We start from the raw sequence: 112,870 nt of genomic DNA, 5'->3' as shown, positions 1-112,870 counted from the left end.
GAACTCGCGTGTGGTCGAACCATCCACCTGCCGAAACTCCTCGAACACCAACCGGTGCGCGTCCTCGGGGATACCGATTCCCGTATCCTCGATCACGTACGCGACCCGATCGCCGTCGACGTGCAGCGACGCGTGAACGCTCCCTTCACGCGTGAACTTGACCGCGTTGTCGAGCAGCGCGCGCAACGTTCGCGTCACGAGCCGCGCATCAGTACGCATCATCGGCACGTCGCTCGGCTCGCGCACGTCGAGCGTCACGCCGTCGCGCGGCGTGGTCGCGGCCACCGCATCGCGCAGCGGCTGCCGCGGATCGACGTCCGAGAAGGCCGCCTCGACGTCGCCGCGCTTGAGCGCCGTGAGCTGGAGCAGATCGCCGATCAGCGAGAGCAGCTGCTCGCTCGACCCCTTGACCTGATCGAGCGTGTTCTGCTGCTCGTCGGTCATGGGACCGGCAAGCCCTTCCTGCATGAGCGAAATGTAGCCGATCACGGCCGTGAGCGGCGTGCGCAGCTCGTGTGAGATGTTCGAGAGGAATTCATCCTTGACGCGCCGCGCTTCGAGGAGATCGGCGTATTGCCGCTCGAGCTCCGCGTTGCTCGTGCTGAGCGCCGCGTTCGCTTGTTCCAGATTCTGGATCAAGCGCGCCTTCTCGGCCGATGCCGCCATCTGATCGGCGACGATCCGCATCAAATGCCGTGAGTCGGGTCCGATCGCGCGCGGCGAAGCGAAGTAAAACGTCAGGGCGCCGAGCACCGTGTCGCCGGCTTGCAGCGGCAGCGCGACGATCGACCGGAATCCGAGCTCCATCGCGACTTCCTGCCAATCGCCCGCGCCGGCGTCCGCGAACACGTCCGGTACTTCGATCAACTTGCGTTCGCTCGCCGCTTGTCCGCTGGGGCCCGCGCCCAGCCGCACGCGCATCTGCCGAAGAAACTTGGCGTAGCGCTGCGGCCAGTTGTGCACCGCGGCCAGGTGCATGTTGTCCTCGCCCTCGCCGACCGCGAAGACACACGCGAACGTGGCGCCGATCAGCGGGCTCACCCGGTCGAGCGCGATCTGGAACACCTCTTCCGGCCGCTTGGCGGTGTGGAAGGCGTGCGCCACCTCCCGGACCGCCATCAACTCGCGGAGTCCGACATCCGCCGGCTCTTCCGGCGTGCGAATGCGTTCGGAGTTCGAGCTCGTCGACATGTGTGTTGCTGGATGGTGCGTCGATTACCGCTCGGAAACTACCGAATTCAGTTCTTCTTGGGTACGGTGAGCGTGCGGACTTCCACGCGGTGGATCAGCACGTCGGGCGGCGTGTCGATGACCTTCGCGACGGCGTCGGCGACGTCCTCGGGCTTGAGCTTCAAGCTCTGATCGCCGAAGCCGCCGCTGCCGAAGTCGGACGCGACGCCGCCCGGATTCACCACCGACACCTTGATGCCATGCTCGCGAAGCTCGAGCATGAGACATTCGGTGAACGACTGTACGGCCGCCTTGGTGCCGGTGTAGCAGGTGCCGCCCACGAAGGCGCTCCGTCCCGCGATCGAACCGATGACGACGACGTGTCCCCCGGGTCCGAGCCGCAGCATGCCCGGCAGCACGGTGCGTGTGACGTCGAAGAGTGCGTTGACGTTGACGTCGACCATCCGCCGCCATTCGTCGCGGCTCATCTCCATCAGCGGCTTGATGACCCCGACGCCGGCGTTGTTGACGAGGACTTTCGCTTCGATGTCGCCAAGGGCGGCGCGAACCGCTTCGGGATCGGTGATGTCGACCGTGCGCGGCCGGCACGCACCGCCTAAGTTCTCGATGTCCTGCGCCAGCGACTCCAGCTCGTCGTCCGATCGCGCAACCGCGACGATCTCGTACTGGGAGCACAAGCGCAGCGCGATAGCCCGGCCAATGCCGCGCGATGCACCGGTGACGACGGCCAGAGGTAGGGGCATGTAAGGAATGTACTCGGGTCCAACCTTTTTCCGGTTTTCCTTGTCGGTGAATGCATGGACACGCTTCTCCAGGACCTCCGCTTCGCCGCGCGTTCGCTCCGCAAGCAGCGCGGCACCACCGCCATCGCGATCCTCTGCCTGGCCCTCGGCATCGGCGCCAACACCGCGATCTTCACCGTCGTTCGGGCCGTCCTGCTGGAGTCGCTGCCGTATCGCGATCCATCGCATCTCGCCAAGCTGTACGAAGCCGGGATCTACAACGGCAAGCGCGGCCTCGGGTCGGTGTCGGTGCCCAATTACCTCGACATCAAGGCACGGAACACGGCGTTCGTATCGATGGCCGCGTACAATGGCGGCGGCGCCGACCTCGGCGGCACTGGCCAGCCCGAACGTGTGAAACAGGTCCGCGCGACCGCCGAGTTCTTCGATGTGCTCGGATCGCGGCCGTTGATCGGCCGCACCTTCGCGCCTGGCGAAGATCAGGCCGGACACGACGTCGCCATTCTGAGCGAAGGCTTCTGGCGCCGACGCTACGCGGGCGATCCACACCTCATCGGCCAAACGATCTCACTCGACAATCGGGCGTTCACCGTGATCGGCGTCATGCCGTCGACGTTCGATTTCCCGATCTCCGCCTCGCACAACGACGTGTGGGTGCCGCTCGTGTTCACGCCCGATAATCTCAAGCAGCGCGGCAGTCATTGGCTGCAGGTCGTCGGGCGGCTCAGGCCGGGCATCGACTCGGTCGCCGCGAACGCGCGGCTCGATCCACTCGCCAAACAGCTCGCGCGCGATTTTCCCGATCAGCAGAAGGATCGCCTGCTGCAGATGGTGCCGCTCAACACCATTGTTGTCGGCCGCGTTCGCCCGACGCTCATGCTGCTGCTCGGCGCGGTGGGCATGGTGCTGCTCATCGCATGCGCGAACGTCGCGAATCTGTTGCTCGCGCGTGCCGCCGGTCGCACGCGTGAGGTGGCAATTCGCACCGCGCTCGGCGCCGAGCGCGCACGGCTCGTTCGACAGCTGTTGACGGAAAGCATCCTGCTCGCCGTGAGCGGCGGGTTGCTCGGCTTACTCGTGGCCTACTGGGGACTGCACGCAATTCTCACCTATGCCGCGGCCGCGCTCCCGCGGGCGGAGACGGTCCATCTCAATGCCAGCGTCTTGTTGTTCGCGTTCGGCGTTTCGTGCGTCACGGGAATCGTGTTCGGCATCGTGCCGGCGCTGCGCTCGAGCGACGTCGATCTCCGGCAGGATCTCACCGAGACCGCGGGCCGCGGCGGCACGAGCCGGCGGCAGCATCGCACGCTCAACACGTTCATCGCCACGGAGATCGCGCTCTCGGTGGTCCTGCTGATTGGTGCGGGACTCGTGGTTCGCGCGTTCGTCGCCGTCGTGAATACCGATCCGGGTTTCAAGACCGATCGCCTGCTGACGTTCAAGGTGTCGGCGCCCACGGGACAGTTCGGTGACAGCGCGCGCTACACTGGATTCTTCGGCCCGGTGACGGATCGTCTGCGCGCGATTCCAGGCGTGCGCAGCGTGTCGATGATCTCGCTTCTGCCGGCGCAAAGCTGGGGGACGAACGGCAGCTTCGAAATCGTGGGAAGGCCGACGGAGACGGATCCGACGCGGCAGCCGTTCGGCGAGTTCCGTGTGGTCGGCTCCGACTTTTTCCGGACGTTCGGCATCACGATCAAGTCGGGCCGCGGTATCACCGACGCCGACGTCCTTGGGCAGCAACCGGTGGTGGTGATCAACGAAACGTTCGCGAAGAAGTATTTCACCGACAATCCGATTGGCCACCAGTTGATGCCGTGGACCGACAAGCCGGCGACGATCGTCGGCGTCGCGGCCGACATTCGCGAAGCGGGGCTCGAGGGCACGCCGTCCCCGGGCATTTACGTTCCGGCCGCGCAGCAGCCGTGGCAGCTGGGCAACATGACGATGCTCGTCGCGACGCAGGGCGATCCCGAGGCCCTGGTGCCCTCAGTGCGCCAGGTCATTCACGACATCGCGCCGAATCAACCGATCGCGCAGCTGGAATCGATGGAGCAGGTGATGTCCGAATCGCTCCAGGCACGCAAGCTCACGCTGTCGCTCCTCGCCGTGTTCGCGATTCTCGCGACGCTGCTCTCGTCGGCCGGTGTGTACGGCGTGATGTCGTACGGCGTCGCGCAGCGAACGCGCGAGCTCGGTATTCGCATGGCGTTGGGCGCGAAGGGCGGCGACGTCACGCGCATGGTGTTGTGGGACGCCGCGAAGCTCGCGGCGACGGGCGTGGCAGTCGGCCTCGTCGCGGCGTCGCTGCTCACGCGATTCGTGGCAGGCATGCTGTACGGCATCGGCGTGCACGATCCGGCGACATGGATTGGCGTCACGACGCTGATCGTGCTCGCGGCGTTGACGGCGAGCTTGGTACCGGCGGTGCGAGCGTCGCGGGTCGATCCGCTGACGGCGATGCGGTTGGAGTAGGTGCACCCGCAATTGTAGGTGCAGCTCGTTTGTCATCGTGAACGAGCATCATTTTCCTGTGTCGTCCTGAGCGGAGCGCAACGAAGGACCCCTGGCTCAGCGGAGCGCTCCGTACGGCTTCTCCGTCGGGACGGGGGTCCCTCGACTCCGGCGCTACGCGCCTCCGCTCGGGATGACAAAAGGCGGAGCGCCACGCGCCTCCGCGCGGGGTGACTGCGCTGCCCTACCCCAGCATCCGCTCCACCGCCCGCACCAGCGGCGCAAACGACAACGGCTTCCCCGCCACGCGCTGCGCCTGCTCGTGCGCCAACTCGCGCTGCCCTTCACCAAACAACGCCGAACAGATCCACGGCCCCGCGCGCGGATTGCGCCACCAATCCATATCGTAGCGTTCGACGAGCGTTTCGTTGATCAGCGCCTGCAACTGCCACGCGCGGAGATAGCGCGCCGCATAGAACCGCGCATCGACGTCGACGAAGGCGTCCGCGCGGTCGTAGCGAAACGTCGTCGCCGACGTCAGCACGTCGACGTAGAGATCGGGCACCGTGTTCCAGTCGTCCGTCGCGTACATTTGAACTTCATAAATCAACTTTGCGCAATACCGGCGCAGGAAATGCAGCTCCTCGAATCCCGACGCACGCACGAACGGCTGTAGGTTCGTCGCCCCGAGCTCCGTGTACCGTTTGAGCCACCCCGCGTCCTCCATGCGGTGGTCGAACAGCATCGCATAGCCTTCCGTGATCGAGCTGTCGCCCAGGCAGCGATACTCGAACGCCAGGTCGGGACGCATGTACGCGAAGTGGAGCGCGTGTCCCAGCTCGTGCAGAAACGTGGTCCAGTCCGACTGGCCGCCGTGCGGCCGCAAGACCAGATACACCTCGTCCGGAATGCGCACCGGCGAGCAGAACGCGCGGCCGCGCTTCCCTTCGCGCTCGCTGGTGTCGAGAATCACGCGCCCCGACGCGAGCGGATCGACGCCCATCTCGCGCACCTGCCGCGCGATCGATTCCTCCATCCGCGCCGGCGGGAAGTACGCGTCGAACTCGCGCGCCCGGAACAGGGCCAGTGCATCGGCGCGCGTCAACTCGGCCGGCGTCATGCCGAGCACGCGCTTGGCGAACTCCGGCAATACCTCGTTCCACAACGCATCCGTATCGCGCAGGAACTGCTCGCACTCGGCTCGGAGTCCGTCGAGCGAGATGCCGCTCAGCAGCTCCCACGTCTGGTTGTACCCCGCTGCGAGGCCCAGCTGCTCGGTGATGTCGCGCTCGCGCTGCGTGCGTTCGCGGCGGATTGGCGCCAACCCGGACTGGACGAGCTTCGCGCGCGCCGCCTCGATCGCGTGCCGGTCACGTCGGTCCGCGGCATTCGCCATCTCGATCGAGACCGCCTCGTACTGAATGCGCCGGCCCTGATCGACGTCGACGACCGCGCTTCCCTCCCACGCGATCTCACGCTCGTCGAGCGACACCAGCTGGCGCGAGCTCTGTGACTCGGCCGTCCAGTCGAGCAGCAGCCGCGCCGAGCGATGCTCCTCGCTGCCCTCGGTCGAGCCGCGAAACATGTCGAGCGTGAACGCCAGCGCGTCGGGGCCGAGAATGTCGGCGTACTTCACGTAGATCGGCTGAAGATCCGCGGTCGCCTTGAGCCCCGCGTGGGCGAGATAATATTCGCGCGAGATTTCGGTGAAGAATGCCTCACCCTCGCCCCGCAAACGCTCGAGCGTCAACGCGCCGGCAGCCACCGGGCTCACGTCGCGATACGAGCGCGGATGATCTCGGCAACGCGGCCAGCGGCGACCCGTTCCTGTTTGAGCGTATCGCGATCGCGCAGCGTCACGGTTTGATCCTGCGTCGTCTGCCCGTCGACCGTGATGCAGTACGGCGTTCCAACTTCGTCCTGGCGGCGATAGCGGCGGCCAATCGCGCCCGACTCGTCGTAGAACACCGGAAAGTGTGCACGCAGCTCGTTGGTCAGCTTCTCCGCGAACTCCGGCATGCCGTCTTTCTTGACGAGCGGAAACACGCCGGCCTTGATCGGCGCGAGCGAGGGATGCAGCCCGAGCACCGTGCGCCCTTCGTCTTCCCCTTCGACTTTCTCTTCGCGATACCCGTTCACGAGCACCGCGAGCGTGGTGCGATCGGCACCCACCGACGTTTCGACGACGAATGGCACGTAGCGCCGATTGTTCGGCTGATCGAAGTATTCGAGCTTCTTGCCCGAGTACTCCTGGTGCCGCGTCAGGTCGAAGTCGCCGCGATTGTGCACGCCCTCGATTTCCTGGAAATCGAGCGTGCCGCCAAAATCGAACTGGATGTCGAACGCGGCGCGGGCGTAGTGCGCCAGCTCGTCCGGGGTGTGTTGATGGAACAGCAGCCGTGCCGGATCGATCCCGAGCGACTTGTGCCAGTTCATGCGCTGCTCTTTCCAGTACTCGAACCAGTGCATGTCGGTGCCGGGCTCGACGAAGAACTGCATCTCCATCTGCTCGAACTCGCGCGTGCGGAAAATGAAATTCCCCGGCGTGATCTCGTTGCGAAACGCCTTGCCGATCTGCGCGATGCCGAACGGCACCTTCTGCCGCGTCGACTGCTGGACGTTTAGAAAATTCACATAAATGCCCTGGGCCGTCTCCGGGCGCAGGTACGCGACGGACGCCGAGTCTTCGACGGGGCCGATGAACGTCTTGAACTTCAGGTTGAACATGCGCGGCTCGGACAGCGTGCCCTTCATGCCGCACGCGGGGCACTGCGCGTCCGGGGTCCCCGGCGTTCCCTTGATCTTCGGATCGTCGGCGCGGAAGCGCTTTTTACAGTTCTTGCAGTCGATGAGGGGGTCGCTGAAGCCGGCAACGTGACCGCTGGCCTCCCACACGCGCGGATGCATGAGGATGGCCGCGTCCAGGCCCGCGATGTCGTCGCGGGCGCGGACCATGGCATTCCACCACTTGTCCTTCAGGTTCTTCTTGAGCTCGACGCCGAGCGGCCCGTAGTCCCACACCGATCCCGCGCCGCCATAGATCTCGGACGACTGGAAGATGAATCCGCGGCGCTTGCACAGGGACACGAGTTTTTCGAGGACGTCGGGTTGGTTGGGCATCCTCGAAAACTAAGCCAGCCGGGCGGGCAAGCGATTGATACCGATTGCTCCGGGACGATGGCGTGTTGGAGGCGCGCGGAACCGATCATGCCTGCGCGCGGGGCGATGTTCGTCTTGACCCCGGGAACGAACACATGTATGATGTACATGTACACTTGAGGAGTACGTTATGTCAGCTACGCCGAAGCGCGTCCGCGAACAGGCGGTCGTCTATCTCGGTGACCGGGACCGCGCGTTGCTCGACGATCTCGCTCACGAGACCGGCCTGTCGCGCACGGAACTGTTCCGTCGCGGACTGTGGGCGTTGGCGGAGCAGCTTCGCGCGCCGAACCGTGTATCCGGTATGGAACTACTCATCACGATGTCCAAGGATGTCGACGGGCCGCCGGATCTCTCCGAACGCGCCGACGACTACCTGTACGGCGGCGGATACGACGCCTACGAGCGCAGCGTCACCGCGGTGGCCGAGTCGCCGAGCGAATTGGTGCCGTCAGCGCAATCGGGCGAGCCGAAGGAGTTGAGAGAAGCGAAACGGCCGCGCAAGCGCGGCCCCGGGCGCGGTGCGCGTTCTCGTTGACACGAGCGCGCTCCTCGCGCTCGCCAACCCACGCGACCAATGGCATTCCCGCGCCATTCGCACCCAGCGCGCCAACGCCCGGAGCGGCGTACGCTACGCCGGCACCATGCTGGTGCTCGCCGAACTGCACGCGCACCTGCTGTATCTTCGCGGCGGTGACGATGCTCGTCGCGCCGTCACCGCCCTGCTCGACGATCCAGTGTACGAATGGCTTCCCGTCGACTCGGCGCTCGTCGGTGAAGCCATCGGCCGCTGGCTGCGTCGCTTTGTCGACCAGCGATTTTCGCTTACGGACGCTGTGAGCTTCGAGCTCATGCGCCGCGAACGGATCAAGCAGGCGTTCGCGTTCGATCGTCACTTCGAAACGGCGGGGTTCACCCTGCTCGACTAATCGCGATCGCGCGGAACGTTGTAGCGGTAGGTGGTCGGCCGGAGGTTCGCGAGCGCGTCCTGCTGTTGCGCGGTCAGCGTGTTCTTCACGCGAATCATCAAGCTGAGCTGCGCGCGCTTGATGTCGCGCTCCAGGGCGAGCACGCGATCGACCTGATCGAGCACGCGCGCCTCGTCGACCGTCGTCGGCTGCATCATCGACTGCAGCTTCTCGACTTCGCCCGCGGTCTTCATCTGCGCGGTGGCGAGCGCGACTTGCGCATAAACCACCGCGTCCTTGATCGTCTTTTGTTGAGCCTCCGACAAGTTGATCGCCTGTTGATGACTCATCACGAAGTCCGGCGCGAAGAGAAACTTGCCGAACGGATCGTCGGCCGCCGGGAAATTCGAGCACGGCTGGATATACAGGTTCGCGTCGCCCGCGGGCCGAATGACGATCACTCCATTCGCCGGATCGACACCATACTGCTCGGCGACCGGCGGCCCTTTGGTGATCTGCACGCCGGCTTCCATGTTGGGATTGATGCACCGGGGTCCGCGCGGCGGACCGCCAAGCTCAACCTGTCGGCTTCCGCGTCCCTGCGCGCCGGCCGCCGCCGTCGCCGACAGCGACACGCACCACACGACTACGAGATGTCGTTTCATTATACTTTCCTCATTTTGAAGAAGCGCCGCGCCCAGAGATGATGGCCGCGTCGTCGAGCGCCGATTCCAGAATCGTTGGCGTCGCCGGGATGTTCGACCGCGCCATCTGTAGAAACACGTCCGTCGGCGCCTGCCAGTTCAGCACCTCGGGCTTGATCTCGAACTCCGCCGTGCGCGCGCGACGAACGTGGACGATCGCGAGCGCTGACGCGGCGATACCGACACCCGCCGCCAGCGCGATCCATCGTGCGCGCCGGGTTCGATGCGTTCGCTGCGCTCGCTGCATTCGTTGCGTGCGCTGCGCGCGATCCTCTGCTTCACGCCACATGTCCGCGAAGTCCGGCGCTCGCTCGCCGTCGGCGCGCCGCGTCGCCTGGAAATGCGCAAGCAAATCGTCGTCGTACTGGTCGTGATGATTCATCGCAAATCTCCCTGCAGGCTCGCCACCGCCGCCGCGAGTGACTTCTTGCCGCGCTCATAGTGCGTCCGCGCCGAGCCGAGCGATACGCGCATCACCACGGCCGCCTCTTCGATCGTCATGCCGTGATAGAACACGAGCTGTAACACCTCTCGCTGGCGCGGCGACAACGTCGACAGTCCTGCCCGCAGCGCCGCCGATCGCTCGGCATGTTCCGCCGATGTGTCCGGCCGCGGCGCGGGATCGACGGCATCGATCGTCGCCTCAGGATCTCGCCGCTCGTCGGCGACGCGCTCGCGCCGCAGTTCTTCCATCACCGTCAAACGAATTACTCCGAACAACCACGTGCGAAGGCTCGATCCGCCAGAAGGCCGCGCGGCGCCCGAGAGCACGCGAACGTACGCCGTCTGAAGCGCGTCCTCGGCGACGTCACGACGCCGCCCCGCGCACGCGAGCGCCCAACCCCAGCTCTCCGCGTGCAACCGCTCCAGCTCGCGCTCGAGCTCCTGGCGTTCCATCGCGACGTGGACCTCGAACGAGCGTGGCATCTATTGAGTGGCCTCGGCGTCGGATCCATATGACAGCACGCTCGAAGGGAATTCGAGCCAGCCAAGTCCGGCGCGCTGTTCGCCGTACATCTCGGTGATGAGCCGCCTATGCGCGATCGCCATGCCGGGTGCAGCTGCGTCGTGAGCGGACAGACCACGACCGTTTGCAACCGCTCGTTGAGGACGTCGAGGCTGATGATGACGACCGGCCGGGTCTTGGCCATGTCGGCGCCGGTCGTTGGGTCGAGCGACGTCCAACGCACTTCGTAGCGCCTCATGTGCGCTTCTTTTTGCGCGGCCTCCGGCCGGCGACCGGCGCGTGGTGCTCCGCGGAATCCTCCGCAACGCGCTTCGTGCCACGTGCGTCCCATGGGAGGTCATCGAGGCCATCCGACGCGACCGCGTCCCACGCGCTCCAATCCTCGGCATTCGCCGCCATGTCGCGAGCCGTATCCGCCCACGACAACTTCGCATCGACGTGGCCGCGCGGGCGAAGGAGGATGCCTTCGACACGCTCCTCCATCTTCCATTCGACAAACGTCAGGTATCCAGCTCCGCGCTCAACCTGGGCTCGGGCGGCGCATGCTTGCCGAGCAGCCGCGCCACGATCTTGTCGCCGTGATAGCGCCCGTTCTCGATGAACACCTTGTTCGCGTCGAAGCCCGCCACGACGACGCCGGCGATGAACAGGTTCGGCACGCTCGTCTCGAGCGTCTCGGAATCGTGCTGGGGAATTCCCGTCACCGCGTCGATCGGCACACCCGCCGCACGCAGCAGCTGCGTATTCGGCGCGAAGCCGGTCATCACATAGACGAAGCCGGCCTTTAGAGTTTCCTCACCGCGGGGCGACATGATCCGCACCGCGCCGCGCTCGATCGACGTGACGCGCGACGCCCATCGCGCCGTGATGCTCCCTTCCTTCTCGCGATTCAGAAAATCGGGCAGCACCCACGGCTTGATCTTCTTGTCGAATGTTTCGAGAAAGTGCACCAGCGTCACCCGCGCGCCCGAGCGCCACAAATCCAACGCCGCCTCGGCCGCCGAGTTGCCGCCGCCGACCACGACGACGTCCTGGTCGAAGGCTTCGTGTCCCTCGCGGTACACGTGCGACACGTGCGGCAAATCTTCGCCCGGCACGCGCAAATAATTCGGCGAGCCAAAGTATCCCGTCGCGACGACGACGGCGCGCGCCTCGGTGCGGCGTACGCCCTCGGCGCGCGAATCGGAGTGCACCACAAAGCCGTCGCCGCTGCGCTCGATCGCCGTCACACGCTCGTACTGGCGCACGGTGACGTCGAAGTGCGTCACGACGGCGCGGTAGTACGCGAGCGCGTCGCGACGGCTCGGCTTCTCGGTCGCGATGACGAACGGCAAACCGCCGAGCGACAGCTTCTCGGCGGTGGAGAAGAAGCGGACGTAGTAGGGGTACTGCGTGATCGTGCTGACGACGGAATGCGCGTCGATCACGACGGCGGAGAGGCCGGCGCGCTGGGCGGAGATCGCGGCCGCGAGGCCGCACGGGCCGGCGCCGATGATGAGGAGGTCGACGGGACTCGTTGTCATCCTCGCAAGCCGCAGCGAAGCGAAGGCGCGTCGAGGATCTGTTTGTGGTGGCGAGCGTTCATAAGAGCAGATCCTCGTCTCGCTGCGCTCGCGAGGATGACAACCCTCGCTGCGCTCGCGAGGATGACGTCACAACCCAATAATCTGATCACGCCTCGTCCCGACGCTCACGTAGGTCACCCGCGATTCGATCAGCTCCTGCATGCGATCGACATATGCTCGCGCCTTCGGCGGGAGATCATCCAGCTTGCGCGCGCCCGCGGTCGACTGCTGCCACCCCTCCATCCACTCGTAGCGCGGCGCCACCTGCTCCAGCATCGTCACGTCACCCGGGAATTCCGTGTGCACTTCGCCGTCGCACTCGTAGCCGGTGCAGATCGCGATGCGCTCGAGCGTGTCGAGCACGTCGAGCTTCGTCACCGCGAGATCGGTGAGACCGTTGATGCGCGTGGCGTACCGTACCACGACGGCGTCGAACCAGCCGCAGCGGCGTGCGCGGCCGGTCGTCGCGCCGAATTCGTTGCCGAGCTTGCGCACGCGTCCGCCCATGGCCTCGTCCATTTCCGTGGGCAGCGGGCCCGTACCGACACGCGTGGTGTACGCTTTCACGACGCCGAGCACCGCGTCGATCGACGTTGGCGCGATGCCGACGCCGGTCGACGCGCCGCCTGCCGTCGTGCTGCTCGACGTCACGAACGGATACGTGCCGTGATCGACGTCGAGCAACGACCCTTGTGCGCCCTCGAGCAGCACGGCGGCGCCGCTCTTCTGCGCGCGATGCACCTTCAAGCCAACGTCTTCGGCCAGAGGGAGCAGTCGCTCCGCCAAGCGTCCGAGAAGCTCGACCGTTTGGTCCGTGTCGGCGCGCGTCTTCGAGCCGAAGCCCGCGAGCTGTGCGTTCGCGCGTTCGACGCCGCGTGACACGAGCTCGCGCAGCCGCTCGCGATTGCGCAGGTCGAGGACGCGCACGCCGCGCCGCGCGATCTTGTCTTCGTACGCGGGCCCGATGCCGCGCCCCGTGGTGCCCAGTGACTGCGAGTGCGAGCTCTCGGCGTCGATGACCTTGTGGTACGGCAGCACGAGATGCGCGCGATCGCTGACGTACAGGCGGCCCTCGACGTCGATGCCATCGCGCACCAGCTCGTCGATTTCCGTAAAGAGCGTGTCCGGGTCGAGCACGACGCCGTTGCCGATCGCGCAGCGGACTCCTTCGTGGAGGATGCCGCTCGGGATCTGATGCAGCACGAACGAATGGTCACCGAGGTCGACCGTGTGCCCGGCGTTCGCGCCGCCCTGATACCGCACGACCCAATCGGCACGCTCGGCGAGCACGTCGACGAGCTTGCCCTTTCCTTCGTCGCCCCACTGAGCGCCGACGACGACTACGGTGCGGTTCGATTGGGTGAACATGGCGATGGGCGGTGGGCGATGGGCGCTGGGCAACGACAAAAAACGACGGGCAAAAAAATACGCCCCGCGGCGTTGCCCGGGGCGTTGATTGAATCTACGCGCTACGTCTGAATTGGGAATGGGGGACGCCCGCGAGGACTCCTGCGAGGACGCCGGCGAGCCATCAGGTCGGCCACCGGTTCCTCTTGCGTTTTTCACGCCTGCGCGCGATAGTAAACCATATGGTTTACCATCACCAACACGCCCTGGACGCCACGTTCGGTGCACTGTCCGATCCCACGCGGCGCGAAATCCTGTCCCGGCTCGCGCTGGGCGAGCGCACGATCAAGGAGCTCGCCGCCCGCTTCGACATGACGCTCCCTGCCGTCTCGAAGCACGTGCACGTGTTGCGGAGTGCCGGGCTCGCCGACGTGCAGCGCGACGGACGCGTCCGCCGCGTTCGCCTCACACCCGCACCCATGCGCACCGCGCTCGAGTGGATCGAGCACTATCGCGCGTTCTGGGAATCCGAGCTCGCGTTGCTCGCGGCATATCTCGAAGACGTCGCCGACGACATCTCCTCACCCTCACCGGAGTCTCCATGGCCACCTCGACCCCACTCGGCGAAAAAAACAGCGCGGCGCCGTCCCTCGAAGTCCGGCGCACCATCCGCGCGCCGCGGCAGCGCGTCTTCGACGCGTGGACGAAAGCGGAAGAGCTGAAGCGCTGGCATGCGCCGGGTCCGCTGACGGTTTCGTTCGCCGAAATCGACTTGCGCGTCGGGGGCGGGTATCGCATTCACATGCGCGAACCCAACGGCACCGAGCACAAGGTGTCGGGCGTGTACCGCGAGGTGGATCCGCCCAAGCGCGTCGTCTATACCTGGAGCTGGGACGATCAGAGCGACGTGCAGAACAGCGTCGTCACGCTCGAGTTCCACGAGCGTGGCGCCAGCACCGAAGTCGTGTTGCGCCACGAAGGCTTCGCCACCGACAAGCAGCGGGACAGCCACAACGGAGGCTGGACGAGCATCATGGAGAAATTCGCCGCCGACATCGAAGGAGGCGCGGCATGAATCGCCTCGAGCAATTCACCGACGTGTGGACGCGCGAGAATGCGACGACGCGACGTGTGCTGCACGCCCTGCCCGCCGATCAGGCGGAGTTCCGTCCGTCGCCGAACACGAAGACGGCGCGCGAAGTCGCGTACATTTTTTCGCTCGGGCAGGGAGGGATCGCCGCGGCGCTCACCAACCAGTGGCAGTGGCCGCCGCCGCAGCCTCGGACGGCGCCCGCAACGCTCGACGAGGTGCGCGCCGCGTTCGACACGTCGACTGCCGCCGTTCGCGACGCGCTCGCCAAGGCGAGTGAATCGCAGTTCGATGAAACGGTCACGTTCTTCACGGCGCCGAAGCAGCTGGGCCCGGTGAAGATCGCGGATCTCGTGTGGTTCATGCTGCTGGACAGCGTGCATCACCGCGGGCAGCTGTCGATCTACCTGCGCGGAATGCAGGCGAAGGTGCCGTCGATTTACGGACCGACGGCGGACGAGCCGTGGATGTAGCCCAACAGTCGAAGCGTTAGAACATGGCCGCCGCGATCATCCACACCGCCATGACGAATCCGACGGCGACCTTGAGCGCGGCGGCGGCGGCGCGTCCGATCAGCGCGCCCCACGCCACGCGCGCGGCGGTGGTGTGTTTCCCTTCGCGACTCCACTCGAATACGAACGCGCCGACGAAGGCGCCGGCAAACGCGCCGATGATCGAACCGACAACCGGCACCGGTACGCCGAGAAATGCCCCGATCATGCCGCCGATGATGGCACCCCATCCCGCGCGGCGAGAGCCGCCGTACTTCTTCGTGAAGCGCGCGGTCAACACCCAGTCCATTCCTTCGGCGCCCGCCATCAACACGCCGAGGCCGATGAGCGAGATCAGGCTGATGCTGCCAGGCACGAGCAGGTAGTAGCCAAGCGCGCCGCAGAACATCACGAGCGTGCCCGGCAGCCCGAACGGGATCATCACGAGACCGAGCAGCGCGATGGCGGCGAGAAGGATCACTTGCATTGCGAGAGCTCCGTTGCGGCGCGAGCGAGGACCTGCGCGGCGCCGGCGATGCCGCGTCCACTCATGTGGGCGAGCGTGTCGCGCGACGTGTGAATTCTCTGTAGCGTACGAATCGTGCCCCGGCTGAGTGTCACGGTGCGCCAGCCGGCGTGCGCGAGCGGGACGTGGTCCGTCAGAATGCCCGGGATGAGGCGCATGATTCGCATCGGTTCGTCGTGCGCCGTAGCGGCCTGCTCGAGCCGCGAGATGATCTCGCGCGGGGACCGGCCGGAGTACATCACGACCAGTGGCCCGTCATCGTCGACGCTGTCGCAATTGAGAGCGATGCCGGGCTTTGCATCGCGCGTCCACGCCGTTGCGCCGGCGAGCGCGAGCTCCTCGGCATCCGTGATCGCGATGCCAATGGCACACGTCGGCGGGATGAGCGCGGCCGCCTCGAGCACGGCCGCGACACCGCTCGCGTTGTCGAGCGTTCCGTGGTTGCGCGCGCCGACGACGGACAGCATGAGAGGCAAGGCACCGATCCAGGCGACGATGAGCGCGGGCCCGCCGAACGATCCACCAATCGTGGACGAGACGATCACCGCGATGATGCCGACGACCAGGAGCAGCACACCGGCGACGCGAACGAGCATCGAGACCGGCTGCCACTTGGAGTCGATGTGCGCCACGAGCCATACGCGCGGCTCGCCACGCGTGGCGAAAAGATTGGTGCCGGTCGCGCGAAGGATGCGTCCGCGCAGAACGCCGCGTAACGGCATGGCCCAAGTCGCCATCGCGAGCGCGACTGCGATCCCCAAGGCTTGACTCGCGCTGATCGAGCCGGCGGCGTACCAGAGCGTCGCCGCCATTCCCGCGACGAGCCCAATGGCCGGCGCGGCCCACCGGCCGATGAATTGAGAATACTCAAATGAGTGTTCTTGAATGACGAACCCGAGCGGGGCGAGGACGTCACCGCAGTACCGGCGCGCATCGGCGCAGGCCGCGCTCCCCGTCGGGCGACTGAGGCCGCCCAGACGGGCGAGATGCGCGGCGCCGTCGCTCACGGACTCAGGCGCCGACGAGCTCCGACTTGAGCAGTCCTTCCACGATCTCGCCCTGCTCGGCGTCGAGCGACACGAGCGGCGAGCGCACCGGCCCGCCCGACAATCCCACGCGGTCCATGGCCGCCTTCACGCCCGCCACACCCAACTCGCCAACGATCTTGGCGCCGAGCGGCGTGAGACGCGACTGGGCCGCGGTGGCGGCAGCGGCGTCGCCGCGCTTCACCGCTTCGTAGATCTCAACGCAGAGCGCGGGCGCGAAGAGCGCCGCCGCGAGAATGCCGCCGCGCGCGCCGGATTCCATCGCATGCTGGAAGAGCTGCGCGTTGCCGTCGAGCACGGCGAACTTCGCGGACTGGATGTTCATGTACGACGAAAACAGCTCGCGGTTGCCCGAGCTGTCCTTGATGCCGATCACGTTCGGGTGCGCCGCAAGCTCGCTGACGAGGTTCGGCGCGAGCGCGAAGTGCATGTACTTCGGAATGTTGTAGAGGATGACGGGGACTGAGCTCTCTTCCGCGACCCGCCAGTAGTGCTGCATGAGCGCGGGGCCGGTCATCGCCGACGCATAGTAGTGCGGCGCAACGACGAGCACCGCATCCGCGCCGCGCTCGGCCGCATCGCGCGTCTGCTTTACGCACGTCCGCGTCGACTCGGCGCCGGTGCCGACGATGAGCCACTTCTCACGCGGCACCATTTCGCGCGCGACGTCGACGAGCGAGGCACGCTCATCGAAGTCGAGCAATGCGGCTTCACCCGTTGAGCCGGTGACGACGATCCCGTTCATTCCGGCGGCGAGGTGCGCGCGAGCGTTCGCGGCGAAGGCGGCGCAATCGAGCTCGCCTGATTCCTTGTAGAACGTGCTGACGACCGGGGCGAGAACCCCTTCGAGCGATTTGTTTGTCATTGTGGCCTTGTCATTCCAAGCGAAGCGCTGTCATTCCGAGCGAAGCGCTGTCATTCCGAGCGGAGCGAGGAATCTACTGTCCCGGTAGAGGGGCAAGTCACTCTACCAGGATGAAAGATCCCTCGCTGCGCTCGGGATGACAAGCACGCTCGGGATGACAAGCACCCTCCCGATGACATGAATCACTGATTCAGAAAATCCAGCCCACCCGTCTGAATGCCTTCCAGCGCCGGCTCGTCGGTCTGGATCGGCTCCAGGACAGACGGCTCGTCCGGCGGAATGTCCTCCATCTTCACGGTCTGCGACAGGCGCGAGAACATTTTGAGCTTGAGCTCGAAGTCCGACGGGTTGCTCGCCGCCGACTTGGCCGTCTCGAACGTCACGACACCGCTCGTGACGAGATCGGTCAGACACTGGTCGAACGTCTGCATGCCGTACTGCTCGCGTCCCTCGGCGATGAAATCCTTGATCTCGCCGAGTCGCGTGCCGTCGAGAATGAGATCTTTGATCGACGGCGTGTTGACCATGATCTCGGCCGCGACCGCGCGGCCTTTGCCGTTCTTCGTCGGCAGCAAGCGCTGCGAGATCACCGCCGTCAGCGACTCGGCGAGTCGCACGCGTACGACTTCCTGCTCTTCGGGCGGGAACATGGCCATCATGCGCATGATGGTGCTCGTCGCATCCGGCGTGTGCAGGGTGGACATGAGCAGGTGTCCGGTCTCGGCCGCCTTGAGCGCGGTGTCGATCGTCTCGGCATCGCGCAGCTCGCCGATCATGATCACGTCGGGGTCCTGACGCAGCGCGGCGCGCAGGCCCATCTTGAAATCGGTCGTGTCGCTGCCGATCTCGCGCTGGGTCACCGAGCAGTTCTTGTCCTTGTGCAGGAACTCGATCGGATTCTCGAGCGTGAGAATGTGGCCGTTCACCGAGCGGTTGATCCAATCGATCATCGCTGCCATGGTGCTCGACTTGCCCGACCCGGTGACGCCGGTGACGAGGATCATGCCGCGCTCGGCTTCCGAGATCTTCGCGAGCGATTGCGGCAGACCAAGCTTCTCGAACGACGGAATCTCCCACGGAATGACGCGCATGATGATCGAAAACGATCCGCGCTGCTTCATCATGTTCACGCGGAAGCGTCCGATGCCGGCGGCGGCCCACGAGCAATCGTAGTCGAGCAGTTTGTCGATGCGCGCCTTGTCGTCCTCGTTGGACATGAGGTGCAGCGCGATCGCGCGCGTCTGTTCCGGCGTGAGCGTCTGCTTGGTGAGCGGCACGAGATCGCCGTGAATGCGCGCGCGAAAGACGTCGCCGGCCTTGATGTGCAGGTCCGATGCGCCGCGGTCCACCGCTGCCTTGATGATTTTTTCCATGCTCAATACCCCGCGCGCTTATCGACGAGATTTTCCAAGCGTTCACCACGTAAGTATCGGCGCCAGTTACCGATAAATAGATCGAGCTGGCGTGGCCAGAAGCGGCCCGGCGATACGGGCGACACGTGCGGGGTGAGAAGAACCTGTCGAAGGTGCCAAAATGGGCTCGTCGCCGCCAGTGGTTCCTCGCGAAAGACGTCCAGCACCGCTCCGCGGATTCGGCCCGCCTCGAGGAGCTCGGCGAGAGCGTCCTCATCGATCATCGCGCCGCGGGCGACGTTGACGACGATCGTGTCGGGGGACAGGAGCTGCAATCGTTCGCGCGTCAACAAACCCTTCGTCGCCTCGGTGAGCGGCGCGGCGAGAACGACGACGTTGTGCTTCGGCAGCTCGGCCTCGAATTCGTCGAGCGAGATGACGCGCTCGAAGCCTGGCGGCGGTCCCAACTCCACGCGGCGGCGCACTCCCGTGCAATGTGCGCCGAGTGCGGCGAGGCGTTCGCCGGTCGCACCGCCGAGCCCGCCGACGCCGACGATGAGGGCGCGAACGGTATCGACTTCGCGCAACACGGAATCGAGCGCGACGAACGGAGCCTTGTTCCATTCCGATCGCCGCTGTTGATCGAGCGCGAAATCCAGCCCGCGCAGGAAGTGCAGCACGCCTGCCACGCAGTACTCGGCGATCGGCACGGCGTGAATGCCGGCGGAGTTGGTGAAGAGAACGTCGCTGCTCACCATCTCGTCGTAGAGCGCGCTGCCGACGCCGGCCGCCGCGGAATGGACCCAGCGCAGCTTTTTCGCCTCGAGAAACAGCAGCCGCGGAATGCCGAAGCCGAAGTAGATCTCGGCGTCGCTGACGGCGGCCATCACCTCGTCATTGGGCCGCGGCGGTCCGTCGCCGTCGGAGCTCGTGGGCGCCTGCACGATGTTGACCCGCCAGCCCGGTGGCGTGGCCTCGCGAATGCGCCGCTCACCTTCCGGCGTGAGTGCCCAATTCTTCGACTTCGCGGCCAGGTCGACGACGAGAATGCGTTCCGCCACTCCGGTCATTCCGTCGTGACGCTGACGACGCTCTTGTTCGCGCGTAGAACGTCCGCCAGCACGTCGAACTGCTTGGTCGCGCCGATCAGGTCCATCTCGAACGTTCGGTCGCTGTCGTGCTCGAAGGTGCGGCGCGAATAGACGTGCACGCCGGCTTCCTGAATCATTCGCTCGAAGGGTGCGAAGTCGCATCCGGGTTTGACGCGCAGCGTCACGTGCAGTCGGCGGCGTTTCGCGAGCAGGCGTGACTCGACCGGCCTCAAACCGATGAGCACGACCATGATGAGGGCCGTGGACCCGAGCGCGTCGACGTAGTGACCGCCGCCCACGGCCATGCCGATCGCGGCGACGACCCAGATCGTCGCGGCTGTGGTGAGTCCGACGACGGCGCCTTCGCCGTGGAGAATCGCGCCCGCGCCGAGGAATCCGATGCCGGAGACGATCTGCGCGGCGATGCGGGTGTTGTCGCCGAAGGGATGTTGGTCGGGAGAGAATCCGCTCGTCGCGATGTCCATCGACATCTGGGTGAACAGCGCGGCGCCGACGCAGATGAGAATATTGGTACGAAGGCCGGCGGCCTTCCCTGCGATCTCGCGCTCCAGGCCGATGGCGCCGCCGAGGAGCGTGGCGAGGAGCAGCTTCGCGAGCACGCTCAAGCTCAAGGCCTCGGCGACCGCGCTCATCGATTGTTGAAATCCCTGCGCGGCGCCGGCGTCAGCAAAGGCGATCGTGATGGCGTCCTCCCGCCTGAGAACGACGTGACCGTCTTCGCGGCGCCGCGCCGCGAGCGAGAGCGACGCTAGCGAGCGTCCAGGTCGCGCAGGTCTCCCGGACCGGTATCCGGCGAGGAGTCACCGTAGGCGATACTGCGTGCTTGCTCGTCGAGGGCCGCGATCGACGCGTCATCAGGCTCGGTCGGGGTGGCAAAGTTGCGGAACACCGTGCCGCCGCATTTGTCGCACTTCACGGCGTTCGGCACTTCCTGATCGTAGAACTTCTCGTTTCCACAGGTCAAACACACCAGCGTCACGAGACCACTGGGGCCTTTGTCGTTCGCCATAGTCCGCTCGGGGTTGAGTCCGACAGCAGCCGTTGCAAGAGCTGTGCGGCGTTGGCGACCTGAGCAATCTATCGGTCTCGAACAATTTGTCATCCTGAGCGCCGACGGAGCGAAGGCCCCCTTTCGCCGCGGTGCGCTCTCCTCGGCGTCGAGGGGTCCTTCCCCTTCGCTACGCTCAGGGTCAGGATGACAAGGGAGTGGACGTTCAGGGTCAGGATGACAAGCGAGTGGACGTTCAGGGTCAGGATGACAAGCGAGTGGACGCTCAGGGTCAGGATGGCAGACTACCGAAAACTCGGATCCGAAATCGCGCCGAACGCCAGCTGCATTCCGATCAAGCCGAATGGAATCAGCCACGCAATCGCGCGCGGGCGCGCTTCAATGGGCAGCGAGCGGCGATAGTAGAGCCAGCACAGCACGATCAAGACGGACTCGACTACGACGTCGCCCATCGGGTGATCGTACAGCATGAGGCCGACCATCGGACCGCCCGGCCACGTCGGCTTGATGCCCGTGATGAAATCCGCCGGCCAATGCGACGCATAGGTGAGCCACACGCCGAACGCGTCCGCGGCGCTGTGTGTAAAGATCCAGTACAGCACTCCCACTGTCGTCGCGCCGATCGCCACCGAGACGAGCGAGTGCGAGATCATACGGTTGTGATGACCCAACGCATCGGCGATCCACTCTATCCAATCCGGAGCGAACGCGATCGGAACGAGGAGCGCGATGGGAATTCGTGGGCGGCGTCCCTTGGCGAGGGTCGCCAGTGCGGCGTGGCCGGCGTACATTCAGCGGGCCTGGGTGGAGTTCGAGCGAAGCCTCCGGCGCAACAACCGGTCGAGCACGATCAACCAGATCCACGGAAGGACGAGCGCGACACCAACCGCGAGCCAACCGATGGTGAGGTGCGCGAATCGCGGTGGCGGCGTCGCGATCACGCCACGCCCGCCACGTCAGCGAAGCTCAATAGGGCCGAGCGGGCCGGCTGCGCTTCTGCGCGCAGTCCTCGCACAGCGTCGCGCTCGCGCTGAGCCGTGAGCCGCATTCCCCGCAGAGACAGTACACACGTACGCCGTTGGGCGTAACGTCGCGATGAATCGACGCGGTGTACGGCAACGGAAAGTGTAAATACGACGGCGCGGTGAACGGCTGGATGGCTTTCCGCCGCGCGCTCCACGCGCGCACGCGCTCGCCGATCCGCTGGAACGGATGAAAGAGCTGAATGCGCTGCACGCGCTGAAACAGCTGGCGGAACTTCAGGCCGGAGACGATCGAAAACTTCATAGCACGCTTGGTGAGTCCGAGGGCGTAAAATGCACGGCTCATGCCGCGTGCGAATCGTGCGAAAGATCACGGCGAAACGCCGTCGAACCCCATGCGGTCGCGGACCACGCCGATCGTTTCGCGCGCCAGACGTCGGCAGCGTTCGCCGCCGGCAGCGAGGGCGTCGTCGATGAGCCTGGGGCGAGCCGCCAATTCGGCGGCCCGGCCGCGAATCGGCACGAGCTCCTGTTCGATCGACTCGGCCAACACTTTCTTGCAGTCGATACAGCCCCACCCGGCCGTGCTGCATTGAACCGCGACATGCTCGACCGTAGCGATCGGGCTGAACGCCTTGTGCAAGTGATAGATGTTGCACACCTCCGGCGTTCCGGGATCGGTTTTCTTGATGCGCTTGGGATCGGTCACCGCCGGCCGCAGCTTGGCCCAGATCGATTCCGAAGTCTCGAGCATGCCGATCGTGTTGCCCTTGGACTTGGACATCTTCGACTGGCCGTCGAGCCCCATGATGCGGCGCGTCGGCGTGAGCAGCGCCTTGGGTTCAGGAAAGAATTCTTCACGCTCATCGGCGCCGTCTTCCGTCTTCCGTCCGGTGAGCCGGCCGAACGCCGCGTTCCACCGTCGCGCGACCACGCGCGAGAGCTCGAGATGCTGGACCTGGTCTTCACCGACGGGGACGGTGTCGGCGCGATACAACAGAATGTCCGCGGCCTGAAGCACGGGATAATTCAAAATGCCGGCGAGCACGCTTTCCTGCGACGCGGACTTTTCCTTGAACTGCGTCTGACGCTCGAGCTCACCGAGCGGCGTGATGGTGTTGAAGAACCACGCGAGCTCGGTATGTTCCGGAACCTGCGATTGCGCGAACAGCGCGCATACGTTCGGATCGATTCCGGCAGCCAGCAAGCTGACAGCCATGTCGTGGCGGCGCCGGCGCAGCAGCTCGGGGTCGTAGGCGATCGTAATCGCGTGATAGTCGACGATGCAGATGATCGTATCGTACTCGTGCTGCAGCGCGACCCAATTCTTGACGGCCCCCAGATAGTTGCCGATGTGCAGCTCGCCGGTGGGCTGAATTCCACTGAATATCCGTGACATCCGCGCAAACTAATACGAATCGAGCAGAGGCGCGTCAGCTGCTGGCGACGTGTGTCGCGGCCGCGGCGCGGGCGGCGGAAATCATTCGCGCCAAGGCGGACGAGCGCGCAACACTCACGTGGGAAACGAAGTCGCCGGGCGATTTCGTGAGCGACGTCGATCGCGCGGCTGAGCAGGCGATCGGCAACATGGTGCGCGATCGGCATGCGGACGCGAAGCTGCTCGCCGAAGAGATGTCGTCGTCGGTGGCGGATCGTGGCGGGCTGTTGTTCGTCGCGGATCCGCTCGACGGCACGACGAACTTTCTGCACGGCTTTCCGTGGTACGCCGTGTCGGTCGCGGCGCTGATCGACGGCGAGCTCGCGGCCGCGGCCGTGCTCAACGCGGCGAACGGCGAGTTGTTCACGGCGACGACCGGCGGCGGCGCGCGGCGCAACGGCCAGCCGATCGCGGTGTCGACGATCGACGAGCCGATTCGTTCGCTCATCGCGACGGGCTTTCCGTTCAAGCACGGCGCGCCATTCGATGAGTATTTGCGAACGTTGCCGAGGATCATGCGTGAGACGTCGGGCATCCGTCGTCCGGGCGCCGCGTCACTCGACCTCACCGACGTGGCGTGCGGGCGATTCGAAGGCTTCTGGGAAATGAAGCTCGCGCCGTGGGACATTGCCGCCGGCGTGCTGATCGTGCGCGAGGCGGGCGGTGTCGTGACGACGATGACGGGCGAGCCGATCCCGATCGATCACACGTCGCTCGTCGCCGGGAATCCGGCGATGCACAAGTGGTTGTTGGAGGCGGTGCGGTAGCGGCAGCATCGCGAAAGAGCCGCGTCATCCTGAGCGGAGGCGCGCAGCGCCGCCCCTCCGCGTCATCCTGAGCGGAGGCGCGCAGCGCCGGAGTCGAAGGACCCCCGTCCCGACGGTGGAGCTGTACGCAGCGCTCCGCTGAGCAAGGGGTCCTTCGTCACTGCGTTCCTCAGGATGACACGAGGTTTCGCTAAGTTTCTGATTCCCCGATCCCCCGAGAACAATGAAGCTCGTCGAGTGCGTCCCGAATTTTTCCGAAGGCCGTCGCCCTGAGATCGTCGCCCAAATCCGCGACGCTATCGCCGCCGTCGACGGCGTGGCGGTGCTCGACGTGTCGTCGGACCAATCGCACAATCGCACCGTCATCACGTTCGTCGTACCGGTCGAGCGCGCGGTGGACGCGGCGTTCGCGGGTATCGCGAAGGCGCGCGACGTCATCGATCTGACGCATCACACGGGCGAACATCCGCGCATGGGCGCCACCGACGTCGTGCCGTTCATTCCGCTCGAAGGCTCGACGATGGAAGACTGTATCGTGCTCGCTCGCACGCTGGGTGAGCGCGTTGGCCGCGATCTGGAGATTCCCGTCTTCCTCTACGAGCGCGCGGCGTCGAGCCCAGCGCGCGAAAATCTCGCCGACGTACGCCGCGGCGAGTTCGAAGGCATTCGCGATGAGATGAACGCCGGCGCCGCATCGCGGAAGCCGGACTTTGGCCCGGGCAGGATTCACGCAACGGCCGGTGCCGTCGCGATCGGCGCGCGCCCATTCCTCGTTGCGTACAACGTGTACCTGGGACCAGCGTCGAACTTGGGCGTCGCGAAGAATGTCGCGAAGGCCGTGCGCGGGTCGTCGGGCGGACTGCGCTACGTGAAAGGCCTCGGTCTCGAGGTCGACGGGCAGGCGCAGGTGTCGATGAACCTCGTCGACACCGAGAAGACACCGCTGTACCGCGCGTACGACATGGTGAAGATGGAGGCCGAGGCGCAGGGCGTGTCGCCGACGTGGAGTGAGATCGTCGGACTCGTGCCCGAACGTGCGCTGTTCGAAACGGCGGCGCGACACATTCAACTGCGCGACTTCAAGCCGGAGATGGTGCTCGAGCACAAGGTGCGCTCGGCTGTTCAAGGTGGCGAGTCGCTCACGGGATTCGTCGCCGCGGTCGCGTCGCCCGTGCCGGCGCCAGGCGGCGGAAGCGTTGCGGCGCACGCCGGCGCGCTCGGCGCCGCGCTGGCGCAGATGGTCGCGGGCCTCACGATGGGCCGAAAGAAATACGCGGCCGTCGACGCCGAGATGCGCGAGATCGGGCTCGAGGCGGCGCGACTCGTCAACACATTGTCCGCGCTCGTCGCCAAGGATGCCGAGGCGTATGGCATGGTGACGGCGGCGTACAAGCTGCCGTCGGAGCCGGAAGACGCCGCGCACAAGCGACAGGCCGCGATCACCGACGCGCTCCTCGGCGCCGCGGAAGTGCCGCTCGAGACGGCGCGTGCGTGCGCGGCGGTCGCGGAGCTGGCGGCGACGTGCGCGACCAAAGGCAACACGAATGCCGTCTCGGACGCCGGCGTCGCGGCCCTGCTCGCCGATGCGGCATGCCGGGGCGCTGTTTATAATATTAGAATTAACGTTCACTCATTAGACGACAAGTCGCGCGGCGCGGGGCTGGTGCAGGAAGCGAATCAGCTGCTGGCGCAGACGAAGCGGTTCGTCGAGCAGGCCACGGGAGCGGTCGAGGCGCAGCTGTCATCCTGAGCGAAGCGAAGGACCCCTTGCTGAGCGGAGCGCTGCATCCGGCTCCTCCGTCGGGACGAGAGTCCCTCGACTGCGGCGCTGCGCGCCTCCGCTCGGGATGACATGAGCTCACGCCTCACGGCGCCCCCCGCCGAAGCAGCGGCAGCACGCTCGAATAGTCGTCCGTCCAGACACGAAGCCGGCCGCCGGACACCAATGGCTGCCACCCGAGCGCGGCGAGCGGCGCGAGCTGCGAAGGATCGCGCGCGAGTACCGCCCAGCGCGAGCCGAAGACTCCCGTGTCCTCGAGATCGTCCGGTAATCCATCCACGCGAATGGCGCCGGCCAGCCTCGCGTCGCTCGCCAATCGCGCCACCACCGGGCTCAGATCGAAGAATCGATTCGAGATGTGCATCACGAGCAGGCCGCCGGGCGCGAGACGCGACAGATACAATCGCAGCGCTTCACGCGTGAGGAGATGCGTCGGAATGGCGTCGGATGAAAATGCGTCGAGCACGAGCATGTCGTACGGCGCACCGGTTTCCGTCTGCATCGAGAGCCGTGCATCGCCGGCCACGACACGATACTTCGAGCGCGATCGAGCAAGAAATCCGAAATACCGCGGATTCTCGGCAATCTCGGTGACGCCTGGATCGATCTCGTAGAACGTCCAGTCCTGATCGCGGCGCCCATAGAAAAGCATCGCACCCGCGCCGAGCCCGATGACGCCGATGCGCATGTTCGGACGGCTCATGCCGTACGCGCGGAAGATGTCGCCCACGGGGCCGACGGGCGTGTAATAGGTCAACGGCTTGGGCGACAACGAATCGCGCAGCCGCTCGCCGCCGTGAATGGTGACGCCATGCGTCAACCAGCGAAATCCGTGGCGCTCGTCGAGCAATACACGGTGCACGCCGAAGAAATTTCGGCTCGCGTACTGCACATTGCCGATCTCCGAAGGAAACGCCGCGCTCGCGAGCACGACCGCGACGAGTCCCCCGCCGAAGCGCAGCGGTCGCCCCGAGAATCCAAGGCATGCGAGCGCCGGCACGCCAAGCAGCAGGCGCGGCGAGAATGGAAGCTCGGCGTGCGACCAGCGAAGCACGAGGGCGATCGCGGTCGTTGCAACGCCGATGACGACCGCCCATGCCACATCCGACCACGCCGCACTCGGCCGCTTGCTTCCGCGCGCGGGCAACACGGTGAGTACCGCGGTGAGCGCGATCGGGTATTCGAGAACGCTCGTGAACAGCGCCGGACCAATCAGCGTGTTGAATGCGCCGCCAAGCGCGCCGCCGGCCGCCGACCAGAGATAGTAGTTCGTGAGATGCGCCGCGGACGGGCGATCGGCCGCGAGCTGCACGTGGCAGATGAGCGCCGCGATCGTGAACAGCATGAGATGCGCGACGACCACCGCGCCGCGCGCCCCCCACTCGACATAGACGATCGCGCATGGAACGGCGAAGAGAGCGAGTGTGCCGATCGTCGCGATGGCGGCGCGCGCCGACAGCTCGCGCGCGAACACGCCGTCGAGCGCGCGCCGGAGCTTGTCGGTCGCTCCGTACGCGGCGACGAGCGTCGCGAGATACAGCGCGAGCGGAACGATCCACACGAGCGGAATGGACGCCACTTCCGCCGCGATGTACGTCGTCACGCCGAGCATGAGACTCGACGGAATGGCCGAGAGCGAGACCCAGTAGAGCTTTCGTCTGATCGGAATGATATCGTTCGCGGCGGGCGTCGGATCAGGCGCGAGGCGCGCCGGCATGCGACGAAGCACCAGCGCGGCCGCACCCGCGAATAGCAACGTGATGACGTAGACGACGCGCCACCCGCGCCCCTGCTGCGAGAGCGTGAGATTCGGCTCGAGCACGACCGGAAAGAGCAGCAGTGACGCAAAGCTGCCGAGATTGCTCGCCGCGTAGAGGAAGTAGGGATCGCGCGCGCCTTTCGCCCCGCTGCGGCTATACCAGCGTTGCAATAGCGGCCCATTCGCCGCGACGACGACGAACGGCAGCCCGACCGACGACACCAACACCATCAACAGCCAACCCAGCGGACGATCGCTCGGCGGCGGCAAGAGCGAGCGCGCGACCGCGAACGGCATGAACGCAAGCGCGGCGAGAGCCAACGCGAGATGCATCAACGCGTGCCGGCGAATGCCGATCTTGTCGGCCGCGTGGGCCCACGCGTATCCCGCGAGCAGCGCGGTTTGATAAAAGAGAATGCACGCGTTCCACACGGCGGGTGTGCCGCCGAGCAGCGGCAGCACCGTCTTGCCGAAGAGCGGCTCGAGCCAAAAGAGCAGCGCGGAGTTGAGAAAAATCGCGGCGATGAAGAGGACGGTCATCCTCGAAAGGACGACTTACGCGCGGCCATGTCATTCCGAGTGCGCGGCCCGGGCCCCGCAGCGACTCGCGGCCCACTTGCAGGCGTCGCCCCCCAGCGGACATACTCCCACCTCAAACTCCCCTCGAGGCTGGCCGATGGCTCCCTTCACGAAGACTGACTCGATCTGGATGAACGGCGAGCTGCTGCCATGGGCCGAAGCGAACGTGCATGTGAGCGCGCACGCGCTGCAATACGGAACCGGCGTCTTCGAAGGCATGCGATCGTACGACACGCCGGACGGTCCGGCGATCTTCCGCCTCGAGGCGCACATGAAGCGCTTGATCGCGTCGGCGAGCTTCTACGAATTGAAAATTCCGTATTCGGTCGAAGAACTGTGCGACGCGGCGCTCGACGTGCTGCGCGCGAACCGGCTCGAGAACGCGTACTTCCGTCCCCTCGCGTTCTTCGATTCGTACAGTTTCTCGGTGTGGCCCAAGGATTGTCCGGTGAGTGTGGCGATCATCGCGGTGCCGGGGCGGGCGTATCTGCAAGGCGGCCCGGAGCAAGGCGTCCGCGTTACCGTGTCCACGGTCAAGCGCATCGAATCGTCGACGCTGCCGCCGCACATCAAGGCAAGCGGCCACTACACGAATTCGGTGCTCGCGGTGCAGGAGGCCATTCGCCGCGGCTACGACGATGCACTGCTCTTCAACGCCAAGGGCGATATCTCGGAGGGCTCGGGCGCGAACCTGTTCATCGTGCGCGACGGCACGCTCATCACCAACGACATCGGGGAATCGATCCTGCCCGGCATCACGCGCGATACGGTGTTGCAGATCGCGCGCGATCTCAATCTGCCGATCGTGATCCGCCCGATGCCCCTCGCCGACGTCCAGACCGCCGACGAGGCATTCTTCTGCGGCACCGCGGTCGAGGTCACGCCCATTCGCGAGGTCGACGGCCGCGCGGTCGGCGACGGCCAGCCCGGTCCGATGACGCAGCGCATTCAGCGCGTCTTCTACGACGCGGTCCACGGACGGCTGCCGCAGTACCGCCGCTGGTTGAGCACCGCCGCCCCGGTGCTCGAGCTCACGAAATGAAACTTCCCGGCGCGGCCGTCGTTGTTGACTTGTCGCCCCGCCATCATCGCTCAATTATAGAATGATAATTAAAGAATCATGACAGTTCTCGAGCTGGTCCCCACCCCCGACCCGCGCACGCTCGACGACGTGTCGCGGCCGTTCGCCGAGGCGATCGCCTCGCACTATGCGGTCAAGAAACTGATCGGCCAGGGCGGCATGGGACTCGTCTACCTGGCGCGCGACAAGCGGCTCGATCGCCTCGTGGCGATCAAAACCTTGCTGCCGCAGCTCGCCGCCGACCCGGTGGTGCGCGAACGGTTTCTCCGCGAGACGCGCACGGCCGGCGCCATGGCGCATCCGAACATCGTGCCCATTCACGGCGCGGACGAAGTCGGCACCCATGTTTTCTTCGTCATGGGATATGTCGACGGCGAGTCACTCGCCGCGCACGTGCGCGCGCAGGGCCAGCTTCCGCCGCGCCTCGTGGCGACGTACCTGCACGACGTCGCGGCGGCGCTCTCGCATGCGCATGCGCGCGGCATCGTGCATCGCGACATCAAGGCCGAGAACATTCTCATCGATCGCGCGACGGGACGCGCGCTGGTCACCGACTTCGGCATCGCACGGCTGGCCGATGCGCAGCCGCTCACGGCGACGGGCCAACTGCTGGGCACCGTGTACTACGTCAGCCCGGAACAGGTCTCCGGCGAACCAATCGACGCGCGCAGCGACCTCTACTCCTTGGGCATCGTTGGATTCTTCGCGTTGACCGGCCGCTTTCCATTCGATTCCGACATCGCGTCGGCGGTGCTCGTGGCGCACGTCACGAAACCGGCGCCGCCGGTCGCGTCGATCAATCCCGCGGTGCCCGCCGCGCTGGCGGCCATCGTCGATCGTCTGCTGGCGAAAAAAGCCGCCGACCGGTTCGCGAGCGCCGAGGAGCTGCTGGCGGCGGTCGACAGCGCGATCGCACAATCGGATTCGTCGAACCTTCCATCACCGCGTCCGCGATTGATCTCGGACACCGAGGCGCACGCGGTATGGCAGCGTGCCGCGGAGCTCCAGGCACTCACCGGAATTCAACCGCGTCCCGACGCCATTCCACGAGCGCGCGACGCATCGAAGGATCGCGCGCGCACCTCCGGCTTTCGCATCGACGAGATTCGCGGCGCGGCGAACGTCGCCGGTATCGACACGCAGTATGTCGATCATGCGCTGGTGGAACATGGCTTGGCCGGTGTGCCCGCGATCGCCGCGCCCCGGCTGCCTCAGTCGTGGGCGACGGGGATTCCCGCGCGCATCGTTCGCGAAGGCGTCGTGCAAGGCGAGCTTGCCGCGCGCGACTTCGATCGCGTGCTCAACACGGTGCGGGAAGCAATCGGCGAGATGGGCTCGGCACCCGCGAAGACGCGCGAGATCTACTGGCGGTCGAAGAGCACGCAGGTTTCGATCATTCCGCTCGACGGCGTCTCCACCGTTCGTGTTACGCAGGGGACGCGCCGTCTGACGCGGCGAACGCTTGGCGTCACGGCGTTGCTCGGCGCGGTCGCGGGACCGGCCGTGGGCGCAGCGCTCGACGCGCTGATGTACCTGCCCGGCCCATCCTGGGCGGTGATCTCGCATCAAAACATCGACGCGATCTGCGCGTTCCTTGGGGTCGGCGTCACCCTCGGGGTGTGGGGATTCGGGCGCGTGCTGCTCAAGCGCTTCTACCGCGCGAGCGAACGCCAAGTGACCGAGCTGACCGAGACGATCGTCGCGAAAGTGCGCGGCAGCATCCGCGATCCGTAGGATGGCGACCGGAGCATCAGCGACCGGAGCATCGGCGACGGCCGACGTCGTGATCGTCGGCGGCGGCGTCATGGGCGCGAGCACGGCGTATCACCTCGCGAAGCGTGGATGCACGAACGTCGTCGTGCTCGAGTCGTCCGAGCTGTTCGGCATGGGCTCGACCGGGCTCAACGCCGGCGGCATTCGCTATCAGTTCGCGACGGCGGTGAACATCGAGCTGTCGAAGCTGAGCATCGCGATGATGGAGCGCTTCGCCGACGAGATGGACCAGCCGCTCGGTCTCAAGCGCTGCGGCTACCTGTTCCTGCTCGACGACGAGGGCGATCTCGCGCAATTCCGGCGAAACGTCGCGTTACAGAATGCTCATGACGTGCCAAGTTGCATCGTCGACGTCGGCGAGATCGCGCGGCTGGCGCCGGAGATCGAGCTGAGCGGCGTCATCGGCGGCTCGTGGTGTCCGCGCGACGGGTTGGTCGATCCGAACGGGCTCCTCCAGGGATTCGTATCGAACGCTCGCCGGCTCGGCGCCCTGTTGAAAACGGGCGCCGAGGTGATCGCGATTGACGATGTCGGCAACGACGTATGGTGTGTGAGCACGAGCGACGGCCGCAGGTACGAGGCGCCGACCGTCGTGATCGCGGCCGGTGCGTGGTCGGCCGCGATCGGCACGATGGTCGGCGTGCCGCTGCCCATTCAACCGATTCGCCGGCAGATCGCGGTGACGGCGCCGATCGCGAACCTGCGCGCGGACTTTCCGTTCATCATCGACTTTTCGCGCGCGCTGTATTTTCATCGCGAGGGCGCGGGCCTGCTCACCGGCATGTCGAACCGTGACGAGCTGCCCGGGTATGACACCCGGGTGGACGATGCGTGGCGGCTGGTGCATCTGGAAAACGCCATGGCGCGCATGCCGATGCTGGCCGACGCGGAGATCTCGGCGGAATGGGCGGGGTTGTACGAGGTGACGCCCGATGACCAGCCGATTCTGGGGCGGTTGTCCAATGGTCGTGGGCTGTACGTGTGCGCAGGTTTCAGCGGACACGGCCTGATGCATGGACCGGCGGCGGGATTGCTCATGGCCGAAGAGATTCTCGACGGTCGCGCGACGACGATCGACGTGGACCCGCTGCGGTACGGGCGATTCATCCGCGACGGCAACGGCGAGGTGACGGCAGATGCGAGCGCTGGGGAATACAACGTCGTTTAGCAAGCTCATACGGATGGCGGCGGCGCTCGCGCTGGCCGCGATCTACCCCGCGATCCTCCCCGCCATCCTCGGCGCACAGACGCCGGTGCAGATTCACGGCACCGTCCGGGATTCCGCCGGCCACGCCGTTTCGCGCGCGGAGGTGTCTGTCGCGGGCGATTCAACGGTCGTGACGACGAACGATGCGGGGGCGTTCGCGATCTCCACGTCCAGGCCGCGCGACGTCGTCGTTCACGTTCGCCGCCTGGGATACGAGCCCAAGGATAAGGAGGTCATGTTCCGCGACTCGGCGCACGTCGACGTGGTGATCGTGCTGACCCCGCTCGCGCAATCGATCGCGACGTTTCGCGTAGTCGCCAAGCGCACCGGCGTGTGGGGCACGGTGCGCACGCCGTGGGGCGTGCCGATTCCGGCAGCGCAGGTGCAGCTGCTTGGAACGAGCGCCAAACCCGTTGTCACGGATTCAGCGGGTGAGTTCACGCTGCCGACGCAGCACTCCGGGACGTTTCTCGTGATCGCGCGCAAGGAGGGTTATGCATTCGCGCAAACGAGCGTGGCTCTGGCGCCGGATGAAGGCGACGAAGCGGAGATCATTCTCACTCCGCTGAGCAAGGCGAACGAGACCGCGAGCGGGTTCGGGCGAATGCAGACGGCGTTCGCGCAGACGTCGACGCGGATTGCGTTCAAGACCGGGCGCGCATCGGTGGTCACGCACGATGAGTTGGAGAAGAATGGCAATCGTGTGCTCGCGTACGCGCTCTGCGGAACGAGCGCGGAGATGCGCTCGGGGAGTCGGTGTCCCGTGAGAGCGCAGTGTGTCGTCATCAACGGCGATCGGTCGACCGCGCTGCCGCTCGAGGCATTCGAGGTGGACGACGTGGAGTCAGTCGAGTTTTATCCGCCGGGTTCTGATTGGAGCGATACGCTGCGCGATCGCGGGTGTGCGAATTCGCGCCGCACGTCTACGGCCGTGGTATGGCTGCGGGACCACTAGCGCGACAGCGTGTCATCGCTCGGGATGACAACGTCTGGTTGCTCGAGACAGCGACGCCATGTGCGTTACGAGCCTCGCTACTTCCACACCCCCAGCAACCGCCGCACCGCAACGATCTGTCCCACATGATACGCCGCATGATCCACCGCGACGATGATCGTTCGTAGATAGGTCTGCCCGTTCCCATGCGGGATCTTCTGCGTCAGATCGTGCGACTCGTCCGTGGCGAACGCGGCGATCGCCTTCCGCTCGCGATGGATGTCGTCGATCGCCTTCTGCCACGCGGCGCCGTCCTCCGGCGCCGGTGACGAGGGCCAGTAGTCGTCCGGCCACTTTGGCTCCTCGTAATTCGCGTTCGTCATGAACTCGAGGAGATCGTGCTGCGTGCGGCGGATGTGATCGAGCAGCTCCCACGCCGAGTGCGGGAAGTGGTCCGGCCGCCGGCCGCGCAGCTCGGCCGGGAGACCCTCGATGGCGTGATCGAGGCTGGCGTGAGCCTGCTCCCAGTCGAGCGAGGACGCGACGATCTCACGCCAGGCCGTCATTATAGTTCTCAGATACCCAGATTCTTCTTCAAGAACTCTACCGTCCGCGGCCATGCATCCTTGATCGCGGCGAGGTCGGCGATCGGACCATTCTTCGCCGCGTCGATCTGCTGCTGTGTCGGGTTCGGCGGCAGGTTGCGCACGTCATTCTGCGAGCGCGCGAAGCCGTGTGACGCGCCCTCGTAGTTCTTGCCGAAATACCAATGGCCCTGCGCCTTCATGATCGAATCGATCGCCGGCATCGACGCCGTGATGCGCGAGTCGAGCGACCCCGAGAGCAGCATCACCGGCACCTTGATCTTCGCCATCGAATCCGCCGCGATCTGGCCGCCGTTCATGAACGGGAAGGCGCCGTAGTACGCGACGCCGCCCACGAACCCATTCGTGCCCCCCTGCACCGCGTGCCCCCACACGGTCTGTCCGCCCCAGCAGAAGCCGATCACCGCGTACTTCGGCGCCGCCGACGGCTGCATCATCGCATAGCGTGCCGAGGCGATGATGCCGCGGTTACGTTCCGCGATGTTCACACCCTGAATGAGCTTGGTCGCCGAGTCGCGCGGAAGCTCTTCGGTGCTCGGGCCGCCACGCACGCGCGACTCGAGATCCGGCGCGATCGCGATGAATCCTTCCGCCGCAACCTGATCGGCTACGCCGCGCACCCACGTCGATAACCCGAAAATCTCGTGCACGACCACCACAACGGGCGAATGCGCGCGGTTCGTCATCGGGTAGACGATCCACGCCATCAGCGAATCTTTGGAGCCTGGCTCCCACGCGATCTTCACCCACTCGCCATGTCGCGGTGAGTTCGCGAGCCGCGCGGGCGCGGAATTATTACTCGGCGGCAAGCCGGCGATGCCCTGCCCCGCGGTCGGCGTCGACGACATCGCCATGTCGCCCGCCGCGTGGGCACTGTGATCATCCGCTGAGTACGACGAGCGATGACACGCCGTGAGGGCGCAGGCGATCGCGCACGCACCGAGGAGAGAGCGAAAAACGGACATGAACGGAGCTCCGGGAGGTTCGAGAGGTCTGGCCGCTAGGGCTGGAGTATAGAACCTCCCGATAATCCGGGGGAGATGGTGTCCGGTTCCGTCAGGAAGCCACTCTACCAGGCGAGTCAAAAAAAAGAAGCTCACCACGGACAGACGGCGGACAAATGCGGAACGGCACGGAGAAGGCGGAAACGGCAGTCAACCGCCGTTACTCGTAACGCCTTCTCCGTGCCGTTCCGAATTCGTCCGCCGTCGTCCGTGGTAATCGACCTTTTTTGAAGATCTCTCGGCGAACGGTCCTGCTTACTCGCTACCCAGTCTCACCCGCTCGATCCGCTTGGTCTTCGCCGGCGCATTGTACACGCGCAGACTCACGATGTCTCCGGACTTCACCTTCGACAACGCCGCGCGAAGCTGCTCGGGCGTCGTCACCGGCGTGCCTTCCACCGACATGATGATGTCCGGGCCGCCTTCGTCCGGTCCCACGAGATGGCTCGCGGCCGGTGTGCCGTCATCGACGCCCGTCACCACGACACCCTTGATGTCAGACGGGAGCTTGAGCTGACGCTCCGTGTTCACGTCCAGCGCCATCACATGCGCGCCGAGCGAGCGCATCGCCAAACCCTTCGAGTCGTCGGGCTTCGACATGTCGTCGTTCGACGTCTTCACATCCGCGCCGCCGACACGCTGCAACGGAACGCGCACCGTCACGAGCTGTCCGCCCTTCCGCGCGACCTGCACCGAGACCACGTCGCCCGGCTTCCGGAACGCGATCGCTTCCTGAAGCTGCGCGACATAGTCGACGCGCTTGCCGTCGACACTCAGGATCACGTCACCAGCCTGGATGCCGGCCTTCGCCGCGGGCGACGTTGCATCGCCGAAATCCTCGACGAGCACGCCGCGCGTTTCCTTCAGTCCGGCATACGCCGCGTCGTCGACACTTGCGTCACGAACCTGGATGCCCAACGCCGCACGCTCGACGTGACCGGACTTGATGATCTGATTCATCACCGAGCGCGCGATGTTCATCGGCACGGCGAAACCATAGCCGGCGTTGTAGCCCGTGGGGCTCTCGATCGCGCTGTTGATGCCGATCACTTCGCCGCGCGTATTCACGAGCGGACCACCCGAGTTGCCCGGGTTGATGGCCGCATCGGTCTGAATGAAATCCTGAATGCTCTGCTGCGACTGGCCGGGCAGCTGAAGCGAACGGCCCTTCGCGCTGATGATCCCCTGCGTCACGGTGAACGTGAGGTTTTCGCCGAGCGGGTTGCCGACGGCAAGCACCCATTCGCCGACGCGCGAGGCATCGCTGTCACCCAGCGGCGCGGCGACAAGGTTGTTCGCGTCGATCTTGATCACGGCGACGTCGGTGTTCGGATCGCGGCCGACGACCTTCGCTTTGAACTCGCGGCGATCGAGAAGGCGCACGCGCACTTCGCTCGCGCCGTCGACGACGTGGTTGTTGGTGAGGATGTAGCCGTCGGTCGAGACGATGAAGCCCGAGCCCGACGCGATGCCGCCGCCACGCGGAGCCGGATCGTCACTCTGCGGACCACTGCCCATGCCGGGCATATCCTTGAAGAACTGGCGGAACTCGGGCGGAAGCTGATCGAGATTCGGCGCCTGCTGGCGTTGTCCGCGGCCACGCTGGCGATTTGCGACCGGCTCGGCGGCCTCACGCGCGGTGATATACACGACGCTCGGCTTGATGCGGGCGGCGATCGTGGCGAACGCGTCACTCAGCTCATCGAGCTTTGCAACGGACGAGTTCGGCGCGACGACGGGGCGCTTGGCGAGCGTACTGTCGATGCTGGTCGCTGCGGGAAAGGCGTGCAGTACGCCAGGTGCTTCGGCGGCCGCGACGGCGACAATGGCCGCGGCGGCGGTAACGGCAGCGGCGGAGCGTTTGCCCCACCGATGGCGCTTGATGGGATTCATGAGAGCTGCTCTCCTGCGATGTTCGCGATGTCTTGGAATGAGGGCCGGCGAGATGCTCCGCCGGCGAAGCCACGTTTGTGATACACGCGAGTGCCACGCGAGTGCCGCGCGCGTGCCATCACTTCCGTTCGTCACTCCGCGACCGCAGAAGGTTGCCGCTCGAGAAGCCGTCAGCTACGCGTCAGTACGCTTCAATTCACGAGCGGCTGGCCTCGGTCGAACGACGCTACGCGCCTTGCTTCGCCCAGGCCGCCTGGCCGGTGTGCACGTTCTCGCGCACCGTATTGATGTCGCGAATCGGCCGCACTTCCACCGTCCCGGTCTGCGCCCACGGAAAGTGCGACGCGATCTCGATCGCCTCCTCCATACTGTCGGCTTCGATGATGTTGAAGCCGCCGAGGACTTCCTTGGTCTCCGCGAACGGGCCGTCGAGCGCGGTGACCTTGCCGCCGCGCACGCGCACCGACTTGGCGGTGGACGCGAGGTCGAGCTGCTGCGCGTCGAGGAATTTGCCCTGGCGCGCGAGGACGTCGACATGATCGAAGCAGTCGCGCATGAGCGAGTCGAACTTGCCCTCGGCCTGCAGCGACCCGATGACTTTTTCGTCGTTGTAGATCAGGAGCATGTACTTCATGGAAGGGCTCCGGTGAGAGTCGGCGATCGGTGGAATATGAGGCCGGTGCGGGCGAGGCGCTAATGAGCCGCCGATTGCGGCCGGAGAGTGACACTTCCCCTCCGCGCTCTCCGTAGTGGCTCATCGGCGCCAAATCAGCGAGGACTCACCATGTGGGACAGTGTCGTCACCGTCGTTCGCGTCGCGATGTTTACCGTCGCGCACCTCTGCGGCGGCAGCCTGGGCGCCGGCATTCTGTTGGTCTCCGCGGCGGTTCGCGTCGCGCTGCTGCCGTTGACGCTGCGCCTGGCGCGTGAGGTGCGAGCGAAACAAATCAAGCTCGCCGCGCTCGAGCCCGAGCTTGCGGCGATTCGCAATCGCTACGAGAAGGACCCTGCGCGCATGATGGCCGAGACCAGCGCGTTGCATCGCGCACATGGCATTCAGCTCGTGACGCCTCGGAGTGCCCTCTCGCTGCTCGTGCAAGCGCCGCTGCTCGGCGCCATGTACACGGCGGTCCGACGCGGGCTTGGCGCGGGCGTGCGATTTTTCTGGATTGGCGATCTCGCGCGTCCCGATCTGCTGCTGACCGGGCTCGTGACGAGCCTCAGCATCGCGATCGTCGCCACCACGCCGGGTGTACCCGGACGCCCGACGCCGAGCGTGGTGTGGATTCTGTCGGGCGGGCTGACGTTGATGTTCCTGTGGTCCGCGTCGAGCGCGTTCGCGATATCGATGGGCGCGGGGTCGCTGGTGTCGCTCGTACAGAATTGGATCGTCTCGCGCGATCCGGTCAGCGGCCCCACGAAGGTCAACAGCGTGCCTGTCGCCACCACTCGGTGAGCAATCGCTGCAGCGTTTGCGGCGCGACCTGACCGTCGTAGACCGGGCCCACGTGCGGGACGCGCTTGGTGTCGATGAAGATCCAGCGCGCGCTGCGCCCGTCGTCGCCGTCACCGTGAGCATCACTCGTCTCGCCGCTCATCTCGTGCGGCTGACAGTGAAACATGGTGCCGTCGTCCGTCGTGACCACGTAGGGTGACGTGCCGGCAACTGGAAACAACGGTGACATGGAGCAACCCAGCGTGTCGAGGGAGCGTGCAAACTAAGTCGCTTGAATGATCGGTCAACGGGTAAATCGCACACCGTGACGCAACGCACTCGACGTCGCTGTTAGCTCGCCGGCGGAACCGGCGAACGGAGGCTACCCGGCGCCGGCGAGTTCGTGCCTCGCGGAGTTATCCGCGCGTCGCGCTCGGCGAGCAGTTTTGTGAGGAAGCGTTGGCCCTCGCCAATTCGCTCGACTTCCAGCGCGATGGCGTCCACGGCCTGCGCGAGATCCTGCGGCGCGGAGTTCGCCGTCGTGCGCACGTCGCGCACGGCATCGGACAAGCGCTTGGGCGCGTCGGGAAGCAAGCCGGTACGGTCGAGCAGCCGCTGCTGCCACGCGTTGCGCTCGTAGGCGCGGCCCATGATGGCGCCGAGGATCATGGCGACGACGGCGGTCCAAAGGACGGCGAAAATCATGACATCTCCGGCTGGGATCTACTGTCTACGGACGATTCAGCGTGGGGGTGTCAACAAGGATGGAGGAAACTCGCGCGTTCAGCTACCGTACTGAGAGCAGCCCCGCCTTCGCTCTCACCGACGCGAGCCCATGATCGAGCCAGAAATCATCATCGTGCCCATCGTCTTCCTGACCATCGGTGGGACGCTGTCGTTGATCTCCTATTTCCGGCACAAGGAGAAGATGACGACGCTCGGCAAGCCCGGAAGTCCCGAGCTGCGCGCGGTGGAGTCGCGCATGGAGCGGCTCGAGCAGGCGATCGACTCGATCGCGGTGGAGGTCGAGCGGATCAGCGAAGGTCAGCGGTTCGTGACGAAGGTCATGGCCGAGCGCGACGCGTCGCGCCCGCTGGCGCCGGGCGAGCCGCCGCGGATCGCGCCGGGCAGCGACATCAATCAATAAATGCTAATTATAGTACTATAATTATACTACGATTAACTCTCGAGCGGTGCGGCGGGAGCACGTTCGACCGCGCGTTCGATCCGCGAATCCGGCACGAGCCACATCAGCGCCACGGTGATGAACAGCCCCCAGGAAATCCAGGGGCGCACGAACGCCGCCGGAATCGCCAGGATGTAGAGAATTGGCGAGAGCTTGCCCTTCACGTCGGGGCCCAGCGCCTTCGCGAGCACCGAGTCCGGACCTTCGCGCCTGAGAATCGCGATCTGCAGGATGTAGTAGCCGATGCCGGCCATGAGCAGCACCACGCCATACGTCGCCGTCGGGACCGGCTTCGCGCCGTTCTCGCCCATCCAGCTCGTGACGAACGGCACGAGCGACAGCCAGAACAGCAGGTGGAGATTCGCCCACAGAATGCCGCCGTCGACCCGATGCGTGACGTGCAGCATGTGGTGGTGATTGCTCCAGTAAATCCCCAGATAAACGAAGCTGAGCACGTAGCTCAGGAAGATCGGAAGCAGCGGCGCGAGATCGGCGAACGAGGTGCCGTGCGGCGCGCGCAGCTCGAGCACCATGATCGTGATGATGATGGCGATGACGCCGTCGCTGAATGCTTCGAGGCGGGAGGGGCTCATGGTGTCCGGACCTTAGCGCCCAGCGGTCCCAACCGGAACATGTAATCCGCGTCACAATCAGGGAGCGGAACTTGCAGCCGGTTGGAGCATTCTCGACCAGAGCCCGATGCGCCTCTTCGACGACGAAACTGGAGCACAGTGGCAGGTCTACGAGGTGTCGCGCGATGCGCTCGCCCTCGGACGGCCCGACTTCCTGCCGGCGGAATTCCGGAACGGGTGGCTCGTGTTTGACGGCGGCGTGGAACGGCGACGGCTCGCGCCCTACCCGCCCGAATGGGTCGAGTTCTCGGTCGATGCGCTGCGCATGCTGCTCGCGGGCAGCGAGATCGTCGACCGTCGCCGCGGCCCGCGCATCCATCGCGACAATCCCGATACGGCGGGACTGGAGCTGACGTAGCGCCGCTCGTCATCCTGAGCGAAGCGAAAGGATGACCCAGGTTCAGGATTTCCCGCGCACCAGCCGAATTCCGAAAATGGGCGCGATGCGCGCACCGGGCGCGGCTTGCGCGGTGACCGTCACGCTCTTCTTTCCCGCCATGAGCGACGCCGGCACCGCGTACGACGCGCTCCAGAATCCGCCGGCCGAGTGATCGGGCATGTAGCGCCCAACCGTCGTCCCGTCGACAATGATATTAAAGTTTGCTAATACCGGCAAACCCAGGTCGTTGAAGTAGGTCAGGATGAGCGTCGCATCGCCGGCGGCGGCATCCGTCGGCAAATCGAACGAGAACCACCCGGTCCCGCCGCGCGACGTGTTACGGCCAATCCGCGCCGCCGGCCGCTCCGCCGGGTCGCTCCTGTAGTTGTACTTCGACTCCGCCGCCGTGTCGCCGGGCTGCACGTACGCGATCGTCGCCGCCTCGATCGCATGCTGCTGATCGGCTTCCGCGACATGTGACGCCACGCGTGCGTCGAACTGCGCCTGTGACAGCGTATCGAAGTACACGCTGTACGTGCGGCCGTGCGTGCGATAGAACGGCGTCAAGCTCACTTCGGTCGGAGCCGTGTTGGGCTGCGCGATGGTATGTCCGATGGCGGCGGTGTGGAAATCACCGGCGCGCGCGCCCGACGGCGACACCCACGCGGTCACCGGTTGATCGGCAACGAGCACCGGTGCGACGACGGCGTTCGTCCCGTTCGGCGCGCCGCGCCCGTCGCGACGCGGGCCAAGATCGGCCGCCAGCACCAGCGGGCCCCACATGATCGCGGAGATCGTGCGATCGTCCGGCGTTGGTTCGAGGCGCACCGTTTTCGGCAGCGCGATCTCGACGACGTCGCCCGTTTTCCACTCGCGACGCAGCTCGACGTACGAGCTCGGCGCGGGATCATCGAAGCCGAGATCGCGGCCGCCCGCGCCGCCGACACGCTCGCTCGCGAGCGTCGGCACCGTCACCGCCTGACCGTTCACCGAGATCGCGAATGCGTCGCCCGCCCAACCCGGACGCCGCACCATGAGCGCGAACGTGCGCGACGGCCGCGGCACGCTCATCGTGAGCTTGGCCTTGTCGCCGTCGGGAAACGTCGACTCCATCGCGAGGTGCACGCCCGAGCGCAACTCGGCGGTCGACGGCGCGAAGAGGTTCACCCACACGGTGCCGTCCGCGGGCGATTCGTAGTAGATGCCGTCGCCGTGCAGCGCGTGGTTCTCCATCCCCGTGCCCACGCAGCAGGTGAAATCCTTCTGCATGTCCTGGTACTCCTGCTGCACCGCGCGGCCCACGGGCACCATGTACGACATGCGCACGCCCGCCGGATCGAACGAGGCGAGCGCATGATTGAACAGCGCGCGCTCGTGGAAATCGGCGTAGAGCGGATCGGGCCGGAACGAGAAGAGGCGCCGGGTGAGCTTGAGCATATTGTAAACATTGCACGACTCGCAGGTACGCCCGTCCACGCGATGACTCAACTCATCGGGATAGCCGAAATACTCGGCGAGCCCGTGGCCGCCGGTCGCGTAGCTGTGATGCTGCGCCACGCGATCCCAGAAGAACGACGCCGCCACGAGATCGCTCCCGTCGCCCACGTATTCGTAGCGTGCGGCCGAGCCGATGAGCTTCGGGATCTGACAGTTGCCGTGCTTGCCCGGCAGGTTGTCCTGGTGGCGCTTGAGCGCGTCCGTGAATGCGTGATGCTCGAATTTGCGCGAGAGCGTCAGCCACCGCTGGTCGCGCGTGTCGACGTAGAGATCGGCCAACACTTCATTCATGCCGCCATGCTCGGTGTTGAGCATGCGCGCGAGCTGCGCCTGGTCGAGCGGTGCGAGCACGCGGTCGGCCCAGCCGGCGAATTTGGTCTCGACGCCCAGCGCGGTCTTGTTGCCGGTGTAGCGGTAGGCGTCGCGCAGGCCGGCGAACGTTTTGTGCAGCGTGTACCACGGCGACCAGAGTCCGTTCAAGTCGAACGCCGCCGACTTGATCTCGCCGCGCGAGAGTGCCGCAAACGCCTCGCGACCGCCTTCGAGCGCGCTCAAGTACCCGTCGCCATTCTTGCGCTGCACGGTGTCGAGCTCGCGCACGAGATAGTCGGCGCGCTGCCTGAAGCGCGCGTCGCCGGTGGCGACGTACATCAAGCTCACGGCGGAGAGATGATGCCCGGCGATGTGTCCGGTGAGATTGCGACCGGGTCCGTCCCAGCCGGCGTACGGCTGCGCTTTCGGCGTCAATCCCGCGCGCGTGCGGTAGAGGGCCATCATGCGGTCGGGATCGAGCGACAACAGATACGCGGCGGCGGAGTCCTGCGCTTGTTTGAGTGGACCGCCGGTGAGGCGGACTTTGTCGAGCGGGACGCGGTGGGCGCGGAGACGATCGGCGGTTGTCGGAGTCGCCGTCTCGGCGTTCGCGACTGGAAGACCGGATCCGCGTGATCCAACCATCGCGCCGGCGGCAGTCGCAGCGGACGCCTTCAAGAAGTCCCGTCTCTTCGTCATAGAAACTCCGATTTCCCGATCTGGTCAGATCTTGTCAGATCTGGTCGTTGTTACAAGAACCACGACAACATCAGACCAAGTCCGACCAGATCCGATCAGATTCCAGCTCTCGCCTTCGCGCGCGAAATAATCGCCGCCATCGTATCCCGATACTTCGTGAACGTGTCGTCCACCACCTGCAGCGTCGGGATCGCATTCGGCGAAAGACCCAACGTCTCGGTGTTGAACCGACCGAAGCCGGACTCGTGAACACCGCTCGACCCTCTTCCCGGCGCCGGCGCGCTCAAATGCGAGAAAAAGCGCGCGTACTTCTGCCAGCGTGCGCCGCCGCCGGCGTGGTACATCGGAATGAACTCGTACAACGCATCGTACGGCATTTCACCGACGCACGCCACCTTCGGATACTTCGCGCGCAGATCGGTGACCAGGCGCTTCGTGCCTTCGTGCATGTCGCCGGTCGTGCTGTTGACGTGACCGCCGACGATGTCGAGAAAGTACGCATCCACCCCGTACCGATCGATCACGTCGGAAATGCGTCCCTCGAGCCAGTTGCGCCACGCGTCGGCGCCGAGGTTCATGTAGGTGAGCCAGCCGTCCTGGTGGCGATCGTTGTTCCAGTCGACCCAATTCAGATTGTACAGGTCGCCGTCGATCTTGTACGTCGCGCCGGCTTCGATCTTCGGCCACACCGGCTGCTTTCGATTCGCCGCATTCGTGCCGAACATCGGCATCATTCTGAAGCCGAGCTTCCGCGCTTCGGAGATGAGCGTGTGAAAGCCGCGCTCGCCGCCCATGCGCGCGGGCACGGTGTAGTTCGGATAGTCCCAGTAGTAGCGCCCGTCCCACGACGACAGGAACACGAGCACGCGATTGGCGGGAATCTGCGTCGCCATCCAGCGCAGGATCTCGACCTGGTGGGCGTAGTCGTTGAAGATGAAGCCCGTGTAGTGCATGCCGTGGAGCGTCGTGACGAGCGCGAGGTTGCGCATCCAGTCCGGCACGTCCGGTCGCGTGTCCCACGACGGCAGCGCGAACGCCTGCTCGACATGCGTCATGTGCGGCTGCATCGCGCCCTCGAACGTCGTCGCGTGGCCAAGGCGCCATCCTGGCACGTCGACGCGGTGGTCGTTGCGCCATGCGTCGTGCTCGTAAATCGCCTCGACGCGGAACGCGTGCTCGCCCGCCTGAAAGTAGTAGCGCTTCGGGCGCATGCGGGTGTCGAGCGTCGTGAAGTACAGAAAATCACCATCATTTTTCTGTACGATCGCGATAGGCGTCGTCATGCTCGTGACGCCGAAGTTGTGCAGGTCACCCGCGCCGAACGTATAGCCGCCGAGGATGTCGCCGTCGCGCGTATCGGTGAGTTGGCCGCCGCCGAGCGAGACGAGGCCGCGCGGCACGTCGCGAATGACGGTGGTGACCGTCTTGATCGGGTGCTGCATCTCCGCGCTGACGTGCCACTCGATGGTGTCACCGGTCTTCGTGAACCTCGCGGTGAGCGTCCCCGATGCGTGCCCCTGGCCGCCGGCCCAGGTAAAGCCGTCGCAGGTCAGCTCGAGCGCGTTCGCGTCGCCGCGCGCCGTCATCCGCGTGCGGTCGAGCGCGTAGGTATTCTCATCCGTGAATACCAGAAAGCTAAAGCGATGATCTCCGAAGACGACCGCCGGCTCCGGAAAGTCGAAGCTGAATTTCATGAACGAGCGGCCGCGCGGCGGAATGAACACGTCGCTCGTCGAGTACAGCTCCACGATGTCGCCGGGGGCGTACTGCGTGATCGGCTGCCGTGCGGAGGGCAGCGGTGTCGACGCGACGGCATCGAGCGAGAGGGCCGGGATCATCGCGCCGCCGACACCGGCGGCGCCGAGGGTCTTGAGCCAATCGCGGCGGGAGAACGAGTCGGGCATGAGGTATTAGAACACGCGTGACGGGAGGTGGCTAGAGCGAATCATGACAATACGCGCGCCCCACTCCGCATCGCGCCATTCGACGCGCCACCAAGCACCATCGCCGCGCGCCCGGTCTCGGCAGCGTACTCATTCGCAATCCGCTCGATCGCCGCGCGCGACCCGGCACGCGCGAGCACCGCGACGGTGCCACCGCTACCCCCGCCGGTGATCTTGGCGCCATAGAGTCCGTCACCCACCGACGTGCGCACCATCTCCACCAACCGATCCGTTCCACTCGAGCCCAATCCGCACGCGCTGTAGCTCGCGTGCGAGGCATACATCAATTCGCCGAGCCGAGCTCGCTCGGCTTCCGACGCAGCGCCGGCATCGAGCGCGTAGCTGAACTCGCGCACGCGCTCGTGCTCGAGAATCGGATGCTCCGTCGCCTGGCGCACGGCGTATTCGCGATTGGGATCGACTCGTGTCACGCGATCCGAGATGCCCTGGAACATCTCCAGGAATTCGTCGCCGCGCATCTGCTCGGGAATCATCTTGTGCAGCGTGCGCCAATCCCCGGGCGAGATGTTCGCGAGGTAGCCATGCCAACGCGTGTCGTCGATATCGACGTGCCCGTCGCCGCGGTCGACAATGGGCATCTGGAACGCATGCGCGAGAATGCGATAGCCCATGAACGCCGCGACGCGCACGGCGCCGTAGTCGGCGCCGCCGATTTCATGACGAATGCCTGAGTCGATGCCCCATAACTCGAGGCCTGGCGGCAGCGAGGTGTGTCCGATCACGTCCGCGGGCTGGCACAAAAGCGCGAGCAGGCGATTTTCCTCGCCGCACGCCGCCGTCATCTGGTCCATCACACCGCATGGCGCGCCGACGACGAGGTTTTCAACTCTTTGACAGAGGATGCCGAGCGTTTGCCCGTCGATCTCGAGATCGTACGCGCCGGCCAGTGCGCGCATCGCCGCGACTTCGAGCGCGGCCGAGGAGGCGACACCCTTCCCCATCGGCAGCGTCGAGTCGACGAGCAGGCGCAGGCCGTCGCGAATCACGAGACCGCGTTCACGCGCGAGGACGAGCAGCGCGCCGGCGACGTACGCGGCCCAGTGTTGTCGAGGATTCGCGCGGAACAGCTCACGCGCGGCGTCGTAGTCGATCGGTTGGCCATTCGGCGCGATTGCCGACACGGCGATCGAAGCGGCAGCGTCGACATCGACACCGCGCGTCGTGAGGCTGCGTACCCAGATCTGCGCATCATTCGTGCGTTGCGCGGCCACATACGTTGCGTCGGCGAGCGGCAGCTCCAGAACGAGCGAGCCGGAATAGTCCGCGATCCCGCCCATCACATCCAGCCGCCCTGGGGCGCGCGCGATGACGATCGGTGCATCCTCGACGAAATCACTGGCGTGCGCTCGCACCGTCGCCGTAAAGCGCGCGATACCCGCGGCGTCCACGCTCGTGTGCAAGCCATGCTCGAGCAGTACGCCGGGCAACGCGGACCAGACTTGCTCGCGAATCGCGCCGTTGGCGAATCCGATCCACGCGACGTCGCTCGTGACGTCGAGCGGTGCGTTGAGCGGCGCGCCCTCGGCATCGGTCACGATCACGCCGCACGCACGCGCGATCGACTCGGTGCAGATGTCGTACGGATGACAGGTCAGTCCGAGCGCGCGGTCCTTGGCGCGCAGCCGCGTGTCGAGCAGCGGCCGCAAATCGGCGATCCACCGGTCGTGACCCATCATCAATTCGTAAAGCTGCCCGCCGGTCGAGATGTATTGATCCTCGAACGCCATCGCGCGCCCCGCCGGCGGGCGGCCGAGCACGCGTTCGACCACGGTGTCATCAACCGCGGCGAGAATGTCGCGGCCGCCGGGAAAGAAGCGCGCGAGTCCGCCGTACCCCTGCGCGATCGTCGTCGCGCGCGACGGGCGCGGATCGAGGCGTGACGTGTCGCCGGAGATTCGATTCAGTCGCTCGCCACCGGCTGCGCCGTTCACGACCCAGAGCGTATCGCACAGATGCTGTTTCACCAGGGGAATTTCGGTTTGCAGCGCCAGCCCGATGTCCGCGAGCGTCGTCTCTCCACCGCGATTCGGCGCGACACCGGTGAGAATCCACGCTGGGCGCTTCTGATACATCAGCCCGCGCGTCCCGTCGATTGGATCGACGATGACGCGAAGCTCCGCCTCGCGCGCCGGCGTGCCCTTCGGCAACACCATTCGTCCGTCCGCGCCAAGGCCTTCCGCGATCAGCACCAGCGGCCACTCCTTCGCCAGTGCACCGAAATGCTCGAGAAGCACATCCTCGGAGATTCGGTCGATGGCGAAGATCGTATCGCCACCTTCATCGGCAACGGCAGCGGCGAGCTGCTCCATGTTCTCCCGCTCGCACGCGGCGACGACGGCGTCGCGTATGGCAGCGTGAATGGCGCGAAGACGAGCGAGCAGCGCGTCGGGCTCGCGGATCACGCTGTCACCTCGCTGTAGTGCCTCGCGGGCTGCGATCGCAGCTCGGCCGCCTTCTCCTCGGGCGACGTGTCGCTCAGGAAATTGCCGCCACCGATCTCGGGCCCCGCGAGATACTTGAGCGTATTTGGGCGGCGCAGCGGCGGCAGGAATCCGACGAAGCAATGATAGTTCTCATAATTCCCGCCGTCGGTTGGCGCTTGATGTACCGGCATCACGTACGGAAATGCCTGCCGCCACAGATTGTCGTAGCGCACCGTCACATCCTTGAGCGCCCGCGCAAGCGACTCGGCTTCCGCATCAGACAGCGCCGAGACGTGCGGGACGGCGCGCTTCGGCGCGACGTAGACCTCGTACGCGTATCGGGCGAAGTACGGAACGAACGCGATCGCGTGCTCGTCCTCGAACAGCACGCGGCGACCGTCCTGCTGTTCGGCGGCAATGATGTCGGCGAACAGCGCGCGTCCGGTCTCGCGCGCGTAGCGATGTTGCGCCTCGAGCTCGGTGTCGAACGTCTTCCACGTGAAGTTGGTCGCGTAGATCTGCCCGTGGGGATGCGGATTCGACACGCCGACAACGTCGCCTTTGTTCTCGAAGATCAGCACCTGCCGCACTTCGGGCCGCGTGCCGAGATCGCGCGTCTCGCGACGCCAGGTATCGACGATGGCGGCGATCTCCGGCACCGGCATGCGCGCGAGCGTGAGATCGTGTCGCGGCGAATACGAGATCACGCGTGCTACTCCGTCGGCACGGCGCGCCACGTACGGCGCGGGGGGCGGCGCGAAATCGTCAGGCGCGGCGGGCCCGACGCACGGATGATCGTTGTCGAATACGAACACGCCGTCGTAGCGCGGATTCGTACGGCCGCTCACGCGCGCGTTGCCGGGACAGAGATAACACGTCGGATCGTACGCGGGCAGCGTTTGGTCCGACGTGGGAATCGTTTCGCCGAGCCACGGCCGCGACTGACGATGCGCGGCAACGATCACCCATTCCTCGCGCAATGGATGCCAGCGTTCTTCCCAGGCGGGCGATGACGTCATGGCGCGGGAATATGCGCGCTTCGCAGCCGTTCGACTATCGCATGGACGTGGAGCGCTGTCGTATCGAGCGCCGGAACACCGGCAATGCGCTCGGATCCCAGCAACAACGGCAGCTCCGTGCCGCCGAGGATGACGCCGTCGATCTGTTCGGCGTCGCGCAGCCGTTCGACGAGCGCCTCGAAGCCGCGGCGTGTCTCGTCGCGAAAGTCGCCGCGCAGGAGCTCGCCGACGTACCGCTCGTGCACCCACGCGCGCTCGACTTCATCCGGTATTACCACGGTAATACCGCGGTGTGAACACACCTTCGGGTAAAACGGGGCCTCCATCGTGAAGCGCGTGCCGAGCAGCGCAAGCCGCGTGAGACCGCGCTTGCGTGCTTCGTCGGCGCACGCCTCGACGATACTGAGCAGGGGCACCGGCGAGCGAGCCGCGAGCTCATCGAAGACGAGGTGCGGCGTGTTGGCGGTGAGGGCGGCGAAATCGACACCGGCGCCGCCCAGCCGGCGCAGCGACTCGAGGAGATACTCGATCAGCGCGGCACGATCGGTCTCGACGAGCCTCAGCGCAAGGCGCACGTCGAGGCTGTCGATCACGATCGACGGCGCGCTGTCGGGCGCCGTGCGCTGCCACGTCTCGAGAATGCGGCGATAATAGTCGATGGTGGACTCGGGACCGAGCCCACCAACCAGGCCGACGATGTGTGTCATGAGTTCGGGTGTGTTTCAAAACGCCCGTCATTCCGAGCCGAAGGCGAGCGGGTACCCGGTGGGCGTTTTCGTCCAGGAAGAGTGACGTCCCTCTACCAAGCTGGCTAGATCCCTCGCTTCACTCGGGATGACGACTGGTTTTGAAACTTTCCTTCACACGACCGAGGCGGCCGATCGCGTTCCGTGGCTCGCGATGACGCGCTGATACAGCGCAAGATACCTGGCCGCCGAACGCTCCCACCCGAAATCGCGGGACATCGCGGAGCGAATCATGTGCAGCCAGCCGTCGGGCTCCTCGAACTGTTCGACCGCGCGCATGACGGCGCGCATGAAATCCGACGAGGTGTATTCGTCGAACAGGAATCCGGTCTCGCCGTCCTCGATGGTGTCGGCGAGACCGCCGACCCGTCGCGCCACGGGAATGGTGCCGTAGCGCTGCGCGCGCATTTGCGTGAGGCCGCACGGCTCGTACTGCGAGGGCATGAGGCACACGTCGGCGCCGGCGAGCAGGCGATGCTCGAGCTCCTCGGAGAAGCGCGTCTCGACGACGATGCGGTTGGGCGCGCGGTCCGCGATCGCGTGCAGTGCGGCTTCATAGCGCGGCTCGCCGCTGCCGAGGAAAAGGAATTGGGCGTCGATGGCGAAGTAGGCCGGATCGCCGAGAATGAGATCCAGACCCTTCTGGGAGACCAGCCGGGCGCTCATGGCGACGATCGGCATCTCGTCCGTGGCGCGAAGGCCCGTCTCGAGCTGCAGCGCCTGGCGGCAGGCGTACTTGCCATTCAAATCCTCTAATGAGTAGTTGGATGGCAGGACTCGATCGGTGGCCGGGTCCCACGCCGCCTGGTCGATGCCGTTCAGGATGCCGCTGAATCGGTCGCGCAGCGCGACGAACACACCGTCCAGTCCGAAGCCGCCGGCGCCCGTGCGCAGCTCGTGCGCGTGCGTCGGGCTGACCGTCGTCACCGCGTCGGCGAAGACCAGCCCGCCCTTGAGCAGATTCACGATGCCGTACCACTCGAGCTGCCGCATGTTGAACAGCGACGCCGGCAAGCCAATGTCCGCCAGCGTGGCCGGCGGAAAGTGTCCCTGAAAGCCGGCGTTATGAACGGTGAACACGCACTTCACGGTGCCGACATTCAGGAGGGGCGGCATCAAGCGGAGATAGACGGGTGCCAACGCCGTGTGCCAATCGTGCGCGTGCAGCAACACCGGCGCGCCCGGCGCGATCAACGGCAGCGCACTCACGGCCGCCTTCGCGAAGCACGCGTAGCGCCGTGCATTGTCGGGGTAGTCGGAGCCCGGCGGTCCGTAGATGTACGGACGGGCGAAGTACTCGTCGGCCTCGAGGAAATAGACGTCGGTCGCCGCCAATGCCTCGTGCGCCTGCGGGCGATGCTTCCAGAGCCGAACGCGCTCGGCACGCGGACCAACCTGCACGTGAAATGTCGAGCCGACCGGCTCCATGTCGCTGACGACGTCGCGCACGCGATCGTACAGCGGCATCACGATCGCCGTCGAAACGCCGGACGCGGATTGGAATCGCGCCAGGCTCGCGATCGCCTCACCCAATCCACCGCTTCGCGCGAACGGAGCGAGCTCGGCGACGAGATGCACGACTCGCACGGCGCGCCCGTCGGGCGATACGAGAGGCGGCGGGGTCCGTTGCATACCTTCCCGGCGCAGTGGCAAGGACGATTCCAACAACATTATCGCTCCATGATCGGCAAGTATGCCCGCCACGGACCGATCGCGTCACGATACTGTTTCGCCATTACCCGGGCAATCTGCGCAATGTGGCCGAGGTCATGAGCAACCCATGTCGAGAAGAGTTGTCGCAGCGTCACGGCGCCGAACTCCGGATGCACGCCCTCCAACGCGAGCTGCGCGTCGGTGAGTCTCCAACCGGCAAGCTGCGTCAGATTTTCGGTACGCAAGCGCGCGAATTCGTCGAGCAGCTGTGGAAGCGACTTCCCTTCGCTCTCCCGAAATTGCGCGAAGCGGTCGTACGGCGTGAACCGCGTGTCGACGCCCTGCGCCAGGATGATCTTCGCGCGGGTAATCCAGTCAGTCCGCTCGCCGTGCACGAGGTGCCCGACGATGTCGTAGGCGCTCCACGTGTTCGGACCTTCGTTGGCTTCCGTCCATTCGCGGGGCAGCCCGAGGAGCATCGCGCGGAGCGTCGCGGATGTGCGCTCGAGAACGGCGATGCCCTGTTGGAGATTGAAATCCATGTTTGGCGAAGTGTGATCGAGCGTCCCAAGTTTCCGCCTACCGATGCAATCTGCCGACCTCCCGACCACCTCGTCCAGCACGCGCACCGCCGCCATGGCCGGCCGCTGGCGCGGGCTCGACGCGTTTCGAGGGCTCGCGGTCATCGGAATGCTCCTCGTAAACAATCCTGGAAATCACGACGCGGTCTACACGCAGCTCGAGCACTCCGCGTGGCATGGCTGCACCATCGCCGACCTCGTCTTTCCTTTCTTTCTGTTCGTCGTCGGTATCACGACCACCATCTCTCTCACCGCGATGGCGCGTCGCGGCGACGACGCGGCCGCGCGCGCGCGAATCTGGCGTCGTGCCACGATCATCGTCGGAATCGGTGTCGCGCTCAACTGGTTTCCCTTTTATCAATCGGGCGACATTCCGTGGACGACGCATCCGGGTTTGCCCGACCGAATGGCCGAGCGGTTGTTGTTGCTGCGCATTCCCGGCGTGATGCAGCGCATTGGCGTCGCGTATCTCGCGGCGGCGCTGATCGCCTGGCGCGCTTCGTCGCGGACGATCGCAATCGGTATACTGGCGCTGCTCATTGGCTATTGGCTGCTGCTCACCGTCGTTCCGGTTCCCAGCGAAGGTGTGATCGGTGCCGCGGTGCTCGATCACCCCGCGCGCACGATCGTCGCGCACACCGACCGCGCGCTCTTCGACTGGACGCGCTGGGGACTGGGGAATCATTTGTGGGACAGCGCCCTGACATGGGATCCGGAAGGGGCGCTCTCGACCGTGTCGTCGGTCGCGACGGTGCTGCTCGGCGTGGTGTGCGGCCGCTGGACGTTGTCGCGAACGCCTGAACAACGGCTACGCCCGCTGTTCGTGGTGGGCGCGGCGGCGATGGTCGTTGGCTGGTGCTGGAGTTTCGTGTACCCGCTGAACAAGCCGCTGTGGACGGGATCGTACGTCGTGTACACCGCTGGTGTTGGCGCGGTGCTGCTCGGGATCCTCGGCGCGCTGCTCGATGGCCGCGCGCGTGCACGTTGGTCACAGCCATTCATTGCGTTTGGCGCGAATCCGCTCATTGCGTACGCGGGATCGGAGCTGGCGCGAAGAATTCTTCATTCGTCGATCAAACTGCGCGCGACGGGTGGACGAATTGGGCTCGACGAATGGACGACGCGTCAAATCGAGAACGTCGGACTGGCACCCAAGGCCGCGTCGCTCGCGTGGGCGTTGCTGTTTCTTGCCGCGTGGTGGTTGGTGCTATCGCGACTCAGTCGGCGACGGCTTTTCGTGCGAGTGTGACGACCGGATCGAGCCGCTCGACGCGAGGCGACTCAACGACCGGGCGGCCATCGAACGACGCCAGCACGCGCGGGAACTTCTCAGCGATGCGACGGCTGTCGAACTGCAGCGCGAACCGTCGGCCACGTTCCGCGAAGCGATGGCGCCTCGCGTCGTTGCCGGCGAGCATCTCGATCGCGCGGTCCCATGCCGGGACGTCGCCCGGCGCGACGAGCCATCCTGTGCGATCCTCGAACAGCGCTTCAGGAATGCCGCCGTTGCGGGCGCCGAGCACGGGTACGCCGCAGGCCTGTGCTTCGACGAGGACGCGGCCGAAGGTTTCGCTGCCCTCTGAAGGCAGGGCGAGCATGTCCATGGCCGCGTACGCCGGAGACACGTCGTCGAGCCACGGCAACCAATGGTGCCGCGACTCGAAGCAAGTCGCTGAGGTCAGGCTTCGCAGCTCCGATTCGGATTTGCCGTGCCCCACCCACAACGCGTGCAAGCGCGGAATGCGCGCCATGGTCTGACCGAGCGCGCTCGCGAGCGTCATCACGCCTTTCGCCGGCTCGAAACGACCCACGTAACCGACGACGAGATCGTCGTCGCCGAGTCCGAGTGAATGGCGAGCGCGTGCGCGCAGGTCGGACGTGACGGTGAATCGATCGACGTCGATCGGATTCGGCAGAACCGCGACGAGGTCCCCGCGTACGCCGCGCTCGATGGTTCGTCGCCGCAAATATTCGGACGGCACGACGATGCCGCGCACCAGTCGCGCGAAGTCATGGACCATGGCGGGACGAATGCGCTGATCGAGATGCGAGAATAGGACGAGGCGCACGCCGGCCAGCTTTGCGGCGACGGCGAGTCCCCAGTATTCCGCCTTGAACGCACCAACGACCCAATCGGGCCGCAGGGATCGCATCAAGCATGACAGTTCGCGAATCGTGCGGAGATCGCGGCGGCTTCTGAACTCCGCGGGCACCAGGCGCACGCGAGGATGGTCGGCCAGGCCGCGGTGAATGAAGTCATCTGGACGAACCGCGGCGATGATTTCGTGTCCGGCATCGGCCAGTGAACGCGCGAGCGAGATGAAATGGCTCTCGGTACCGCCGCCGCCAGGGTTGGTGCCGACAAACAGCACACGCATTGTATTCCTACTGCGCAGGTCGCGTGCGCGTCGAGTGAGTTGGAGCGGTTACGGCAAATCGCCGGGCTGCAGTGCCGGCGCTGTGTACACGACACGCGAATTGGGAGAAACCTGCACGTTGCGCTCGAGCGCGGACAGCAGCGTGCTGAAGCGAGCACGAGCGTGGCCCATGCCCCACGTGCCGTCGGTGCCCCGTCCCGAAATCCACAGCTCCAGGACATCGTTCGCCGCGTCGTAGAGGAAGCTGCTGCGATAGACCGTCGCCGCGGTCCAGGCGCGATCCTGGTGGCGCAGGACGGGCTGCGCGTACGCCGTCCAGTGCTGGCCGTCGGTGCTGCGCGCGAAGAAGAGATCGTCGGTCTTGCATCCGTCTCCGTTCACCGGAAAGGCCGAGATGAGCATCCAGTATTCGGTCTTCTCGGGAATCCAGCGCGCCTTGATATGCCAGATATTATATCCAGGAATGCTCAAGTCCGTACGCGTCGCGCCAGCCCACTTCGTATCGACGACGCGGCCGGTGGTGTCGGTCGCCGTGCGCAGCATCACCGTCGTCGACCTGGCGTCGCAACCCGCCTTGCCGGCGCTGACGTACCACATGCGGGCCGGCGCGGCGGCGCGCGGCGCGACGGTCGGCGACACGAGGTTGTGCGCCCGCTCCCAAAACGGGGCCCGCAAGTGGGTCCACGTCACGCCGTCGTGCGACGTCGCCACGTGAATGGTGTTCGTCTTCGCCTCGACGAACCGGTGGAACAGCACGAGCTGGTCGCTCTGCGGCTCGTATACGAGCTCGGGATCGGAGTTGTAATCCTTGCGCTTGCCCGGCGCCTTGATGACAGGATTCGCGACCCCGCCCGGAACGCGCACCGACTCGCCGTCGTCGCTCGCGAGGATCGACGGATTCTCGAGATGCTGATCCGACTTCGGATACGGCGTCATCGTGAGCCAGTACCTCGCCCCGTGCCATGCCGATCCGAACGCCACGACGTCGGGATGCACACTCTGGCCCGAACCGTCGTATGTAGGAATACTCATCAGCACCGGCTCGCTCAGGAACACCGGACGCTCGGCGGCGACGGAGGCGCTGAAGGACGCCGCGTTCATCGCGGGCTCGGTTGCCGAGCGTTCACTGCACGACATCACCAGCGCGAGTGCGGAAGTCATCACGCACTTGACGCGCCGCGACCCAACGGCGGATCGGCTGTTCAACATGTTGGGCAAAACTGGGTGGGGGAGGGACGAACGATTGGAAGCTATCGCGCGTCACGCGCCAACTCAATCAAATTTTTCTACGAGTTGAATAGGCGCCCACTGTTGCACACATGGATGATTGGGCTCCTGTGTTCAGCCATCGCCATCGCCATCGTCCATCGCTCAACGCTCAAGGCTCAAGGCTCAACGCGCAACGCGCAACGTTCAACGTTCAACGTTCAACGTTCAAGGACGATACGCGATGCAGTCGATCTCGACGCGCAGCCCCTCGCCCGGCAACGCGGCTGCCTGAATCGTCGTGCGCGCGGGACGATGCTCGCCGAACACGCGTTCGTAGACGCGATTCATCTCCCCGAACTCCTTCATGTCGAGGAGAAACACGCCGCAGCGCAGCACGTGTTGCAGATCGGAACCGGCGGCCTGAAGAATCGTTCGCACGTTGTGCAGACATTGCTCCGTCTGCGTCGCGGCGTCCGCGCCGGCGAGCTTGCCGGTTTCGGGATCGGTCGCGCCCTGGCCCGACACGAAGATCAACCGATCGAACGCGATGCCCGGCGAATACGGACCAACGGGTTTGGGCAGACCCGCGCTGTGCACGTATTGATGCGTCATTTCGCGTTGCGCCGTCGAGTAGGTTGTCGCTTCGCCGCGCCGGCTTCCGCGAGTCGCCAGAACTGACGCTCGCCGATGACGCGCACCATGTGTCCGCGCGCGGCGAGTCGCCGCACATCCATCAGTTTCGTGCCGCCCGCCTTGCCGGCGATCTGCTGCGTGTTGGGCCGGCCGCGCACCAGAATGTCGGTCGATTGGCCGGGCTTCGACTGGACGATCGCCCCGGCTTTTTTCGCGGCGGCCATCGCTTCGCTGCGCGGGCGGCTGAGAAATCCGGTGAACGAGAGACGCATTGCCTTCAGGCTCTGCACGCGAGCGAGCCGAACTTCCTCGGGTCGTTGCCGAAGCGCGGCGATCAAATCACCGGCGGCTTCGTAACGCTTGCCGCGGACGCCGAGGCAGCGGTGAATGACTTCCTTGAGATGATCGCTGCACGGCAACGTGCGGACATCCTTGCTGCGCATTGGGCTCGTGATGTCGCCGTGCAACAGCAACGCGGCGATGAGCCCGACCTGATAGATGTCGTCGCGCTGCTGCCAACGGCGCACCCGTCCCCACGCGATCTCGGTCGGCGCGTTGAACGGATTGAATGCCTCCGCCGTCACACCGCGGCGACTCCGCTGATGCGTCGCAATGCCGAAGTCGCCGAGCTTGAGTTGCTCGCCCTCGCACACGAACACGTTGAACGGCGTGAGATCGCGATGCAGCGCCTGACCGCGATGCAACCCATCGAGCGCGCCGAGTATCGCGGCGATCTCCCGGCGCACGAACCGCTCGGACTGTGCGCCCGTTCGCGCCAACCACGCACCCAGGTCGCCGTGCTCCGCGTATTCCATGGCCAGGCAATAACGCATCTGCGTGCCTTGCACGTCGGCGAAGCGATCGAACACGCGCAATGCGCGCGGCTCGCGCGCGAGCAGCTCGGCGAAGTAGGCTTCGCGCAGCCACGCGGACAAGCGGTCGCTGATCTTCACGCACACTTGTCGCGGCAGATCATCGTGCGGCGTCGGCGTCGCGAGAAAGACTTCGCCGAAGCCGCCCTTGCCGATCAACCGGTCGAGCCGATACGTGCGGCCCGACTCGGAGCTGTACACGCGCTGCGCGTCCGACGGCCGATAGTCCGAATGCAGGCTGTGCGCAGCGCGCCGCGGCGAGGGAGACTGAGTCGGCATGCCTCGCAGTATGCGTGCGTTCGACGCTGTCCGGCAAGGAGCGATGCGCGGCTCAGCGAACGAGCGGGAGCGTCCAGACCTGAAGGCGGCCCTCGCCTTCCTCGTCGTTCGGCAGCGCGAAGCCCAGGCGGCGCGGAATCGCCGCGCTGGGCGCATTCCGCGCGTCGCAGCGAATCTCGGCGTGGGTGAATCGCGGGATGCTCGACGCCACACGCAGCAGCGCCTCGACCGCCTCCGTGACGAAACCGTTACCCGTGACGTCCTGGCGCAACCAGTAGCCAAGCTCGACGCGATCGGATTCATCGAATGACGCGCGCGATGTTTCCGAGCGTGGAAACAGCGCGGCTTCGCCGAGGACTTTTGCTTCGTTCGGCGTGAAGAGCGCGTACCGCCATTCGCGATCCTCCGCGAAGTCGGCGGCGAACCCGCTGAGCCGCTCGGCGAGCAGCGCAACGGTAGCGGGGTCGGAGACGCGGCGTGGAATCCACGGCGCGATGTGCGCCTGATTGGCGACGAGCACCGGATGAAGCAGAGCCGCGTCGTCGGCGCGCCATGGTCGCATATACAGGCGCGCCGTGCGCAGCTCGCCGGGGACGCTCATGGCGTGAGGTCACATCGCGCGCGGAACCATCCGATCACGATGTGGGTCCCACCACGGTGACGGTGTCGAGGCCAATGTGGTTTCCGACGATCGCCGTAATGATCGCCGTGCCGGCGGCGCGCCCCTGTACGAGTCCGCCGTCGGTCACGAACGCGACCGACACGTTGGTCGAGCTCCACCGGACGTCCTGGTTCGACAGAATGGTGCCTCGATCGTCGGTCACGATCGCGATCGCCTGACTGTCGGCCCCCACGGCGATGCGCAAGGGCGACGGCGCAATGCGTACCGCCGAAGCCGAAGGGGCTACGGCGGAGGGCGGAGTGGCCGGCGTGTCGCCGCAGGCGCCGAGTCCAATCGACACGAGTGCATATCCGAGGAAGCGGTGGAGCGCCGGGTGCATCATCATGCTCGACTCCTGGAGTCAGGTTTCGACGTAGTACAAGCCTCGCGCCCGGAAGTTTCACGCGGATGCGCGCCGCTGTCGCAACACTTCGTACAGCGCCACCGCCACGCTCGTCGACAGGTTGAGTGAGCGGACGCGGGGCGAGAGAATGGGCATCGTTACAAAACGCTCATGATAGCGTTCGTGAAGGTCGGCCGGCAAGCCGCCGGTTTCGCGTCCGAAGACCAACACGACGTCGGCGGCGCCGCCGAGCGGAGCGTCCCAGTACACCCGTTTGGCTTTGGTCGAGAAGAAAAATGGCTCGCCGAGCGCCGGCAGCTCGCGCTCGAATGCCTCCCAGCTCGGCCACACGCGCAGGTCGACGTGCTCCCAATAATCCAGGCCCGCGCGCTTCACCTCGCGTTCGTCGAGGGAAAAGCCGAGCGGTTCGATGAGGTGCAACGTGGCCCCGGCGGCGAGACAGCTGCGGCCGGCGTTACCGGTGTTCCAGTGGATCTCGGGATGAACGAGAACGACGTGAAGGCCCACGCGTTGTGTGGTATGCGCGTGGTCAGGTCGCCGGACCGCCGGCGAGTCGCTTCACGAGATCGTACAGGAACGTCTGCCCCTCATAGAAGGACTTCACCTTGAGGCGTTCGTCGCGGCCGTGAAAGCGGATGTCGTCGCGGTCGTAGAAGAATCCTTGAATACCATAAGTGGGAATTCCGGCGGCGCGCAGGTAGAGCCCGTCGGTCGCGCCCATGACCATCATGGGAACCGTCGCGACCCCGGGCCACATCGCGCTCGTCACGGTGCTCACGGCCGACATGAGATCGTTGCGCATGGGCGACGCCGGTCCGCGCTGCGGCGTGCCGTCGACGATGAGCTTGACCGCGGTGTCGGCGATGACGCGATCGAGCGTCTGTGTGACGTAGGCAACGCCGTCTTCGGGCAGCACACGGCAATTCACGTTGGCCGCCGCGAGCTGCGGCAATGCGTTCTTCGCGTGGCCGCCCTCGAGCTGCGTGGCGACGCACGTCGTGCGCAGCGTGGCATTCCACGCCGTTGTCGAGCTCGCGACGCGCGCCATCGCCGCGGCATCGCCATCCGCGACCTTGCCGAGATCGGCGGCGATCGGTCCCGTCTCGATCTTCGACATCTCGCGGAAGTAGGCGCGCGTGACGTCGTTGGTCTTGAGCGGGAATCCAAATTTCGAGATCCGGTCGAGCGCACCGGCGAGATGATAGATGGCGTTGTCCGCCACGGGCAGCGAGCTGTGACCGCCCTTGTTGCGCACCTCGAGCCGGTAGTTGATGACGTACTTCTCGCTCACCTGGAGATCGTTCGACAGTGGCTTCCCCGCCACCGACTCGCCCCATCCGCCTTCGTTCAGCGCGAGCTCGGCGTCGATCAGCGAGCGTTTGTTCTTGAGCAGCCACGCGACGCCATTGTACGACCCGCCGCCTTCTTCGTCGGCGGTGAGGGCGACGATGATGTCGCGGTCGGGCTTGAATCCTTCGCGCTTGTAGCGGATGAGATTGGCGATCCATACCGCGGCTTGCGCCTTGTCGTCGCCGGTGCCGCGCCCGTAGAAGTAGCCGTCCTTCTCGGTGAGCGTGAACGGATCCATGCTCCAATCCTCGCGGTTCGCCTCGACGACATCGGTGTGGGCGAGCAGCAGGATCGGACGCGCGTGACCGGTGCCGTGATATCGCACGACGAGATTGGCTTTGGCCGGACTCGCGCCGCCGATGAAGATGTCCGACGCGGGAAATCCGGCGGCCTTGAGGCGGCGTGCCGCCGCTTCGGCGACCGGCGTCGTGGCGCCCGTCGTGTATCCGGATTTGATCTCGACCATTTCCTTGTAGATGGAGCGGGCGAGGTCGCGGTCGGCTTGCCGCGGCATGGTCTGGCTCTGCGCGCCGGCCGACGCGGCGATGACGGTAGCGGTGGCGCTCAGGGCAAAACAGACCCTCCAATGGCGAGCCATCATACTATCCTCAATGAAATGACGGCGCGGAATGTCGCGCGGGGTGCTCCCGCATCATGACGCCGTTCGATTATTATATCAACCACATGAGCGCCGATCGTCGAACACCGCTGCCGTCCTTGCCGTCGTTGCCGTCGTTGCCGTGCTATCCATGTCCGCACAACGCGTCGTGCTGTGCCTATGGGACAACGGTGTCGGATGAAGAGGCCGCCGCGATTGAAGCGGATCACGGACCGGGCCTCGTGTACCGGACGAGATGGGGCGAGTGGCGCACGCGCGTTCGCAACAAGCGGTGCGTCATGCTGCGCGACGGTGCCTGCTCCATTCATGACAAGTCGTACTATCCAGTGGTCTGTCGCGGTTTTCCGTGGACGGACGCCGAAGGCAGCCGCTATCTGTTCGACGTCACGATCTGTGGTGAATTCGGCGGCCAGCCCGAGCTCGTCGAGATCCAGCGCGCGCTGCCGAGTCTTTCGGTCGAGGCGTAGCGGCGCGACTCGATTTATGGGGCGCCGTCGCGTGACATTCTCTCGACGGCGCGTCGACTTTGGACCTCGAATCCGCAGAACGGACAGTGGTACATCGGCAGTGTCGCGCGGCTGTCGACACCGACAATCACATGCACGATGCCTCGCGCATCGAGACGGACGACGCCGTCTCGTCGCGTGACCGTCTCGTGGAGTTCCGGGCAGCATGCGCCGAGGTCACCGGGGCGGCTGCCGGGTGCGGCGTACCGAAACCAGCTCATCGAAATACCGCGGTCACGCGAAGCGCTTGCGGGCGCGTTCCTGCGCCTTTTGCCGCTCGACCTCGCGATCGCGCGGCGGCGCATGAATCTCGAGCGACGTCAGTAGCCGGTGCGCCGCGGCGGCCACTTCCTCGACCGCCTGGTTGAACACGGCCTCGTTAGCGCGCGACGGATGATGCGTCCCGCTCAACTTGCGCACGAACTGCAAGGCCGATGCGCGGACTTCATCATCGGTCGCCGGCGGTTCGAAGTTGGCGAGTGTTCGAATGTTGCGGCACATGGTCGCGCGGCCCTCGGGGAAAGTCAGTTGAGAGGATGCGAGTCAACGATGCGTCCGCTCGAGCCATGCCACGTCCGCATCGGCGCCCGCGGCCGTCAATACAGAAAGATAAGCGTCACCACGAAGCACGCGCCGACGACGAGCGGCCAGTACACGAGCTTCGGGGCGACACACCCTCCTCGACGCGGCGAAACACGCTCGAGAGCCGGTGGGGATCGCGATCGATGGTCGTCACGGCGGGAGACAGTACGACGGAGGACGCGTCCGTGCAGGCAATGCAATCCGGCCGGATTGCAAAGATTCGTCTTTTCCGGCGCGGTGGTGGTTCCGCAACCGCGTGTCTTTTGCTAATGTCGTCGGCGAAGACTCCGCCGGGGAACGCGATGGACACGATGTCGAAGCGACTCGTAATCGTTCTCGTGACGCTCGCTGTCACGATGCTTGCCGTGAACATCGTGCGCCGCCATGCGCCGCACGCGAAAATGAAGGACAACCACGAGTTCGGCGGATTGATGTACCAGGTCCTCGGCCTCATTTACGGCGTGTACCTGGCGTTCACGATCATCGCGGTGTGGGAGCAGTTCGGCGACGCCGACAAAACCGCGACGAACGAAGCCACGCACCTGAGCGAGTTGTGGCGCGATGCCCAGGTGTTTCCGGCATCGTCACGGACACTGGTGCAGGACAAGCTCTACACGTACACGAAGAACGTCGTCGACAAGGAATGGCCGAACATGGCCGTGGGCAAAGGCGCGGAGGCCACGACGGCGAACTCTTATGAGGATCTTTGGAACGCGTATTACGCGGTTCCGACTGCGACGAACGACCCGAAGCAAGCGGCATTCTACGAGCAATCCATTCATGAGCTCAATGAGCTCGGAATGCTGAGACGGCTTCGCATGCTCGAAGCGACGGCGGCGCTGCCGTCGCTCATGTGGGGCCTGCTGCTCGGCGGCGGGGCAGTGACGATTGCCTTCATGTTCGTGTTCGGAACGCGCGTCGCGGCGACGCAGTACGCCGTCACCGGGGTCGTGTCGACGATGCTCGTTTTCAGTATTCTCATGGTCGGCGCGCTCGAGCATCCGTTTCAAGGCGACGTGAGCATCAAACCGGATGCGTTCAGCAGCGTGCTTCAGTCGATGGATCAGCGGCTGGCGCGACAACGGACGGACTCCACCCTCTCGGCCCCCACCGTCGGCCAGGCTGGAACGGCCGGAAAGGCCTCCGCCAAGAAATTGCGCTGAAATTCACAGTTCCAACACACTTTTCCGGGCGATTTTCCGGCGCCGCCTGGTACATTAGTGTCCGCATGAGCCCCACCCGCCGCGCATGACGCGGTTGCGTCTCCCGCATCTTCGTTGGCCGTTCGTCGTGCTGCTGGCCAGCATTGCCCTGACCGCGATCGCGGCGGTCGAGGCACAGCGAACGGTGCGTTCGCAGCAGCGCCTCGCCGAACGGACGCTTCACGACTACGCCAGTTTCGCCGCGTGGAGCTTCGCGCAGCGGCTGTCCGACACGCTCATGCAGATCGAACGCGAAGTCGTCGGCGCGGTCAATCATGGCGACGAATTACACATGAATCGGCGCGTGCCCACGGCGCAGGAGCTCGCGTTCTATCTACCCCGCGATCCCGCGTGCGCATGTCGGCGGCCAAGACTCGGGCCGCCGCCCGAGACCTTCCTGGCGTTGCGCATTGGCGAGGATCATCTCGACAGCGGGATCGAGGGCGCCGACGTACGGACACCGAGCCCGAATGAGAGCCGATGGCTCATCGACACGCTGACGCGCCGCGCGCGCGGACTCGGCCAGCCCGACCACGGCTTCGATCTCGTCGTAGGCGATGCGGGCGGCGAGCCCGAGGTGCTGGCATATACGCTGATGCCCACCGCGAGCGGCGACACGATGTTGTACGCGGCGCAATACTCCATGGCTTCGCTTCGCGGCATTCTGGCCGGTGTTCTCGACGGCAAAGGCTTGTTGCCGGCGACATTCACCGCCGGCCGGCACAATCGGGACGTGCTGGCCGTACGCGTGCACGATCGCGCGGGACACACCGTGTTCGATTCGGCGCCGGCGATCGAATCGCGGCTCGTGGCACGCGTCGATCTTCCGTGGCGCGCGGGACTTCTCTCGGTCGACGCGTTCATACGTCCCGAGCTTGCGGGCGATCTCATCATCGGCGGCCTGCCGCGCTCTCGCCTGCCCTTCGTGCTCGGGTTGCTCGCGCTGGCCGCGGCGCTGTCGATCGTCGCCGTCGCGCAGCTGCGGCGCGACGGCGAGCTGACGGAAGTGCGCGCGCGATTCGTCTCGAGCGTATCGCACGAATTACGTACGCCGCTCGCGCAGATGCGCCTCTACACCGAGACACTTCAGCTCGGGCGCATGGAAACCGAAGAGCAGCGGCGCTGGGCGCTGTCGAACATCGCGCGCGAGACGACGCGCCTCTCTCACCTCGTCGAAAAGACGCTTCGCTTCTCCACGCTCGCGACCTCCGACGCGACGGCTGCTTCGCCCATCGACGCGACGGCGGAAGTCGAGACGATCGTGCGCGAGTTCGCGCCGCTCGCGGCGGATCGCCGTGCGCACATCGTCGTCCAGTCGGACGCGGTGCCACCGCTGCGTGTGCGCCCGGATGCGCTGAGACACATGGTGCTCAACGTGCTCGACAACGCCGTGAAATACGGCCCCGAGGGGCAGACCATTCAAGTTTCCGTACGGCGCGACAATGGCTCCGTGGCGATCGCGATCGACGACGAGGGTCCGGGCATCGACGAGACGGAGCGCGACGCCGTGTGGCGGGCCTTCACGCGCGGCCGCAGCGCACATCACACGGGCGGCAGCGGGATCGGCCTCACGATCGTGCGCGAGGTTGCCGCGGCCCACGGCGGCGCGGCGCGCGTGGAAACAGGTTCGCACGGCGGCGCGCGATTCGTGATCACGCTGCCCGTCGATGCCGCGACGGAGACCGCGTCGTGAGCGCGCGCATTCTCGTCGTCGAGGACAACGCCGCGCTCGCGAAGGGCATCGAGTACAACCTCACGCTCGAAGGCCACGAGGTGCGCGTCGCCGGCGACGGCCGATCGGCTCTCGTGGAGGCGACCGAGTGGAATCCCGATCTCGTGCTGTTGGACCTGATGCTGCCGGAGCTCGACGGCTACCAGGTCCTTCAGGCGATTCGCGGGAGCGGCAATCGCGTGCCGGTCATCATTCTGACCGCGAGGGCCGAAGAATCGGACAAGGTACGGGGCTTCCGGCTCGACGCCGATCAATACGTGACGAAGCCGTTCGGCGTGCTCGAGTTGCTCGAGCGTGTCGCGGCGTTGCTGCGGCGTACCGCGCGAGATGCCGGTGATGACAAACCGGCGACGCTCACGTTCGGCGACGTCGTCGTGGAGCTGGGCTCGCGCACCGTTACGCGGAACGGTGCACCGGTCGCGCTCACGCCCAAGGCGTACGAGCTGCTGCTCGCCCTCGTTCGCCGCAACGGCGACGTCGCGTCGCGCACCGATCTCTTGACGGAAGTGTGGGGCTACGGCGCGTTCATCATGACGCGAACGGTCGACTCCCATGTGGCCGAGCTGCGGCGAAAGCTGGATGATACGGAAGAGCCGCGGCACATCCTCACGGTCTGGAAGGTCGGCTACCGCTTCGAGCGCGGCGACTAACGACAGTCGCCACAGTCGCAGCGTTCGGCGTTACGGCGCGGGAAGCCTTTTTGCCCAGATGAGCTTTGCCTCGTCCGGTGCAGTGAGGTACGCCTCTTTCGAGATCTCTCGAATTCGATAGCCGGCCGCCGCGTAGAGACGAGACGCAGCAACATTGATGTCCTGCGTCTCGACGTCGATGCCGAACGCTCCCGCGTCATGCGCGGCGCGTTCGGTGCGGACGAGCAGCGCTCGGCCAACGCCGCGATGACGCATTTCCGGCGCGACACGCAGGTCCCAGAGCAGCGCGTAGTTCGGCCGCCCGCCGAGTGCGACGACGGCATCCGAGTCGATTACGACGATTGCGCCGCCGACACGGCGGCCCGCGTCAAACGCCGCGAACACGAACCAGCGTCGAACGTCGTAGTGCGACGACCAACTCGCGGGATCGTTCGCGGGCATCGCATCGTAGTTCTTGATCCAGGGCGTCGAGACCGGGAGCGTCGGCACGGCTCCGGATGCGACGTCGAGCGCGGAGAGGTCGACGCGCTCACGAACCTCGAATGCGGCCGGAATTGATCCGTACGTCGCGAGCGAACGATAGTCTGCGTCGCGAATCTCGAGCACGAGGACCGAGCGGCCGTTCGCGTTCAGCGAGCGTTACGGCGCGGGTGCGTCGCAACGCGGCGTACGCCCGCGGAACGCGTGTCAGGGCTCATGCACTTGAATTAGGCCGACAAGACCGTGCGGCGCAATCCGGTGATCAGCACCCGGATCGGGCGCTCGCCCTGAGCTGCCGGACTCCGCTCACGGAAACAGCGATCGCACCGGAAAGTCGCCCTCGTTCTCCCAGAATCCGGGCACCGTTCGCTGGACGCGGCGCCAGCCCCCGCGCTCCATAAAGAATCGAGTATATGTAATCTTAAAATCGCTGCCGTTCTCGCCAAATGCCGGCCTGCACGCAACGAGGAGAATCTCTGGGCCCGCTCCTCCATCGGCAGGAATGATCTTCCACCCGGTCTTGAGCGTCGTCGGAAGAAAGACGTCGACCGTCGAATCAGACGCGACATCTCGCGCGCGCAGCCAGCGGAGGCGGCGGTCGCGCGGATCGAGCAACTGCAGCAACGGCCCGGAATACGACCCGGCTTCGGCGCTGAGATCGACGGAGACGCCGAACACCGCGGGCCGAGCACCAGAGGCGGGAATCGCAAGCACAATGTCGCCGATGGAACGTTCGAGCGGGACACTGTCGAGCGGTGTTCCGTGCCCATCTATCAGGCGAAGCAGCGCCGGCAGCAGCGGCCGCCGAACGATCGCGGCACAGAACGCACGCAACGAATCGGCCGGCGAATCAGCGCATGCATCGTCCGGCAGACCGCGCTGAAACACCGCGCGAATCGACGGTGTGATACGCGCATCCTCGAGGAGCTCGAGTCTCGCATCGCCGACGTCGGCCGGCCGGAGTGTTACAGTTTGTTGAACACGGTATGGCCCGTGCGGGCCGGCAAGCGGTGGATGCATATGTCCCCGACATCCGCCGAGCATCAACATAAAACCGATCCAGCGCCTGCGACGCATCACACCCCGAACTGCCGCAAGTGGTGGTCCATGTGCCGATATGCCCACCGCGCCCACTGCGCCTGGCTCAGCCGCCCGAAAAACACGTGCGGCCGCTGCGCGATCGCCGGCAGCTCGTGCATGAATCGATCGCGCGCCGCGCGCAACATCTCGACATCGCGATCGAACGTCGTTGGCCGGGTACCGCCGCGCTCCTGGTCCGCGATCGGTGGCGTGGGCAGTCCGCGCGGCCATGGAGCCGGCACGTAGAGCGCCATCCATTTGACGAGCGTGCGTCCGAGGAGTCCGGCGGGTCGCGGAGTGTTCGGGCTCGAGCGTTCGCCGAGTGCGCCGCGAAATGCATCAGTCAGGTGACATACCATCTGCGAGGCATTCATTCGACCCCACCGCCGTTCTCGATCGGGCGTGAGGCTCGCGAGTCGCGTTTCGATCGCGGCGCGATCGCGCGGGTCCAGCAAGGTCGCCATCAATGCTCCGGATCATGCGCTAGTTCAGTATGGAAGTTCGCCGGGGTCGCAACCGACGAAGTCCGGCGGCGGGTCCTCGGCGAATTGGACCGCGTCGATTGTCGCGTGTCCGTCCTGCAGCGCCTTGGCAACGCGATGCCGGCCGTCCATCACGTCGCCGTTCGCGGCGAGGATGATGGGGAACGCCAAGTCAGCAGCGAGCACGAGCGCCATGTGCTCGGCAAGCGTCCGCCATGTCGGCGCCTTGCCGTCGACCAGGATCGGCTCGTCGAGCTCCCGAATGGCACTGAGCTGCACGGCACGCACCGGCAGGTCACATGAACGCGCGACGAGGCGATCGACATCCCATGCCAGCAAGCCTCGCGGGGAATCACGAAAGTAGTATTGCTTACGCACGGCACGCTGCCGTTAACGCGCCTCGCGATGCAACGAATCGCATGGATTCATCGTCGGCATTGGCTCGAGACGCCGAAGGTCGACTCGAACAACGGGCATGTGATCGCCGCGCGTGGTATCGGGACGAACGATCGGCATTCGATCGAGCGAAGCGCAGGCCGGCGTCGCAGCCGGTTCGTGTGGGACGAGACGCGGCTGAGGCGCATGGAACGCGGTTGCGGCAGCGACGATGACGAACGCAAAGAATCTCATGACGTCTCCGGATCTTCATGGAGACGCTCGAGGCAAGCGATCTTGCACAGCTGACCGAGGTCATATCCGGGCCCTACGACTTCCGTTTCTTCGCTTTCGTCTTCGGTGCCGTCTTCGTCTTCGCCGACCCATTGAGCGCGATCGCTTCGCGGACGAGCGCCTTGAACGCGGACTCGTCGATCGCTTCGCCTTCGTGGATGTCGATCGCACGCCGCGCGTTGCCGTCGAGACTCGAGTTGAACAGGCGCGCTGGATCGTCGAGCGACGCACCCTTCAAGAACGTCAACTTTACGACGTTCTTATAGGACTCACCGGTGCAGATGATCCCGTCGTGCGACCACACCGGCGTGCCCATCCACTTCCACTCCTCGACGACGGCCGGATCGGCTTGTTTGATCAGCTTCCGAATGTGGGCGAGCGTCTTGCCGCGCCAGTCGCCCAACTCGGCGATTCGTTTCGAGATGAGCGCCGAGGCTGATTCGGATTCAGTCGCGCTCGCTTTTTTTGCTGGTGTCATCGTGAATGCTTCAGGTCCGTGTGGATTCGAGATGGGCATGCGAGCGCGAGCGACACGTCGCGATCAGCTCCGCGACAGATAGCGGACCAGCAGCGCGCCGCCAAGCACCACAATCGTGGTCACGATCGCGAAGATTCGAAAGCGCCGCTGGTCCCAAGCCGCGCCGGGCAGCGGCGTATGCTGCACGTCGCGCACGACCGGGCTCGCTCGTTCGGCGTCGATCGCGCTCACCGCGACATACAGACTGCACCCGGCGATGCTCTCCGTATGTTCGCGATGCACCGTGTGCGGAATACGATGCGCCGTGAGCGCCACGTCCATGCTGAGCAAATGCGATTCGCTCTCCGCGGCGAAGCGGTGCGGCCCGTCCGGTGCCGGCACGAAATCAGTGTAACTCACGACTTCTCGAGCCGCGCCGCGTCGGCCGTCGGCTCGAACAACTCGACCGGATTGCCCGATGGATCTTCGACGATCGCTTGCTTGCCGCCGACGCCGGTGACGATCTCATTGCGCATGCGGGCGCCGGCCTTGCGCAGCCGGTCGACGGTCGCGCTGATGTCGGTGACCTGAATCGCGAATCGATTCCATCCGCCGGGTGTCTGTTGCGTTCCATCCGCCATCGACTGCCCGCCGCCGCCCACCGCACTTGGCGCGCTGAGGACGAGCCGCAGATCGCCGAGCGAGAGCATCGCGAACGTCGGCGCGGGATGCATCTTGAGCTCGAAGCCGAGCTGCTTGACGTAGAAGTCGATCGCGGCATCGACGTCGAGCACGATGTATCTGACTTGAACGGTGGCCATTGGGATCGCCTCCATGCAACCTTGCAACCTTGCAACCTTGCGACCTTGCAACCATACGACAACGAGAAATCTACGTCGCTCGCTCCGTCACCGGCGGCTGGCGGGCGGGACGAGTCCATTCATTCGAAGATACACCACCATCTGCCCATAATGATCGTATCCGTGAATCATCGCCTCGGCGATGAGCGAGATGCGGGTGGCCGTGTTGCCTTGAAACGGCGAGATGGGCGATGATCGAACGGGGATGCGCCGATCGCCGATCGCATCGATCGCACTGTCGAGCGCGTCGAACGACCGCTCGAGATACGCGATGTGCTGGCGCTTCGTGATCACCGTGTCCGGCCCCGCCTCGTCACCGGCGTCCGCCGGCGGTGCCTGGCCGAGTGCGGCCGCGGCGAGAATGAAGTTCGTGGCGGCAAGGTGCATGAGTTGCGCGCCGAAGGTGCGAACGTTGCTGAACTCCCCGACGGTCGGTGCGAAGCCGTATTTGTCGGCCGGCATGGCCTCGGCGAGAGAAACGATGTTGCGCCGAACCGAGCCGTCGAGCGCCAGCCTGAAATTTGCCCGCTCCTGGGCGAAGAGCGTATCTGCCACCGTCGTCGCGGCCGTCTTGCGTTCGGGCGGCTCGGGCCGACGCTGCGCACCGATCGGCGCCGACGGGAGTGCGAGCGACGCCAGGACGACGAATACGAGTACTCTGATTCTCATACAGTGCTCCGTTGATGAAATGAGGCCGACGGAGCACGGTACGAGTTAAAGTGCAGTTTAAGTCAAGTGATCGGGAGTTTTGCCGCCGTCATCGCCGCCTTCCGAGACCGCACACATTCGCCGAGCGTGTGACATTGGCAGCGCATGAGGCGCTCGATGAGCACGCGCATGCGTTCGGCTCGCTCGATTCGTTCCGCGATCTCCTCGAGCTTGCGCCCGGCGAGCGCGCGCCAGCGCGGCCCGGCCGGTGTCGCGCGATCGAAGCCGTGCATCAGCGCGTTCGTCTCGGCGACGCTGAAGCCGGCGTCTCGCGCGAGGGCGATCAGCGCCAGCGACTCGAAAACCTCCTCGTCGTACACGCGGCGGCCACTCTCACGACTCGGCGCGCGTAAGAGTCCGACACGCTCGTAGTAGCGAATCGCGGACGTGGCGACACCCGCGCGCTCCGCGACTTCGCCGATCGACAGCCCGCTACGGTTGGACATATTGACCGCGTCGAACGAGACTCGTTGCCATTAGAGTTTTACAAACTCCGCTTCGGCGAGTCGTTGCGTCGAGCGACGAGCGAGTCGCAACATCAATGCGCTGGCGACACCACCGCCGATGCCGGCAAGCGCGGTCGCCGCGGCGAGAACGGACAGCGGAACGGATCCCATGCCGCCCAACGCCTGAAGCAGCGGAATGCTTCCGGTGGCGAGCGCGCCCCAGAGCGCCACGCGCCACGTGGACAGCGTCGCCAGAGTGTGTCCTCGTCCGCCGCGCATCGCAAACGCCGAGAACAGTCCGCCCGCGACCACGCCGGCGCAAAACGCTCGGACCGCGATCGCGACGACCTCGCGCGGTCCGAAGACGGACGCGGGAACGAGTCCGCTCGCGAGTCCCACGACAAAGAAGCTCACGGCGACCGCGGATAGCGCAACGCCTGCCGTCAGACTGATGCGAACCAGACCGCGATAACGACGTGTCTCGCCCATTCGCTCCTCCGTGTCCAAACGACTCGGCTCCGCGGACCCGCCACTCGTATTACGCCCGGGCGTGAAGAATCGTTTCGGTGTCGCGCACGACGATGAGGAACGCGGCAATGAGCGCGACGGTTGCCGCCTTCTGCGCAATCACTTGCACGACGAGGCCGTGTGGCTCGGAAACGCGTGGTCCCCACACCATCACCGCGACGTACCCGGCGAGCGCGATGGCGGCGATGGCCCACGTGATCGCGACGCGACCGCGAAACATCTTGGACTGACGCGACGCGAGCGCGAGAAACGCGGCCGCGAGCGGAACCATGCGCCACGCCCACCGGGTGAAGCCGGCGTGGATCGGCATCACGCGGTTCTCCGGCGTGACCGCGACCCCCGTGAATCCCGCGCACGCGAGCGCGGCGAACACGCCGGCCATTCGCGCCCACCGGCGCGCTCCCGCATCGTTGAGGAGCGTTCGAACGATCGATACGAGGCACGTCCCCAATCCGGCGACGAGCAGCAGCAGGCTCGCCACGAACAGCGTCGCGCCGAGCCGATTGGGCGCGTGATCGTATGCGACCGTCATTCCGAGATCGCTGAGAAAGTTCTGTGAAAGCGAATAGTGCAGCCTCGTGGGGTCGCGCGCGGTACCGCCGGGGTACCGAAGCGCGGAGCCGGTCGCCAGGGCGATGGAGCCGCCGACCGTGCACCATGTACGGCGCCACATCATCGCCACCAATGCTCCTCGCGCAGGGGAACCGTTGCGACGTCGAAGCGTTCCGTGAACCAGGGTTGTATCTCACGATCCATGACGAGGAACTCCGACGCCGCGTGTGACACGCCGAACAGCGCCATACGCGTCGACTCGGCGAAGCCTTCGACGGCGGCGAACTTTCGACGACCGTATTCGGTATCGATTCGTGAATGAATCTCGCCGGTCACGTAGGCCTGGGCGCCGAGTCGTTCGGCGTTTTGCATTTCGTCGACGCGGTCTCCCGAACCGGCGACGATCGCGAGGCGTTCGATATCGGCCGTGCGTGCGCCGGCCGCGTCAAGATACGGAACACCGAACAGATGTCGCAACCGTTCCTGTAGAAGTTCGACAGGGGTCGACGGCATCGACGCGATCACGCCGGCGTGACCGCTGCCGTACGGAAAGAAATGACCCGTCACAGTGGCGCCAAGTGCGCGCGCGATCGAGCCGGACGTGTTGAGCGTGGGGTGATAGTCGAGCGGCGCGTGGCACGAATAGATCGACACGCGCTTCGCCTGAAGGGCTGCGAGTGTTTCGTCGGCGATTGGCTGGAAAAAGTTGCCCCAGGTGCCGCGCGGATCGCCCGACTTCAAGTCGATGGGATGATGCACGAACAGGAGGTCGCCCGACTCGGCGCGATCGAGAAGTGCGTCGAGGACGTGCTCGCTGGGAAACGCGGCGAGGAACACGGTGCGGACGGTCTCATCACCGCGCAGCATCAGGCCATTGAAGTGTGTGGCGAATGCGGATTCGACCCACGAGGTCCAGGGACGCGGCGCCGCTCCATAGACCGCGGGCAGGAAGCGCGAGAACGCGGGATCGGCGCCCGAATTCGGAACGTCGAAGAATTCATCGAGCGCATGGACGATCTGCGTGAGTGCGGTCATGTCGTTCGTTCAGAATCTTTAATGCGTCGCATGGCTCGCCATCCCAACCATCGCGGCACCCGAGCGCGATACGCGAGCCACTCGCGCTCGTGCGTTCGCATGAGCCACGGCTCCTCGTAGGTCAGCACGCGCAAATGAAACGCAATGGTGATGCACGCGGCGTAGATCCCTAGCGTCGCAGACTGAAACGCGATAGCCCAGCCGACGAGAACGAGTACGACGCCGATGTACATCGGGTTTCTCGAGAATCGATACGGCCCGCTCGTGACGACCTGCCGGGGAGGTGCCCACGGCGCGAGCGTGCCCCGTCCCGCCACGTAAAATTCGCGGACGCACGAGAGCAGCAAGAGTGATCCCGCGATCAGGATGAAAATTCCGGTCGCGTGAATCGGCACACCGGGCGGCGCCAGGAGCCAGGGGATGACCAAGCCGATTGTCGCGGGAAGAATCAGAAACGCGGCAAGGGCGCGCCAGAACAGACCCGTTACGTGTGCCATCGGAAGCCCGGTGAATGAGCGGCCGAGCGGTCGTGGTGAAGTAGAATGTTCACGAACGTAGCGATGCGTGATGGGACTACGGAAGTACGCTCGGCTGGGACCAGATGCGGAGTGTATCGTCGCGAACGAAGCCATTCTCCCAGCGATCGATGTGAACCGGAATCCCGATCACATATCTCCCAGCAGGTATCGAGTCGCCGCGGATCATGCGAACAGGGTAGCCCTGCCGCCCGAGCTCACCGTCACCGCGAGGCCGAAGCGTTACGATCAAGTCGGTCCCCACGCACACAACGCTCAGCGGCGGCGCGACCGGCACGTGCTGTCGACGCCACGCAACGTGCCCCCAGACAAATCGATGGTTCGTGACCGTATTGACGAATACGATCGGCGGCTCACAATCGCTGACGCTGGACTCGACCATGATCGTCGTGTCCGTCAGGTTACGAAGGCGCGCGAACACGACCAGCTTTGATTCGCCGTTCGGCGGCGATTCGATTGTCGCGGAGCCGCTAAACGCTACATGAGAATATTCAAATACGCGATCGCTGCCGGAGCTCACTCGATGTACGCAGCCAACGCCGCTCGCAATGGCACATAACAGCAGCACAAAGGCACGCATCGCCGCCTAAGACCATCCCCGCGCCGGCTTCGCCAGCACGACGGACGTTTCGACCTGGCGCGGCGGGATGTCCCAATACTTCCCGAGCAGCGCCGGCGTCTCAGTCGCGGGGACCATCGCGTAGCCGTGCGACTCGTAAAAGCGAATCGCCCACCTCGCGGCCGCCCACGTTCCGATCAGAATACGCTGATCGGTGAGCGTCTCGAGATGGCGCAGCAGCATGCCTCCAATGCCCTTCCCTTGACGATCCGACCTCACGTACGCGTGCCGGATGAGCGTCACATCCAGCACGGGCTGTACGCCCATGACGCCAGCCAGCTCGCCGTCAGCATCCTCGTAGCCCCAGAAGCTCACGCCCGCGCTCATGTCGCGCGCAAGCTGCTCGGCAGGCATGTACGGCTCGTGCCAGCAATCGGCCGCAATGACACCGCGGTATCGCTCGGCGGCGGCGTTGATGATGGCGAGAATGGTCGGCTGTTCGTCGGCGCGGCAGCGGCGGATGGCGCTCACGATGCGGTGCAAGTCTAGGATGACGATCTTCAGGCAAGTGCTTCTATAACTCTCATTTCAGCTCTGATATCTTCGTGGCTCGCTGGGCGCGATCGGGCATCGTCGGGTATCGAACCGGCGACGTCCTCCTCCCAACGGTCGCCCGACTCCTCAGGCGTCGACTGCCGAGAGAGCCGAATCCCAATGCCAACCCCGGCCACACCGGCGATCATCAATGCCATGTGCGCGCCAAAGCCGTGGATCTCGGGCCTCCCCGACGCGAGGGCCATCAGCAATTCGGCGCCCTGCGACACCGCAAGTCCGCCGAGGAGGATGGTCGCGACTCGTGCGCGAAGGCGCGTGGAAATTATGGCGCCCGCCGCCAAGCTGGTGATGATTATCAGGTCCGGCATGACTGCCGGTCCAACAATCAGCCGCTGCAGACTGATCAGCGCGGTCATTGCCACCCACGTAGCCGCGAAACTCACCGCGTTCCGCAGCAACGCGCCTGTCAGGCGCTTTTCGAGCGTCGGCCGCGACGATGACCGACTCCTCGCACGCCATTCTGCGACGGCCGCGTCGAATGCCGCGGTGGAGATGCCTGCTTCGGCGGCGGCTTGGCGCAACTGGTCGAGACTGAACCCGTCGGTGTCCAGTGTAGCGGCGCGCGCGAGGAGGTGTTGCGCGATCGCTTCCCCCACACGTTCAGGATGGTCCGGAGGTTGTGTCATCATCGCTTCACGAAAAGTGTGACGGCTTATAACCCTCGAGCCGCTCCAAGTTGCAGCTACGCCGGGCCGCGGTAAAACGGCGAACACACGCGCTTGATGTCCACGTCCTGCTCCGGAGTCAGGAACAGAATGTCCAGCGCGACGTCTTTCGCGAAGCGACGCTTGGCGATCTCGCCCACCCGTACGACCAGCGATCGATCGTCGGGGCGAGCCGACACGATGCACAGCGCAATCGACGGTTCGCTCAGCGACTCGAAGCCGGCGCGCGCGAGGTAAGCGCGGCGAATATCCGGCCGTGTCGCGAACTCGAAAATCAGATCGCGCTTGAACGTATCCTCGACCGACCCGCTCTGTTCGCCGAGGAACTCGACCTTCCCCTCGCGGCGCTGGAGTGCGCGCCGGCTCCATTCATCGAGTAATCCCATATTCGAGCGTCACCCGTGTCCATCATAAAAGCTCGCTCGGCCGCGAAGATGCAGCGCCGCGTGCGCGACGAGCTCGATGGCGACGAACGCTGCGCCCGCCGCGCCCGCGGTCGCCCAGGTCAGCCATGCCAGCCGCGGCCGCTCGAACAGCAGCCGCGCCGTCAGCTGTACGCCCGCGGCGAGGATCACGCCGCCGACGAACCACACCGCGACTCTCGCGAGTCGTTGGGCCGCGCGACGCGCAGGAAGCTGCGACCGAAGCACGTTGAGAAAAAAGAGGTCGATCCAGTGCCCGCCAAATGACGGCCAGAGCATCAGGACCGTGAGGATGGGCCATCGTTTGAGGCCGCCCGTCGACATCGATACGATCGCCCCCGCGACGAGAGCGATGCTCAGCGTTCGGAGGAGCGTTACACGAATCGGCTCGCGGTATGGCTGCCACTCGGTCATGAGAGTTCTCTGAATAGTCAGGCCGAGGTGCGGGCGGAGATCAAGCTCTCGCGCCTAGATCATGCCCTCGCCGCGGCCTCGGCCGACGTGATGACAGGGTGAACCTCGAACTGAACAATATCATCCCACGCCGCGATCCATTGGTCGAGCAGCGAGCGATCGTCACATTCCATGACTTGGTAGCAGCGCGTCAAATCGCTCGTGACCCAGCTGTTGACGTAGCGAAGGCCCTCGGGCGCGAGCCGGCCGCGCTCGCGGAACCGCGCGTAGACGGGGCGTGGGTCGCCGTCGTGGAAGTGCTCGATGATCATGAAGAGCATGGTAGTGCGGCGAGGCTTCGGGGGATGCTCCCAAAGCTATGAGCCATACGGCGAGAACCGGAAGTGACGCCAGTTATGGTTTCACCGGCGGCAGCGACCGAATGAATTTTCGCATCTCCTCCAGCACGTGCGCCTGATTCGATCGATAGACCTCGTGCGTCGCGTTGGGAATGCGCACGACGCGCGCCGTCGGCACGCCGCGCTCGAACTCTCGCGATTGCGCCGCGGGCGTCCAGTCGGGTGCCCGGCTATCGAACGTTCTCGTCTCCCAGTCCGGCTGCATCGCGTAGATCGCGAGCACCGGCAGCGGCAGGTCGAAGTGTTTGACCGTCGGCTCCGACTCGGCTTGCTCGATGGGGGAGCATGGACACTTCGGGAGATCATCGGCCGTCAAACCGGAATCGAGCTTCAGCCGCGACGTGTCGATCCACGCGTTCGGATACGCCGCGTCGAGATACACCAATCCTGCGACGCGTTTGGGATAGCGAGATCCGACCGAGCTCAATGGCCCGCCGCCAGCGGAATGGCCGACCAGCACCGGCTGGGCGAGGTGCAGCGAGTCGAGTACCGCCACCACGTCATCACCTTTGCGATTGAACGAGTAGCCGCTGTCCGGCATGCTCGATCGGCCGGAACCTCGGCGCGTGATGCCATAAACGTGATACTCCTTCGCGAGCACCGGCGCGAACTCGTCGAACACGTGCGCGGTGGCATTCAAACCATGAAGCAGCACGACCGGTCGTCCGGTGCCTCCCCAGTCGAGCACTTCGAGCTGCACACCCTTCTCGACAGCCACATAGCGAACCGTGTGATGCGTCGTGTCGAGAACCGGCGCATCGGCTCGACACCGAACATTCAGCGGCATACGCGTTCCGCCCTTCGTCCATGCGCCGCGGATCACGTTTTGGTTCCCAGTCAGCGGCCCGGCGAACGTGGCGTGCAGCTCGTCGAAGACCACGATCAGCGAGTCGTGCCGGGTGACGGTCGACGTTGGATGCAGGGAGCCCGCATCGCCGATGCGTCCGTGAATCGGTTTCCATTCGCCGTCCCGGCGACGCATGTCCAGGCTGATCACACCGTCGTTCAAGCCCGGCACGTCGTACGCGACTCCGCGACAGGTCAGATCCTGCGCTGGCATTGACGCGGCGCAGGCGAGGGTGAGCGCGACCGAGCACAGGAGCATCTTCATCATGGTCCGTTCCGGCGGATTGAAGGAGGGGTGCGACCGGCGATAGCTGTTCGACCCCTCATTCGCCGAAAGCGTTCGGCGCTTCATTACAGTTCTGGTATTCCGCCTACTCCGGATACTGTGCCACCGACAACAGATTGCCATCCGGATCCTTCAACCACGCGACCCGCGCGCCACTCGGCGCCTGCCACACGCCGGCCGGGTCCTGATCGAGCCATGGATAGCACTCCGGCGTTGCCATATCGCCCGAGCTCCTCGACCAACAGTCTCGTACAAAGTCGGCGGCACGACCGCCATCGGTCGTGGCGCCGAACGCAACGAGCTCGCCGAACGCGCGAAACGTCACGATCGATGCTCCAGGAACGCGAACACATCGGTCTCCCATTTCGGGATGGCAAGGAGCACGAACCGGTGTGCTTCCTCGAACGTACTGCCGAACGGCGGATACACCAGAAGGCGGCTCGGTCTTCCGCGCGCCTTCAACGCTTCGTGCATTGCGATGCCGGGCTGTGGATTGCCGTTCGCGGCGTGCACCATCAGCAGCGGGACGTTCAGCCGCCCGACGGCGTCCGTGAGCAAGCGGCGAATCGACGGGAAATTCCAGCCTCGCTCGGCACCTGCGAAATCGAGAACGCTGTAGAGCGTGCTGTCGCGGGCGCCCGCCAGAATCGCGAGCACGCCACCTTGTGAATGCCCGGCGACGCTGACGCGATCGCGATTCACATCGGGGCGGGTTCTGACATATGCGATCGCGGCGCGCACGTCATCGAGCTGCTCGGTCGCGAGCAAGGAATCGTGCAGGGTGCCCGAGTCCGTCGCGGCCGCCGCGCGTTTCGCGACAGCTTCCTGGATGGACGTACCTTCACCGCGCGACAATCCTTCGCCGCGCCGAAAGGGCGCGAGCAACAGGTAACCGTGCCGTTGAAACGCGGGACCCAACGCGGACCGGATGACGGTCTCGGCTTGCGCGGCGGTCATGGCCTGCGGCGCCTCGCCGTGATTGAACACGACCGCGGGAAACGGACCGGGGCCGCTCGGGCGCCAGAGTAGCGCCTTGAGACGGAGGCCGCCGCTGTTCACGACGACCGTCTCAGGTGGCGCAAATGCCGCTTGCGCGCGAGCCTCGCGCGGCTCGAGGATGAACAGTATCGCAAACGCGATGCTCGACAGTCCCGCTAGACGCGCGCCGCTCACTGTTTGGGGTCTCCCGACTCCGGTTTACTTCCTCGCGACAAGGTCAACGCGATCTGCCCCGCGTGATGCGAGTTGTGAAAGAGCGTATGCGCGAACAGTCGAATTCGCGGAATGGTCCCGAAAAATGGCGTCTCGATGTCGCCGCCCCAATAGTCATCGGGGCGTGTCTCGACGAGTGTATAGAGTTTTGCAAACCCTTCCTCGACGAGCCGGCGGCTCTGTTGAATGTCCGTGCCCTGCCCTTCATCCGTCCGGCCGATCGTCGTGTTTTGAACATCCGTCGGGACGCCGAGGAACTGGCAAAACAGGTTGATCGTTTCGGCGATGTGCCGAAAGATGAATCCGATCGATGCGGCGCTCGGCGTCAATCTCGTGGAGGCATTGTCGTCGGTGATCCGGTCGAACGAGTACGCGCTCGTCATCCGGTTTTGATCAACCATCTTCTTGAGGAGGTCGTTCGGCATGAGCCGCTCGGTTTGGTTGAAATTGGTGTGCCTGTGAGTTTTTGCTTACGGGGCCCCCGCGTGGCAACGACATCGGACAAAAACCGTTCGACAAGCGATCGTCGTGAACGAACGAGGCCTGGCACCGAATGCCGCGGAGTGTGTCACGTCAGTTTCCGGCGAGAAGTCGAACGATCTCCGCCTGCTGTGCGCGCGCTTCACTACTGCCGCTGCCGCCCCGTCCGGTCGTCCGAAGAGCCAGATCCATCGGGGTCGATCCGCGCCCGGTCGATTGCCGGACGTTCGCTCCGTGCTCGAGAAGTATGCGCACCGCCGCGGCGCAACGCGTACGCACGGCGCGATGCAACGGCGCAACGCCGCCGCGGTCGACGGCGTTTGGATTCGCGCCGGCCGACAGCAAGCACTCGATGGTCGCTGCCTGGGCGTCCGGATTCCAGCGCTTCGATCCCGGATTGCCGTCGCAAGCATAGTGAAGCGGCTCAGCCCCTCGCCGATTCTTTGCGTCAACCCGCGCTCCGCGTTTCAGGAGATCGCACGCAAGACTCGTTTGATACGCCGCGGCGGCAAGATGAAGCGCCGTGTCGCCGGCGTAGACGTAATGCTCGATGCGCTCGAGATAGAACGCAGCCGGCTCCGCTCGTGACGCGCCGGTTGGCGTTGGCTCCGCGACGAGGCGAGGGTCCGCGGCGAGCAGGCGGTGGATATGCGTGATGTCGCCGGCCGCGATCGCGCGAAATAGCGTTTGAAACTGTGATGCCGTCATCAATCGATTGGATACCCACAATCCGGGCAGGTCCCCACGAATTCTTCCTGCGGGCCTCGCCCGATCACGAGCGACGCCTCGCAGAGTGGGCAACGCTGTGCTTCGCCCAGCATGATGGCGAGGACCTCGAGGAGGAACAGGCCGAATCCGAGAAGCGCGGCACGTTCATTCCAGCGTCCGGCGTAAAACGCCGCAACAAACGTTGGAAGCACGAGCAGCTTGCCCCAGCGCGCGAGACGCAACCGCCAGGCAATCCTTCGACTCAACCGCGTCGCGAGCACCGACAACGAGTCGTGCGTCATCGAGAGTGAGGGGATGCCGCGAGCTCGTCTGCCGTGAATTCCGTAACGTCCGGCGACGCACCGGTAAAGTCGGTGAATCGAATCCACCTCGGCCGAACGCGAAAATAGGTGATGCCCGGCCACGATTCGCGCGTTGGACCGTCGGGCCACGCGGCGAAGTACGATGCTTTGATCCGCTCGAGCTCCGCTCCGTGCGGCTCGTCGGCGATTCCCTCGAACTGAACGGTGCGCTCGTCGGCGCCGCTCCACCCGCCGAGCACGAACGCCGTGCGGGGCGATGCTCGAAGATTTCGCGCCTTGCGCGTGCTGTCCAGCGTGTCGAAGACGATCTCGAACGCATCGGTCACGGCAATTCCAACCAACGCCGCCTGCGGTCCGCCGTCCGGCGTACACGATGCCTCGACGGCCAGGCGTTGGGTGCGCATGAAGCGCAGCAAGTCGTCGGCCTTCACGTGTCCCGCAACACGCGCTGGATCGCACGAATCGTATTCCAGTTTCGCGTAGTCATTGGCGCACCGAAAAGTTTATCGAGCTGCCCGAGATGCCCGATCGTCTTCATGTGCCGGCGATACTCCCCGAAGACAAACCGGTCCGTCGACGCGACGACGCGCACCAACCAATTCTCTCCAGGCGGGAGTGAGAGGGGAAGGGTTGGGCTCGCGCCGCCCCGTTTCGAGAGAAAACTCACGAACCGCGTGACACCCGGGTCCGCGGGCGTCTCTCCGAACGGATTCGAGCTCTCGAGACGAAGGAGGTCGCGGCCCTCACACATGACGATTTGGGTCGTGATGGGAAGCTGCTTGACGAGCGCCGCACGGAAATCGCGGCGAGACCCGGGCTGACGCACGACGAATGTTCCAGCTGCGCCGACATTCACCACGTCGAATCGGCGAAGCTCGTGCGCAAGACGCGTGGGGCGGAAGGTTTGATGGCCGCCGACATTGACACCGCGGAGCAGCGTGACAAGTGCCATGAATCCGAAACCGGCTAATCGACAATGAACAACGTCGCACCACTCACCGTGTACGACCGACAGGATATGACTTTGTCACACCGTGGGCGACTCTCGAGGCGTGTGATCCGGCGTGCGTGGCTCAAAGCGCAAGTTGCATCGGCTGACACAGAATCGACGATCCCGGGCGAAGCGGTTCCGCGTTTCCATCCTCGACGAAGCCGGCATGCTTGTACAACCGAAACGCCGCGGGGTGACTCGCCGTCACCCCGAGCCGCACGGTGCGTACCCCGAGTCCCTTCGCCCACGCGATGACGGCATTCAGCAGGAGACTTCCGGCGCCCTTGCCACGAGCTTCCGGCGCGACCCACACCTGAAACACGTGCGCGACGGATACATCATGCTCATCCTGCCGGCCCCACGCCAGACCAACCGGCATCTCATCGACGAGTGCGACAACAGGCATCTCCGTCTCGGCAGCTACGCCAACGCGGAGTCGATCTTCCCACTCCGCGTCAGCGCGAGCCGACTCACGCGCGTGCGTGCTGCCGAACGCGTCGGGCGAGTCGGCCAGGGCACGCAACCGGAGCTCGCGATACAACGGCCATTCGTGAGCGGCAAAGCGTCGGACTGTAATGCCCACCACGAGTCCCTCCGGGAAAACGACCGGTCGCCCAGCACACTGATCCGCGTCGGCGGCCGTTATGTTCGCGAACTCTAATCCCTATATGGATCCACTTCGTTCTCGCCCGCCATCACCACGATGATCGGACGCAGCGTGTGCAGCACGCGGATGGTATCACCCTGCGCCGCAATGATGCGCGCGTTCTTTCCCCACCCACGCACTTTCCCACGCGCTTCGGTACGCGACATCACTCGGCCCGCCCCATGCACCCTCGAGTACAACGATGCGCGCTGCAGCGACTCGTCGCCATCACGCGCACCCTCGATGATCACGGCGTCGTCGCCCATCGATCCGCCGACGAAGCCTCGCTGATCCGGAAACGCCGGCGTCGCGCCCTTTCGCACCACGACGAGATCGCGATCGTCATGACGCTCCTTCCACGCGAAGTTGTGATGGTTGTGAACCAGCTCCATCTCGCGTCCGCCAAGAATGCTAACGACCTGACGCGCGACCCACTCGCGGCCCGTATATGCGTATGCGCCCACCAGCTCCATCAAACGCCAGTACGCGTCGCCAAGCGGTTTCGAGAGATCGAGCAGCACTTCGGTTTCGCGCACACGCTCGCCCCAGAGCGCGCCCGTTTCATCCGCGAACACGTCGACGTAGTGATTGCCCGACCCCACGGTCCCAAGCTGCTGGCGCGCCTTCTTCAACAACGTATGGTGCTCGTGGCTCCCGGCGACCTCGCGCAAGGCGTCACATGACGATGAGGCGAAGAGTGGATCGTCGACCGGGTCATCGTCGTTTTCTAGCGCCGCGCCTCGTCGCAACCTAAGTTGTGCACGTCTCGAGTCCAACGACTCTCGCGCCGGGCATCATCCGAATCATGCAGAAAGTAGTATTACCGAATCATCAAGCCGTGTGGGCGCCGAACGCCGTCGAGGCCGCCGTCGTCTACCGCGAGGTTGTCGCCGAGTCGACCTACCTGTCGCACGGGATCGCTCTCGAGCCGAACGCGGTCGTGTTCGACGTCGGCGCCAACGTCGGCCTCTTTGCCATTCACCTGCCGCGTGTCGTGCCGGGCGTTCGCGTGCACGCCTTCGAACCGATTCCGGAACTCTTCGAGGCGCTCCAGCGCAATGCGGCCGAACACGCGCCTTCAGTCCGTGTCTACAACGTCGGCGTGGCGGCTCACGAAGGTGACGCGGTCTTCGAGGTCGATCGATTCATGACGATTTCGGCCTCCATGCACCCACGCGTGTTCGACCGCCGGCCCGGCGTGTCGGGCGCGACCTGGCTCGCCGCCGCGCTGGATGATGCGTCCGCCGTGACGCCGAGCAGGACGTTGACCGCCTTGTCCGCGGGACTCGCCTCGCGCGTCTGGCGTCCATTCGTCCTGATCGCGATGGCGCCATTCCTCGCGCTGCTCGGTCTCCGCCGCCGAATCTATCTTCGCCGCCCGCGCTGCAAGTTGATCACGCTCTCACAGGCACTCGCGACCAGCGGCGAGTCGCATATCGATCTTCTCAAGATCGACGTCGAGGGTGCCGAGGAGGACGTGCTCGCCGGAATCGGCGGCGCGGATTGGCCGCGCATCAATCAGCTCGTGATCGAGGTCCACGACGTCGACGGCCGGTTCGATCGAATGTCGCGTTTGCTCGAATCACACGGCTTCCACGTTACTCGCGCCCGCGAAGACTGGAAGCTCCACGAGCTGCTGCAAATCTCTACGCTCTACGCGACTCGGCCAGCCGCTGCGTGATGAGATCCGCGGCGCGCCGCACTCCGCCCGCCCGCGCGAACGCCGCCTGAATCTTCGGAATCGCCGCGGCGAATGACGCGTCGTCCATCACGCGAACGATCGACGAGCGCAGCGCGTCGCGCTCGAGCTTTCGCTTGTCGATCCAGACGCCGACGCCGGCGTCGGCAACACGAATCGCCATGTCGCGCTGATCGGCGAACATCGGAATGCCGACGATTGGGGTGCCCGCGACGATCGACTCGTGCACGCTGTTGATCCCGCAATGCGACACGAACACGCGCACATTCTCATGGCGCAGCACCGCGGCCGGCGCCGGTCCCCATGACTCGACGCGGACCGACGCCGAACGTGCGCGCGCCAATCGCGCCTGCTGCGGCGCCGCGAGAATCCACAACGCGCGGAAGCGGTCGCTCGTAAGCGCGTCGAGCATCGCGGCGAGCTGCGCGTCGGTCGCCACAGCCATTGTGCCAAGATTCACATAAACCACCGGCGGGCCATCGGCCAACCACCGCGCGAGATCATCCGGCAGCGCCGGTATGACGTCCGGCATCATCGGCCCGACCATGTGCACGTCGCGCGGCAACGGGCGCTCGTACTCCAATCCAAACGCGCCGTCGACGAGAATCAGATGATCGCGCAGTAACGCGTCAGGCGTCGTTCGGGTCAGACCACGCGATGCACGGTACGCGTTGAGGTCGCGTCCCACCGTCAGCGTCGTCGCCAGGGCGGCTATGCGACGGATGATTGGCCCGGTCATTCGCTGGCCGCGACCGACGTCGCGAATGGATTTGCCGGAGAACAGGAATGGCACCTGGTCCGCCGGCGGCAGCAACGTCACCGGCAGCGACGCCAGCAAGTCGGGATTGTTCACCGCGAACGGAACGCCCGCCCTCTCGGCGGCACACATGGCGGCGGATGAGAACAGGTCCGCGATCACGATGTCGGGACGATCGCTCGATATCGATGCGAGCAGCCCGTCATACATCGACGGCCACACGGCGCCGAGTCCACGTACGATGCGCAGGGTGCCGCGGACGAAATTGGGATCGCGCGACGCCGCCTCTTCGGTGCGGCGCAGCTCCGCGGCAATTGCACCGAGCGGCCCGAGATCAACGAACTCTAAAGCCGGACTTTCCAATGCGACATGCGCGCGCCGCTCGCTGTGCGCGGCGATCGCGACGCGCCACCCGCGCCTTCCGAGCTCCTCGGCCTGCCTGATCAGTGGGTTCAGGTGGCCGATGAGTGGAATGGCGGCGAAGAGAGCGTACGGCAAGCGTACGTCAGTAGTGGCGCTCGAGGACGAACCAGCCGAACGCCCGCAAGCGGACCTTGCTTTGCGAGTCCGGCACGACCGGGTCGAGGCGTTGCCAGGCCGATTCGATGAGCTCGCGCGCATCGCTCTCGCAGGCGTCGAGCGCGCCGCATTCGTCGATCAGGCGGACGGCTTCGCGAATCACGCGCTTGTCGGTCGAACGCGCGGCGAGGATGTCGGCGAGCCGGCGGCGCTCGTCGCGCGGCAAGCGGCCCATCGCCTTGGCGACCGGCGCCGTGATCTTGCCGGCCGCGATGTCCTCGCCTTTGGTTTTTCGATTCTCATCGAAGCCGCGCAGGTTGAGCACATCGTCGATGATCTGGAACGCCACTCCGTACGACTCGAACAGCCAGCCGACGGCGTCGGCCTGCTCTTCCGTGCCGCCGCCGATGAACGCCGACGTTCTCGCGAGCGCGCCGGCCGGCGCGGCCGACTTCAGCCGGTGGATCGCGAGCACCCGGCGCTCGAGGAGCGCCCCCTCTCCGCTCTCGACGACGTTCGGCAACAGCGCGGCGAGTCCGTCGATGTCGAGCGCCTGGCCGGCATGCGCCGAGCGGATGGACTCGAAGTATGATTCATAAACGCTAACACGACGTTCCGCGGGAAGATTGGAGGCGCCAATCGGCAGCTGGGCGAGAAAATAGCTCGCGCAGCCGGCGTTGATCGCCAGCGCATCGCCGTAGAGCTTGTGGAGCGATGGCCCGCCGCGCCGCACGTCGGATGCGTCCTGCACGTCGTCGATGATCAGCGATCCGACGTGGAGCAATTCCGGAAGCGCCAGCCAGTGGGCGAACGGCTGGGAGTCGCCGCCGACGAGATCCATGCAGGCGAGCGCGCCGTACGACCGCCACGCCTTGCCGCCGCGAAGGATGATCTCACGGATTGGCCGGACGACGGTGCGCGAAAACTGCTCGAGATCGACACCGTCGAGGAAATGCGGGCGCGCGTGGCTGCCGATGAGATCGAGCGCGCGGGACGCGGGGAGTGGATCCGGCAGCAGCGCGTCGATCGCGCGCCGCGTCTCCCGGCCGACCGACGCGAAGAAGGCGTCGGTGGTGTCGACGACGCTCGCGCCGCTGCGCTCGACGAACCCCACGCCACTCACCGGCGCGCCGCCCATCGTGCCCGCGATCGAGACGGCGCCTTCCCAGAAGGCGGGCGCCGAGATGATCGTGATGACTTCCTGATTGGGCATGACGACCTGCGCTTCGAGCGACAGGCCCGCTTCGGGAACGCGCAGCGAATACGACGTCGGATACTCGTTGAACGTCTTGGTGCTCGTCCACGACCCGTGCGCGTCGAGCGCGAAGTCGGCGTACGAGCGGCGCTCGCCGGACGGATCGACGACGATCACCCAACGTCCGCGCGACACGGAATGATCCTCGCGATCGAACAGGTCGTAGGCGCTGATCTCATAGCCGTTGTCGAGCTGCACCGCGAGCCAGTTCCAGCCGACGGTCGCCTTTTTAGCGTTCTCTGATAGCGCGGATTCGCCGCCGACGCTGATCGTCTGCTTCTCGCCGAACTCGTGATCGTACCAGCCCGACCCGCGCATGTCGTCGATCCACGCGCCGTCGAGCAGCACGGCGCCGTCGACGCGGCAGCGCGGCGAGAAGTAGTAGAACATCCGCTCGTCGTCCACGCCGCGAACGACACCGTCGTCGCCGTGTCGGACGACGCCCTTCTCGAGCGTCACGCGCAGCCGGCATCCTTCGCGGCCGTCGCCGCTTCGCAACTCGAGCACGTACGAGCCGTCATCATCGCACACGAAGCGATTGCCGTCGTAGTCGAGGTCCAGGCGCGTGACATTCACCCGGGCATCCGACGCGAGCAGGCGATCGGGCAGCGGCACCGTTCCGCGTGCCACGACCTCGCGCAACGCACGGCGCAGGAGATCGTCGCGCGAGCTTTCGGTGCCGTCGATCTCGGCGACCGCCATCGCGGGCGACCGCGGGTCGAGGGCCGTGTGCGGGAAGAACCGCTGGCCGTCGACGTCGATCAATGCCCAGGTGAGGAAGTGCCCGAACGTGCGCTCGCTCGCGCCACTCTCACTGACGTCGACGCGAAAGAACGAAGCGAACAGCGCGACGCGCTGACCCGTCCCGGCCGACGACAGATGCGTGTTGACGTACCACCACTCCATCGTCGACGATGCGTGTGGCAGGTCGTGCGTCGTCAGATCTATTGGACCGGGCGCCGGCCAATCGAACGAGACGAATTCAGCGATCGGGACGGCGTCGACGGAGGGAGTGAAGCGCGACGGCTCTCGTCCAACTACGGAATGTGTACCCGGCATGTGGGGATCATTGTAGTCGTCGGTATTTCATTCCGCTATGCTTGGCGGTAAATGAAACGTCACGACTCCCCACTCGTCACGATGAGATCGACGGCGCGTTCGACTCCGCCGGCACGCGCGAACGCGTCCTGAAGCGGCGCGATGCGCCGGCGATACGCCTCGTCTCCAGCGACGCGCGCGATGTCCGATGCCAGCTGCGCGGCGGTGAATCGGCTCTTGTCCATCCAGCGTCCAACGCCGGCGTCGGCAACGCGCACGGCCATGTCGCGTTGATCGGACAACATCGGGATGCCAACCACGGGCGTCCCGGCCGCCATCGACTCGTACACGCTGTTCATGCCGCAGTGCGAGACGAACACGCGGACGTTCGGATGGGAGAGCACGGCGCGGGGCGACGGTACCCGAGGCACGACGCAGATCGACGCGGGAATCGTCTTCGGGAGCCGTTCGCGAAGCGAGTCTTTCACCACCCACAGCGTGCGCATGCCCGATGCGTCGAAGCCTTCGACCATGCGTCGAACCTGCTCGACCGACGCGCGAACGACGGTTCCCAGATTCGCGTACGTCACGGGCATGCCGTCCGACAGCCAGCGGTCGAGTGCTTCCGGAAGCGGCGGCACGTCCTCGTCCAGCATGGGACCGACCATGTGCACATATGGAGGAAGCGTTCGCTCGTAGTCGAGGCCGAATGCGCCGTTGACGACGATGGTCCGGCCGTGCAGCAACTCGGGGAGTGGCACGGGCGGGAGTCCGCGACTGGCGCGCTGCTTCGTGATCTGTCGGCCGATCGTGAGCTTCACGGCGAGTTGCATCGCGTGGCGTGTGATCGGCTCGAGCAATCGGTGTCGCGGGCGCGCGTCGTGGACGGAGCGCGGCGACATGGCGAACGGTACCCGCCAGTTCGGCGGCATGAGCTCCGTCGGTATCGCGTTCAGCAGCGACGGATTGTTCACGACGTACGGCAGACCCGCTTTCTCGGCGGCGGAGAACCCGGCGGACGTAAACAGATCGACGACGACGACGTCGGGCCGATCGCTCGACATTGCGTGCACGAGTCCATCGAACAGCACGGGCCACATCTCCGAGAGCGGCGCGAGAAAATGCAGGGCGCCGCGACGATAGTCGGGCTCCGCCGACGCGGCTTCTTCGGCGGCGCGCATTCGGCCGGCGATACCGCCCAGCTCGCCGAGGTCGACGAACGGAACCTCGGGCGCCTCGGAGTGGACGTGGGCGGCCATCTCCCTCGTGCTGGCGACCGCGACGCGCCAGCCGCGCCGCTGGAGCGCGGCGGCTTGTCGGATGAGCGGATTCAAGTGGCCGACGAAGGGGAGCGCCGTGAAGAGGGCGTACATTAGTGTTTGCTGAATTCAGGAGAGGAAGCGAACCGCGGCGGGTTAGTCGCGGCCGCGGTTCACCACAGACGCGGAATCAGCCGGTAGGGGACGCGCGTCGTGTACTCATGGTACCCGGGCAACTCGCGCCGGAGAAACCGCTCCTCGAGTCCGATCCTCACGATCAAGAGCGCGAGTGGAACGACCGCGAACAGCGCCGCCGCGTACGATCCCAGCCACACGCTGAGACCGACATTCACCAACGGATTGCCGGCGTACATGGGGTGGCGAATGAAGCCGTAGATGCCGCTGTCGACCACCGTGTGCTGTCGTTCATGCTGGAGACGCACGACCGTCGCCGCGAACGCGTTCGTGCGAAGCGCTATGGCAATGAGTATCCAACCGAAGGTGAACAACAGCAGGCCGATACTCGCGACCGGGACGGATGGAATCGGCAATACGTGCCAGCCAAAGACGTCGAGCGAATCGATGACGGGCACGGCGACGAACGCGGTCCCCATGAAGGCGAACAGGACCAGCTTGTCGATCCAGGGTTGATCGCGGTGGATGAGCACGGTCGCCCGTTCGGCGAGGAGGGCGGGATTGACGCGGAAGATCGCGATCGCGCTCAACGCCCTCACGACGACGAGGACGGCGAGAAGAATCCAGGCGCGCTGCCAGGCGAGCGTGCCGGCCGCGACGAACAACGTGGTCGCGATGACGAGTGCGTCGGCGATGATCCGTGCGAATACTCTAAACATGCGTGGCGATGGACACGGACCGGGTGAGTCTACGGGCCAGCTCGGGGAGGGCTACCGCTGCGACCGCAACAGCTCGACGACGAACACGTTCCCTCGCGGCGTACCGTTCTCGATCCGGATTGTTCCGCCTTGCGCCTCGACGGCGAGACGACAGAACGCCAGGCTCAGTCCCGACGCCTCATCACCCGCGGCATTCCATAGCCGGTCGCCGCGATAAGGCTCGAACACGTGAGCGCGCTGGTCCATCGGAATCGTCGGCCCTTCATCGGTGACCGAGATGAACGCGCGCTCCCGCGAACCCGAGATCACGACGCGCACCCGCCCGCCGACCCGCGTGACCTTCACGGCGTTGCTCACGAGATTCTCGACGACGCGCCGCGTGAGCTCGAAATCACAGTGAAACGTCGGATCGCCGCGCGTTTCGACGGCGATGTCACTCGATGGGTCGGCAACGCGGACGACGGAAACCACCGCGTCCGCCAGCACGGACAGGTCAGTGAGCGACCGCCGGATGGGCATGCGCCGCGCCTGGAGCCGGCTGACGTCGAGCAGGCAGTTGGTGATGCGACGCAGAGACTTCGGACTCCACCGATCGCCGCCTCGACGTCAGTCGCGTATTCACCGGTGAGACGCCGCCGCAGCACCTCGAGGCTCGAGAGCACGATCTGCATCGGCGACCGCATGTCGCCGACGACCATGTGAACGGCATCGACGTCGAGACTTCCGCGCCGTGTTCCCGCGGTCGCCGATGCCTGCAGGATGAGCGCGAGGCCGATCGCGAGCATCGCGAAGACAAATCCTCCGAGCGCTGAGCCGACGCCTGTTCCCGGCGCCGACCCGGCGAACGCCGTACCAGCGGTGAGGACAATCGCGCCGACTGCGCACACCGCGGCGGTCGCGAGTCCACCGCGACGTCCAAGCAGAACGCCCGCCATGACGATGAAGAGCACGTAGAACACGGCCACGGGCGAGTGAATCCCTCCCGTGACCCACGCGCGTTGCGTGACGATGGCGGAGAGGCCGGTCACGAGCATCCAACTCGCGACCACGGGACGACCTCCGCGACTGATCGCATGCAACACGGCCATGAGTGCACCGACCGCCCCGATGGTGGTGGCGCGCCGAGCCGCCGTGTACGGTTCGATGAGGACCGCGATGCCGAGCAGCAGCGTGATCACCGCGAAGAACCGCCACGACAGGGTCCAGAGCGTGTGCGCGCGCTGCCGGAGGTCGGGGCGCGAGAGCTCGGGCGGCGCGAACCATTCAACAATCGACTGCGAAGTGAGCACATTCTCTCCTTCTTGACCACGTCCGGCAATGATACGTCCACGATGGAGAACCCTCCAGACAGCGTACACCCGTGCCCGCGCGATCACGCCTCGGCAAGCGGCGCTGACTGGCGATCGCCCCGCGCCACCAGCACCGCGGCCGCGAGATCGCCCGTCACGTTGAGCACCGTCGCGAACGTGTCCGGCAGCGCATCCACGGCGATCAGGATGCCAATGCCTTCCGCGGGCAATCCGATCGCCAGGAACAACGGCGTGAGCATGATGAACGCGCCGCGCGGCACGCCCGGCGCCGCGAACGCCAGGAACACCGCGGCGAAGGCGACCGTCGCGAGCTCGCGCGCATGGAGCGGAATGCCGTAGAACCAACCGACGAACAGCGCGCCGATCGTCCACGACACCGGCGCGGCCAGCTTGAACGTCGACACCGCGAACGGCAATACAAATCCCGTGATGCGGCTCGGGAGTGCGAGCCCGCGCTCACCGCTCTCGATCAGTGCGGGAAGCGATGCGATCGACGAGCTCGAGCTGAACGCGATGAGTTGCGCGGGAAGCGCCGCACGAGCGAAGCGGCCGACGGACAATCCGCCGAACACCGCCACGACCGGGTAGACGAGCACTACGACCGCGATGCTCGCGAGCGAGTATGCCGCGATGTACACGCCGATCGCGCCGGCGACCGCGCCGCCGAGATGCGCGGCCAGCGGCAGCACCAGCGCGAAGACACCGATCGGCGCGACGAGCACGACCCATCGCACGACGCGTAGCATCGCGTCGCCCAGGGCGCGCGCAAAATCAACGAGGGGTGTGCGCGTGGACTCGGGGCTGCGCGCGATCGCGATGGCGAGGATCAGGGTGAATAGAATGAGCGGCACCATCGCGCCGCTTGCCGCGGCGGCGATGGGATTCGACGGAATCAACGACGTGAGCCACGCGCTGAAACTCGAGCTCTGCCCGCCCGCCGCCAGTTGAGTCGCCGCCTCGGCGGCGCCTGCCGGCAAGGCCTTCGCCCCCGCGGTCGACGGAAGCGGCAGCAGCGCGAACAACGACGGCGCGAGCGGAACGACGATCGCCGCGGTCCCGGCCAGCAGCAGCGCGAACACGATGATGGTCCGGCCGCCGATGCGGCCGATCGCGCCGATGTCGGTCGCCGACGCGATGCCGGTGATGAGGAGCGCCACCACCAGTGGAATGACCGTCATTCGAATGGCGTTCACCCAGAGCGTGCCCACCGGTGCGATCGCGTCGGCCACGCCGAGCAACGACTTGCTGCCCGACGCGGCGATGAGCGCGCCGGCGCCGACCGCGGCGCCCAACGCCACGAGCACGCGTGTACTTTCTTTCATATATTAGTATTATAGAAATGTTACATCATCAGATCGCCGCCGTTGATATCGAGCGACGTTCCGGTGATGTAGCCCGCCGCCTCGGACGCGGCGAAGCAAATGAGGTCGGCAACTTCCAGCGCGGTCCCGAGCCGCGGAACGGGATAGCTCGCGGCGAGACGCTCGAGGAGGTCCGGTGTCGCGTTCTCGTGCGTCAGCTCCGTGTCGATCATGCCCGGGCACACCGCGTTCACCGTGATGCCGAATTTGCCCAGCTCTTTCGCGGCGGCACGCGTCAACCCGAGCAGCCCGGCCTTCGATGCCGTGTAGTGCGCGCCGCCCAACGTGCTGACCATGCGGCCCGCTGACGAGGAAATGTTGATGATGCGTCCGTAACGCTGCGCCTGCATCGTTGGCAGCACGGCCTTCGTGAACAGAAATGGCGCGACGAGGTTCACCTCGAGCGCATCACGAAATTCCTGCGCCGAGAGATTTGGAAAGCGCGTCGAGCGCGCGAAGGCGGCGTTGTTGACGAGGATGTCGATACGGCCGAAGCGGTCGAGCGTGCGGCGGACGATCTCGTTGGGCACTCCGTCGGCGGCAATGTCGCCCGGCACCGCCAGTGCACGATCGCCCAGCGACGCCGCCAATGACTCGGCGCGAGTCGCGTCGCGAACGTTGACCGCCAGCGCCGCACCGCGCTCGTACAATCGCTCGGCGACGGCGCGGCCCAATCCGCGCGCGGCGCCGGTGACGATCGCGACGCGGCCGTTGAAGTCCAGCGGCACGCCGCCGGCGTTCTCGCCGTCTGTGGAGCTCGAGCTGATGGTGTGAGTCCGATTGGAGACGCGCGAATATCGCTATGGACGGGAACCTCGGCAAATGCGCGATCGACGAAGTACGGCTATGTGCCGCGTTCGAGAACCCAGATCTTCGTTTCGGGGCGGGGCGAGCCATCGGCGGCCTGACGGCCGGGCAACACGGCGTCAGCGACTAGTCCGACGCAGCGAAAGCCAAGTCGTCGCGGGACGCCTTCGCTCGCGACGTTCGCGGGATCGTGACATACCACGCAGTTCCGGCGTCGAATGCTGCGGCAGACGCGGCAAGGCGTGCGGCCAAAGTCGGCAGTGGCTCCGGCGCTGTTTGCGCCCATGCAACGGACGATTGCAGATGTGCGAGACTCGAGTCGACGGCGGCCTTGATCAGCGGCGCGTCGTCGGGATGTTGGCGCCGAAGTACGAGGCGCTCGGTTCGAATCTCCGGAGGGAGGTGCCGGATAACGCGCATTTCACGTCTCCAATCTTTCGACCAACTCCACTTCGACCACGTCGCCATCGCGGAGTCCGTAGGTCTGACGGAGATTGATGGCGGCGATGATCTCAATGACCCATGGATCCGGCCGCTCTCGGGCCGCGGTGGTGGGCGTCCAGAGCCATCCCGGCTCGCGACGGAGACCGAGCAACACACACGGAACGAGCAGAATATCGCGCTCGCCTCCGTACTCGCTGCGGTCAAACCAAACCGTTCGCGACTCGATTTCCGGCGCGAACCAATCGAAGGAGGCGGACAACGCCAGGTTCAGGGAACCAGGAAAGATGGGCATGCCGGTCTTGCCGGAATACGCGGCGTTGAAGCGACTCAGCCATCGAGATGCATCTCCCTTTCCGCGTTGAACACGGCCGGCGAGGCGAATGGCCATGCTACATCTTCGGCCACAGCCAGACGAATACCAACCCCGTCGCCACACCGTACAGAATTGCGTCGAACGCGCTCTTGAACGCGGTCGACCATTTGCGATGATACCAGATCGAGATCGGCCACGCGCCGAGTGAATAGCAGAGAAGTGTGATGATCGCGCCGTAGTGGAAGACCGCGTGCCTGCTGTTGGAACGCTCGACGATCGTACAGGTGACCCAGCCGGCGATCGCCGCCACGAGCAGCGTGAACGCAAACCATTGCCCCATGTAGCGACCCATGTTCGCGCTTGGCGGAATCACGGTCATCGTCACGCTCGGTCCTGCCGCCCACTTGTCGACGAAGTCGGGATTGCGCCGTCCGTCCGGCAGACGCGGGCTCGGCACGCAGTAGTCGCCGGGCGGAATGTTGAGCTGGCGTATCGCGTTCAGGACCGCGTCGTCATCCGGCACGTTGTCGAAGTCGTGCTTGTGCCACGGCGCCATCTGAATGAGCATCGACAGGACGAACACCACGACCGTGGCCGCGAGTATCGGCAGCGCCAACGCGATTGGAGTCATGCGGGTCTCGAGTGGGAGTTGGGCGAGAGATAAATTCTTGTCAGCAGTGCGTGTCGTGAGCCGGCGTCAACGGTCGGCATCCAATGGCTTCGTTATCTCCTTCGTCAACGTGATCTGCGGCCCGGCCGTCCCGGCGAGAATCGCTCCGGTCCGCCGATACCCACGACGCTCATAGAAACTCGCGCCTGTAATGCTCGCGTCGACGCGCAATTGTTTTATTCCAAGTTCATGCGCGTTGCGTTCCAGCTCATCGAGCAACCGCGTACCAACGCCTCGCTCCTGCCAGTCCGGATGCACAAAGAACGTCGCGAGCTCCTCGTTGTCTCGAGCAGCGGTTCCGATCACCTCGTCATGCGATACCGCAACGAGGCAGTCTCGTTCCTGCGCCAGCACGCGAAGCTTTTCAGGCGTGAAATACGCGATGAGCGCTTCCAGACGCTCGGCCGGATAGTCGGTTGCGTTCGAACGACGCATCGTGACCGCGATCAGCGTCGACACGGCGAGTGCGTCGCTTGGGGAGAACGGCCGTATGACTATGCTCAAGGGCGCGGGTACTGCACGATGATGGTGGCTCCGAAAACATGACCCAGGAAGTGGGAATCACGTGCGCCACGGTGTTCTTCCATGAGGTGGAAGACGCAGCCTCGCGCCATCGACGGAGAAGCTACCGCTATTTCGATAGAAGAGCGACCAGGGACCAATCCGTCCCTCGCGCGATGTCGTGAATCCGCCAGCCCGCGGTCGTCTTGATGAGTGTGTACCGAAGGTCGGATTCCTGGGACATCGATCCGTGGTACACCTTGGCGTCGACGATCGTTGGATCCGCGGTCGGTACGATGCGTACCACGCTGCCAGTGGCGTCCTGCGAATCCCAGATCGGCGAAAAATCGAGATTGCCGACCTCGCGAGTGCGGACGGCGCGGGCTCGGTCGGTCAACCACAGGCGCACAAGACGGTCGTCGAAATACCTGGCAAGGACGGCGCGCGGCTGGTCGACGAGCTCGTGCTGCGCGTCGCAGAACGGTTCAACGACGGCCTCGCACGCGTAGTCGGCGTACAATCGCAGAACGACGGCGACTTGCGCCGATGGCTTGGACTGCTGCGCCGACACGACCGACGCGACCGACAGTGCTAACGACAGTGCGATACACGAACGCAGGAACATTTTCACGGAACGACGGGAGGACGCGGCTCATAGCGCATCGCCACCGCTCCGGAGCGAAACTCCAGCCGACTGACGAGCTTCAAGTCGATGTACTTCGAGAGCCCCGCGAACAACGTCGGCCCATGGCCCACGAGTCTGGGCTGCACCACGAATTCATACTCGTCGATCAGTCCCAGCTCGGCCAGCGCCAACGGAAGCTTCACGCCGGAAACGAACAGTCCCTTTCCCGGCTCTCGTTTGAGCTGTTGAACGGCGTTCGCGAGATCTCCGCGCACGAGCTCCGCGTTCCAGTCGACGCGGTCGAGTGTGCTCGACACGACATACTTCTTCGCCGCATCGATCGTTCGCGCGAACGGCTCCATCCAATCAGGCCTCGTTCCTGGTGGAACCGGACCTCGCCACGCGGTCTCCATCATCTCGTAGATCACGCGGCCAAACAGGAGCGCGTCGGCCCGCTCGAGGTTCCGGGTGTGGTGACGGACCAGTTCTTCGTCGGGCGGGATGCCCTGATGATCGCAGCATCCGTCGAGCGTGACGTTGATGGAATAGCGGAGGGGTCGCATTGGGATTGGTTATTCAAGTACGCTAATGACTTTGACGTTTCATCTGCTCACGGCCGCCTCACCGCGCGGCGACGTCGCGAAGGATTCAGTAGGGGCGACGCACCGTCCTGGCGCCCTCCACGACCGCGCAAACCATTGCCTGGGCGCGGACGAAGGTGACGGCGGGAAGCCGGGCAATCGCCGGAACCACCGAATCCGGAACGGTCACCGAAATGTTTCGAGAGTTCGGAGGCCGCCGGAGTCCAGTCGCACCCATCGTGACGAGCATCGAGTCATCGGCGGCAGTGAGCTCGCGAACGTAGAAGATCTGAACGCGAACATCGTGACGCGCGGTATCAGCGACTGGATATGCGACGTCGGCGCCGCCGGTGCGATCAGCAAGCAGATGCCGAAGTGCGATGGTATCCAGCGATGCCCGGAGTACGGCCACATTGAACCGGTGAAGCACGGTGCCGCCAAGCGCCGTGACCGCCCGGGCATCATCGTCGGACGGCACGCGGTTGCCGTTGCCGGATTTGAGCCGGAGGTCGACCACGAGATGCGGGCTCGAGCCCAAGCTCCGCGTGGACCAGCACAAGATCGGGTCGGGCGCCGCCTGCCCGCGCGCACCAGCCCCGATCGCGCACAACAGCAAACTCACGAACGCAAGACGACGAGACATCGTTTGAATCGGGCGACGGTGATTCAGTTCAGCGGAATCGGGCGGAACCGGATGGCGATGCTGGTTCCGTAAGGTACGAAGCCGAGCGTCGTGCCGATCCGCATCTTCGTGGCCGCCGAGCGGCACCGCGAGCCCATGCGCGGGTCGCAGTTGTGAGATGGGACACGCGACCGCGTCGTCCGTCGAAAAATTTGGTGTCAGCACCGCAATGCCTATTTCGAGTCGCCCTCGTCGGAGTATGACGCAAGATGGGCAGCTGGATCCGTCGCGTATTTCCAGGCCTCGGATGTTCGAAGCGCCGCGCCGAAGGCACCCACTGACGGTTCGATCACCAGACCATCGTGACGGACGAGCATCGCGTCGGCCGTCCGCACAAACTGGAGCAACTTGGCGCTGAACGTGGCGTCGAGGCGACGGACGTCGACGCATGCAGTCATCCGGGCGGGCTTTCCCTTCTCCATCCACAGATCGATTCGATTGCCATCCGCCTCACCCCACGTTTGCACATTTGCGGTCGGGGAAGCTCCGGACGTAGCCAGCCCGCTCAGGTGTCGCTCATGACCGGACGGCAGCCGCTCGGCGGCCCACCAGTCGGTAGCGAGGAGCCGCGAGAGCGGTATGCGAACGGTGCTCGCGAACGCACCCCGTGGAATAATCGCGAACTCCACTTGCCAGACTGCCATGACACTCCTTGCCACGTTGCATGTTGCGGAACCATTCCCAGCGATCATCCGGCGGCGAGATCAGCTCAGCCGATTTCCGCAGTGGCCGCAGCCCACCGCCTCCCCGGCCACCGAGTACGCTCGCCGGTCGGCGCTTCGCCCATTGCCTGGAGACCGCGCTTCACCGCCGTGAAAAACTGTCCCATGTCCGCTCCGAGTTGATCTTCGCATAACGCGTCGCTGAGCCGCAAGCGGACCAAATAGAAGGGGCGGGCAAAGCCTGCGCAACACCGTCAGATCGTGGTCATGGGAGCGTTTGCCCGTACGCGCGGAGCGTCGCGATGCACCACGCATCGAGCCGCATCGCGTACGTCGCAGCGGCGCGAGGTCAGCAATCGTCATCGCCGGCGCCGTGACCGCGCGCGCTGGTCGCGGTCATGGCATTCATTAGATGGCGCGGACGAGGGGGATATGAGTGAATCCTAATGCAGCTCCGCCTCGGCCCGGTCGCGAAGCCAGCTCAAGTCCTGAACGATCAGCTCGGGATGCGCGGCGAGTGCGCGTGCCGGAAAGTCGGATGGCGCGCCTTTCACGTAACGGTCGAGGAATCCACGCACGAGGTCATTCTGAATCGCGGTGAATGTGGTGAGCGCGGCCTCCGTCCCCAGCTTGCCACGCAGCACCGGAGCGCCCGCCGGTTCGGGCAGATCGGACACGCCACTATGTCGAATGCCGGGGATCACGAAGCGGAATCCGTCGGGGCGGAGTCCGGCCCGTGCAAATCGCTCGTACGCGAGATCCGACGCCGACGGAGTTTGCGGGCCCAAGGGTTCGCGCACGCCGGGGCCCATACCGCGCGGCAGCTCCGGCATCTTTCGAAAATCTTCCCACACATCGGAGGCGAGTGTCACAAACGGCGTGCGAAGCTCCGTGTCGGCTAATTCGTACGACCACAATCCACCGTCGAGGTGGACGACGCCCCGCGATCGCGGGTCGCCCTGCGCCAACATTCCCGCGATGTACGCGCCGAACGAATTGCCCATGTATCCTCGGCGCTCGTGATCGACGATCGCTGCCACCGACGACGCGGCGGGAATCGCGTTTTCCTCGAGCCGGTCGAGCACGAAGTAAACGTCGTCTCGCCGGACCGGCGCAAGCCGCCCCGCCGATATGGTTCGCAGAATCTTGGCGTACTCGCGGAATGCATCGAGCTGCGCGGTCCGTGTCGGAGCCGCGTACGCCGCGATCGCGCCCAGCGCCTGCCCGATCTGCAACAACGCGCTGTGCTGGGCGGGGTACGACAAGTATCCGTGATTGAACACCACAACGGGAAACAGCCCGTCGGCCGGTGGCGCCCCGACGGACGCATTCGTCGGAAGGCGGGCAGCGTTACGCAATGCGTCGGGCGGTTGGCGAAGCAGCTGGAGAGACATGGCCGGGACGACGCCGGCCTCGGCCTCGGTGAAGTATGGCCGGCGAGAGTGGCCGGTGACGCTCGGCCAATCGGTCTACGGCACGACCGTTACGCCGACCGACGGGACCGGAATACCGCTTGCGCGATACCGTGGCGTGATCGCGGCGTGGCCGGGGCGCAGAGCATGGATACTGGCGATGACGGAGTCGAGTGGCGTTACCGAGACAACAGTCGAGTCGCTGACACTCCAAATGAAGTCGCGCGCTGGCCGAGGGCTGCAAGTACCGTAATCGTCGCCGGCGATGGCGAGCGTCGATGCGCCCATCTTGATCGTTGTCGTGTCGGGGATGGTCAAGCCGATAACCTCGACGCCGCCGCAGACCGTGACTGGGTCGCTGCAGCTCACGCCTGCGGCTACCGCGAGGACGACCACGATCGCCGCCGATAGAATCTTCATACACCGCATTCTTCCTGGCGAAAGCGAACGCCCCGCCCATTGATGTGAAGCCGATTGACTGAGGCGAGTGGAGCGTCTCAGCCACCGCCGTCAACGACCAAATCAAAGCTTGCTGCAGGGCGAATGTGCGTAAAGTAAAACGCCTCGGCGGCATCCCAGCGTGCGTGCCATGCCGCGAGAAACGCGGGCGCCTCGCGTTGAGCTAGCCGGCGTTCGCGACTGAGGGCTGGCACCTCGATCAGCACCGACAGATCAATAAGGTCTGCCAGTTCCGGCCGACTCGAGTATGCACCGTCGAGAATGATCAGTGGAGCGGGCTCACGCCTGACGACGGCCCCAGCCATGGGGTACGTGCCGTCCGGACGTTCTCCCGCGGCGAAATCAAATGGCCGCCACTCCGCCGCTCTTCCGTCGCGAAGCGGCTCGAGTGCGTCTTGGCGCAAGCGCCGCCAATCGATGGCGTCGCGCGCTCGAGCGGATGCATCACGGGCATCCCACTCGGCGGCCGTGATGTCGGCAGCGAAGAAATCGTCCCCTGGAACGATGACCGTGCTTATCCCCGCCGAACGGGCCGTCTCCGCGAGCGCTACAGCCACGGTCGACTTTCCGGCGCCGCTAGGGCCATCCAACGCGATGAGAACAGGGCGAGGATGTGTCTCCGATCGTCGACGAGCCGCGTTGAGAATTCTCTGAATCATGAAGCTCAGCCGTTCATCAACCGGCCGCTGCGGCGCCCGGACCTCACTCGCCCAGATCCGCGCCTTCGAGAGAATCATTTCAACGAACTCCGTCTTGGACTCGGCGTATTGCTGGATGGCATCGCCGGATCGCGCCGCCAGATGATACTTCAGAGCCTCATACTCCTGTGCGGCAGTCGGCGTTGCACGGAGATAGTCACGGAACAAGAGCATGCGCTCGATTTGATCGTGGCCATCGGGAAAGGCGTGCACCTGATGCGTGCGGCTTCCACTCGGACTGTTGCGGCGAAAATAGCGGCGGCGCGGAATGCCGAACTCGCCGAGCGCTTCATAGCCGATCGTGACGAGCCTTTCGGCGCGCTGATCCAGCGCGTCCAGGTCCGTGACGACTGCCAGAATATCGATGACCGGTTTCGCCGCAATGCCGGGAATAGCCGTGCTGCCAACATGATGCACCCGCATCATGACGTCGCCCAACTGTGAGCGGAGCTCACGCGCCGCCGTGTCGTACGTTCTCGACCACGCAACGTCATATGCGCAGAGAACGATCGGGCCGCCGGGCCGATACGGTGCGGAATCGGAAGACATCTGGAATATGATGCGGATCGTCGAACGTCGTCGCTAGCGGCGACGAGAATCGATCCCCAGGCTCGGCGTTCGGCAGCGCACACTAGTCGGTAACGCTACGATTTTCCTTTCGCCGATATCGGTCGCGTACATGTTGGCTGATGTAGCTGCTCAAGCCGCGCCCCGCAACGGCCAGCGCCTTCATTCGAGCGACGTCTGCCGCGCCGGGAATGACATGGTCGTAGACGTAGACGACGGTGTCAGTCTCGCCGAACTGCACCTTGATGAAGTCCGGGCCGTCATCGAAGAAGGCCACGCCCGAATGACCGCTGCGATTGCCATAGCGCTTCATGATTTTGGCATTGGTAGCCGCGTCGTTCGCATGAGGCCCAACATCCCCAGCGCGAAATGTGGCGGCGCGCGATCATCGTTCGCCAATCCGCATGAGATCAGGTAGTCTCTGTTCGGGAGCAGGTTGAGCCGCAACTGCCCCGCCGTCGCTGCGCCGGCATGCGCGAACAGCACGCCCAGCCATTCCTCGACGAAACCATCGTCGTCTCCATTCCGCTCGAGCAGCGCATGGGCTTGGGCCACGGTGATGCCGGGGCGAAGCAGCGCCACGTTCACTTCATGCGGGACCTTGCCCGCGTTGACGAACGTGAGCGTGTGACGTCCGGGCGTAAGCGTGCGCGGCGACTTGAAAGCATACTCAAACCCACGGACGGTGTCTGTTGCGGCGCCCAGCACCTCCGCGGTCGTGGACGGTGTAACGTGAACGACGGCGATCATCCCCATTCGCGAGTGTACCGGCGCGCCCACGCTGTCCTGGAATCGGCAGATCAGCAGATAGTTCCGACCTGTGAGGAGCTGTGTCGCCAAACCCGCCGTTGACCGATGGCCGGCCCGCGCCATGAGGATTCCGACTGGCGTCTCGATCAGCGCCTTCAAAGGCGTTTTCGTATTCAGGGCCGACATTACCGCGTTGGATGTCGTGCCATTCTTCAGCAATGCGATGTCGAGCTCGTGGATGACCTTTCCCTCGTTCGTCAACCGAAACGTCGTTTGGCCGGCGGGAAGTTCCGTCGGCGCGACAAACGCGTAGTCGTGCGCAACGATCTCGACCTCGCGAGTTGCTGCGACGCCAGGCGCATGGGCGCCGCCCCCGCCGGGAGCAAGAAGGAACGCGCCGCCGAAGGCAAAGGCCGATCTGATCGCCGTGGTCATGGACAGGCCCCCTTGACATCTTTAGCGTTCGTTAAAGAGCTGGTCGTGATCTCAAACTAGTCAGCCAGCCTCCGATCCGTCGGCCAATCCACGCGCCGACCGGGCCCCCGACTACGACTCCGGTGGTAATGACGACAACGCGGCGAACCGTGTGCGGATCGTCCGGACATGCGGGTCCGATCGTCGTGCATTTGTAAGCCGTGGCGTTGAGGACATACGCGGCCGCCGATAGCCCGCCGACGATGGCGCCGATCGCCCCGCCGGCCATCGCCGCCTGGCGATGCGTATGCGCCGCCGAATCCGCTGGTGGCGACAACACGACCAGGGCCTCCGCGAAATGGTTGTCGGCGTGAGCCCGCGGCTGTACCTGCTGAGACGCGCCGAGATTCGACGGACGCGCGAACGCGTGAGTCACCTGTGCGACTCCATTCGCCGGCGCCACGAAAACCAGGTGCGCGGTCAGCAGTCCAGTGACACGAATAAATCGGATCTTCATCGATTAGAGGGGCTGGATGCCAACGGATGGCATCGCGTGATGTGAAGGACGTCGCCGGTGGCGCGAGGATATCGTTGGCGCGCGGCAGGCGCACGAATGACCTCGATGGCCATGATTGTGGCTGGGTCAATTGACCGGAATGCCCGACCGACCTCGACGGAATCCGCTGGATCCTGAATGACCGCGACGATTCGTTCGTCGAGCACGAGAGTGTACGGCGCGCCGAACATTGAAGTCGGCGGCCGGAGTTTCAAACGGTCGGCGAGTAGAGCCGACGGAGCGGGCGCCGACGCTGGGCAGACAACCGGTGCCAGTTGCGAGGTCGCACGACTGCATCCTACTCCGCCAAGGGCGGCGACGGCGACACCGATGACTGAGCGCCTCATCTAGGCTAAACACGACCCGACGCGCAGACCGTCACCGCTGTGTTTCTGCGGAAGCGTGCATTCGGCGCGACAGCGGCGGCGGTTTGGTTCTCAGCTTCAGCGTTCGTGAGAGAGCACCGGCGTCGAACCCGGATCCCCCGGTCGCTGCGCGATGCAACGAACGATGTCACGCGCCACTGCCTCGACCGGCTGCATGGTCGTCACGACCGGCGTCGACAGTCGCTGATATACGTCGAAGCGCTCTCGAATCACGCCCTCGTCTCGCTCCGGTGACCGACGGATTGCGAGCGGCCGCGTTTGTTGGCGGCGAACGATTTCCGCCACGCAGGTCTCTCGGTCGAGCGATGGCAGAAGAAGCACGGTCGTCGAGGCTCGAGCAAGCTGCCGCTGAAGCTCGGCAATCGCCGGGTGCGCCGTCTCCGGATAGGTCATGAAGCCGGAAGAGAGCGCAAACACCGCCGTCGTTTGCGGCCGGTGCGCGTAATACGTCTCAACGTTCGTTCCTGCGTACGCAGCGTAGCCGTGCGCCTGGATGTACGCGTCGATGTTCCCATGTTCGGCGTCGAAGAGCCGGTCCAGGTCGCGCGCCGCGACGCCGAGGAGCGCGGCAACCACGGGCGCCACCGTGCTCTTGCCGGCGCCACCCGGACCGATGAGATGAATCACGCAGATGCTCGTGTGCTCTCTAACGCCGTCGCTCGGCGTCGCGATACGTGCGCTGCTTCTGCCACAAGTACCCACCGAAGACCACGAGAGAAACGAGGCCCAGTCTCAGCGGCCACGGCCCGGGCAGAAAGGGCCGGTGCAACACCGCGACGACCGCGATGCGACCGGCGATCATGATCAGAACAGCAACGCCGAACTGCAGCCAGCCAGAGACGGTGATGCCGAACCCGCGCTCGAGGAGGCGCGCCGTCAGGGGGCAGGCCGCGACGCCCGAGAACATCGCGAACCAACCATTGGTAATCGGCAGGGGACCTTCGTGCACGAGCAGCATCAGACCGCCGACACCGGCGAGCAAGGCCCACGCCCAGCCGGCCGTCCAAGCCATCGCGAGTCCAATAGTGCGCAACGTGATCGTCATGTGTGTCGCGACCGGCCGATGTGATCTCGCAGGGGGTTCAGCAAACGATTCACACAATTCAAACGATTCAACGGGAATGAGCGCTGCGTGACGATGTCAGGAACTGGTGCGGCGGCACGGGGCGAGCCGGCACGACGGACGACGCGGAGCGGACGGTCCTTCGATGAGCTCTACGCACCGATCCCGGCAGAAGTGTCAGGATGACGCCTGGCTCAATTCATCAACTTCCTTGTCAGCTTCACCGTTCGTCAGCCTGCGACGGGCTGGATGTACGCATCGGCAATCGCTACGTAGAGGCACTTGCTCATATCAAGCGCCTCGAGCGCAAGCTGAGCGTCATCCAACACGTAGGCCAAGCCGACGGCGATTTCGCCACCCCGAGACGAGATCGTCTGGCCTCGGAAGCGAGGCGCGAGAACCACCCAGCGGATCTGAGTCGCGCGCCCATTCTTCGAGAAGGTCAATGGGGAATCAAGACGGGCAAGCCAGTACTCTGCCCCGCCGGGGCCAGGCGATGCGCGCTCCAGACGCAAGGTGAACGGCACCTGCTCGCACAACTCGTCGGGGCCCTCTACACGGCGGATCTCGGCGTTCATCATAACGGGTGTCGCTGGCCACCGCTCGAGCTAGCGGCAAGGAATTCTAATAAGATCGCCGGGCAACCGCCGGCACAATCAGGAATTCGCTTGTCAGCGTCAGCGTTCGTCAGGTGGTGGTCAGTGAGATGGTCGTTCATGCACAGCTCGCGCAGGAAGACGCGAGTGGAGGCATGCGCTCAGGACCGAGCCTCCTCGAGGGCAGAACGCCGCAGAAAGCCGCCCAGTCGCCCGTCCGGTGTGCGACTTGTGGCCGCCGCCTCGATGTACGGGCGACCACCATCAGCAGGATGGAAGGCCATCGCGAGATACTCTGCCTCGTCGGGCAGCAGCTCGCGAGTGGACCCATCGTCGTTCATGAATACGAACCGAGTGTAGGCGTCGGCCGGACTCTTGGCTGCGCAGAGTTCCTTTACCATTCTGTAATCGAAGTGTGTTACCACCCAACGTCCTGGTCAAGCGGCAGGTTCGCCGATCCCACCACCCACACATCCACCGCCAGCCGCTCCCGCCGATCATTCGCCACACGCTCGACCACAACCTCCCCGCCACCCATCACCCGCCGCGCCGCCTCGGCAATCACCGGCGCGAAGCTCGCGAACCCCGCATCCGTATTCGGTGCCCGCAACCGATCGTTGCTCTCAACCCGGATTCGCGTCCGGTCGAGACGAACATCGGCGTCGACCATCGCGCGCTCGAGCTCATCGGCGACGTCGAACAACGCCTGAAGCGTGGCAACCACACCACCACTGGCATCACCGCCGTCGCCAGCATCACCAGTATCCCGAGCGAACGGCCGCCGATGCTGCGCCACGAGCCCCAACCGCCCATCCGATCGATCCATCGAAAACGTCGTCTCGTGTCCTACGAGCACGACACCCGGACCATCCGGCACATGCGTGTAATCCGCAACGTCGAGAAGCACGCCGGCGAACGCCCCGTCGCGAATCCACTGCTGGAAGATCGGAACCAACCGTTCGTCGGGAAACGCCGCATTCGGCGAGTAGATCTTCGCACATACGCGCCCGACGGGTCTTCCATGATTCACACGGCTCGCGCCGTTCGTCCCATGCACATTATTCACATCATTCACATTGTTTAGACTATTCATACAGGCACCGCCATCGCCGTCAGCCGTCCGTAACACGCATGCACAGCCTCGATGAACAGCTGCGCCTCTTCCACCCGGCGGCGCGCCTCGTCGCGATCGCGCGCCGCGCCTCGCGCGGCGTGCGCGGCCTGATAGTATTGCCACTCACTCGTTCCCACGAATCGGTCGAGGAACAGGCCGCTGTCGACGAACGCTTCCTTGAACGCTCGGAACACCACGTCCGGATCGGGCGCGATGTCCGGGTTGCGCGCCTTGATCAGCCCCTGCGCCGCCGTGACGATCGCACCGTACGCGAGGCGAGACGCGTCGAGGACTTGGGCCTCCGTCGCCTGCGCATCATCCAGCACCAACGATGCGTCGAAGACTCTACTCTCGGCGGTGGCGAGACTGAACTGCGTGAGCGACACGACCTCGCCCGCGCACTCGCCGACGCCGATGTCCCCGATCGTGTACTCCCGGTCGTCGTGCCAATCGACGTAGAACGATGGATCCTCATCATGCGAAGGAACGGTCATCAGGTCCTGCAAGCGTTCCTTGATGGCTTTCTTGCCGACGCGAAGCACCCACTCGCGGAAGGACTCGCCATTCGTTCGCTCCGCGGCGTAGAAGCCCAGCAACCGATCGACGGTTTCCGGCGCGCGCTTCGACGGCACCGCGCCGATCGCCAAGCCATAGTTCGCGGCGTTGCGTTCCAGAGATCCGCCCAGGATCACCTGGAAGTGCGGCACCTTGTAGGCGCCGACGTTGCGGCTCGAGCCGTAAAACCCGATATCGCCAATGTGGTGCAAGCCGCACGAATTGGGACAGCCGCTCACGCGCACGTGCACGTCCTTCACGACGGGATCGAACTGCAGCGCGCGTTCATCGAGGTGCCGGCGGAGCTCGGCGCCAAGGCCGCGCGAGCTCGCGATGCCCAGCTTGCACGTATCGGTCCCGGGACACGTCGTCACGTCGGCGATCGTCATTGCGCCGTTGAGCGCGAGCTTCGCGTCTTTTAGAGAATTATAAACCGCCGCCAGGTCCTCGCGATGAATCCAGCGCAGGAGGACATTCTGATCGGCGGTCGTTCGGAGGGCGTCGGCCGTGTAGGTGCGCACGATGTCGGCGAGTCGCCGCGCCTGCCGGGCCGTCAGGTCACCCAAGGGAAGATTGATCAGCGCCGCGACGAATCCTTCCTGTCGTGGGGTGTAGACGTTCGTGCGTCGCCATTCCTCGAAACCCGGCGCCGGCGCATTCAGTCCATCGGTGACGGGCGATGGAAGCGACTCCGACACCGGAGCGCCGGCCGGCGCGAGCTCGGTCCATTGCGCATCCGGCTCGAGCACCGCGCGCTCCGCTTCGACCAGACGCTTGAACTCGTCCAGCCCCAATTGAGCGACGAGAAACTTGATGCGCGCCTTGTTCCGGTTGCGCTTCTCGCCGTGTCGCGCGTAGACGCGCGCGATCGCCTGCGAGATCGGCAACATCTCCGACGCCGGCAGGAAATCGTACAGCTCCTTCGCGACGTGCGGCACGGGTCCGAGCCCGCCGCCGACGACCACGCGAAAGCCGCGCATCTCGCGTCCATCGATCGTACGCACGGCCGCGATGAAGCCGAGGTCGTGCATCATCGCCCGGCCGCAGCCGAGCGCGTCGGCGGCGCATCCGGAATACGCGATCTTGAACTTTCGCCCGAAGTCCTGCACGTCGCGATGCCCGAGCAGGAACCGCATCTCGGCGTTCGCGTACGGCGAGATGTCGAACGCTTCGTGATGGCAGATGCCGGCATATGGACATCCGGTGACGTTGCGCACGGAGTTGCCGCACGCCTCGCGCGTCGTGATCCCGACGCTCGCCAGCCGCCGGTGCATGTCCGGCGTGTCCTCGATGTCGACGAAATGCAGCTGAACGTCTTGCCGCGTCGTGATGTGCAGAATGCCGTTCGAGTATTCTTCGGCGCAGTCGGCGAGGACCTCGAGCTGTTCCGCCGTGAGCTTGCCGAACGGAAACTTGATGCGCTGCATCCCCGGCGCGTCGAACTCGGTGTCCGGCCCCTTCGTGAGACCGCGGCGCGGAAACGGAATCTCCTGCGTGCGCACGCCGTCGTATCGCTTGCCGTTGTCGTAGCGCTGGCCATAGGCGCCGCGACGAAGCCGAAGCTCCGCGAAGACCTTTTCTTCGAGCTTGCCGGCCTTGCGAAGCTCCATCTGATTCTCGAACAGATCGATCTCGTCCGCCACGGCGGACGGAATCTTGTCGGCGAGTACGTCACGCCACGATGCGCGCTCGTTGCTCATGGCTGGGTCTCCGCGAACAATGCCGTCGTGAGATACCGCGCGCCCGAATCGGGAGCGATCGCGGCCACGCGATGCCCGCGCCCAAGCTCGCGCGCAATCTCGAGCGCCGCCCAGACGATCGCGCCGCTCGACATGCCGACGAATAATCCTTCATCGCGTGCCAGTCGACGCGCGAGCGGAAAGGCATCTTCCTCCCACGCCTGCACGACGCGGTCGATCACGGTGCGATCGAGATTCGCCGGAATGAACCCGGGACCCATGCCCTGGAACTGGTGTTGTCCGCGCTCGCCACCGGAGAGAACGGGCGATCGCGCCGGCTCGACCGCGACAACGAGCGTGTCGGCGAATTGCTCCTTGAGAAAGCGGCCGACGCCGCTGATCGTGCCGCCGGTGCCGGATCCGTACACGAAGGCGTCGATTCGCCCGTTCATCTGGGCCCACAGCTCGGGACCCGTCGTCTCGTAGTGCACGCGCGGGTTCGCCGGATTCGAGAACTGATTCGGCATCCATGCGCCAGTCTCCGCCGCAATCCGCTCGGCCTCTTCGATGGCCGCGAGCATTCGACGCTCGGGATCCGTGAGCACGAGCTTCGCTCCGAAGGCGAGAAGCGTTCGCTTGCGTTCATCGCTCATCTGTGCCGGCAAGCAGAGCGTGAGCTGATACCCACGCGCCGCGGCGACCTGGGCAAGTCCAATTCCGGTATTGCCGGACGTGGGCTCGACGATCGAGTGGCCAGGACGCAGGATGCCGCGCTGCTCGGCATCGACGATCATGCCCAGCGCCGTACGATCCTTGATCGAGCCGGCGGGCTGCATCCCCTCGAGCTTCACCCAAACCTCGGCCATGTCGGGCTCGACGACGCGATCGAGCTTCACGACCGGCGTTCGTCCGATGGTTGCGTCGATGCCGTAGCCGGCGCCGAGCTGCCGCGCGAGCGCGACTTTAGAGATCCCTAATGTCGCCGGCATCAGAAGCCTCCTCGTCCGCTCAACACGGCCTGGACGTAATCGACAATCGGCTCCGCTTTGCGGGCTTCGCGCGGCGCACGCGTGGTAACGTGATCGGCGAGCGCGACGACGAGCTGACCCATTTTCGGATGGTCCGGCACGACGTCGGCATCGAGCCCGAGTTGCGCGAGTGCGTGCGCGACGGTCGGACCGACCGCGCCGATGAGCACATGCTCGCGCAGCGCGGACAGAAGTGCCTCGCGCATGCCGCGCCGCGCCGCGACCTCGAAGACGTGGCGGACCTGGACCTGCGTCGTGAACAGCACCGCGTCGATTCTGGCCGCGACGATCTCACGGATCAATTCATCGATTCGGCCCGCATCCGTCGGCAACAGCGTCCACGCGTAGAGCTGTAGCTCGACGACGTCCGCGCCACGAACGCGGAGCGAACCCGACGGCTCTTCGAGCGGCTCGCCGGCGTTGACGACGAGAACACGCCGGCCCGCGACGGGAATCGTCTCGAGCGTGGCGAGGAGCTCGCTCGACGTGTGCGGCGCCGGCGCGACATGCGTGGCCCTGAGTTGGTGCTCGCGGAGCACCGGCACCGGCTTTGGTCCGCGCGCGACGACGGTCACGCGACGCAGCGCCGACATCACGGCGCCGAGGCGCCATGCGCGCGCCGCCTCCTCGAAGAGTCGCCTCGTTCCGCCGCCGGTCAGCAGGACGACGACGTCGAAGGCGCCTGACGCCAGCCCGTCGAACACCGCGAGCTCTTTTTCTCCCGCGGCGATCGGAGTCTCCGAGAGCGCCGGCGCCGCACGCGGTACTCCGCCGTGGCGCGCGATCAAACCGTTCAGCTCTGCCTCGTGTCGCGCCTCGAAGTGGGCAACCGTGATTCCGTGCAGCGATCGTGACATGTGGGCCTCGCGAGGATGTCGTTGAAGAGCGACCAGAAACACAACGGCCGCTCGTGGGAGCGGCCGAGAGTGTGCTCTTCTTGCGATGCGAGCCTACGCTAGGGCGTATGGCTGCTCGTCGGCCGCGTGGCGGATACGGAACAGAGGACCGCGCAACAACAACAACACGCGGCGCTCTGCGCGGCACGACAACACACCGTCCCGCCGTGGAGGCGGGTCGCGGTCAGGGAAGACCGAGCGTCTGAGTCAGTGCGGTGTGTGATCACGAGATATGGAGAGTTGATCAAACCATAGCGCGCCGGACAGCGATGTGCAACGGTTCATTTCGCGTCAACGGAGGCCAGGGCGACGCGGCCACCGTCTCGTGCGTCCCATTCCATCCTCAAAAAGCGACCGCGTAGTCATCGTAGCAGGCGGTCTCGGCCTCATCGAACCTGATGCCGTGCGTCTTCATGTTGGCGCGCGCCTTCGTCGGTTCTCGCTCGAGATGCAGATCGGCCACGCCTCAATGCATCTACGACGTAGGTACATGTGCGCGAGAGAGAGCCGCATCACTCGGGCCGATGAGTGAATCACGGAGTGATCCGTGGGCTCTCTGACGCCCGAGCTATGTTGCACAGACGTCTAATGAGAACAGCGCGCGTGGCCCGGCGCATTCCGCGCCGCGTGCTTCCGGCTTCGTCTTTGCCATTTTCGCCGCGCGAGCTTGCCAAGAGCTGCTCGTACCCGGAGAAGCGAGGCGCACCGTCGAGTACAGCCGCGGGATTCGCCGTGATCAAGGTGCTCCTCGGAGCAGCACTGCCCGCAGGAACCATCGTCTATGCGGCGACGGTGCTCGTCGGTTATCCGGCTGTGCCATCGTCGATGACCATGCTCTCAGAGTTGCGTCCGAGGTTCACGCTGCGCCACTTTGCGATTCGATCGCATCGCTCATCTCAGGGATGATCATGCCCGTCAAGGCCGTCTCTGCGTGGACACGACACTTACGGCGATCGTTGTATTAGAGTTTTATTAGAGCAGTATTGATCTTCGGCCGGCGGTGCCGTGCGGCACGCCGTCTGGTGCGCGACAAGATGCCAAGGCCGAGCGGCCGCCCCACTCGCGAACATTAAAGCAACTTTAATATGTAAGCGATGCTGAGTACTGCTCGATCCTTCGATCATTCCTGTCATGCACGGCCGCAAACGTGCAACGTCGTGGGCACCACCGGTCCGGTACCGCAGCATGACGGCGGCAGCCAGACTGAAGAAGGACGCAGATTCGAACCGAGTCGCTTCTTCGCGTCGAGCTGCATGCTCTCGCCCGGAAGCGCGCGCTGGTGCTTTCGATCCACGGCGATTTCACGCCCGCGGCTGGTGCAAAACGCGATCTTCGGAACCGACGGACGCGTGAAGACGGCGATGGGAACAGGCACGACGCACACTCGCGCAGCGAATACCGGTCACTCTGACGTCCCGCTTGCCCGCGAATTCGCGGGACTGTCCATCGGCTCGATCATGACACTTGTATCGTACGTTACAGAATTACAGTTGTTTAAATTACCAAGCGATTATTTAAGCATACTCACACCGTTTGGACAATTAATTGCAAAGCCGTAGTCGCGTAGAGCCTCAAGGAGGATCCATGAAAGCCACGCCGGTGAAATCGGTCGTTTCGGGCGTTGTGCCCGATGCCGATGTGACGAGTCGGTTCCTGGTGAGTATTCACGGCGCGCATTGCATCGTCGCCAGCACGGTGCTGGAGCGGGTCGGCGGCGCCGTGCAGGCGCGATCGCACTGCGGAACGGCGGACGCGAGCCGGATCGTCATCGGCGACGTCAGGAATGACAGCGACACGGTGTTGATCGCGTGGGCGAGCGCGAGCGACATGGGCGGCAGTCCGCTGTTGTTTCGGGTCGTGCGCAATGGTCTCGTCCTCACCGAAGTATCTTCGACGCTGTACGTCGCGGCAGATGTCCCCTCAGAACTCGGCAACGTATCCAGCGCGTATGTCCTCTGCCTCTGCGTTCGCGCCGGTGAGCTTCAGACCAAAGTTCCCCCTGTCGGTGCGATTGTGTCGATTGCCAGCATCGCCCGGTGGGTCCTGTCTGGCGGTGCGTGACGGTCGTACGGAACGTGCCTGTGACTCTACAGCGCCGAAGAGTACTGATCTTCGGCGCTGTCGCATTGTGGGACGCCAGCCGCGATGAAGCACGGCCTCCCCGTTGCCGCTGCAATCGATGTCACGGAATTCGAGCGGCGGACTTTTGGGCCGAACCACGTTGCAGTGTCATTCGGAAGAGCGACGTCGTCGCGGGCCGAGCAGGTACCGCGAGTGACGGGCTAACGCCGCTGCATTGTTGAGGTCGCTCGAACCACGAGAGAACCGCGCTGAGTCGCCAGGTGGCGGCCAAATCATCCTGGGCGCTATTATCCCGACGCACTAGGCTTGCCAGTTCCACGCGCCGTTTCCTGCCAACGGAGGCACTCTGCGACTCGCGGAATTCATCAAAGCGAACACCGAACCAATTCTCGCCGAGTGGGTCACGTTCGCAAGCCACACCGGGCTGGCGGGGAAGTCGATGGATTTGACCGCGCTTCGCGATCACGCCTCGGAAATGCTGCAAACGATTGTCCGAGATTTGGAGACCAGTCAAACCGACGACGAACAAGCCGAAAAGGCGAAAGGCAACGCACCCGTTTCGTCTGGCTCGCCGACTCCCGCGGAAACCCACGGAGCAGTGCGTGCCGCCTCCGGGTTTACTCTCAGTGAGATGGTATCGGAGTACCGAGCCCTGAGGGCCAGCATCATCCGCCTGTGGACGGACGCGAGCGGCGTGCTCAGCGGCGAAGACCTGGAGGACCTCACCCGGTTCAACGAAGCGATCGATCAGGCTACCGCCGAGTCGATTACCCGATTCATGATCGACCTCGACCGATCCAAGGAGATCTTCATCGCGATTCTTGGGCACGACCTACGATCGCCGTTGAACGCGGTCATCATGTCGTCGCAATTCATGCTCGAGCGTCGGGAACTCAAGGAGCAGGACGTTGCACTGGCGACTGGATCGCTTCGAAGCGCTCGGCGAATGAATCGATTGGTCGGTGACTTGCTGGATTTCACTCAGAGCCGGCTTGGTCCAGGAGTTCCCATTGTCCGAACGGAGATGGACATGGGGGAGGTCGCGCGCCACGCCGTCGAGGAAGCGGCCGCTGCCAACCCGGAGAGCATTGTGCACCTCACGACCGCCGGCACGCTGCGCGGCAATTGGGATGCGGCCCGCATCAGCCAAGTGCTGGCGAATCTCGTTACCAACGCCATCCAGCACGGCTCTCCTGGCACGCCCGTGCGGGTGAACGTGGAAGGCGGCGAAAGCGAAGTGAGAATGATCGTGCACAACTTTGGCCGCGTCGTTCCCGCGGCAGAGATTCCGCGTCTCTTCGATCCCGTCAAGCGGCTCAAGCCAGACGGCCAGCCCGTTTCAGCGGATGGGCATTTGGGTCTCGGGCTGTACATCGCCGAGCGCATCGTCGCGGCTCACGGCGGTAGGATCGACGTGCGGTCGCAAGGAAACGAAGGCACGACGTTCACGGTGTCGTTGCCGCGTCACGTCGGAGGCGACTGATCAACCCCGGCTGCGGACTTCGCTAAGGAAAGTCTGATTTAATAGCGTTTTCTCTTGCGTGTCGAGGGCCGTGTTGCGGTATTGGCGCAGCGAAGCCCTCACTCGTTTTGCGGAGCGTGTGTCATGGGAGAGCAGCGGACGTTCGCCGGTGAAGCCTGGGCGCGAAAGAAAAAAGTCACCCGCCGCGAGCAGGTTCTCGCCGAGATGAATGCAGTGATTCCGTGGGCGACGCTGACCGCGCTGATCGCCCCACACTATCCGACCGGCGGCAAGCGCGGGCGCCCGCCGATGCCCCTCGAGCGGATGCTCCGGATCTATTTCCTGCAGCAGTGGTTCAATCTCTCCGATCCCGCGGCGGAAGACGCGCTCTACGACAGTGAGACGATGCGACGCTTCGTCGGCGTCGACCTGGGCGAGGACGCGTTTGCCGACGAGACGACCATTCTCCACTTCCGACATCTGCTCGAGCGCCACCAGTTGACCGAGGCGATCTTCGCCGCGGTGCACGACCTGCTCGGGACCCGCGGTATCGTGCTTAAAGCGGGCACGATTGTCGACGCAACGATGATCCACGCGCCGAGCTCGACGAAGAATGCGACGAAGACGCGCGATCCCGAGATGAAGCAGGCGCAGAAGGGAAAGACGTGGTATTTCGGGATGAAGGTCCACGTGGGAACCGATCGTCAGGGGCTGGTGCACGCACTGCACGTAACCGACGCGGCGCAGATGGATGTCTCGCAGCTCCCGCATCTGTTGCACGGCGAAGAACGCGCGCTCTACGGCGACCGGGCGTACTGGAGTGAGCGCGATCGGCAGCTGTGCGAAGCCGCCGGTATTCGCTATCGCGTGAATCGGCGCGGCACGCCGCATCATCCGATTCCGGAGCGCTGGCGTCAGATCAACCGGGCGCGGTCGCGGGTGCGCGCTCGTGGCGAGCACGCGTTCCACGTGGCGAAGACGCTTTGGGGCTTCATGAAGGTGCGCTACCGAGGCCTGGCCAAGAACACCGTGCGTGCGTTCGCCGCGTTTGCGCTCGCCAATCTGTACCTGATGCGATACCGGCTGGGCGCGCGGGCGGCGACGTGTCTCTCGTAGCGTCGCGCACGGGCGCTCCGGCGGGCGCAACCGCCGCTCGCTCCACACGGCGGCGGCACGACGCCTGTCCACTGCCTCATCTCGCCGCGACCGCGACTCCGCTGTTCAAAAACACTCTTAGTTCAGACCTTCCCTAGCTAGGTCTTTGACCGGCTAGAGAGTTTCGTTTGATAACCAAACTTGCGGCGGGCGTCTTTGCGTGTGAAGCGCCATTGGATTTTGGTCCGGGCCTCATGCGCTCGCGTCGTCCATGCGTTGGTCTCGGCTTGGTCTCGGCGCGGAGTTGGTGCAACGTGTCGAGCCGACGGCGACCGAGGCAACCACGACTGAGCAGACTCAATTCGAGTTCGGCTTGGTTCAGCCAGCTGCCGTGTTTCGGAGTGAAATGCACGTGGAGTCGGCTCCAA

128 protein-coding genes (1 of these 128 cut by a window edge) are annotated in these 112,870 nt (G+C 65.1%); 24 read left to right on the top strand and 104 right to left on the bottom strand.

Annotated features, from left to right (window positions below; genetic code table 11):
• Positions 1-1,191, bottom strand: the 5' portion of a protein-coding gene (locus VN706_11625) for a GAF domain-containing sensor histidine kinase (protein HXT16273.1). 126 nt of this gene lie to the left of the window's left edge; the window shows 1,191 of its 1,317 coding nt (coding positions 1-1,191); it begins with the start codon at positions 1,189-1,191; the stop codon falls past the left edge of the window.
• A gap of 47 nt (positions 1,192-1,238) precedes the next feature.
• Positions 1,239-1,934: an SDR family oxidoreductase gene (locus VN706_11620; protein HXT16272.1), complete on the bottom strand. Its 696-nt coding sequence runs from the start codon at positions 1,932-1,934 to the stop codon at positions 1,239-1,241.
• A gap of 54 nt (positions 1,935-1,988) precedes the next feature.
• Between VN706_11620 and VN706_11615 the strand changes: the two genes are divergently transcribed.
• Positions 1,989-4,409, top strand: coding sequence for an ABC transporter permease (locus tag VN706_11615; GenBank protein ID HXT16271.1), 2,421 nt, complete (start codon positions 1,989-1,991; stop codon positions 4,407-4,409).
• A gap of 223 nt (positions 4,410-4,632) precedes the next feature.
• Here the strand turns inward: VN706_11615 and VN706_11610 are convergent, their stop codons facing one another.
• On the bottom strand, positions 4,633-6,162 hold the full coding sequence (locus VN706_11610) for a hypothetical protein (GenBank protein HXT16270.1): 1,530 nt from the start codon (positions 6,160-6,162) through the stop codon (positions 4,633-4,635).
• On the bottom strand, positions 6,159-7,508 hold the full coding sequence (locus tag VN706_11605; GenBank protein HXT16269.1) for a glycine--tRNA ligase: 1,350 nt from the start codon (positions 7,506-7,508) through the stop codon (positions 6,159-6,161). Before VN706_11605 ends, VN706_11610 begins: the two co-directional genes overlap by 4 nt.
• A 169-nt stretch (positions 7,509-7,677) precedes the next feature.
• Between VN706_11605 and VN706_11600 the strand changes: the two genes are divergently transcribed.
• Both VN706_11600 and VN706_11595 read left to right on the top strand, forming a co-directional pair.
• Positions 7,678-8,085, top strand: a complete 408-nt coding sequence (locus VN706_11600; GenBank protein HXT16268.1) for a hypothetical protein — start codon at positions 7,678-7,680, stop codon at positions 8,083-8,085.
• Positions 8,069-8,476 (top strand): PIN domain-containing protein, encoded by a 408-nt coding sequence (locus VN706_11595; protein HXT16267.1) that lies wholly within the window; start codon positions 8,069-8,071, stop codon positions 8,474-8,476. Before VN706_11600 ends, VN706_11595 begins: the two co-directional genes overlap by 17 nt.
• Here VN706_11595 and VN706_11590 read toward each other — a convergent pair.
• From VN706_11590 to VN706_11560, 7 genes are all read right to left on the bottom strand, one after another.
• Positions 8,473-9,120 carry a hypothetical protein gene (locus tag VN706_11590; GenBank protein ID HXT16266.1) on the bottom strand — a complete coding sequence of 216 codons (648 nt, stop codon included), beginning with the start codon at positions 9,118-9,120 and terminating at the stop codon, positions 8,473-8,475. The genes VN706_11595 and VN706_11590 overlap by 4 nt on opposite strands.
• A 10-nt stretch (positions 9,121-9,130) precedes the next feature.
• Positions 9,131-9,541: a hypothetical protein gene (locus VN706_11585; protein ID HXT16265.1), complete on the bottom strand. Its 411-nt coding sequence runs from the start codon at positions 9,539-9,541 to the stop codon at positions 9,131-9,133.
• A complete protein-coding gene (locus VN706_11580) occupies positions 9,538-10,086 on the bottom strand; it encodes a sigma-70 family RNA polymerase sigma factor (protein ID HXT16264.1) in 549 nt (182 codons plus the stop codon). The genes VN706_11585 and VN706_11580 overlap by 4 nt, the downstream gene beginning before the upstream one ends.
• 274 nt (positions 10,087-10,360) lie before the next feature.
• Entirely contained in the window at positions 10,361-10,609 is a 249-nt protein-coding gene (locus VN706_11575; protein HXT16263.1) for a hypothetical protein, read from the bottom strand.
• A gap of 17 nt (positions 10,610-10,626) precedes the next feature.
• Positions 10,627-11,649 carry a YpdA family putative bacillithiol disulfide reductase gene (locus VN706_11570; protein HXT16262.1) on the bottom strand — a complete coding sequence of 341 codons (1,023 nt, stop codon included), beginning with the start codon at positions 11,647-11,649 and terminating at the stop codon, positions 10,627-10,629.
• Positions 11,650-11,778: 129 nt separating this feature from the next.
• Positions 11,779-13,059, bottom strand: coding sequence for an adenylosuccinate synthase (locus VN706_11565; GenBank protein ID HXT16261.1), 1,281 nt, complete (start codon positions 13,057-13,059; stop codon positions 11,779-11,781).
• 194 nt (positions 13,060-13,253) lie between these two features.
• Positions 13,254-13,547, bottom strand: a complete 294-nt coding sequence (locus VN706_11560) for a hypothetical protein (GenBank protein HXT16260.1) — start codon at positions 13,545-13,547, stop codon at positions 13,254-13,256.
• 92 nt (positions 13,548-13,639) lie between these two features.
• On the opposite strand from VN706_11560, the gene VN706_11555 reads away from it, so the two are divergent.
• Together VN706_11555 and VN706_11550 are read left to right on the top strand one after the other, a co-directional pair.
• Entirely contained in the window at positions 13,640-14,113 is a 474-nt protein-coding gene (locus VN706_11555) for an SRPBCC domain-containing protein (GenBank protein HXT16259.1), read from the top strand.
• Positions 14,110-14,601, top strand: coding sequence for a DinB family protein (locus VN706_11550; protein ID HXT16258.1), 492 nt, complete (start codon positions 14,110-14,112; stop codon positions 14,599-14,601). Before VN706_11555 ends, VN706_11550 begins: the two co-directional genes overlap by 4 nt.
• A gap of 16 nt (positions 14,602-14,617) precedes the next feature.
• On the opposite strand, the gene VN706_11545 is transcribed toward VN706_11550, so the two are convergent.
• The 11 genes from VN706_11545 to trpS all read right to left on the bottom strand — a co-directional run bounded on the left by VN706_11545 (position 14,618) and on the right by trpS (position 22,911).
• Positions 14,618-15,106: a DUF456 domain-containing protein gene (locus tag VN706_11545; GenBank protein HXT16257.1), complete on the bottom strand. Its 489-nt coding sequence runs from the start codon at positions 15,104-15,106 to the stop codon at positions 14,618-14,620.
• Entirely contained in the window at positions 15,097-16,152 is a 1,056-nt protein-coding gene (locus VN706_11540) for a M28 family peptidase (GenBank protein HXT16256.1), read from the bottom strand. The genes VN706_11545 and VN706_11540 overlap by 10 nt, the downstream gene beginning before the upstream one ends.
• 4 nt (positions 16,153-16,156) lie before the next feature.
• Positions 16,157-17,056, bottom strand: coding sequence for a dihydrodipicolinate synthase family protein (locus VN706_11535; GenBank protein HXT16255.1), 900 nt, complete (start codon positions 17,054-17,056; stop codon positions 16,157-16,159).
• A 182-nt stretch (positions 17,057-17,238) separates the two neighbouring features.
• A complete protein-coding gene (locus VN706_11530; GenBank protein ID HXT16254.1) occupies positions 17,239-18,429 on the bottom strand; it encodes a type IV pilus twitching motility protein PilT in 1,191 nt (396 codons plus the stop codon).
• Between the two features lie 2 nt (positions 18,430-18,431).
• Entirely contained in the window at positions 18,432-19,469 is a 1,038-nt protein-coding gene (locus VN706_11525; GenBank protein HXT16253.1) for a D-2-hydroxyacid dehydrogenase, read from the bottom strand.
• A gap of 5 nt (positions 19,470-19,474) precedes the next feature.
• Positions 19,475-20,152: an MgtC/SapB family protein gene (locus tag VN706_11520; GenBank protein HXT16252.1), complete on the bottom strand. Its 678-nt coding sequence runs from the start codon at positions 20,150-20,152 to the stop codon at positions 19,475-19,477.
• 116 nt (positions 20,153-20,268) lie between these two features.
• Complete coding sequence (locus VN706_11515; protein ID HXT16251.1) at positions 20,269-20,529, bottom strand: hypothetical protein; 261 nt, start codon at positions 20,527-20,529, stop codon at positions 20,269-20,271.
• Between the two features lie 284 nt (positions 20,530-20,813).
• The gene (locus VN706_11510; GenBank protein HXT16250.1) at positions 20,814-21,320 is read right to left on the bottom strand and encodes a hypothetical protein; all 507 of its coding nucleotides are present in this window, start codon (positions 21,318-21,320) and stop codon (positions 20,814-20,816) included.
• Positions 21,321-21,470: a hypothetical protein gene (locus tag VN706_11505; protein ID HXT16249.1), complete on the bottom strand. Its 150-nt coding sequence runs from the start codon at positions 21,468-21,470 to the stop codon at positions 21,321-21,323.
• Between the two features lie 25 nt (positions 21,471-21,495).
• A complete protein-coding gene (locus tag VN706_11500) occupies positions 21,496-21,858 on the bottom strand; it encodes a hypothetical protein (GenBank protein HXT16248.1) in 363 nt (120 codons plus the stop codon).
• A 24-nt stretch (positions 21,859-21,882) separates the two neighbouring features.
• Complete coding sequence (gene trpS / locus VN706_11495) at positions 21,883-22,911, bottom strand: tryptophan--tRNA ligase (protein ID HXT16247.1); 1,029 nt, start codon at positions 22,909-22,911, stop codon at positions 21,883-21,885.
• On the opposite strand from trpS, the gene VN706_11490 reads away from it, so the two are divergent.
• Together VN706_11490 and ftcD are read left to right on the top strand one after the other, a co-directional pair.
• A complete protein-coding gene (locus VN706_11490; protein ID HXT16246.1) occupies positions 22,905-23,717 on the top strand; it encodes an inositol monophosphatase family protein in 813 nt (270 codons plus the stop codon). The genes trpS and VN706_11490 overlap by 7 nt on opposite strands.
• A 223-nt stretch (positions 23,718-23,940) precedes the next feature.
• Positions 23,941-25,467 (top strand): glutamate formimidoyltransferase, encoded by a 1,527-nt coding sequence (ftcD, locus tag VN706_11485; protein HXT16245.1) that lies wholly within the window; start codon positions 23,941-23,943, stop codon positions 25,465-25,467.
• A gap of 115 nt (positions 25,468-25,582) precedes the next feature.
• Here ftcD and VN706_11480 read toward each other — a convergent pair whose 3' ends face one another.
• A complete protein-coding gene (locus VN706_11480) occupies positions 25,583-27,796 on the bottom strand; it encodes a fused MFS/spermidine synthase (protein ID HXT16244.1) in 2,214 nt (737 codons plus the stop codon).
• Between the two features lie 136 nt (positions 27,797-27,932).
• Here VN706_11480 and VN706_11475 point away from each other — a divergent pair, with 136 nt between their 5' ends.
• The 4 genes from VN706_11475 (at position 27,933) to VN706_11460 (ending at position 32,851) form a co-directional block, all read left to right on the top strand.
• A complete protein-coding gene (locus tag VN706_11475) occupies positions 27,933-28,877 on the top strand; it encodes a branched-chain amino acid transaminase (GenBank protein HXT16243.1) in 945 nt (314 codons plus the stop codon).
• A gap of 78 nt (positions 28,878-28,955) precedes the next feature.
• A complete protein-coding gene (locus tag VN706_11470; protein ID HXT16242.1) occupies positions 28,956-30,650 on the top strand; it encodes a serine/threonine-protein kinase in 1,695 nt (564 codons plus the stop codon).
• Between the two features lies 1 nt (position 30,651).
• Positions 30,652-31,857 (top strand): FAD-binding oxidoreductase, encoded by a 1,206-nt coding sequence (locus VN706_11465; GenBank protein HXT16241.1) that lies wholly within the window; start codon positions 30,652-30,654, stop codon positions 31,855-31,857.
• Positions 31,858-31,870: 13 nt separating this feature from the next.
• Positions 31,871-32,851 (top strand): carboxypeptidase-like regulatory domain-containing protein, encoded by a 981-nt coding sequence (locus VN706_11460; GenBank protein HXT16240.1) that lies wholly within the window; start codon positions 31,871-31,873, stop codon positions 32,849-32,851.
• Positions 32,852-32,928: 77 nt separating this feature from the next.
• Here VN706_11460 and VN706_11455 read toward each other — a convergent pair whose 3' ends face one another.
• The 4 genes from VN706_11455 to VN706_11440 all read right to left on the bottom strand — a co-directional run bounded on the left by VN706_11455 (position 32,929) and on the right by VN706_11440 (position 36,966).
• A complete protein-coding gene (locus tag VN706_11455; GenBank protein HXT16239.1) occupies positions 32,929-33,396 on the bottom strand; it encodes a DinB family protein in 468 nt (155 codons plus the stop codon).
• An 8-nt stretch (positions 33,397-33,404) separates the two neighbouring features.
• Positions 33,405-34,400, bottom strand: coding sequence for a dienelactone hydrolase family protein (locus tag VN706_11450; protein ID HXT16238.1), 996 nt, complete (start codon positions 34,398-34,400; stop codon positions 33,405-33,407).
• Positions 34,401-34,694: 294 nt separating this feature from the next.
• Positions 34,695-36,332 carry a Do family serine endopeptidase gene (locus tag VN706_11445; protein ID HXT16237.1) on the bottom strand — a complete coding sequence of 546 codons (1,638 nt, stop codon included), beginning with the start codon at positions 36,330-36,332 and terminating at the stop codon, positions 34,695-34,697.
• Positions 36,333-36,558: 226 nt separating this feature from the next.
• Positions 36,559-36,966, bottom strand: coding sequence for a YciI family protein (locus tag VN706_11440; GenBank protein ID HXT16236.1), 408 nt, complete (start codon positions 36,964-36,966; stop codon positions 36,559-36,561).
• 150 nt (positions 36,967-37,116) lie between these two features.
• Between VN706_11440 and VN706_11435 the strand changes: the two genes are divergently transcribed.
• Positions 37,117-37,788, top strand: a complete 672-nt coding sequence (locus VN706_11435) for a YidC/Oxa1 family membrane protein insertase (GenBank protein ID HXT16235.1) — start codon at positions 37,117-37,119, stop codon at positions 37,786-37,788.
• Here VN706_11435 and VN706_11430 read toward each other — a convergent pair.
• Together VN706_11430 and VN706_11425 are read right to left on the bottom strand one after the other, a co-directional pair.
• Entirely contained in the window at positions 37,757-38,017 is a 261-nt protein-coding gene (locus VN706_11430; GenBank protein ID HXT16234.1) for a hypothetical protein, read from the bottom strand. The genes VN706_11435 and VN706_11430 overlap by 32 nt on opposite strands.
• Before the next feature lie 101 nt (positions 38,018-38,118).
• On the bottom strand, positions 38,119-38,472 hold the full coding sequence (locus VN706_11425; GenBank protein ID HXT16233.1) for a hypothetical protein: 354 nt from the start codon (positions 38,470-38,472) through the stop codon (positions 38,119-38,121).
• A 130-nt stretch (positions 38,473-38,602) separates the two neighbouring features.
• On the opposite strand from VN706_11425, the gene VN706_11420 reads away from it, so the two are divergent.
• Positions 38,603-38,914, top strand: a complete 312-nt coding sequence (locus tag VN706_11420) for a hypothetical protein (GenBank protein ID HXT16232.1) — start codon at positions 38,603-38,605, stop codon at positions 38,912-38,914.
• A gap of 32 nt (positions 38,915-38,946) precedes the next feature.
• Here VN706_11420 and VN706_11415 read toward each other — a convergent pair whose 3' ends face one another.
• Complete coding sequence (locus VN706_11415; protein HXT16231.1) at positions 38,947-39,546, bottom strand: TMEM175 family protein; 600 nt, start codon at positions 39,544-39,546, stop codon at positions 38,947-38,949.
• A gap of 106 nt (positions 39,547-39,652) precedes the next feature.
• On the opposite strand from VN706_11415, the gene VN706_11410 reads away from it, so the two are divergent.
• Positions 39,653-39,943, top strand: coding sequence for a hypothetical protein (locus VN706_11410; GenBank protein ID HXT16230.1), 291 nt, complete (start codon positions 39,653-39,655; stop codon positions 39,941-39,943).
• 42 nt (positions 39,944-39,985) lie between these two features.
• Here the strand turns inward: VN706_11410 and VN706_11405 are convergent, their stop codons facing one another.
• From VN706_11405 to VN706_11375, 7 genes are all read right to left on the bottom strand, one after another.
• A complete protein-coding gene (locus tag VN706_11405; GenBank protein HXT16229.1) occupies positions 39,986-42,472 on the bottom strand; it encodes a beta-L-arabinofuranosidase domain-containing protein in 2,487 nt (828 codons plus the stop codon).
• 95 nt (positions 42,473-42,567) lie between these two features.
• Positions 42,568-44,376 (bottom strand): DUF6259 domain-containing protein, encoded by a 1,809-nt coding sequence (locus VN706_11400; protein HXT16228.1) that lies wholly within the window; start codon positions 44,374-44,376, stop codon positions 42,568-42,570.
• Between the two features lie 41 nt (positions 44,377-44,417).
• Positions 44,418-46,838: a galactokinase family protein gene (locus VN706_11395; GenBank protein ID HXT16227.1), complete on the bottom strand. Its 2,421-nt coding sequence runs from the start codon at positions 46,836-46,838 to the stop codon at positions 44,418-44,420.
• Positions 46,835-47,878: a galactose-1-phosphate uridylyltransferase gene (gene galT, locus VN706_11390; GenBank protein ID HXT16226.1), complete on the bottom strand. Its 1,044-nt coding sequence runs from the start codon at positions 47,876-47,878 to the stop codon at positions 46,835-46,837. The genes VN706_11395 and galT overlap by 4 nt, the downstream gene beginning before the upstream one ends.
• Positions 47,875-48,585, bottom strand: a complete 711-nt coding sequence (locus VN706_11385) for an amino acid racemase (GenBank protein HXT16225.1) — start codon at positions 48,583-48,585, stop codon at positions 47,875-47,877. Before VN706_11385 ends, galT begins: the two co-directional genes overlap by 4 nt.
• A 153-nt stretch (positions 48,586-48,738) precedes the next feature.
• Positions 48,739-50,256, bottom strand: a complete 1,518-nt coding sequence (locus VN706_11380; protein ID HXT16224.1) for a glycogen synthase — start codon at positions 50,254-50,256, stop codon at positions 48,739-48,741.
• 38 nt (positions 50,257-50,294) lie between these two features.
• Positions 50,295-50,819 carry a DinB family protein gene (locus VN706_11375; protein HXT16223.1) on the bottom strand — a complete coding sequence of 175 codons (525 nt, stop codon included), beginning with the start codon at positions 50,817-50,819 and terminating at the stop codon, positions 50,295-50,297.
• A 43-nt stretch (positions 50,820-50,862) separates the two neighbouring features.
• Between VN706_11375 and VN706_11370 the strand changes: the two genes are divergently transcribed.
• Positions 50,863-52,107 (top strand): heparan-alpha-glucosaminide N-acetyltransferase domain-containing protein, encoded by a 1,245-nt coding sequence (locus tag VN706_11370; GenBank protein ID HXT16222.1) that lies wholly within the window; start codon positions 50,863-50,865, stop codon positions 52,105-52,107.
• On the opposite strand, the gene VN706_11365 is transcribed toward VN706_11370, so the two are convergent.
• The 8 genes from VN706_11365 to VN706_11330 all read right to left on the bottom strand — a co-directional run bounded on the left by VN706_11365 (position 52,076) and on the right by VN706_11330 (position 59,205).
• Complete coding sequence (locus VN706_11365; GenBank protein HXT16221.1) at positions 52,076-53,236, bottom strand: glycosyltransferase family 4 protein; 1,161 nt, start codon at positions 53,234-53,236, stop codon at positions 52,076-52,078. The two genes, VN706_11370 and VN706_11365, sit on opposite strands and share 32 nt — an antisense overlap.
• Before the next feature lie 48 nt (positions 53,237-53,284).
• On the bottom strand, positions 53,285-54,397 hold the full coding sequence (locus VN706_11360; protein ID HXT16220.1) for a hypothetical protein: 1,113 nt from the start codon (positions 54,395-54,397) through the stop codon (positions 53,285-53,287).
• Positions 54,398-54,670: 273 nt separating this feature from the next.
• The gene (locus tag VN706_11355; GenBank protein ID HXT16219.1) at positions 54,671-55,057 is read right to left on the bottom strand and encodes a Rid family detoxifying hydrolase; all 387 of its coding nucleotides are present in this window, start codon (positions 55,055-55,057) and stop codon (positions 54,671-54,673) included.
• Positions 55,054-56,229 carry a protein kinase gene (locus VN706_11350; GenBank protein HXT16218.1) on the bottom strand — a complete coding sequence of 392 codons (1,176 nt, stop codon included), beginning with the start codon at positions 56,227-56,229 and terminating at the stop codon, positions 55,054-55,056. The genes VN706_11355 and VN706_11350 overlap by 4 nt, the downstream gene beginning before the upstream one ends.
• A 52-nt stretch (positions 56,230-56,281) precedes the next feature.
• A complete protein-coding gene (locus VN706_11345) occupies positions 56,282-56,830 on the bottom strand; it encodes a GNAT family N-acetyltransferase (protein ID HXT16217.1) in 549 nt (182 codons plus the stop codon).
• A 34-nt stretch (positions 56,831-56,864) separates the two neighbouring features.
• Positions 56,865-57,236, bottom strand: a complete 372-nt coding sequence (locus VN706_11340; protein ID HXT16216.1) for an Ig-like domain-containing protein — start codon at positions 57,234-57,236, stop codon at positions 56,865-56,867.
• Between the two features lie 54 nt (positions 57,237-57,290).
• Positions 57,291-57,761: a tRNA (cytidine(34)-2'-O)-methyltransferase gene (locus tag VN706_11335; protein ID HXT16215.1), complete on the bottom strand. Its 471-nt coding sequence runs from the start codon at positions 57,759-57,761 to the stop codon at positions 57,291-57,293.
• Between the two features lie 22 nt (positions 57,762-57,783).
• Positions 57,784-59,205, bottom strand: coding sequence for a M20/M25/M40 family metallo-hydrolase (locus tag VN706_11330; protein HXT16214.1), 1,422 nt, complete (start codon positions 59,203-59,205; stop codon positions 57,784-57,786).
• A gap of 83 nt (positions 59,206-59,288) precedes the next feature.
• On the opposite strand from VN706_11330, the gene VN706_11325 reads away from it, so the two are divergent.
• Positions 59,289-59,690, top strand: coding sequence for a hypothetical protein (locus tag VN706_11325; protein HXT16213.1), 402 nt, complete (start codon positions 59,289-59,291; stop codon positions 59,688-59,690).
• 273 nt (positions 59,691-59,963) lie between these two features.
• Here VN706_11325 and VN706_11320 read toward each other — a convergent pair whose 3' ends face one another.
• Positions 59,964-60,230: a DUF2277 domain-containing protein gene (locus VN706_11320; GenBank protein HXT16212.1), complete on the bottom strand. Its 267-nt coding sequence runs from the start codon at positions 60,228-60,230 to the stop codon at positions 59,964-59,966.
• A gap of 350 nt (positions 60,231-60,580) precedes the next feature.
• On the opposite strand from VN706_11320, the gene VN706_11315 reads away from it, so the two are divergent.
• The 3 genes from VN706_11315 to VN706_11305 all read left to right on the top strand — a co-directional run bounded on the left by VN706_11315 (position 60,581) and on the right by VN706_11305 (position 63,895).
• Positions 60,581-61,474, top strand: coding sequence for a DUF4239 domain-containing protein (locus tag VN706_11315; protein ID HXT16211.1), 894 nt, complete (start codon positions 60,581-60,583; stop codon positions 61,472-61,474).
• Positions 61,475-61,559: 85 nt separating this feature from the next.
• Entirely contained in the window at positions 61,560-63,206 is a 1,647-nt protein-coding gene (locus VN706_11310) for a HAMP domain-containing sensor histidine kinase (GenBank protein HXT16210.1), read from the top strand.
• Positions 63,203-63,895, top strand: a complete 693-nt coding sequence (locus VN706_11305) for a response regulator transcription factor (GenBank protein HXT16209.1) — start codon at positions 63,203-63,205, stop codon at positions 63,893-63,895. Before VN706_11310 ends, VN706_11305 begins: the two co-directional genes overlap by 4 nt.
• A 30-nt stretch (positions 63,896-63,925) precedes the next feature.
• On the opposite strand, the gene VN706_11300 is transcribed toward VN706_11305, so the two are convergent.
• The 29 genes from VN706_11300 to VN706_11160 form a co-directional block, all read right to left on the bottom strand.
• Positions 63,926-64,501: a GNAT family N-acetyltransferase gene (locus VN706_11300; protein ID HXT16208.1), complete on the bottom strand. Its 576-nt coding sequence runs from the start codon at positions 64,499-64,501 to the stop codon at positions 63,926-63,928.
• Positions 64,502-64,681: 180 nt separating this feature from the next.
• Entirely contained in the window at positions 64,682-65,395 is a 714-nt protein-coding gene (locus VN706_11295) for a hypothetical protein (GenBank protein ID HXT16207.1), read from the bottom strand.
• Between the two features lie 56 nt (positions 65,396-65,451).
• The gene (locus VN706_11290; GenBank protein HXT16206.1) at positions 65,452-65,919 is read right to left on the bottom strand and encodes a DUF1569 domain-containing protein; all 468 of its coding nucleotides are present in this window, start codon (positions 65,917-65,919) and stop codon (positions 65,452-65,454) included.
• Positions 65,920-65,943: 24 nt separating this feature from the next.
• Entirely contained in the window at positions 65,944-66,315 is a 372-nt protein-coding gene (locus tag VN706_11285; GenBank protein HXT16205.1) for a hypothetical protein, read from the bottom strand.
• Positions 66,316-66,327: 12 nt separating this feature from the next.
• Positions 66,328-66,567, bottom strand: coding sequence for a hypothetical protein (locus VN706_11280; GenBank protein HXT16204.1), 240 nt, complete (start codon positions 66,565-66,567; stop codon positions 66,328-66,330).
• Between the two features lie 73 nt (positions 66,568-66,640).
• Entirely contained in the window at positions 66,641-67,084 is a 444-nt protein-coding gene (locus VN706_11275; GenBank protein HXT16203.1) for a DUF1801 domain-containing protein, read from the bottom strand.
• Positions 67,085-67,147: 63 nt separating this feature from the next.
• Positions 67,148-67,483, bottom strand: coding sequence for a hypothetical protein (locus VN706_11270; protein HXT16202.1), 336 nt, complete (start codon positions 67,481-67,483; stop codon positions 67,148-67,150).
• Positions 67,480-67,884, bottom strand: a complete 405-nt coding sequence (locus tag VN706_11265; GenBank protein HXT16201.1) for a VOC family protein — start codon at positions 67,882-67,884, stop codon at positions 67,480-67,482. The genes VN706_11270 and VN706_11265 overlap by 4 nt, the downstream gene beginning before the upstream one ends.
• Before the next feature lie 87 nt (positions 67,885-67,971).
• Positions 67,972-68,592: a DinB family protein gene (locus VN706_11260; protein HXT16200.1), complete on the bottom strand. Its 621-nt coding sequence runs from the start codon at positions 68,590-68,592 to the stop codon at positions 67,972-67,974.
• 62 nt (positions 68,593-68,654) lie between these two features.
• Positions 68,655-69,077, bottom strand: a complete 423-nt coding sequence (locus tag VN706_11255; protein ID HXT16199.1) for a MerR family transcriptional regulator — start codon at positions 69,075-69,077, stop codon at positions 68,655-68,657.
• 30 nt (positions 69,078-69,107) lie between these two features.
• Complete coding sequence (locus VN706_11250) at positions 69,108-69,566, bottom strand: hypothetical protein (protein ID HXT16198.1); 459 nt, start codon at positions 69,564-69,566, stop codon at positions 69,108-69,110.
• A gap of 49 nt (positions 69,567-69,615) precedes the next feature.
• Positions 69,616-70,287, bottom strand: a complete 672-nt coding sequence (locus VN706_11245) for a hypothetical protein (protein HXT16197.1) — start codon at positions 70,285-70,287, stop codon at positions 69,616-69,618.
• Entirely contained in the window at positions 70,278-71,192 is a 915-nt protein-coding gene (locus VN706_11240) for a Nif3-like dinuclear metal center hexameric protein (GenBank protein ID HXT16196.1), read from the bottom strand. Before VN706_11240 ends, VN706_11245 begins: the two co-directional genes overlap by 10 nt.
• Positions 71,189-71,689, bottom strand: coding sequence for an isoprenylcysteine carboxylmethyltransferase family protein (locus tag VN706_11235; protein HXT16195.1), 501 nt, complete (start codon positions 71,687-71,689; stop codon positions 71,189-71,191). Before VN706_11235 ends, VN706_11240 begins: the two co-directional genes overlap by 4 nt.
• A gap of 625 nt (positions 71,690-72,314) precedes the next feature.
• Entirely contained in the window at positions 72,315-72,818 is a 504-nt protein-coding gene (locus tag VN706_11230; protein ID HXT16194.1) for a GNAT family N-acetyltransferase, read from the bottom strand.
• Positions 72,819-72,847: 29 nt separating this feature from the next.
• Positions 72,848-73,498, bottom strand: a complete 651-nt coding sequence (locus tag VN706_11225) for a hypothetical protein (protein ID HXT16193.1) — start codon at positions 73,496-73,498, stop codon at positions 72,848-72,850.
• 86 nt (positions 73,499-73,584) lie between these two features.
• On the bottom strand, positions 73,585-73,953 hold the full coding sequence (locus VN706_11220) for an enhanced serine sensitivity protein SseB C-terminal domain-containing protein (GenBank protein ID HXT16192.1): 369 nt from the start codon (positions 73,951-73,953) through the stop codon (positions 73,585-73,587).
• Between the two features lie 9 nt (positions 73,954-73,962).
• On the bottom strand, positions 73,963-74,403 hold the full coding sequence (locus tag VN706_11215; protein HXT16191.1) for a hypothetical protein: 441 nt from the start codon (positions 74,401-74,403) through the stop codon (positions 73,963-73,965).
• Between the two features lie 59 nt (positions 74,404-74,462).
• A complete protein-coding gene (locus VN706_11210) occupies positions 74,463-74,723 on the bottom strand; it encodes a DUF3303 family protein (protein HXT16190.1) in 261 nt (86 codons plus the stop codon).
• A 73-nt stretch (positions 74,724-74,796) separates the two neighbouring features.
• Positions 74,797-75,915 (bottom strand): alpha/beta hydrolase, encoded by a 1,119-nt coding sequence (locus VN706_11205; protein ID HXT16189.1) that lies wholly within the window; start codon positions 75,913-75,915, stop codon positions 74,797-74,799.
• 103 nt (positions 75,916-76,018) lie between these two features.
• Positions 76,019-76,258, bottom strand: coding sequence for a hypothetical protein (locus VN706_11200; GenBank protein ID HXT16188.1), 240 nt, complete (start codon positions 76,256-76,258; stop codon positions 76,019-76,021).
• Entirely contained in the window at positions 76,255-77,106 is an 852-nt protein-coding gene (locus VN706_11195; protein ID HXT16187.1) for a dienelactone hydrolase family protein, read from the bottom strand. Before VN706_11195 ends, VN706_11200 begins: the two co-directional genes overlap by 4 nt.
• A complete protein-coding gene (locus VN706_11190; GenBank protein ID HXT16186.1) occupies positions 77,103-77,570 on the bottom strand; it encodes a DinB family protein in 468 nt (155 codons plus the stop codon). The genes VN706_11195 and VN706_11190 overlap by 4 nt, the downstream gene beginning before the upstream one ends.
• Before the next feature lie 148 nt (positions 77,571-77,718).
• Positions 77,719-78,333, bottom strand: a complete 615-nt coding sequence (locus VN706_11185; GenBank protein ID HXT16185.1) for an ankyrin repeat domain-containing protein — start codon at positions 78,331-78,333, stop codon at positions 77,719-77,721.
• A complete protein-coding gene (locus VN706_11180; GenBank protein ID HXT16184.1) occupies positions 78,333-78,635 on the bottom strand; it encodes a hypothetical protein in 303 nt (100 codons plus the stop codon). The genes VN706_11185 and VN706_11180 overlap by 1 nt, the downstream gene beginning before the upstream one ends.
• Positions 78,632-79,087 (bottom strand): pyridoxamine 5'-phosphate oxidase family protein, encoded by a 456-nt coding sequence (locus VN706_11175; protein ID HXT16183.1) that lies wholly within the window; start codon positions 79,085-79,087, stop codon positions 78,632-78,634. Before VN706_11175 ends, VN706_11180 begins: the two co-directional genes overlap by 4 nt.
• Positions 79,084-79,608, bottom strand: coding sequence for a DUF1697 domain-containing protein (locus VN706_11170; protein ID HXT16182.1), 525 nt, complete (start codon positions 79,606-79,608; stop codon positions 79,084-79,086). The genes VN706_11175 and VN706_11170 overlap by 4 nt, the downstream gene beginning before the upstream one ends.
• A 121-nt stretch (positions 79,609-79,729) precedes the next feature.
• Complete coding sequence (locus VN706_11165) at positions 79,730-80,230, bottom strand: GNAT family N-acetyltransferase (GenBank protein HXT16181.1); 501 nt, start codon at positions 80,228-80,230, stop codon at positions 79,730-79,732.
• A gap of 74 nt (positions 80,231-80,304) precedes the next feature.
• Positions 80,305-80,964 (bottom strand): RtcB family protein, encoded by a 660-nt coding sequence (locus VN706_11160; GenBank protein HXT16180.1) that lies wholly within the window; start codon positions 80,962-80,964, stop codon positions 80,305-80,307.
• Positions 80,965-81,098: 134 nt separating this feature from the next.
• Between VN706_11160 and VN706_11155 the strand changes: the two genes are divergently transcribed.
• Positions 81,099-81,974, top strand: coding sequence for an FkbM family methyltransferase (locus VN706_11155; protein HXT16179.1), 876 nt, complete (start codon positions 81,099-81,101; stop codon positions 81,972-81,974).
• Here VN706_11155 and VN706_11150 read toward each other — a convergent pair.
• The 28 genes from VN706_11150 to VN706_11015 form a co-directional block, all read right to left on the bottom strand.
• Positions 81,940-83,247, bottom strand: a complete 1,308-nt coding sequence (locus VN706_11150; protein ID HXT16178.1) for a glycosyltransferase — start codon at positions 83,245-83,247, stop codon at positions 81,940-81,942. The two genes, VN706_11155 and VN706_11150, sit on opposite strands and share 35 nt — an antisense overlap.
• A 7-nt stretch (positions 83,248-83,254) precedes the next feature.
• Positions 83,255-85,582, bottom strand: coding sequence for a polyprenyl synthetase family protein (locus VN706_11145; protein HXT16177.1), 2,328 nt, complete (start codon positions 85,580-85,582; stop codon positions 83,255-83,257).
• Positions 85,583-85,641: 59 nt separating this feature from the next.
• A complete protein-coding gene (locus VN706_11140; GenBank protein ID HXT16176.1) occupies positions 85,642-86,934 on the bottom strand; it encodes a glycosyltransferase in 1,293 nt (430 codons plus the stop codon).
• Positions 86,935-86,993: 59 nt separating this feature from the next.
• Entirely contained in the window at positions 86,994-87,674 is a 681-nt protein-coding gene (locus tag VN706_11135; GenBank protein HXT16175.1) for an isoprenylcysteine carboxylmethyltransferase family protein, read from the bottom strand.
• Between the two features lie 51 nt (positions 87,675-87,725).
• Positions 87,726-88,031: an ATP-binding protein gene (locus VN706_11130; protein ID HXT16174.1), complete on the bottom strand. Its 306-nt coding sequence runs from the start codon at positions 88,029-88,031 to the stop codon at positions 87,726-87,728.
• Positions 88,028-88,963: a hypothetical protein gene (locus tag VN706_11125; GenBank protein ID HXT16173.1), complete on the bottom strand. Its 936-nt coding sequence runs from the start codon at positions 88,961-88,963 to the stop codon at positions 88,028-88,030. The genes VN706_11130 and VN706_11125 overlap by 4 nt, the downstream gene beginning before the upstream one ends.
• 83 nt (positions 88,964-89,046) lie before the next feature.
• Entirely contained in the window at positions 89,047-90,306 is a 1,260-nt protein-coding gene (locus VN706_11120) for a cation:dicarboxylase symporter family transporter (GenBank protein ID HXT16172.1), read from the bottom strand.
• Positions 90,307-90,326: 20 nt separating this feature from the next.
• On the bottom strand, positions 90,327-91,073 hold the full coding sequence (locus tag VN706_11115) for an SDR family NAD(P)-dependent oxidoreductase (protein ID HXT16171.1): 747 nt from the start codon (positions 91,071-91,073) through the stop codon (positions 90,327-90,329).
• A gap of 500 nt (positions 91,074-91,573) precedes the next feature.
• Positions 91,574-91,984, bottom strand: a complete 411-nt coding sequence (locus VN706_11110) for a DUF120 domain-containing protein (protein ID HXT16170.1) — start codon at positions 91,982-91,984, stop codon at positions 91,574-91,576.
• 1 nt (position 91,985) lies between these two features.
• Entirely contained in the window at positions 91,986-92,540 is a 555-nt protein-coding gene (locus tag VN706_11105; GenBank protein ID HXT16169.1) for a hypothetical protein, read from the bottom strand.
• 66 nt (positions 92,541-92,606) lie between these two features.
• Positions 92,607-93,083: a GNAT family N-acetyltransferase gene (locus VN706_11100; GenBank protein ID HXT16168.1), complete on the bottom strand. Its 477-nt coding sequence runs from the start codon at positions 93,081-93,083 to the stop codon at positions 92,607-92,609.
• Between the two features lie 127 nt (positions 93,084-93,210).
• Positions 93,211-93,705 carry a hypothetical protein gene (locus VN706_11095; GenBank protein ID HXT16167.1) on the bottom strand — a complete coding sequence of 165 codons (495 nt, stop codon included), beginning with the start codon at positions 93,703-93,705 and terminating at the stop codon, positions 93,211-93,213.
• 2 nt (positions 93,706-93,707) lie between these two features.
• Entirely contained in the window at positions 93,708-94,268 is a 561-nt protein-coding gene (locus tag VN706_11090; protein HXT16166.1) for a dihydrofolate reductase family protein, read from the bottom strand.
• An 85-nt stretch (positions 94,269-94,353) separates the two neighbouring features.
• Complete coding sequence (locus VN706_11085; protein ID HXT16165.1) at positions 94,354-94,929, bottom strand: hypothetical protein; 576 nt, start codon at positions 94,927-94,929, stop codon at positions 94,354-94,356.
• Positions 94,930-95,141: 212 nt separating this feature from the next.
• A complete protein-coding gene (locus VN706_11080) occupies positions 95,142-95,612 on the bottom strand; it encodes a hypothetical protein (GenBank protein HXT16164.1) in 471 nt (156 codons plus the stop codon).
• Between the two features lie 461 nt (positions 95,613-96,073).
• Positions 96,074-97,024 carry a hypothetical protein gene (locus VN706_11075; protein ID HXT16163.1) on the bottom strand — a complete coding sequence of 317 codons (951 nt, stop codon included), beginning with the start codon at positions 97,022-97,024 and terminating at the stop codon, positions 96,074-96,076.
• 75 nt (positions 97,025-97,099) lie between these two features.
• Positions 97,100-97,462, bottom strand: coding sequence for a hypothetical protein (locus VN706_11070; protein ID HXT16162.1), 363 nt, complete (start codon positions 97,460-97,462; stop codon positions 97,100-97,102).
• 77 nt (positions 97,463-97,539) lie between these two features.
• Positions 97,540-98,748, bottom strand: a complete 1,209-nt coding sequence (locus tag VN706_11065; protein HXT16161.1) for a GrpB family protein — start codon at positions 98,746-98,748, stop codon at positions 97,540-97,542.
• 82 nt (positions 98,749-98,830) lie between these two features.
• Entirely contained in the window at positions 98,831-99,079 is a 249-nt protein-coding gene (locus tag VN706_11060; protein ID HXT16160.1) for a hypothetical protein, read from the bottom strand.
• Complete coding sequence (locus tag VN706_11055; GenBank protein ID HXT16159.1) at positions 99,076-99,735, bottom strand: hypothetical protein; 660 nt, start codon at positions 99,733-99,735, stop codon at positions 99,076-99,078. Before VN706_11055 ends, VN706_11060 begins: the two co-directional genes overlap by 4 nt.
• A 247-nt stretch (positions 99,736-99,982) precedes the next feature.
• A complete protein-coding gene (locus VN706_11050) occupies positions 99,983-100,447 on the bottom strand; it encodes a hypothetical protein (protein ID HXT16158.1) in 465 nt (154 codons plus the stop codon).
• A 482-nt stretch (positions 100,448-100,929) separates the two neighbouring features.
• Positions 100,930-101,499 (bottom strand): shikimate kinase, encoded by a 570-nt coding sequence (locus VN706_11045; protein ID HXT16157.1) that lies wholly within the window; start codon positions 101,497-101,499, stop codon positions 100,930-100,932.
• 19 nt (positions 101,500-101,518) lie between these two features.
• A complete protein-coding gene (locus VN706_11040) occupies positions 101,519-101,884 on the bottom strand; it encodes a hypothetical protein (GenBank protein HXT16156.1) in 366 nt (121 codons plus the stop codon).
• A 281-nt stretch (positions 101,885-102,165) separates the two neighbouring features.
• Positions 102,166-102,516 carry a hypothetical protein gene (locus tag VN706_11035; protein HXT16155.1) on the bottom strand — a complete coding sequence of 117 codons (351 nt, stop codon included), beginning with the start codon at positions 102,514-102,516 and terminating at the stop codon, positions 102,166-102,168.
• Positions 102,517-102,949: 433 nt separating this feature from the next.
• Positions 102,950-103,624: a hypothetical protein gene (locus VN706_11030; protein ID HXT16154.1), complete on the bottom strand. Its 675-nt coding sequence runs from the start codon at positions 103,622-103,624 to the stop codon at positions 102,950-102,952.
• Positions 103,621-105,900, bottom strand: a complete 2,280-nt coding sequence (locus VN706_11025) for a nitrite/sulfite reductase (protein ID HXT16153.1) — start codon at positions 105,898-105,900, stop codon at positions 103,621-103,623. Before VN706_11025 ends, VN706_11030 begins: the two co-directional genes overlap by 4 nt.
• Positions 105,897-106,868, bottom strand: coding sequence for a cysteine synthase A (gene cysK, locus VN706_11020; GenBank protein ID HXT16152.1), 972 nt, complete (start codon positions 106,866-106,868; stop codon positions 105,897-105,899). Before cysK ends, VN706_11025 begins: the two co-directional genes overlap by 4 nt.
• Positions 106,868-107,764 (bottom strand): uroporphyrinogen-III synthase, encoded by an 897-nt coding sequence (locus VN706_11015; protein HXT16151.1) that lies wholly within the window; start codon positions 107,762-107,764, stop codon positions 106,868-106,870. Before VN706_11015 ends, cysK begins: the two co-directional genes overlap by 1 nt.
• Before the next feature lie 771 nt (positions 107,765-108,535).
• Here VN706_11015 and VN706_11010 point away from each other — a divergent pair.
• On the top strand, positions 108,536-108,709 hold the full coding sequence (locus VN706_11010; GenBank protein HXT16150.1) for a hypothetical protein: 174 nt from the start codon (positions 108,536-108,538) through the stop codon (positions 108,707-108,709).
• A 223-nt stretch (positions 108,710-108,932) separates the two neighbouring features.
• Here the strand turns inward: VN706_11010 and VN706_11005 are convergent, their stop codons facing one another.
• Entirely contained in the window at positions 108,933-109,178 is a 246-nt protein-coding gene (locus VN706_11005; protein ID HXT16149.1) for a hypothetical protein, read from the bottom strand.
• 209 nt (positions 109,179-109,387) lie between these two features.
• Here VN706_11005 and VN706_11000 point away from each other — a divergent pair, with 209 nt between their 5' ends.
• The 3 genes from VN706_11000 to VN706_10990 all read left to right on the top strand — a co-directional run bounded on the left by VN706_11000 (position 109,388) and on the right by VN706_10990 (position 112,463).
• A complete protein-coding gene (locus VN706_11000; protein HXT16148.1) occupies positions 109,388-109,864 on the top strand; it encodes a hypothetical protein in 477 nt (158 codons plus the stop codon).
• 367 nt (positions 109,865-110,231) lie between these two features.
• Positions 110,232-111,368 carry a sensor histidine kinase gene (locus VN706_10995; protein HXT16147.1) on the top strand — a complete coding sequence of 379 codons (1,137 nt, stop codon included), beginning with the start codon at positions 110,232-110,234 and terminating at the stop codon, positions 111,366-111,368.
• A 123-nt stretch (positions 111,369-111,491) separates the two neighbouring features.
• Complete coding sequence (locus VN706_10990; protein ID HXT16146.1) at positions 111,492-112,463, top strand: IS5 family transposase; 972 nt, start codon at positions 111,492-111,494, stop codon at positions 112,461-112,463.
• Positions 112,464-112,870 lie beyond the last annotated feature (407 nt).

It is taken from the genome of Gemmatimonadaceae bacterium (assembly GCA_035606695.1).
GTDB lineage: Bacteria > Gemmatimonadota > Gemmatimonadetes > Gemmatimonadales > Gemmatimonadaceae > JAQBQB01.
The sequence above is the reverse complement of the archived record's forward strand: the minus strand, read 5'-3'. Positions and strand labels throughout refer to the sequence as shown.

Bases quoted from the DNA above. Each gene is read 5' to 3' on its own strand.
- VN706_11450 (HXT16238.1), bottom strand. From the start codon at position 34,400: ATGTCCGTTTTTCGCTCTCTCCTCGGTGCGTGCGCGATCGCCTGCGCC.
- VN706_11250 (HXT16198.1), bottom strand. From the start codon at position 69,566: ATGGGCGAGACACGTCGTTATCGCGGTCTGGTTCGCATCAGTCTGACG.
- VN706_11345 (HXT16217.1), bottom strand. From the start codon at position 56,830: ATGAGCGTCCCCGGCGAGCTGCGCACGGCGCGCCTGTATATGCGACCA.
- VN706_11040 (HXT16156.1), bottom strand. From the start codon at position 101,884: ATGGCTTGGACGGCCGGCTGGGCGTGGGCCTTGCTCGCCGGTGTCGGC.
- VN706_11185 (HXT16185.1), bottom strand. From the start codon at position 78,333: ATGACGGCATCACAGTTTCAAACGCTATTTCGCGCGATCGCGGCCGGC.
- VN706_11065 (HXT16161.1), bottom strand. From the start codon at position 98,748: ATGTCTTCCGATTCCGCACCGTATCGGCCCGGCGGCCCGATCGTTCTC.
- VN706_11605 (HXT16269.1), bottom strand. From the start codon at position 7,508: ATGCCCAACCAACCCGACGTCCTCGAAAAACTCGTGTCCCTGTGCAAG.
- VN706_11235 (HXT16195.1), bottom strand. From the start codon at position 71,689: ATGGCACACGTAACGGGTCTGTTCTGGCGCGCCCTTGCCGCGTTTCTG.
- VN706_11050 (HXT16158.1), bottom strand. From the start codon at position 100,447: ATGAAGATCCGATTTATTCGTGTCACTGGACTGCTGACCGCGCACCTG.
- VN706_11080 (HXT16164.1), bottom strand. From the start codon at position 95,612: ATGGCAGTCTGGCAAGTGGAGTTCGCGATTATTCCACGGGGTGCGTTC.
- VN706_11530 (HXT16254.1), bottom strand. From the start codon at position 18,429: ATGGAAAAAATCATCAAGGCAGCGGTGGACCGCGGCGCATCGGACCTG.
- VN706_11210 (HXT16190.1), bottom strand. From the start codon at position 74,723: ATGCTCTTCATGATCATCGAGCACTTCCACGACGGCGACCCACGCCCC.
- VN706_11500 (HXT16248.1), bottom strand. From the start codon at position 21,858: ATGAGCCGTGCATTTTACGCCCTCGGACTCACCAAGCGTGCTATGAAG.
- VN706_11585 (HXT16265.1), bottom strand. From the start codon at position 9,541: ATGAATCATCACGACCAGTACGACGACGATTTGCTTGCGCATTTCCAG.
- VN706_11445 (HXT16237.1), bottom strand. From the start codon at position 36,332: ATGAATCCCATCAAGCGCCATCGGTGGGGCAAACGCTCCGCCGCTGCC.
- VN706_11240 (HXT16196.1), bottom strand. From the start codon at position 71,192: ATGACCGCACTCACGCAGATCGTCCATGCGCTCGATGAATTCTTCGAC.
- VN706_11105 (HXT16169.1), bottom strand. From the start codon at position 92,540: ATGACTCCAATCGCGTTGGCGCTGCCGATACTCGCGGCCACGGTCGTG.
- VN706_11415 (HXT16231.1), bottom strand. From the start codon at position 39,546: ATGAGCCCCTCCCGCCTCGAAGCATTCAGCGACGGCGTCATCGCCATC.
- VN706_11135 (HXT16175.1), bottom strand. From the start codon at position 87,674: ATGTTTAGAGTATTCGCACGGATCATCGCCGACGCACTCGTCATCGCG.
- VN706_11110 (HXT16170.1), bottom strand. From the start codon at position 91,984: ATGGCCATTCGCCTCGCCGGCCGTGTTCAACGCGGAAAGGGAGATGCA.
- VN706_11435 (HXT16235.1), top strand. From the start codon at position 37,117: ATGTGGGACAGTGTCGTCACCGTCGTTCGCGTCGCGATGTTTACCGTC.
- VN706_11170 (HXT16182.1), bottom strand. From the start codon at position 79,608: ATGGCACTTGTCACGCTGCTCCGCGGTGTCAATGTCGGCGGCCATCAA.
- VN706_11205 (HXT16189.1), bottom strand. From the start codon at position 75,915: ATGATGAAGATGCTCCTGTGCTCGGTCGCGCTCACCCTCGCCTGCGCC.
- VN706_11030 (HXT16154.1), bottom strand. From the start codon at position 103,624: ATGAATAGTCTAAACAATGTGAATGATGTGAATAATGTGCATGGGACG.
- VN706_11615 (HXT16271.1), top strand. From the start codon at position 1,989: ATGGACACGCTTCTCCAGGACCTCCGCTTCGCCGCGCGTTCGCTCCGC.
- VN706_11035 (HXT16155.1), bottom strand. From the start codon at position 102,516: ATGATGAACGCCGAGATCCGCCGTGTAGAGGGCCCCGACGAGTTGTGC.
- VN706_11350 (HXT16218.1), bottom strand. From the start codon at position 56,229: ATGCCGACTCAGTCTCCCTCGCCGCGGCGCGCTGCGCACAGCCTGCAT.
- VN706_11320 (HXT16212.1), bottom strand. From the start codon at position 60,230: ATGTGCCGCAACATTCGAACACTCGCCAACTTCGAACCGCCGGCGACC.
- VN706_11590 (HXT16266.1), bottom strand. From the start codon at position 9,120: ATGAAACGACATCTCGTAGTCGTGTGGTGCGTGTCGCTGTCGGCGACG.
- VN706_11385 (HXT16225.1), bottom strand. From the start codon at position 48,585: ATGACACACATCGTCGGCCTGGTTGGTGGGCTCGGTCCCGAGTCCACC.
- VN706_11330 (HXT16214.1), bottom strand. From the start codon at position 59,205: ATGATGGCTCGCCATTGGAGGGTCTGTTTTGCCCTGAGCGCCACCGCT.
- VN706_11370 (HXT16222.1), top strand. From the start codon at position 50,863: ATGCAATCTGCCGACCTCCCGACCACCTCGTCCAGCACGCGCACCGCC.
- VN706_11000 (HXT16148.1), top strand. From the start codon at position 109,388: ATGAAAGCCACGCCGGTGAAATCGGTCGTTTCGGGCGTTGTGCCCGAT.
- VN706_11090 (HXT16166.1), bottom strand. From the start codon at position 94,268: ATGCGACCCCTCCGCTATTCCATCAACGTCACGCTCGACGGATGCTGC.
- VN706_11120 (HXT16172.1), bottom strand. From the start codon at position 90,306: ATGAAAGAAAGTACACGCGTGCTCGTGGCGTTGGGCGCCGCGGTCGGC.
- VN706_11510 (HXT16250.1), bottom strand. From the start codon at position 21,320: ATGTACGCCGGCCACGCCGCACTGGCGACCCTCGCCAAGGGACGCCGC.
- VN706_11535 (HXT16255.1), bottom strand. From the start codon at position 17,056: ATGACAAACAAATCGCTCGAAGGGGTTCTCGCCCCGGTCGTCAGCACG.
- VN706_11455 (HXT16239.1), bottom strand. From the start codon at position 33,396: ATGACGGCCTGGCGTGAGATCGTCGCGTCCTCGCTCGACTGGGAGCAG.
- VN706_11085 (HXT16165.1), bottom strand. From the start codon at position 94,929: ATGTCTCGTCGTCTTGCGTTCGTGAGTTTGCTGTTGTGCGCGATCGGG.
- VN706_11360 (HXT16220.1), bottom strand. From the start codon at position 54,397: ATGACTTCCGCACTCGCGCTGGTGATGTCGTGCAGTGAACGCTCGGCA.
- VN706_11475 (HXT16243.1), top strand. From the start codon at position 27,933: ATGGCTCCCTTCACGAAGACTGACTCGATCTGGATGAACGGCGAGCTG.
- VN706_11440 (HXT16236.1), bottom strand. From the start codon at position 36,966: ATGAAGTACATGCTCCTGATCTACAACGACGAAAAAGTCATCGGGTCG.
- VN706_11255 (HXT16199.1), bottom strand. From the start codon at position 69,077: ATGTCCAACCGTAGCGGGCTGTCGATCGGCGAAGTCGCGGAGCGCGCG.
- VN706_11405 (HXT16229.1), bottom strand. From the start codon at position 42,472: ATGACGAAGAGACGGGACTTCTTGAAGGCGTCCGCTGCGACTGCCGCC.
- ftcD (HXT16245.1), top strand. From the start codon at position 23,941: ATGAAGCTCGTCGAGTGCGTCCCGAATTTTTCCGAAGGCCGTCGCCCT.
- VN706_11420 (HXT16232.1), top strand. From the start codon at position 38,603: ATGATCGAGCCAGAAATCATCATCGTGCCCATCGTCTTCCTGACCATC.
- VN706_11565 (HXT16261.1), bottom strand. From the start codon at position 13,059: ATGTTCACCCAATCGAACCGCACCGTAGTCGTCGTCGGCGCTCAGTGG.
- VN706_11280 (HXT16204.1), bottom strand. From the start codon at position 66,567: ATGAGATTCTTTGCGTTCGTCATCGTCGCTGCCGCAACCGCGTTCCAT.
- VN706_11095 (HXT16167.1), bottom strand. From the start codon at position 93,705: ATGTTCCTGCGTTCGTGTATCGCACTGTCGTTAGCACTGTCGGTCGCG.
- VN706_11520 (HXT16252.1), bottom strand. From the start codon at position 20,152: ATGAGCGCGGTCGCCGAGGCCTTGAGCTTGAGCGTGCTCGCGAAGCTG.
- VN706_11215 (HXT16191.1), bottom strand. From the start codon at position 74,403: ATGACCGAGTGGCAGCCATACCGCGAGCCGATTCGTGTAACGCTCCTC.
- VN706_11310 (HXT16210.1), top strand. From the start codon at position 61,560: ATGACGCGGTTGCGTCTCCCGCATCTTCGTTGGCCGTTCGTCGTGCTG.
- VN706_11155 (HXT16179.1), top strand. From the start codon at position 81,099: ATGCAGAAAGTAGTATTACCGAATCATCAAGCCGTGTGGGCGCCGAAC.
- VN706_11275 (HXT16203.1), bottom strand. From the start codon at position 67,084: ATGACACCAGCAAAAAAAGCGAGCGCGACTGAATCCGAATCAGCCTCG.
- VN706_11355 (HXT16219.1), bottom strand. From the start codon at position 55,057: ATGACGCATCAATACGTGCACAGCGCGGGTCTGCCCAAACCCGTTGGT.
- VN706_11140 (HXT16176.1), bottom strand. From the start codon at position 86,934: ATGTACGCCCTCTTCACGGCGCTCCCCTTCGTCGGCCACTTGAATCCG.
- VN706_11325 (HXT16213.1), top strand. From the start codon at position 59,289: ATGAGCGCCGATCGTCGAACACCGCTGCCGTCCTTGCCGTCGTTGCCG.
- VN706_11515 (HXT16251.1), bottom strand. From the start codon at position 20,529: ATGGCGAACGACAAAGGCCCCAGTGGTCTCGTGACGCTGGTGTGTTTG.
- VN706_10990 (HXT16146.1), top strand. From the start codon at position 111,492: ATGGGAGAGCAGCGGACGTTCGCCGGTGAAGCCTGGGCGCGAAAGAAA.
- VN706_11410 (HXT16230.1), top strand. From the start codon at position 39,653: ATGCGCCTCTTCGACGACGAAACTGGAGCACAGTGGCAGGTCTACGAG.
- VN706_11015 (HXT16151.1), bottom strand. From the start codon at position 107,764: ATGTCACGATCGCTGCACGGAATCACGGTTGCCCACTTCGAGGCGCGA.
- VN706_11465 (HXT16241.1), top strand. From the start codon at position 30,652: ATGGCGACCGGAGCATCAGCGACCGGAGCATCGGCGACGGCCGACGTC.
- VN706_11545 (HXT16257.1), bottom strand. From the start codon at position 15,106: ATGCAAGTGATCCTTCTCGCCGCCATCGCGCTGCTCGGTCTCGTGATG.
- VN706_11575 (HXT16263.1), bottom strand. From the start codon at position 10,609: ATGGAGGAGCGTGTCGAAGGCATCCTCCTTCGCCCGCGCGGCCACGTC.
- VN706_11075 (HXT16163.1), bottom strand. From the start codon at position 97,024: ATGTCTCTCCAGCTGCTTCGCCAACCGCCCGACGCATTGCGTAACGCT.
- VN706_11480 (HXT16244.1), bottom strand. From the start codon at position 27,796: ATGACCGTCCTCTTCATCGCCGCGATTTTTCTCAACTCCGCGCTGCTC.
- VN706_11025 (HXT16153.1), bottom strand. From the start codon at position 105,900: ATGAGCAACGAGCGCGCATCGTGGCGTGACGTACTCGCCGACAAGATT.
- VN706_11220 (HXT16192.1), bottom strand. From the start codon at position 73,953: ATGGGATTACTCGATGAATGGAGCCGGCGCGCACTCCAGCGCCGCGAG.
- VN706_11180 (HXT16184.1), bottom strand. From the start codon at position 78,635: ATGACGCACGACTCGTTGTCGGTGCTCGCGACGCGGTTGAGTCGAAGG.
- VN706_11555 (HXT16259.1), top strand. From the start codon at position 13,640: ATGGCCACCTCGACCCCACTCGGCGAAAAAAACAGCGCGGCGCCGTCC.
- VN706_11295 (HXT16207.1), bottom strand. From the start codon at position 65,395: ATGCATCCACCGCTTGCCGGCCCGCACGGGCCATACCGTGTTCAACAA.
- VN706_11260 (HXT16200.1), bottom strand. From the start codon at position 68,592: ATGAGAATCAGAGTACTCGTATTCGTCGTCCTGGCGTCGCTCGCACTC.
- VN706_11375 (HXT16223.1), bottom strand. From the start codon at position 50,819: ATGGATTTCAATCTCCAACAGGGCATCGCCGTTCTCGAGCGCACATCC.
- VN706_11380 (HXT16224.1), bottom strand. From the start codon at position 50,256: ATGCAACGGACCCCGCCGCCTCTCGTATCGCCCGACGGGCGCGCCGTG.
- VN706_11365 (HXT16221.1), bottom strand. From the start codon at position 53,236: ATGCGTGTGCTGTTTGTCGGCACCAACCCTGGCGGCGGCGGTACCGAG.
- VN706_11070 (HXT16162.1), bottom strand. From the start codon at position 97,462: ATGAAGATTCTATCGGCGGCGATCGTGGTCGTCCTCGCGGTAGCCGCA.
- VN706_11190 (HXT16186.1), bottom strand. From the start codon at position 77,570: ATGCCGAACGACCTCCTCAAGAAGATGGTTGATCAAAACCGGATGACG.
- VN706_11570 (HXT16262.1), bottom strand. From the start codon at position 11,649: ATGACAACGAGTCCCGTCGACCTCCTCATCATCGGCGCCGGCCCGTGC.
- VN706_11620 (HXT16272.1), bottom strand. From the start codon at position 1,934: ATGCCCCTACCTCTGGCCGTCGTCACCGGTGCATCGCGCGGCATTGGC.
- VN706_11315 (HXT16211.1), top strand. From the start codon at position 60,581: ATGTCGTCGGCGAAGACTCCGCCGGGGAACGCGATGGACACGATGTCG.
- VN706_11425 (HXT16233.1), bottom strand. From the start codon at position 38,472: ATGATTTTCGCCGTCCTTTGGACCGCCGTCGTCGCCATGATCCTCGGC.
- VN706_11340 (HXT16216.1), bottom strand. From the start codon at position 57,236: ATGATGATGCACCCGGCGCTCCACCGCTTCCTCGGATATGCACTCGTG.
- VN706_11460 (HXT16240.1), top strand. From the start codon at position 31,871: ATGGCGGCGGCGCTCGCGCTGGCCGCGATCTACCCCGCGATCCTCCCC.
- VN706_11580 (HXT16264.1), bottom strand. From the start codon at position 10,086: ATGCCACGCTCGTTCGAGGTCCACGTCGCGATGGAACGCCAGGAGCTC.
- VN706_11400 (HXT16228.1), bottom strand. From the start codon at position 44,376: ATGCCCGACTCGTTCTCCCGCCGCGATTGGCTCAAGACCCTCGGCGCC.
- VN706_11060 (HXT16160.1), bottom strand. From the start codon at position 99,079: ATGAAGCGCTATGGCAATCGCAGCGGTCATTCGGGCGTGGCCTTCTTC.
- VN706_11145 (HXT16177.1), bottom strand. From the start codon at position 85,582: ATGCCGGGTACACATTCCGTAGTTGGACGAGAGCCGTCGCGCTTCACT.
- galT (HXT16226.1), bottom strand. From the start codon at position 47,878: ATGACGTCATCGCCCGCCTGGGAAGAACGCTGGCATCCATTGCGCGAG.
- VN706_11430 (HXT16234.1), bottom strand. From the start codon at position 38,017: ATGTCACCGTTGTTTCCAGTTGCCGGCACGTCACCCTACGTGGTCACG.
- VN706_11265 (HXT16201.1), bottom strand. From the start codon at position 67,884: ATGGCCACCGTTCAAGTCAGATACATCGTGCTCGACGTCGATGCCGCG.
- VN706_11470 (HXT16242.1), top strand. From the start codon at position 28,956: ATGACAGTTCTCGAGCTGGTCCCCACCCCCGACCCGCGCACGCTCGAC.
- VN706_11290 (HXT16206.1), bottom strand. From the start codon at position 65,919: ATGGCGACCTTGCTGGACCCGCGCGATCGCGCCGCGATCGAAACGCGA.
- VN706_11550 (HXT16258.1), top strand. From the start codon at position 14,110: ATGAATCGCCTCGAGCAATTCACCGACGTGTGGACGCGCGAGAATGCG.
- trpS (HXT16247.1), bottom strand. From the start codon at position 22,911: ATGTCACGGATATTCAGTGGAATTCAGCCCACCGGCGAGCTGCACATC.
- VN706_11600 (HXT16268.1), top strand. From the start codon at position 7,678: ATGTCAGCTACGCCGAAGCGCGTCCGCGAACAGGCGGTCGTCTATCTC.
- cysK (HXT16152.1), bottom strand. From the start codon at position 106,868: ATGCCGGCGACATTAGGGATCTCTAAAGTCGCGCTCGCGCGGCAGCTC.